95 protein-coding genes and 2 pseudogenes (2 of these 97 running past the window's edge) are annotated in these 115,343 nt (G+C 64.7%); 48 read left to right on the forward strand and 49 right to left on the reverse strand.

Annotated features, from left to right (window positions below):
* The 3 genes from ACXAD2_RS04970 to ACXAD2_RS04980 form a co-directional block, all read left to right on the forward strand.
* Positions 1-526 carry the 3' end of a carboxynorspermidine decarboxylase gene (locus tag ACXAD2_RS04970; RefSeq protein ID WP_475167660.1) on the forward strand. The gene continues 566 nt to the left of window position 1, outside the view, so only the last 526 of its 1,092 coding nucleotides appear in the window; the start codon falls outside the window, past its left edge; it ends in the stop codon at positions 524-526.
* Positions 527-567: 41 nt separating this feature from the next.
* Entirely contained in the window at positions 568-1,803 is a 1,236-nt protein-coding gene (locus ACXAD2_RS04975) for a saccharopine dehydrogenase family protein (RefSeq protein ID WP_475167665.1), read from the forward strand.
* A gap of 251 nt (positions 1,804-2,054) precedes the next feature.
* Entirely contained in the window at positions 2,055-3,296 is a 1,242-nt protein-coding gene (locus ACXAD2_RS04980) for an MFS transporter (RefSeq protein WP_475167668.1), read from the forward strand.
* A gap of 24 nt (positions 3,297-3,320) precedes the next feature.
* Here the strand turns inward: ACXAD2_RS04980 and ACXAD2_RS04985 are convergent, their stop codons facing one another.
* Complete coding sequence (locus ACXAD2_RS04985; RefSeq protein ID WP_066111302.1) at positions 3,321-4,520, reverse strand: replication initiation protein; 1,200 nt, start codon at positions 4,518-4,520, stop codon at positions 3,321-3,323.
* A gap of 589 nt (positions 4,521-5,109) precedes the next feature.
* Between ACXAD2_RS04985 and ACXAD2_RS04990 the strand changes: the two genes are divergently transcribed.
* Positions 5,110-6,513 carry an AAA family ATPase gene (locus tag ACXAD2_RS04990; protein ID WP_475167671.1) on the forward strand — a complete coding sequence of 468 codons (1,404 nt, stop codon included), beginning with the start codon at positions 5,110-5,112 and terminating at the stop codon, positions 6,511-6,513.
* Positions 6,513-7,601: a ParB/RepB/Spo0J family partition protein gene (locus ACXAD2_RS04995; protein ID WP_475167674.1), complete on the forward strand. Its 1,089-nt coding sequence runs from the start codon at positions 6,513-6,515 to the stop codon at positions 7,599-7,601. Before ACXAD2_RS04990 ends, ACXAD2_RS04995 begins: the two co-directional genes overlap by 1 nt.
* 86 nt (positions 7,602-7,687) lie before the next feature.
* Here the strand turns inward: ACXAD2_RS04995 and ACXAD2_RS05000 are convergent, their stop codons facing one another.
* Positions 7,688-10,309: a cation:proton antiporter gene (locus tag ACXAD2_RS05000; protein ID WP_475167676.1), complete on the reverse strand. Its 2,622-nt coding sequence runs from the start codon at positions 10,307-10,309 to the stop codon at positions 7,688-7,690.
* A gap of 250 nt (positions 10,310-10,559) precedes the next feature.
* Between ACXAD2_RS05000 and ACXAD2_RS05005 the strand changes: the two genes are divergently transcribed.
* The 4 genes from ACXAD2_RS05005 to ACXAD2_RS05020 all read left to right on the forward strand — a co-directional run bounded on the left by ACXAD2_RS05005 (position 10,560) and on the right by ACXAD2_RS05020 (position 18,059).
* Positions 10,560-11,657, forward strand: a complete 1,098-nt coding sequence (locus ACXAD2_RS05005; RefSeq protein WP_475167681.1) for a transglutaminase-like domain-containing protein — start codon at positions 10,560-10,562, stop codon at positions 11,655-11,657.
* Positions 11,658-12,112: 455 nt separating this feature from the next.
* On the forward strand, positions 12,113-13,243 hold the full coding sequence (locus tag ACXAD2_RS05010; RefSeq protein ID WP_475167683.1) for a glycosyltransferase: 1,131 nt from the start codon (positions 12,113-12,115) through the stop codon (positions 13,241-13,243).
* Positions 13,244-13,494: 251 nt separating this feature from the next.
* On the forward strand, positions 13,495-14,928 hold the full coding sequence (locus tag ACXAD2_RS05015) for a mannose-1-phosphate guanylyltransferase/mannose-6-phosphate isomerase (protein ID WP_224901524.1): 1,434 nt from the start codon (positions 13,495-13,497) through the stop codon (positions 14,926-14,928).
* A gap of 449 nt (positions 14,929-15,377) precedes the next feature.
* Positions 15,378-18,059, forward strand: a complete 2,682-nt coding sequence (locus tag ACXAD2_RS05020; protein ID WP_475167692.1) for a S8 family serine peptidase — start codon at positions 15,378-15,380, stop codon at positions 18,057-18,059.
* 75 nt (positions 18,060-18,134) lie between these two features.
* On the opposite strand, the gene ACXAD2_RS05025 is transcribed toward ACXAD2_RS05020, so the two are convergent.
* From ACXAD2_RS05025 to ACXAD2_RS05045, 5 genes are all read right to left on the reverse strand, one after another.
* Positions 18,135-19,064 carry a sulfotransferase family protein gene (locus ACXAD2_RS05025; RefSeq protein WP_475167696.1) on the reverse strand — a complete coding sequence of 310 codons (930 nt, stop codon included), beginning with the start codon at positions 19,062-19,064 and terminating at the stop codon, positions 18,135-18,137.
* A 31-nt stretch (positions 19,065-19,095) separates the two neighbouring features.
* Positions 19,096-20,601, reverse strand: coding sequence for an oligosaccharide flippase family protein (locus tag ACXAD2_RS05030; RefSeq protein WP_475167701.1), 1,506 nt, complete (start codon positions 20,599-20,601; stop codon positions 19,096-19,098).
* A complete protein-coding gene (locus tag ACXAD2_RS05035; protein ID WP_475167706.1) occupies positions 20,598-21,485 on the reverse strand; it encodes a hypothetical protein in 888 nt (295 codons plus the stop codon). The genes ACXAD2_RS05030 and ACXAD2_RS05035 overlap by 4 nt, the downstream gene beginning before the upstream one ends.
* Entirely contained in the window at positions 21,482-22,981 is a 1,500-nt protein-coding gene (locus ACXAD2_RS05040) for a hypothetical protein (RefSeq protein ID WP_475167709.1), read from the reverse strand. The genes ACXAD2_RS05035 and ACXAD2_RS05040 overlap by 4 nt, the downstream gene beginning before the upstream one ends.
* 176 nt (positions 22,982-23,157) lie before the next feature.
* Entirely contained in the window at positions 23,158-23,847 is a 690-nt protein-coding gene (locus ACXAD2_RS05045) for a calcium-binding protein (RefSeq protein ID WP_475167711.1), read from the reverse strand.
* A 1,058-nt stretch (positions 23,848-24,905) separates the two neighbouring features.
* Between ACXAD2_RS05045 and ACXAD2_RS05050 the strand changes: the two genes are divergently transcribed.
* Complete coding sequence (locus tag ACXAD2_RS05050) at positions 24,906-26,276, forward strand: FAD-dependent oxidoreductase (RefSeq protein WP_475167713.1); 1,371 nt, start codon at positions 24,906-24,908, stop codon at positions 26,274-26,276.
* A gap of 83 nt (positions 26,277-26,359) precedes the next feature.
* On the opposite strand, the gene ACXAD2_RS05055 is transcribed toward ACXAD2_RS05050, so the two are convergent.
* Entirely contained in the window at positions 26,360-27,334 is a 975-nt protein-coding gene (locus ACXAD2_RS05055; RefSeq protein ID WP_475167716.1) for a calcium-binding protein, read from the reverse strand.
* A gap of 213 nt (positions 27,335-27,547) precedes the next feature.
* The gene (locus tag ACXAD2_RS05060; protein ID WP_475167717.1) at positions 27,548-28,378 is read right to left on the reverse strand and encodes a hypothetical protein; all 831 of its coding nucleotides are present in this window, start codon (positions 28,376-28,378) and stop codon (positions 27,548-27,550) included.
* A 341-nt stretch (positions 28,379-28,719) separates the two neighbouring features.
* Here ACXAD2_RS05060 and ACXAD2_RS05065 point away from each other — a divergent pair, with 341 nt between their 5' ends.
* Positions 28,720-29,619, forward strand: a complete 900-nt coding sequence (locus tag ACXAD2_RS05065; protein WP_475167722.1) for a hypothetical protein — start codon at positions 28,720-28,722, stop codon at positions 29,617-29,619.
* 54 nt (positions 29,620-29,673) lie between these two features.
* The gene (locus ACXAD2_RS05070; protein WP_475167726.1) at positions 29,674-30,696 is read left to right on the forward strand and encodes a glycosyltransferase family 4 protein; all 1,023 of its coding nucleotides are present in this window, start codon (positions 29,674-29,676) and stop codon (positions 30,694-30,696) included.
* Between the two features lie 3 nt (positions 30,697-30,699).
* On the opposite strand, the gene ACXAD2_RS05075 is transcribed toward ACXAD2_RS05070, so the two are convergent.
* Positions 30,700-31,611: a glycosyltransferase family 2 protein gene (locus ACXAD2_RS05075; RefSeq protein ID WP_475167729.1), complete on the reverse strand. Its 912-nt coding sequence runs from the start codon at positions 31,609-31,611 to the stop codon at positions 30,700-30,702.
* 128 nt (positions 31,612-31,739) lie between these two features.
* Here ACXAD2_RS05075 and ACXAD2_RS05080 point away from each other — a divergent pair, with 128 nt between their 5' ends.
* A complete protein-coding gene (locus tag ACXAD2_RS05080) occupies positions 31,740-33,434 on the forward strand; it encodes a glycoside hydrolase family protein (RefSeq protein ID WP_475167730.1) in 1,695 nt (564 codons plus the stop codon).
* Between the two features lie 80 nt (positions 33,435-33,514).
* On the forward strand, positions 33,515-34,747 hold the full coding sequence (locus tag ACXAD2_RS05085) for a glycosyltransferase (RefSeq protein ID WP_475167734.1): 1,233 nt from the start codon (positions 33,515-33,517) through the stop codon (positions 34,745-34,747).
* Here ACXAD2_RS05085 and ACXAD2_RS05090 read toward each other — a convergent pair.
* The 7 genes from ACXAD2_RS05090 to fliI all read right to left on the reverse strand — a co-directional run bounded on the left by ACXAD2_RS05090 (position 34,726) and on the right by fliI (position 46,395).
* Positions 34,726-35,949 (reverse strand): polysaccharide pyruvyl transferase family protein, encoded by a 1,224-nt coding sequence (locus ACXAD2_RS05090; RefSeq protein ID WP_475167736.1) that lies wholly within the window; start codon positions 35,947-35,949, stop codon positions 34,726-34,728. The two genes, ACXAD2_RS05085 and ACXAD2_RS05090, sit on opposite strands and share 22 nt — an antisense overlap.
* Positions 35,950-36,342: 393 nt before the next feature.
* Complete coding sequence (locus ACXAD2_RS05095) at positions 36,343-37,530, reverse strand: polysaccharide biosynthesis/export family protein (protein WP_475167738.1); 1,188 nt, start codon at positions 37,528-37,530, stop codon at positions 36,343-36,345.
* Between the two features lie 177 nt (positions 37,531-37,707).
* On the reverse strand, positions 37,708-38,382 hold the full coding sequence (locus ACXAD2_RS05100) for a sugar transferase (protein WP_475167740.1): 675 nt from the start codon (positions 38,380-38,382) through the stop codon (positions 37,708-37,710).
* Positions 38,383-38,916: 534 nt separating this feature from the next.
* Complete coding sequence (locus tag ACXAD2_RS05105) at positions 38,917-41,127, reverse strand: calcium-binding protein (protein ID WP_475167742.1); 2,211 nt, start codon at positions 41,125-41,127, stop codon at positions 38,917-38,919.
* 262 nt (positions 41,128-41,389) lie between these two features.
* Entirely contained in the window at positions 41,390-42,469 is a 1,080-nt protein-coding gene (locus ACXAD2_RS05110) for an acyltransferase family protein (RefSeq protein WP_475167745.1), read from the reverse strand.
* A 121-nt stretch (positions 42,470-42,590) separates the two neighbouring features.
* Positions 42,591-44,816, reverse strand: a complete 2,226-nt coding sequence (locus ACXAD2_RS05115) for a GumC family protein (protein WP_475167751.1) — start codon at positions 44,814-44,816, stop codon at positions 42,591-42,593.
* Between the two features lie 238 nt (positions 44,817-45,054).
* Positions 45,055-46,395: a flagellar protein export ATPase FliI gene (fliI, locus tag ACXAD2_RS05120; protein ID WP_066111335.1), complete on the reverse strand. Its 1,341-nt coding sequence runs from the start codon at positions 46,393-46,395 to the stop codon at positions 45,055-45,057.
* 67 nt (positions 46,396-46,462) lie between these two features.
* On the opposite strand from fliI, the gene flgB reads away from it, so the two are divergent.
* From flgB to ACXAD2_RS05200, 16 genes are all read left to right on the forward strand, one after another.
* On the forward strand, positions 46,463-46,864 hold the full coding sequence (gene flgB, locus ACXAD2_RS05125; RefSeq protein WP_475167756.1) for a flagellar basal body rod protein FlgB: 402 nt from the start codon (positions 46,463-46,465) through the stop codon (positions 46,862-46,864).
* Positions 46,865-46,875: 11 nt separating this feature from the next.
* Positions 46,876-47,286 carry a flagellar basal body rod protein FlgC gene (gene flgC / locus ACXAD2_RS05130; protein ID WP_066111339.1) on the forward strand — a complete coding sequence of 137 codons (411 nt, stop codon included), beginning with the start codon at positions 46,876-46,878 and terminating at the stop codon, positions 47,284-47,286.
* An 11-nt stretch (positions 47,287-47,297) separates the two neighbouring features.
* Positions 47,298-47,627, forward strand: coding sequence for a flagellar hook-basal body complex protein FliE (gene fliE / locus ACXAD2_RS05135; protein ID WP_475167757.1), 330 nt, complete (start codon positions 47,298-47,300; stop codon positions 47,625-47,627).
* Between the two features lie 18 nt (positions 47,628-47,645).
* The gene (locus ACXAD2_RS05140; protein WP_066111343.1) at positions 47,646-47,915 is read left to right on the forward strand and encodes a flagellar biosynthetic protein FliQ; all 270 of its coding nucleotides are present in this window, start codon (positions 47,646-47,648) and stop codon (positions 47,913-47,915) included.
* Positions 47,915-48,727, forward strand: coding sequence for a lytic transglycosylase domain-containing protein (locus ACXAD2_RS05145; RefSeq protein WP_475167761.1), 813 nt, complete (start codon positions 47,915-47,917; stop codon positions 48,725-48,727). Before ACXAD2_RS05140 ends, ACXAD2_RS05145 begins: the two co-directional genes overlap by 1 nt.
* Entirely contained in the window at positions 48,727-50,829 is a 2,103-nt protein-coding gene (gene flhA / locus ACXAD2_RS05150; RefSeq protein ID WP_475167763.1) for a flagellar biosynthesis protein FlhA, read from the forward strand. Before ACXAD2_RS05145 ends, flhA begins: the two co-directional genes overlap by 1 nt.
* The gene (locus ACXAD2_RS05155; RefSeq protein WP_475167764.1) at positions 50,830-51,585 is read left to right on the forward strand and encodes a flagellar biosynthetic protein FliR; all 756 of its coding nucleotides are present in this window, start codon (positions 50,830-50,832) and stop codon (positions 51,583-51,585) included.
* A 13-nt stretch (positions 51,586-51,598) separates the two neighbouring features.
* The gene (flhB, locus tag ACXAD2_RS05160; RefSeq protein ID WP_475167767.1) at positions 51,599-52,723 is read left to right on the forward strand and encodes a flagellar biosynthesis protein FlhB; all 1,125 of its coding nucleotides are present in this window, start codon (positions 51,599-51,601) and stop codon (positions 52,721-52,723) included.
* Between the two features lie 403 nt (positions 52,724-53,126).
* Entirely contained in the window at positions 53,127-55,331 is a 2,205-nt protein-coding gene (locus tag ACXAD2_RS05165) for an NADP-dependent isocitrate dehydrogenase (RefSeq protein ID WP_475167769.1), read from the forward strand.
* Between the two features lie 738 nt (positions 55,332-56,069).
* Positions 56,070-56,297, forward strand: a complete 228-nt coding sequence (locus ACXAD2_RS05170) for an AbrB/MazE/SpoVT family DNA-binding domain-containing protein (protein ID WP_164180662.1) — start codon at positions 56,070-56,072, stop codon at positions 56,295-56,297.
* A gap of 10 nt (positions 56,298-56,307) precedes the next feature.
* Positions 56,308-56,709, forward strand: coding sequence for a PIN domain-containing protein (locus ACXAD2_RS05175; protein ID WP_475167775.1), 402 nt, complete (start codon positions 56,308-56,310; stop codon positions 56,707-56,709).
* Positions 56,710-56,816: 107 nt separating this feature from the next.
* A complete protein-coding gene (coxB, locus tag ACXAD2_RS05180) occupies positions 56,817-57,776 on the forward strand; it encodes a cytochrome c oxidase subunit II (RefSeq protein WP_475167779.1) in 960 nt (319 codons plus the stop codon).
* A 7-nt stretch (positions 57,777-57,783) separates the two neighbouring features.
* On the forward strand, positions 57,784-60,339 hold the full coding sequence (gene ctaD, locus ACXAD2_RS05185; RefSeq protein ID WP_475167784.1) for a cytochrome c oxidase subunit I: 2,556 nt from the start codon (positions 57,784-57,786) through the stop codon (positions 60,337-60,339).
* Positions 60,339-60,788 (forward strand): hypothetical protein, encoded by a 450-nt coding sequence (locus tag ACXAD2_RS05190; protein ID WP_475167787.1) that lies wholly within the window; start codon positions 60,339-60,341, stop codon positions 60,786-60,788. The genes ctaD and ACXAD2_RS05190 overlap by 1 nt, the downstream gene beginning before the upstream one ends.
* Positions 60,782-61,360, forward strand: a complete 579-nt coding sequence (locus ACXAD2_RS05195) for a cytochrome c oxidase assembly protein (protein WP_475167791.1) — start codon at positions 60,782-60,784, stop codon at positions 61,358-61,360. The genes ACXAD2_RS05190 and ACXAD2_RS05195 overlap by 7 nt, the downstream gene beginning before the upstream one ends.
* Complete coding sequence (locus tag ACXAD2_RS05200; protein ID WP_475167792.1) at positions 61,357-62,463, forward strand: c-type cytochrome; 1,107 nt, start codon at positions 61,357-61,359, stop codon at positions 62,461-62,463. The genes ACXAD2_RS05195 and ACXAD2_RS05200 overlap by 4 nt, the downstream gene beginning before the upstream one ends.
* On the opposite strand, the gene ACXAD2_RS05205 is transcribed toward ACXAD2_RS05200, so the two are convergent.
* From ACXAD2_RS05205 to ACXAD2_RS05245, 9 genes are all read right to left on the reverse strand, one after another.
* Positions 62,430-63,497 carry a LacI family DNA-binding transcriptional regulator gene (locus ACXAD2_RS05205; RefSeq protein ID WP_475167794.1) on the reverse strand — a complete coding sequence of 356 codons (1,068 nt, stop codon included), beginning with the start codon at positions 63,495-63,497 and terminating at the stop codon, positions 62,430-62,432. The two genes, ACXAD2_RS05200 and ACXAD2_RS05205, sit on opposite strands and share 34 nt — an antisense overlap.
* Positions 63,494-64,075: a protein-tyrosine phosphatase family protein gene (locus ACXAD2_RS05210; protein WP_475167797.1), complete on the reverse strand. Its 582-nt coding sequence runs from the start codon at positions 64,073-64,075 to the stop codon at positions 63,494-63,496. Before ACXAD2_RS05210 ends, ACXAD2_RS05205 begins: the two co-directional genes overlap by 4 nt.
* Before the next feature lie 3 nt (positions 64,076-64,078).
* Positions 64,079-65,104: an MBL fold metallo-hydrolase gene (locus ACXAD2_RS05215; protein ID WP_475167799.1), complete on the reverse strand. Its 1,026-nt coding sequence runs from the start codon at positions 65,102-65,104 to the stop codon at positions 64,079-64,081.
* Positions 65,092-66,768 carry an ABC transporter permease gene (locus tag ACXAD2_RS05220; RefSeq protein ID WP_475167804.1) on the reverse strand — a complete coding sequence of 559 codons (1,677 nt, stop codon included), beginning with the start codon at positions 66,766-66,768 and terminating at the stop codon, positions 65,092-65,094. Before ACXAD2_RS05220 ends, ACXAD2_RS05215 begins: the two co-directional genes overlap by 13 nt.
* Positions 66,769-66,832: 64 nt before the next feature.
* Positions 66,833-67,801 carry an ABC transporter substrate-binding protein gene (locus ACXAD2_RS05225; protein WP_475167806.1) on the reverse strand — a complete coding sequence of 323 codons (969 nt, stop codon included), beginning with the start codon at positions 67,799-67,801 and terminating at the stop codon, positions 66,833-66,835.
* A gap of 25 nt (positions 67,802-67,826) precedes the next feature.
* The gene (locus tag ACXAD2_RS05230; protein WP_475167807.1) at positions 67,827-68,915 is read right to left on the reverse strand and encodes an ABC transporter ATP-binding protein; all 1,089 of its coding nucleotides are present in this window, start codon (positions 68,913-68,915) and stop codon (positions 67,827-67,829) included.
* A 168-nt stretch (positions 68,916-69,083) separates the two neighbouring features.
* Entirely contained in the window at positions 69,084-69,437 is a 354-nt protein-coding gene (gene uraH / locus ACXAD2_RS05235; protein WP_475167810.1) for a hydroxyisourate hydrolase, read from the reverse strand.
* 97 nt (positions 69,438-69,534) lie between these two features.
* Positions 69,535-70,521, reverse strand: coding sequence for a type I glyceraldehyde-3-phosphate dehydrogenase (locus tag ACXAD2_RS05240; RefSeq protein WP_475167812.1), 987 nt, complete (start codon positions 70,519-70,521; stop codon positions 69,535-69,537).
* 292 nt (positions 70,522-70,813) lie between these two features.
* Entirely contained in the window at positions 70,814-71,659 is an 846-nt protein-coding gene (locus tag ACXAD2_RS05245) for a helix-turn-helix domain-containing protein (RefSeq protein ID WP_475167814.1), read from the reverse strand.
* 90 nt (positions 71,660-71,749) lie between these two features.
* Between ACXAD2_RS05245 and pobA the strand changes: the two genes are divergently transcribed.
* The 5 genes from pobA (at position 71,750) to ACXAD2_RS05270 (ending at position 76,375) form a co-directional block, all read left to right on the forward strand.
* A complete protein-coding gene (gene pobA / locus ACXAD2_RS05250; protein WP_475167816.1) occupies positions 71,750-72,919 on the forward strand; it encodes a 4-hydroxybenzoate 3-monooxygenase in 1,170 nt (389 codons plus the stop codon).
* 161 nt (positions 72,920-73,080) lie between these two features.
* On the forward strand, positions 73,081-73,788 hold the full coding sequence (locus tag ACXAD2_RS05255) for an ABC transporter permease (RefSeq protein WP_475167820.1): 708 nt from the start codon (positions 73,081-73,083) through the stop codon (positions 73,786-73,788).
* An 8-nt stretch (positions 73,789-73,796) separates the two neighbouring features.
* Entirely contained in the window at positions 73,797-74,564 is a 768-nt protein-coding gene (locus ACXAD2_RS05260) for an ATP-binding cassette domain-containing protein (protein ID WP_475167822.1), read from the forward strand.
* 54 nt (positions 74,565-74,618) lie between these two features.
* On the forward strand, positions 74,619-75,440 hold the full coding sequence (locus tag ACXAD2_RS05265; RefSeq protein ID WP_475167825.1) for an ABC transporter substrate-binding protein: 822 nt from the start codon (positions 74,619-74,621) through the stop codon (positions 75,438-75,440).
* A 47-nt stretch (positions 75,441-75,487) separates the two neighbouring features.
* The gene (locus ACXAD2_RS05270; RefSeq protein WP_475167827.1) at positions 75,488-76,375 is read left to right on the forward strand and encodes a substrate-binding domain-containing protein; all 888 of its coding nucleotides are present in this window, start codon (positions 75,488-75,490) and stop codon (positions 76,373-76,375) included.
* Here the strand turns inward: ACXAD2_RS05270 and ACXAD2_RS05275 are convergent.
* The 11 genes and pseudogenes from ACXAD2_RS05275 to ACXAD2_RS05325 all read right to left on the reverse strand — a co-directional run bounded on the left by ACXAD2_RS05275 (position 76,372) and on the right by ACXAD2_RS05325 (position 87,605).
* On the reverse strand, positions 76,372-77,637 hold the full coding sequence (locus ACXAD2_RS05275; RefSeq protein WP_475167828.1) for a lytic murein transglycosylase: 1,266 nt from the start codon (positions 77,635-77,637) through the stop codon (positions 76,372-76,374). The two genes, ACXAD2_RS05270 and ACXAD2_RS05275, sit on opposite strands and share 4 nt — an antisense overlap.
* Before the next feature lie 29 nt (positions 77,638-77,666).
* Positions 77,667-79,043, reverse strand: coding sequence for a sigma-54-dependent transcriptional regulator (locus tag ACXAD2_RS05280; RefSeq protein ID WP_066111388.1), 1,377 nt, complete (start codon positions 79,041-79,043; stop codon positions 77,667-77,669).
* A gap of 7 nt (positions 79,044-79,050) precedes the next feature.
* On the reverse strand, positions 79,051-79,182 hold the full coding sequence (locus tag ACXAD2_RS05285; RefSeq protein WP_257784706.1) for a hypothetical protein: 132 nt from the start codon (positions 79,180-79,182) through the stop codon (positions 79,051-79,053).
* A 6-nt stretch (positions 79,183-79,188) separates the two neighbouring features.
* Positions 79,189-80,490, reverse strand: a complete 1,302-nt coding sequence (locus ACXAD2_RS05290; protein WP_475167831.1) for a c-type cytochrome — start codon at positions 80,488-80,490, stop codon at positions 79,189-79,191.
* 4 nt (positions 80,491-80,494) lie between these two features.
* A pseudogene (locus tag ACXAD2_RS05295) lies at positions 80,495-81,717 on the reverse strand (formate dehydrogenase subunit gamma).
* A gap of 108 nt (positions 81,718-81,825) precedes the next feature.
* The gene (fdh3B, locus tag ACXAD2_RS05300) at positions 81,826-82,419 is read right to left on the reverse strand and encodes a formate dehydrogenase FDH3 subunit beta (RefSeq protein WP_066111394.1); all 594 of its coding nucleotides are present in this window, start codon (positions 82,417-82,419) and stop codon (positions 81,826-81,828) included.
* Positions 82,420-82,443: 24 nt separating this feature from the next.
* Entirely contained in the window at positions 82,444-85,422 is a 2,979-nt protein-coding gene (locus tag ACXAD2_RS05305; protein ID WP_475167834.1) for a formate dehydrogenase subunit alpha, read from the reverse strand.
* Positions 85,423-85,544: 122 nt separating this feature from the next.
* A complete protein-coding gene (locus tag ACXAD2_RS05310) occupies positions 85,545-85,739 on the reverse strand; it encodes a twin-arginine translocation signal domain-containing protein (RefSeq protein WP_066111398.1) in 195 nt (64 codons plus the stop codon).
* A 50-nt stretch (positions 85,740-85,789) separates the two neighbouring features.
* Positions 85,790-86,395 carry a TorD/DmsD family molecular chaperone gene (locus tag ACXAD2_RS05315; RefSeq protein ID WP_475168198.1) on the reverse strand — a complete coding sequence of 202 codons (606 nt, stop codon included), beginning with the start codon at positions 86,393-86,395 and terminating at the stop codon, positions 85,790-85,792.
* 20 nt (positions 86,396-86,415) lie between these two features.
* A complete protein-coding gene (locus ACXAD2_RS05320; RefSeq protein ID WP_475167837.1) occupies positions 86,416-87,075 on the reverse strand; it encodes a DUF3306 domain-containing protein in 660 nt (219 codons plus the stop codon).
* Positions 87,072-87,605 carry a DUF3305 domain-containing protein gene (locus tag ACXAD2_RS05325; RefSeq protein WP_475168200.1) on the reverse strand — a complete coding sequence of 178 codons (534 nt, stop codon included), beginning with the start codon at positions 87,603-87,605 and terminating at the stop codon, positions 87,072-87,074. Before ACXAD2_RS05325 ends, ACXAD2_RS05320 begins: the two co-directional genes overlap by 4 nt.
* Before the next feature lie 372 nt (positions 87,606-87,977).
* On the opposite strand from ACXAD2_RS05325, the gene ACXAD2_RS05330 reads away from it, so the two are divergent.
* From ACXAD2_RS05330 to ACXAD2_RS05355, 6 genes are read left to right on the forward strand one after another with little or no spacing between them, the layout of a single operon-like run.
* Complete coding sequence (locus ACXAD2_RS05330) at positions 87,978-89,921, forward strand: 4Fe-4S binding protein (protein WP_475167839.1); 1,944 nt, start codon at positions 87,978-87,980, stop codon at positions 89,919-89,921.
* Positions 89,922-89,944: 23 nt separating this feature from the next.
* On the forward strand, positions 89,945-90,136 hold the full coding sequence (locus ACXAD2_RS05335; RefSeq protein WP_475167840.1) for a DUF6494 family protein: 192 nt from the start codon (positions 89,945-89,947) through the stop codon (positions 90,134-90,136).
* Positions 90,137-90,139: 3 nt separating this feature from the next.
* Complete coding sequence (gene apbC / locus ACXAD2_RS05340) at positions 90,140-91,204, forward strand: iron-sulfur cluster carrier protein ApbC (RefSeq protein ID WP_475167842.1); 1,065 nt, start codon at positions 90,140-90,142, stop codon at positions 91,202-91,204.
* Complete coding sequence (locus ACXAD2_RS05345) at positions 91,201-91,911, forward strand: biotin/lipoate--protein ligase family protein (protein ID WP_475167844.1); 711 nt, start codon at positions 91,201-91,203, stop codon at positions 91,909-91,911. Before apbC ends, ACXAD2_RS05345 begins: the two co-directional genes overlap by 4 nt.
* A gap of 10 nt (positions 91,912-91,921) precedes the next feature.
* Positions 91,922-92,422 (forward strand): DUF6505 family protein, encoded by a 501-nt coding sequence (locus ACXAD2_RS05350; RefSeq protein ID WP_164180714.1) that lies wholly within the window; start codon positions 91,922-91,924, stop codon positions 92,420-92,422.
* Positions 92,423-92,479: 57 nt separating this feature from the next.
* A complete protein-coding gene (locus tag ACXAD2_RS05355) occupies positions 92,480-94,423 on the forward strand; it encodes a sensor histidine kinase (protein WP_475168203.1) in 1,944 nt (647 codons plus the stop codon).
* 236 nt (positions 94,424-94,659) lie between these two features.
* Here ACXAD2_RS05355 and fdhF read toward each other — a convergent pair whose 3' ends face one another.
* Both fdhF and ACXAD2_RS05365 read right to left on the reverse strand, forming a co-directional pair.
* A complete protein-coding gene (fdhF, locus tag ACXAD2_RS05360) occupies positions 94,660-97,428 on the reverse strand; it encodes a formate dehydrogenase subunit alpha (protein ID WP_475167847.1) in 2,769 nt (922 codons plus the stop codon).
* A 110-nt stretch (positions 97,429-97,538) separates the two neighbouring features.
* Entirely contained in the window at positions 97,539-99,233 is a 1,695-nt protein-coding gene (locus tag ACXAD2_RS05365) for an NAD(P)H-dependent oxidoreductase subunit E (protein WP_475167849.1), read from the reverse strand.
* Between the two features lie 154 nt (positions 99,234-99,387).
* On the opposite strand from ACXAD2_RS05365, the gene ACXAD2_RS05370 reads away from it, so the two are divergent.
* Entirely contained in the window at positions 99,388-99,627 is a 240-nt protein-coding gene (locus tag ACXAD2_RS05370; RefSeq protein WP_224900849.1) for a sulfurtransferase TusA family protein, read from the forward strand.
* A gap of 2 nt (positions 99,628-99,629) precedes the next feature.
* Here the strand turns inward: ACXAD2_RS05370 and ACXAD2_RS05375 are convergent.
* The 4 genes and pseudogenes from ACXAD2_RS05375 to ACXAD2_RS05390 all read right to left on the reverse strand — a co-directional run bounded on the left by ACXAD2_RS05375 (position 99,630) and on the right by ACXAD2_RS05390 (position 103,806).
* Positions 99,630-101,799: pseudogene (locus tag ACXAD2_RS05375) on the reverse strand (molybdopterin-binding protein).
* Positions 101,796-102,287 carry a molybdopterin-guanine dinucleotide biosynthesis protein B gene (mobB, locus tag ACXAD2_RS05380; RefSeq protein ID WP_475167852.1) on the reverse strand — a complete coding sequence of 164 codons (492 nt, stop codon included), beginning with the start codon at positions 102,285-102,287 and terminating at the stop codon, positions 101,796-101,798. The pseudogene ACXAD2_RS05375 and the gene mobB overlap by 4 nt, the downstream one beginning before the upstream one ends.
* Positions 102,284-102,934, reverse strand: a complete 651-nt coding sequence (mobA, locus tag ACXAD2_RS05385) for a molybdenum cofactor guanylyltransferase MobA (protein WP_475167853.1) — start codon at positions 102,932-102,934, stop codon at positions 102,284-102,286. Before mobA ends, mobB begins: the two co-directional genes overlap by 4 nt.
* Positions 102,931-103,806: a formate dehydrogenase accessory sulfurtransferase FdhD gene (locus tag ACXAD2_RS05390; protein WP_475167855.1), complete on the reverse strand. Its 876-nt coding sequence runs from the start codon at positions 103,804-103,806 to the stop codon at positions 102,931-102,933. The genes mobA and ACXAD2_RS05390 overlap by 4 nt, the downstream gene beginning before the upstream one ends.
* A gap of 78 nt (positions 103,807-103,884) precedes the next feature.
* Here ACXAD2_RS05390 and ACXAD2_RS05395 point away from each other — a divergent pair, with 78 nt between their 5' ends.
* Positions 103,885-104,400 (forward strand): DUF2478 domain-containing protein, encoded by a 516-nt coding sequence (locus tag ACXAD2_RS05395; RefSeq protein ID WP_475167858.1) that lies wholly within the window; start codon positions 103,885-103,887, stop codon positions 104,398-104,400.
* 11 nt (positions 104,401-104,411) lie between these two features.
* Here the strand turns inward: ACXAD2_RS05395 and ACXAD2_RS05400 are convergent, their stop codons facing one another.
* Entirely contained in the window at positions 104,412-104,876 is a 465-nt protein-coding gene (locus ACXAD2_RS05400; protein WP_164180729.1) for a GNAT family N-acetyltransferase, read from the reverse strand.
* Between the two features lie 222 nt (positions 104,877-105,098).
* Here ACXAD2_RS05400 and ACXAD2_RS05405 point away from each other — a divergent pair, with 222 nt between their 5' ends.
* A complete protein-coding gene (locus ACXAD2_RS05405) occupies positions 105,099-105,611 on the forward strand; it encodes a hypothetical protein (protein ID WP_475167859.1) in 513 nt (170 codons plus the stop codon).
* Between the two features lie 95 nt (positions 105,612-105,706).
* Here the strand turns inward: ACXAD2_RS05405 and ACXAD2_RS05410 are convergent, their stop codons facing one another.
* The 5 genes from ACXAD2_RS05410 to ACXAD2_RS05430 form a co-directional block, all read right to left on the reverse strand.
* Positions 105,707-106,759: an L-idonate 5-dehydrogenase gene (locus tag ACXAD2_RS05410; RefSeq protein WP_475167862.1), complete on the reverse strand. Its 1,053-nt coding sequence runs from the start codon at positions 106,757-106,759 to the stop codon at positions 105,707-105,709.
* Positions 106,760-106,768: 9 nt separating this feature from the next.
* Positions 106,769-108,046 carry a TRAP transporter large permease gene (locus ACXAD2_RS05415; protein WP_066111441.1) on the reverse strand — a complete coding sequence of 426 codons (1,278 nt, stop codon included), beginning with the start codon at positions 108,044-108,046 and terminating at the stop codon, positions 106,769-106,771.
* Position 108,047: 1 nt separating this feature from the next.
* Positions 108,048-108,548 (reverse strand): TRAP transporter small permease, encoded by a 501-nt coding sequence (locus ACXAD2_RS05420; RefSeq protein ID WP_475167864.1) that lies wholly within the window; start codon positions 108,546-108,548, stop codon positions 108,048-108,050.
* A 114-nt stretch (positions 108,549-108,662) separates the two neighbouring features.
* Positions 108,663-109,640, reverse strand: a complete 978-nt coding sequence (locus ACXAD2_RS05425) for a TRAP transporter substrate-binding protein (RefSeq protein ID WP_475167868.1) — start codon at positions 109,638-109,640, stop codon at positions 108,663-108,665.
* A 47-nt stretch (positions 109,641-109,687) separates the two neighbouring features.
* On the reverse strand, positions 109,688-110,386 hold the full coding sequence (locus tag ACXAD2_RS05430; protein ID WP_475167871.1) for a GntR family transcriptional regulator: 699 nt from the start codon (positions 110,384-110,386) through the stop codon (positions 109,688-109,690).
* A gap of 134 nt (positions 110,387-110,520) precedes the next feature.
* On the opposite strand from ACXAD2_RS05430, the gene uxuA reads away from it, so the two are divergent.
* From uxuA to ACXAD2_RS05450, 4 genes are all read left to right on the forward strand, one after another.
* A complete protein-coding gene (gene uxuA, locus ACXAD2_RS05435) occupies positions 110,521-111,738 on the forward strand; it encodes a mannonate dehydratase (RefSeq protein ID WP_475167874.1) in 1,218 nt (405 codons plus the stop codon).
* Positions 111,735-113,189 (forward strand): mannitol dehydrogenase family protein, encoded by a 1,455-nt coding sequence (locus ACXAD2_RS05440; protein WP_475167876.1) that lies wholly within the window; start codon positions 111,735-111,737, stop codon positions 113,187-113,189. The genes uxuA and ACXAD2_RS05440 overlap by 4 nt, the downstream gene beginning before the upstream one ends.
* Positions 113,190-113,352: 163 nt before the next feature.
* A complete protein-coding gene (locus ACXAD2_RS05445) occupies positions 113,353-113,970 on the forward strand; it encodes a GNAT family N-acetyltransferase (RefSeq protein WP_066111452.1) in 618 nt (205 codons plus the stop codon).
* Between the two features lie 60 nt (positions 113,971-114,030).
* On the forward strand, positions 114,031-115,343 hold the 5' portion of the coding sequence (locus tag ACXAD2_RS05450) for an SLC13 family permease (RefSeq protein ID WP_475167877.1). The gene runs 511 nt beyond the window's last position; only the first 1,313 of its 1,824 coding nucleotides appear in the window; its start codon is at positions 114,031-114,033; its stop codon lies off the right edge, out of view.

Below are 115,343 nucleotides of genomic sequence, written 5' to 3' on the forward strand. Positions count from 1 at the left end.
GATGCAATGGATCAGCCTCGGCGGCGGCATCCATTTCACCGGCGAGGGCTACCCGCTCGACCGTCTCGCCGAGCGTCTCAAGCGTTTCGCTGGCGAAAACGAGGTGCAGGTATATCTTGAACCCGGAGAAGCCTCGATCACCAATTCGACCACGCTGGAGGTCACCGTGCTCGACACGCTCTTCAACGGCAAGAACCTCGCGATCGTCGACAGCTCGATCGAGGCGCATATGCTCGACCTGCTGATCTACCGCGAAAGCGCCAAGATGGACGAAAGCGGCGATCAGCCTTGGATGGTCTGCGGCAAATCCTGCCTCGCGGGCGATATCTTTGGCGAGTTCAACTTCCCCGCCCCGCTCAAACCCGGTGACCGGCTCTCGATCCAGGATGCCGCCGGTTACACGATGGTCAAGAAGAACTGGTTCAACGGGGTGCAGATGCCCGCCATCGCCATCCGCGAGCTCGACGGCAGCGAGCGGCTGGTGCTCGGCTTCACCTATGAAGACTTCCGCGACGCGCTCTCCTGAGCGCCGCGCGGATCAAACGGACAAAATGGAGGTCCTTTGAGTTGAAAAAAGACGTTCTCATCATCGGCGCAGGCGGCGTCGCTCAGGTCGTGGCGCATAAATGCGCTCAGAACAACGATGTGCTTGGCGCGATCCATATCGCCAGCCGGACGCTTTCGAAGTGCGAGGCGATCCTTGAGTCGGTGCGCGAAAAGGGCGCCATGAAATCCGAGGGCGTTCTTGAGGCTCATCAGGTCGATGCGATGGACAGCGCCGCCGTGGCCGATCTCATCCGCAAGACCGGCGCGCAGATCGTGATCAATGTGGGCAGCGCCTTCGTCAACATGTATGTGCTCGACGCCTGCATCGAGACCGGCGCCGCCTATATCGACACCGCCATCCACGAAGACCCGGCGAAGATCTGCGAGACCCCGCCGTGGTACGCCAACTACGAATGGAAAAAGCGCGACCTCTGCGCAGAAAAGGGCGTCACCGCGATCCTTGGTGCCGGTTTCGATCCGGGCGTGGTCAACGCCTTCGCCCGTTTCGCCATCGACCAGATGGACGAGGTCAAAAGCATCGACATCGTCGACATCAACGCCGGCAGCCACGGCAAGTATTTCGCCACGAACTTCGACCCGGAGATCAACTTCCGCGAGTTCACCGGCACCGTCTACTACTGGGAAGACCAGCAGTGGAAGGAAACCTCGATGTTCGCTTCGGGCCGCGACTGGGATCTGCCCGTCGTCGGCACCCAGCGCGCCTATCAGTCGGGCCACGACGAGGTGCATTCGCTCTCGGCCAACTACCCGCAGGCCGACGTGCGCTTCTGGATGGGCTTTGGCGAGCACTACATCAACGTCTTCACCGTGCTGCAATCGCTCGGCCTTCTGTCCGAGCAACCGGTGAAAACCGCCGAGGGGCTCGAAGTGGTGCCGCTCAAAGTGGTCAAGGCCGTGCTGCCCGATCCGTCGTCGCTGGCGCCCGACTACACCGGCAAGACCTGCATCGGCGATCTGGTGAAAGGCGTGAAGGACGGCGAAGAGGTCGAGATGTTCGTCTACAACGTCGCCGACCACAAGGACGCCTATAATGAGGTCGGCAGCCAGGGCATCTCCTACACCGCCGGCGTGCCGCCGGTCGCCGCCGCGATGCTGGTCGCCACCGGTGAGTGGGACGCCAAGACGATGAAGAACGTCGAAGAGCTCGACCCCAAGCCCTTCTTCACCATCCTCGACGACATCGGCCTGCCGACCCGCGTCAAGGATGCCAAGGGCGACCGCGCCTGGAACGCATAAGCGTCTGACCAAAAAGTAAAATCCAAAAATTCGCGCCCCGGAAGCCAAGCTTTCGGGGCGTTTTCGGTCCAGCCCCCCTAGCCAGCACAACCGCGCCGCCCTCCCCGCTTCTTCTCTTTAAAAATACGCCGGGGGTGAATTGGCCTCCGGCCAAGAGGGGGCAGCGCCCCCTTTCCGCCGCCGCCAATTGCGCCGCAAGGCCCGCTCCGGCACAGTGCGCCTTCCAAGACCATAGAATAAAGGCCCGCCGCATGAGCCCCGCCTCCCCCTCCCCTGCCCCGCCCGCCGCCGCCGGTCGCTGGCCGATGCTCGCGGTGATCTGCCTCGGCGTCGTCGGCGTGCTGACCACATGGTTCTCGGCCACCGCCATCGTGCCCGAGCTGATCACCGAATGGCGCCTCAGCCCGGCGCAGGCGGCATGGCTCACCAATGCGGTGCATCTGGGGTTCGTGGTTGGGGCGGTGGGGTCCTCGCTCGTCAACCTGCCGGACATCCTGCCGATGAAGCGCCTCATGACCGCCGCCGCGCTGCTTGCCGCGCTGGCCAATCTGGCGCTGCTGTTCACCGGCCCCAGCGGCGCCATCGCCGCGCGCTTTGTCACCGGCGTCGCGCTGGCCGGGGTCTACCCCCCTGCCCTCAAGCTCATGGCCACATGGTTCGTGCGGGGGCGCGGTCTCGCGCTCGGCTTTCTGATCGGTGCGCTGACCCTCGGCTCGTCGATGCCGCATCTCATCCGCGCCCTGACCGAGGGCATCGACTGGCACAGCGTGGTCTGGGGCACCTCCGGCGCGGCGCTGGTCTCCGCCATCCTGTTCGCGGGTACCTTACGCGAAGGGCCGCATGGCTTTGGTCGCGCCACCTTCGACCCAAGACAGTCGCTCGCCGTGTTTACCAACCGTCCACTTCTGCTCGCCAACCTAGGCTACTTCGGTCACATGTGGGAGCTTTACGCAATGTGGGCATGGTTCCTTGCCTTCGCCGCCGCCGCGCAATCCGGCGGCCTCGCGCCCTTCCCCTTCGGCACGGCCTCGATGCTCAGCTTCGTGGTGGTGGCCAGCGGCGCGCTCGGCTGCCTGCTCGGCGGCTGGCTGTCCGACCGGATCGGACGCTGCTTCACCTGCGCCGGGATGATGCTGGTCTCGGGCGGCTGCGCGGCGCTGATCGGCTTTGCCTTTGATGGACCGCCGCTGCTCTTGGCGCTGCTGGCGCTGGTCTGGGGCATCAGCGTCATCGGCGACAGCGCGCAATTCTCTGCCGCGGTCACCGAACTGGCCGAGCCGCATTTTGTCGGCACCGCGCTGGCGCTGCAGATGGGCCTCGGCTTTGCGCTCACCGTTGTGGCGATCTGGCTGCTGCCGCTTTTCGCCGCCGCCATCGGCGGCTGGCAATGGGCCTTCCTCTTCTTGCTGCCCGGCCCGGTGATCGGCACCGCCGCCATGCTGATCCTGCGCCGCCGTCCCGAGGCGGCAAAGCTGGCCCATGGCGCGCGCTGAGGCCTCTCGGGCTGACCGCCGCGGTCAGCCCTTTTCGCTCTCAGCCTCGATATCCTCGAAGGCACCGGGCGACAGCTCTTCCCAGAACGCCACGATCGCCTCGGCATTCAGCGCCGACATCCAACCATGGCGCTCGAAATCGTCGCGCGCCGCGCCCGACAGCCGCCCCATGAACAAAAGCTTGTCCGCATCCCGCTGCGTCGGTTTGCGGCTCGCCGCCAGATCGCGGATGCGCTCCAGCCGCCGCGCGCGCAGCGTTGACGGTTTCGGAGGGTTTCGCCGCGAAACCTCCGCCGCGCCGTAATCCTCGCGCAGCGCCTTGGTGAGATAACCCACCGCGTTCTTCACGCCTTCGCGGCCGGTCACGAAATCCAGCTTCTCGGCCACATATTTCTCGCCATGCTCGCCCAGCCATTGCCGCGCCAGACGGTCCGAAACGCCAAGCTCGCGCAGCTGCGCGTAGAGGTCCGAGTTGCGCAGCCCCTCGCCATCGTCGAGATCGAGGATCGCCAGCTGCGGGTTCTCGGAGATCAGAAAGCGGATATCGGTCACGGTCCGGCCCATCTTGCGGGTCTCGGGCGTGAGCATGATGTTCGAGGTCTTGTTCACCTCGGCCACCGCGGGTTTGATGATCTTGGCGTTGAGCTGCTTGTAGACCTCGTAATAGGGACTGTCCGAGACGCCCATGAGCCGCCGGAATAGATCAAGCGACCACCAGCCGGTGGAGCCGGTGCGCACGAAACGGTAGCAGTTCTCGTAAAGCGCCAGCGCGTGGCCGGAGGTGAAGCGGCGCTGGATGTTGAGGTTGATCAGCGCAAAGACCTTCGGATCGTGCAGCTTCTCGGCCAGCGCCGGGGAATAGGCATACTCGCAGATGCCGCCCTTGAGCTTGGCGTAGCTGAGGAGCGAGCTGACACCCCATTCCTGCTGACCCTTCTCGTCGAGCATATCCCATTCCGCCACCGTCTCGGCGAGGCCGCGCAGAGACTGTTTCAGCGTCTCCATGTCGTTCGAATTATAGCCGATCATCAGGCACAGGGTGCGCGCGTCGATCTGGTGACGACTCTGCGAGGTCAGCGTGTCGTAAGCGTTAAGCAGCAGCACGTTCGACAGCTTGCGCTGCAACAGCGTCAACTTGCCCGAGACGTGAATCGCCGCCACATGTTTCTTGACCGCGCCGCGGCGCAGGGGGCCGCTCAGCCGCTCGCGGGGAATGTCGTCCATTCTGCTCTCGCTTTCCGGGCCGTCGGGCCCCAGTGTCGATCCTCAAGGCTCCGGGCGCGTGGAGGCAAGTCGCCATGGTCCGGTTGCGGCTATGATCGGCCAAAAGGTATCCACGGGCAAGTGGCTCTCTGGCACCTCAGGGCAATCCCGGAAACGGGTACCCATGGTTTTGACGGGGTGAGGAAAGGTATCCATTTGCGGGATCCCTCGGATCCGTGGCCGGGCAGGGCGAGTCCGATTCGTGGCGAAAAGACCCTAAGACGGGGAAAATCGACACTGATTAAGGCTCTGGGACTCGGGAACCCGAGAATCGGGGCCCTTGATCCCGGAAATGGGTGCCTTTGGTCCCGGAATCGGATGCCCTTTAACCCGGACGCAGGCACCCTAAGACACGTAAGTTACTGTAACTATGTGTTTTCTGCAGCCTAAAGATTCAAAAGAAGATCCAAATACTCTCAAACATCTGGTGCCGATGTGCCAGAATGATCCATATTTAGAGGACTTAGGGTCTCAAGCTGGTTAACTTCGCCCAACCCATGTGCCATAGTTTCGTGGATATCGCGGCAAACAGCGAACGTGGTGAGGCGACATGGCACATAAACCGGGCAGTTCCCCGAAGGCTGATCTTCCCCCTTATTTCAATATCGACCCGGCGGAGGCGGCTGCCAAGCTCTCTGATCCGATCGACACCGCGCGCTTTGCGAAGGCCGCCGCCTTTGCCATGCGCGGGCGCGACGATCTGGCCCGGCGCGGCTATGCCCCCGATGGCGCCAAGCGTCTGCGGCGGTTCTCCACATGGGAAGTTTGCCGCTACCTGATCCCGGTGAACGCCGCGCATCTGCGCCGCGTGCTGCGCCAGAACCCGGACCTGCCGCAGGGCGAAGGCGAGGGCGGCTCGAAGTGGTTCACCCTCGAAGAGGTGCTGCGGCTGCGCGACCATTTCGCCGAGGAAGGCGCCAAGGACCGCGAGTATCGCGCGTGGCGTCCCGAGGGGCAGCCCGCCAAGGTGGTCTCGGTCGCCAACTTCAAAGGCGGTGTCGGCAAGACCTCGACCTGCGCGCATCTGGCGATGTCCGCCGCGCTTGATGGCTATAAGGTGCTGGTGATCGATCTCGACAGCCAAGGCTCGATGACCTCGATCATGGGCGGCAAGGTAGAGGACGAATGGCAGACCGTGTTCCCCATGCTGGCGCGCGATTACGCGCAGCATCTGCAGCAGGAGAACAAGGTGCGCGAGGCCTCGGGACAGAAACCTTTCCCCTTTGATGAGACACTGACCGCAGCGTTAGAGGTTTCGCCGCGAAACCTCGTGCAGAAAACCCACTGGCCGAACATCGACCTGATCGGCGCGCAGCTGAACCTTTACTGGGCGGAGTTTCAGGTGCCGGTGTGGCGGATGCAAATGCTGAGCTGGCCGCTGTGGGATGCGCTGACCAATGCGCTGCAAGACGGGGGGATGCTGGATGAGTATGACATCATCCTGCTCGATACGCCGCCGGCGCTTGGCTATCTGACGATCAATGCGCTGTCGGCCGCCGACATCCTGCTGGTGCCGCTGGGGGCGAGCTTTCTGGAGTTCAACTCCACCGGGCGCTTCTTTGACATGATCTATTCCACCTTCGCCTCGATCGAAGAGGGGGAGAACCGGGTGCGGCGGCAGGGCGGCCTGCCGGAGATGCGCTTTGAATGGGACGCGGTGCGGGCGCTGGTCACGCGGTTCGACGCGGCGCAGCAGACCGATCTGGCCAATGTCATTCAAGCCTATTTCGGGGATTTCATGACCACCTACCGCCAAGAGCTGACGGCGATGGTGGGGCAGGCGGGCGAGCAGGTCTCGGGCATCTACGAGACCGATTACCGCGACTTCAACCGCGACACCTATGTGCGCGGGCGTGAGACCTTCGACCGGACCTGGGCCGAGGTGAAAGAAGTGATCCTCGGCACCTGGTGGCGGGACGTGCAGATGGAAAATGCTGAACGGGAGGCAATCTGATGGCCAAGAGACGCAAGCTCGAAGCGCCTTCGGCAGAGGACCTGAGCCGCTACGAAGAGGAGTTTCGCCGCGAGACCGCCGGGCGCGGGCCGCTCTCGGCACCGATCGCGCAGGTGGCCGCCGAGGCCGCGACGCTGCATGATCCGCGCCCGCCCGAGCGCCGCGCCGAGGATGCCAAGGACCGGGTGGATGCCGAACGGATGCGCGACGCCGAGGGACGCGGGTTGCTCATGCTGGAGCTGGCGGTGGAGGACATCAACGCCGACGCGCTGGTGCGCGACCGGGTGGTGCTGGACGTCGAGGAGATGGAGGAGCTCAAGGCCTCGATCGCCAAGGGCGGGCTGCGGCTGCCGGTGGAGGTCTTCGCCACGCCCGATGATGCGCAGGGCTTCGGCTATGGGCTGCTGTCGGGCTATCGCCGGCTGAAGGCGGTGCGCGATCTTTACGCGCTCACCAAGGATGCGCGCTACGCCAAGATCAAGGCGGTGATCCGCGACCCCGAAGCGATGGGCGGCACCTTTGCGGCGATGATCGAAGAGAACGAGATCCGCGCCAACCTGAGCCATTACGAGCGCGGGCGCATCGCGGTCATTGCCGCGCAGCAGGGGGCTTTCGTCAATGCCGAGGAGGCGGTGAACGCGCTCTTTCCCATGGCGTCGAAGGCGAAGCGCTCGAAGATCCGCTCGTTCGCGCTGATCTTCGAAGAGCTGGGCGACATGCTGACCTTCCCCGATCTGCTCAAGGAGAAGGACGGGCTGCGCATTGCCGCGGCGCTGCGCGACGGCGCCGAGGTGCGGCTGCGCGAGGCGCTGGCCGAGAAGGTGCCCGAGACGCCCGCCGAGGAGGCCGAGCAGATCGCCGCGGCGCTCGATGGGGTAGAGCGGAAACTGGACCCGGCCCGGGGCGGACGGCCCAAGAAGGCGGCCAAACCGGCGCCCGCCAAGGCGCTGTCGTCGGGGCTGACGCTGCAATTGGGCGAGGACACGCAGGGCTGGTACATCCGCGTCGGCGGCAAGCGCGTCGGGCGCGAGCTGATGGAGGCGGCGATGTTCGAACTGGAGCGGCTGCTGGAAGCGCCGCGGAAGTAGTGGGAGTGGAGCGTGAGAGATACGCTCTAAGATTATGATTTAATTATTTATTCCCCGGTCGAGGGCTTCTCGGCCGGGGAAATCGATCATCCTTTGGTTGCCTCGTCTGCCTTGACGGCCTCGGACTCTGCCTCGGCGTCCTGCGCGTTGGACTCAGGCTCGGGAGCGGGCTTGGGATCGGGTTTGGCGAGCGCCTTGGCGACCTCGGGGGCTTCGCCGAGGATGTCATTGAGATCGAGCCCGCGGCGGGTGGCGCTGTCGCGCACCGCTTCGCGCAGCCGGGCGCTGCGTTTGAGCAGGCGCTTGAAGCGGGTCTCATCCAGTTCGAGCAGGGTCGAGGGGGTGATCGCCACCAGCTCCGAGCGGCGGCGGCGCGGCATCAGCAGCGCCAGCTGGCCGCACATGTCGCCGCGGCCCAAGCGGTAGGTGTGCCCGGCAACGCGCTGTTCGACCGCGCCCGAGGCGATGAAATAGACGCTGCGCGCGGTGCTGTCGCGGCGGCTGATCACATCGCCGGGGGCGACGTAGCGGGTGCGCAGGCCGCGGGCGAGGGGGCGGATTTCCTTTTCCTCGAGATCGGCGAAGAGCGGGAAGCGACGGACAAGTTCGGCGCGCTGCACCGACAGATCGAGCGGCGGGCGCTCGTCGGCCTGCGCGCGGCGGCGGGCGAGGTCTTGGCTGAGCGCGGTGTAAAGCTCGTCTCCGATCAGCCCGTCTTCATGCATCGTGTCGTATTCGCCTTCTTCAAGGCGCAGCGCGGTGCGGCGGATGAAGCGGCGTTCCAGTTCCTCGGCATAGCCCGGATATTGCAGGCGCAGACCCTCGAGCGCGCGTTCGGTGGCCTCGCGGCGGCGGGTCAGCAGATCGCGCAGCAACTCGGCGACGCGGCGGCCATGGATGCGGCGGATGCGCCCGTCGATGAAGCCTTCGAGATCGCGCAGGATCTGCCGTTTCGACAGCAAGAGGTCGAAACGGTCGGCGGTGAGCCGGGCGAGGGGGCCGGAGATGTGCAGGCGGTTGTGGGCAAAGAGCGCCGCGCGGAAGACGTTGCCGTAGCGCACATTGGCCTTGGCCGCGCGCTGGTAGCCGACGCGGCCATCGCTGCGCGCGCCTTCGATCAGCCGGTCGCAATCGGACAGCGCCTTTTGCGCGAGCCGCAGCGAGATGGTGCGCTCGCGGATGCCAACGGTGGTGGCGTCGCGCTCGGCGCCGCCAAGCGCAATGAGGCCCAGCGTGACGCGGTCGCGGTCTTGGATCTCGTCGCCTTCCTCGGCGGTCTTCACCGCGGCGTCGAGGCGCTTGCCGAAACGTTTCGCCTCGGAGCGGACGATCTCGCGGTCGAGCCCATAGGTGTCGGTGGTGGTGGACACCTGCTCGCGCACGGTCTGCAGGGCGACGGCGACCACCTGATTGCTGAGCGCCTGATCAAGCGGGCCGAGGCGGTCGAGGCCGAGCTTTTTGATCACCCATGTGAGCGTGGTGCCCTGCACCAGCAGCGTCCAGAGGGTGAAGCCGGTGGCGAGGATGCCGACGACGCGTTTCACCTCGATCGGCACGCGGAAGCTTTCGGTCACCGCGAGCGCCAGCGCGAGGGTCAGCGCGCCGCGCAGCCCGCCCCAGAGGATCGCGACGCGATAGGGCCGTTCGATCCGTGGCGAGAGGCGCAGCATGCGCAGGATCGGCAGCAGCCCCGAGAGGATCGCGCCCCGCGCGGCGATGGCGGCGGCGGTGACCACGAGGATCAGGAGGAAATCGCCAAAGTGCACGTCCTCGAGCAGCCGCGGGATCAGCAGCGCGGCGAGGATAAAGATCAGCGCCCCGGCCCAATGCGCGAGGATGTCCCAGACGTCGTTGAGATTGGCCCATGCGGTGGGAGGGATCTTGCCGGGGCCGACGAGGTTGAGCGTGAGCCCGGCGGTGACGACGGCGATGACGCCGGAGGCGCCAAAGAGTTGCTCGGCGCCGATATAGGCCAGATAGGGCAGGGCGATAGAGACCGAAAGCTGCGCCTTTTCATAGCGCGCCAGCAGCGCCATGGCCCCGATCGCGCCCTGCGCCACCAGCCAGCCCGCCAGTGCGCCGCCGCCCAGAAGCATGGGGAACTGCGCCAGCGCGCCGCCGAGCGTCGGGTCGGGCACCCCCTCCATCACGAAGCCCATGAAGAGGCTGAAGAGCGCGATGGCGGCGGCGTCGTTGAGCAGGCTTTCGCCCTCGATGATCCGCACCAGCCGGCGCGGCGCAGCGATCGAGCGGAAGATGCTGACCACCGCCGAAGGGTCGGTGGTCGAGACGATGGCGCCCACGAGGAAACAGGCGGCCAGCGGCAGCGAGCTTGTCCACGACAGCGCAAAGCCGACAAACACTGTGGCGGCGACCACCGCGACGATGGCCAGCACAAGGATCGGCACCCAATCGTCGAGCATCCGCCTGAGGTTCATGCCCAGCGTTGCCTGAAACAGCAGCGTGGGCAGGAACACATAGAGGAAGACGTTGGATCTTATGGGGAAATTTATGATCGCCGCGGCCACGGGATTGAGCGCATCGGTGAAATCGGTGCGTAAGAAGAAGATCGCCGCCGCGCCGATAAGCGTGCCCAAAAGCGCGAGGATCGCGCTGTAGGGCAGACGGAGACGGGCCGCCAGCGGCTCGGCCGCGGCGATGACGAGAAAGAGCGACGCGATGACCGCGGTGACAAGAACGACATCCATGCGCCTCAGATAGACCGAGTTTGACGCTGGGAGAACTGGCGATTGGCAAAAATCTTCGTGGGGTGGCGCGCGCGGGCCGGACACGGGGTGGTCAGGGGGCTGGGCAGGGGGCTGGATTTCAGCCTCGATATCGGGCGGATGGGGTGCGCTTTGCACCCTGGCGCGCCCTTGGTTCTTGAGAACTGAGGGCTGCGGCTGTATCTGCGGGGCCAAATGGGGGGCGGACGCGGATTCTACAATGAGGCATGACATGCAATTGGATCGCAGACATTTCATCGGCGCGGGTGCCGCGCTGACCCTGACGGCGCTGCTGCCGCGCGGCGCCTTTGCCGCCTTCTCGCCGAAGCCCGCCGATTGGCGCCGCTTTGCGCTGACCACCAAAGTCGACATCCCTGCGGACGGCAAGCCGGTGCAGGCGTGGATCCCCGTGCCCTCGGTCAACGAAGAGGCATGGATGCGGGCCGAGGCTCCGGCGTTCAGTGGCAATGCCGACAGCGCCGAGTTGAAGACCGACGCCGAGAGCGGTGCGAAATACGTCCACGCGGTGTGGTCCTCGGGTCAGGCGCAGGCCGAGCTGGAGATCACCGCCGAGGTGGAGACCCGCGACCGGTTTGTCGATCTGGGCGCACCGGGGCTGGGGGCGCGCCTTTCGGACGAAGAGCGCGCGCTTTATACCGCGCCGACGCGGCTTATCCCCACCGATGGCATCGTCAAGGCGACCTCGGACATGATCACCGAGAACATGAGCGGTGATCTGCAGAAGGCGCGGGCGATCTACGAATGGGTGGTCGAGAGCACCGAGCGCAACCCCGAGACCCGCGGCTGCGGCATCGGCGATGTGGCTTCGATGCTGGAGATGGGCGATCTGACCGGCAAATGCGCCGACCTCAATGCGCTTTACGTCGGGCTGGCGCGCGCCGCGGGCCTGCCTGCGCGCGATGTTTACGGTCTGCGGGTTGCGCCGTCGAAGTTCGGCTACAAGAGCCTCGGCGCCAGTTCCGAGAACGTCAGCAAGGCGCAGCACTGCCGCGCCGAAGTGTTCCTTGAGGACTACGGCTGGGTCGCGGTCGATCCGGCGGACGTGCGCAAGGTGATGCTGGAAGAGCCGCCGAAGAACCTCGGCCTCGACGATCCCAAGGTGCGCGCAGTGCGTGCGGGGCTGTTCGGGTCGTGGGAAGGCAATTGGGTTGGTTACAACTTCGCCCATGACGTGGCGCTGCCCGGCTCGGAGCGCGACAGCGTTGGCTTCCTGATGTACCCGCAGGCCGAGATCGACGGCGTGGAGCAGGACGAGCTGGACCCGTCGAGCTTTGCCTATGAGATCACCGTGCGCGAGGTGGGTGCCTGACGCCAGCGCAGTGTAGGGCGGACTGCGCCGCAGATCGTGAACCGACAGAGGCCACCGTGCAGACGCGCGGTGGCCTTTGACTTTTGCCGACGGGCAGATGTGTTGGTCGCACAACCCAGGCGAGAGTTTTTACCCGGGGCGAATCGAATGTGGCGAGTGGCGGCGTGGCACAGTTATTCCGCTGCGCGGTGGCGGTTTGGCGGCATTCTCCGGTGTCGGAGCCTGCCGCTTGGGTCGAACCTAGCAAGTCTTTGAAATTCTGGGAGAACATCGCCTCTCGCGCAGTCAAATTGGGGATGAACCGCAGATAAGGCGATATTGCGAAGCTGCGGAAACCAGCAAAGATCGAGAATGCGCGCGGTCATGCGGCACCGCAGAAACTTTCCTGTTGCGTGACGTAAGCTGGCTCTACATCGTACCCGCACAAGGTGTTTTACGCGCGGTTGGAGCGCAACATGAGAGATTTTGAGATCGACGTTCAGGATGGCCGCCGCGTTGCGATCATCCACTACTGGCTGGTTGGAATGCGCGGTGGCGAGAAGGTCATCGAGGCCCTCTGCCGGATGTTTCCCGACGCGGATATCTACACCCATGTGGCCGATCCGGCGAAACTCTCGGCGGTGCTGACGAAGCACCGTATCGTGGAGACACGGATCGGACGTCTGCCGCTCGCCAAGAAGCTCTACCAAAAGTATCTGCCGTTGATGCCGCGCGCGCTTGAGGAGATTGATCTGTCGGGCTATGACCTGGTGATCTCGTCGGAGTCGGGCCCGGCCAAGGGGGTGATCGCGCCGCCGGATGCGCCGCATCTGTGCTATTGCCACTCGCCCATGCGCTACCTGTGGGACCAATATCACGTGTATCGCGGCGGTGCGGGGCTGATGACGCGGCTGATGATGCCGCAGCTGGCCCACGGGTTGCGGCATTGGGATGTGAGCAGCGCCGCGCGGGTCGATGGCTTTGCTGCGAACTCGAATTTTGTCGCCAGCCGGATCCGCAAGTATTGGCGCCGCGATTCAGATGTTGTCGCGCCGCCCGTCGCGGTCGAGGATTTTGCGCCAGTGGGTGAGGACGAGCTGGGCGATTTCTACCTTTGGTGCGGTGAGCTTGCGCCCTACAAGCGGCCCGACCTCGCGATCGAGGCGTTTCGGCGGCTCGATCTTCCGCTGGTGGTCATCGGTGGGCCGGATGACACGGTGAACAAGCTCAAGGCAAAGGCGGGGCCCAAGACCACCTTCCTTGGAAAAGCGCCGTTCAGCGTGCTCAAGGACCACATGGCACGCTGCAAGGCGCTGGTGTTCCCCGGCGAGGAAGACTTCGGCATCGTGCCGGTGGAAGTGATGGCCTCGGGCCGCCCGGTCATCGCGTACGGGCGGGGCGGGGCGCTCGACTCGGTTGTCGACGGGCTCACCGGGCTGTTCTTCGAGGAGCAGAGCGTCGATGCGCTGGTCGATGCGGTAGAGCGCTTCGAGCGGTCCGGGCTGGCCGACGCTGGGCCGCATGCCTGTGTCACGCGCGCGCAGGATTTTTCAGAGGTGAAGTTCCGCGCTGGTATCTCCGCAAGCCTTGCGCGGATCGGGGCCTGACCTCGGCAAAACCGGAGCTTCGCGTGACGCCGCCTCCGGACTTTCAGGCGCGATTGTGGCGCATGGAGTCATGACCAATCTCACTAAAAAGAAACAGATTTTTGAAGATTGACGCGTTCTGCCTGAAACTCTTGCGGTGGCGCGGCTCATGAGCATCTTTCTCTTAGGTTCGGCCGACTGAGAATTGGCGCGCTGCGCGGGGCGTGCGATATCAGTTAGAGTTCATTTAGGGTGTCAGAAGGGATCATTTAATGCAGACGATTACTCCTGTTATTCTGTGCGGTGGATCGGGAACGCGGCTCTGGCCGGTGTCCCGCAAGAGTTTTCCGAAGCAGTTCGCGCGTCTGATCGATGATGAAAGCCTGTTCCAAGCGACCGCGGCACGGTTCGCGGGATCCGGGCGCTTCGAGAAGCCGGTGATCGTGACGAACTCGGACTTCCGCTTTGTGGTGACGGAGCAGCTTTCGGCTGTTGGAATCGATCCCGGTGCCGTGCTGATCGAACCCGAAGGGCGCAACACGGCGCCAGCGGTTCTGGCGGCGGCCTTGCATCTGCATGCCAAGGATCCGGATGCGGCCATGCTGGTGGCGCCCTCGGATCACCGCATGCCCGACGGGGCGGCCTTTCGGGCGGCGCTGGAAAAGGGCATCCCGGCGATCGAGAAGGGGAAATTCGTTCTCTTCGGGATTTCGCCGGACCGGCCCGAGACGGGGTACGGATATCTTGAGCTCGACTCCAATGGCGGCGACTGCGTGCCGCTCAAGCGCTTTGTCGAAAAGCCCGACGCCGAAACCGCGGCGAAAATGCTGGCACAGGGCAACTTCCTGTGGAACGCGGGCATTTTCCTGTTCCGCGTGAAAGACATTCTGGCGGCCTTCGACAAATTCGCCAGCCAGTTGGTGCCGCCGGTGAGCGCGGCGGTGCGCGATGCGGAGGTCGATCTTGGCTTCCTTCGGCTGGCGCCGGGCCCGTGGAGCGAGGCCGAGGACATCTCGATCGACTACGCGGTGATGGAGAAATCCGACGCGCTGGAGGTGGTGCCCTTCGACGGCGGCTGGTCCGATCTTGGCGGTTGGGACGCGATCTGGCGCGAGATGGAGCAGGACGAGACGGGCGTTGTGGTCAACAAGGGCGCGACGGCGATCGACTGCGAGAACTCGATCCTGCGCTCGGATTCCGACGCGGTGGAACTTGTGGGCATCGGGCTCAAGGATGTGGTCGCCGTGGCGATGAACGACGCGGTGCTGGTGGCGTCCAAGGATCGCGCGCAGGACGTGAAGCTGGCGGTCAGCGCGCTGAAGGAAAAGGGATCCAAACAGGCTGTCGAGTTTCCGATGGACCACCGGCCTTGGGGCTGGTTCGAAAGCCTCGTGGTCGGCAGCCGCTTTCAGGTGAAACGCATCCATGTGCATCCGGGGGCGGCGCTGTCGCTGCAAAGCCACTTCCATCGCTCCGAACATTGGATCGTCGTGGAAGGGACCGCGCGCGTCACCGTGGACGACGAGGTGAAGCTGGTGACCGAGAACGAGAGCGTCTACATCCCGCTTGGCGCGGTGCACCGGATGGAGAACCCCGGCAAGATGCCGATGGTGCTAATTGAAGTGCAGACCGGCTCGTATGTCGGCGAGGACGACATCGTGCGCTACGAGGACGTCTACGCGCGTGGTCAGGGCGCCAAAGGGTGATCTGATCACCCCTGAGCCTTTGCGCAGCATGATCACGGTCGCCGATTTGCCTGCAAGATGGGCGACCGCGTGCCGTGGACCTTTAGGCAGCCACGCTGATCGAGCGTAAGGCTGCGATAGCGCTCGCAAATATATCCCCGCTTTTCCGTAAAAGATTTGCGCAACGGAGCGGCGGATATTCATCCGGTTTCGAATTGTACCAAAACCCGGCGCCACGTCATGCGGAGCATTCCTTGACGTAAACCGGGCTGACGGCTTTTGCCCAATTCCTGCCCGTGTCTTAACTCGGCGTGACCATACACTGGCCATGGTCAGGTGTTTTTTGTCGGTAGAATTTTTCGAATACATCCGGGGCGCCGAGCGAGTGTCTTTGGTGCCGCCACGGGCGAAACCCTTACCAATTGCTGGTTGCGACGAAATCTGACGAACCAGCAGCCGGAGAAATTTGCGTGACAAATGTAATCGCTTCGAATTCCGTAAATGACCCTAAGGCGCGGTATATATGGTACCTTGATCAGTCCAACCGGTCCCACCTGTCGATCGACGTTGAATCCGTGTGGGAAGATTACGACGGTGCGGGCGTCAAACTTGGTGTGATCGACACACAAATCGACTTCTCGCACAGCGAACTCTCGGGGGCCTATGACACCTCGCTGGACTACAATTTCGCACTTGGCACGGCAGACATAACGCCCGACTCTGGAGCTCTGACGACCTCACACGGAACCCAGGTCGCGGGCATCATCGCCGCAGAGACGGACAATGGTGTGGGGACTGCGGGGATCGCAGACGGTGTCTCACTCGTTGGCCTCGGCATCGACTACTCGGCGTCGAACATCGTAGAGCAAGTTCTGAATGCCATAAACGCAGCCGTTGATCTGGACGTGGTCAACAACAGTTGGAGCTTCACCAGCAATTTCGCGGACAACTTCAACGAGCGTCCCGAGCTTGAAGCGGCGCTACAGAACACCGCCGAGAACGGCCGCGACGGCCTTGGCACCACGATGGTTTTCTCGGCCGGCAACATGGGGACCCTGAGCTCGTCGAACTACCACAACTTTCAGAACTCGGCCTACACCATCGCGGTCGGCTCCGTGGATGCGAGCGGCGAGATCTCGAGGTTCTCGAGCATGGGCTCGAACGTGCTGATTTCGGCGGGTGGGCGCGACATCGAAACCACCACGTTCGAAGATGGCTACACGAGTTCGAGCGGCACGTCCTTCTCTGCCCCAGCCGTGACCGCGGTGGTTGCGCTGATGCTCGAGGCGAACCCTAACCTCGGGTACCGGGATATCCAGCAAATCCTTGCCCTTTCGGCCCGCAAGGAGGGCCTGTCGGACGACGCGCTGCGCGGCGACGGTTGGCAGTACAACGCCGCCAGCAACCAAAATGGCGGCGGGATGCATTACAGCGACTCCTTTGGCTATGGGTTTCTGAACGCGCATGACGCCGTACGCCTCGCCGAAAGTTGGACGACGCAGCAGACTTATGCCAACCGGACCTCGGTGTCGGTCTCGGACACGCTGAATGAAAGCCTCGTTGCGGGGTCCAAGGACACGATCAAGTTTTCCTTCGACATCGACAAGGACGTCACGGTCGAGCACGTCGAGCTTACGCTTGATCTTCGCTGGTATTACGCTGGCGACATGGACCTCTATCTTACGTCCCCAGAGGGAACGACGGTTCGGCTGACATACGACTATGAATCGCAAAGCCGCCTGTCGATCCGTGACTTCACGCTCAGCTCGGTCGCAACGATGGGTGAAAGCGCCAAGGGCACCTGGACGGTCGAACTGATCAACCGAAGCGACGAGCTTGACGGAAAGTCTGGGCGTCTGGTTGATTTCAACTTCACGGTTCATGGCGATGCCGAGGACATGGAAGACGATATCTACGTCTATACCGACGAGTTTTCGGATATCCTCGACGAGACCGGCGACGCCAGCCGCAAGGTGCTTGTGGACACGGACGGCGGGGTCGACACGATCAACGCCGCTGCGATCACCTCGGCCACATGGGCCGATCTGGGCAAGGGACACGCAACTCTCGACGGCGTGGAGATAAGTTTCGACGCAGGCGAGATCGAGAACCTCTTTGCCGGGGACGGGGACGATACGCTCACGGGCTCGGCCGGTGACAATCTGATCGACGGTGGACGTGGCGATGACACTCTCTTCTTTACCGAAGGGAACGACACGATCATCGGCGGTGCAGGCAGCGACAAGCTGATCTTTGACACAGTGGTTGATACCGTCTCGGGCTTCTTGACCGATGCCGGAGAGCTCATGCTCAGCTTTATCGACGCCGGATACAGCCTGCTCAGCGGAATTGAGGCCTATATCTTCAGTGACGTGAGCATGAGCTATGACGACATTATTGGCTGGCTCAGCGATGAGGAGCCAGTGATCACCGAACCCGAACCCGAACCCGAGACCGACCCGTCTACCGAAACCGACAGCGGCGATGGCAGCGACGCAGAAACCGGCGACGCAGGTGACGGCGGTGAGACTTCGATCGTCCCCGAACCGGAGCCCGAGCTAGAAGCGGGTGAGCACGGGACCGAGGGCGATGACCGCATGCGCGGCAGTGCCGAGGACGATATTCTCCACGGCCATGGCGGCGATGATTACCTCGTTGGTGGTGCGGGCACAGATGAGCTTTACGGCGGAAGCGGCAATGACGACCTGCGCGGCGGTGATGGCGACGACATCATGTATGGCGACGCGGGCGACGACAGCTTTGCCGGTGGGAAAGGCAACGACCTGCTGATTGGGGGTAGCGGCGACGATGTGCTGCGCGGCCGTGAGGGCAATGATACCATCTACAGCGACGCCGGGGCGGACATTCTGGCCGGTGACGATGGTGCCGACATGTTTGTTTTTGATCTCGGGACGATTGATGCGATCGATTTGATCGCCGACTTCAGTGCCGCGGAGGGTGACCAGATCGTCATCAGCAACCTGGCGGGAGCGGCCGGGTCGACGGTCGTCTCTTTCGCCCATGAAGACCAGAGCGTCTATCTGGAGGTCCTGCACGGCGATGCGCTGACACGGATCGCCGAGATCCGAGGGCTCGACACCGACACCGTCAGCATCTCGCAACTTGGCAGCGACGAATTGCTGGTCGCCTGACCAAAGTCGACCCGATTTGCGAACGCGCGGGCCCACAGCCCGCGCGTTTTCGGATGCGGAGATTTGAAGGTGGGATCAGCGTCCCGCGAACCACCGCTGGTGCAGGTCGGTGCCATGCTCGGCATCGAAGGCCGCCATCATCGGCGCAAATCGTGCCGCGAGAAGCTCGCGCAGTTCGGCCTCATTCTCGATCTCCCGCGGCACGTCTTTCACCGCAACGCGCCGCACCGCGGAGACCGCTGATTTTGGCATCCGGCTGCGCAGGTGGTTCCACATTTTCGTATCCCGGATTTGGGTCAATAGCGGGTGCCGCGCCTGACGTGTGGTTGGCGGCGTTGTGTTCCGCTCCCGCAGTTCGAACTCGTCGATCTCAAAGGTCTTAAGGTCGAGGCGCGCATAAATTCCGCTCAGAACCTCCTGCGGCCTGTTCCGCAGGTCTTCCGAGGTAATGATCTGTATCTTGTCGAAGTAGGGACGGAACCGGTCAAGCTGTCGCTTGTAGTCGCTCGTGTAGGTGTAGATGTTCTCTGGGTCCGACAGGGCTTCGAGGGCTGTCCGGTTTTCCTTTAGAATCTTGCGATCCTGCCAGTAGTGACTGATCGCACGATCGACCGGGTTCCGGACCATATAGATGATATGTGCGTCCGGGGAGGCTGCGGCGATGCGCTCTGGGATGCCGGAAAAGACCGGATAGCTCGAATAACTCGGGCTCGCCTCCATCCGGTATTTCGCGTGCGGGCCATGCGCGAACAGGCCCAAATAGGCCTCCAGATCCGTTGCTTCGGGGCGCATGCTCTCCATCAGCTGCCGCTCCCGAAGCTCCTCGTTCTCGACGAAGAAGGATGGCTCTTTTTCGGTCGAGCCGGTGATGTCCGGATGCTGGCTGAGATAAGCGTGTAGCGAGGTGGTCCCGCATTTGCCCGCGCCGATCAGGAACAGGTTTGGCATGACCGACTTCTGCTCTTCAGTCAGTGTCTCGTGACGTAAAATTTCGATATCTTTCATGTCAGCGCCTGATCTGATGTTGCGGGAGGATCTATGAGCCGAAGCGGCTGCGGATTTTTCTTGCGATGCGTGCCTCGATCCCATCGGGCCGGCCGATCACGAGCCACAGGATGAAAATGGCTCCGAAATAAACGGCTACGGCGAGAGCTGAGGACAAAACGAAAGCCAGGCCAAGCTCTAGGCCGATGGGCATCTGCGCCATCATCGTACCCGCTGGCCAAGCCAGAGCGGCGAGCGGCAGCGCGGCCAAAACGGGACGCCAGTTCGAGAGCATCTGCTCGCGGATCGAGACCGAAATGAGCTTGCGGATAAAGATCATCGACACGACCGCATTGCCGATGTTCGCAAGTCCAATCCCGAAGGCAACGCCCTGCATGCCGCCAAGCACGAAGCCGCCCCAGACCGCGGGCACGCGGAACGCAAGCGACAGGAGCGCCACGTTGAAGACGTAGTCGGTGCGCCCAAGCGCCATCGCCAGAGGGCGAAAGGGGATCCTGACCAGCGCCGGGAGCATCGCAAGAGACAGTCCGGCGAGCAGCGGAACCGCTGCGATCCATTTCTCGCCAAAGGCCAGCCGAAGCAGCGGATCGGCGAGGAAGAAGGTCAGAAGATATACCGGAATGCCGAAGGTGAAAATCGCCGTATCGGCCATCGTGTACCCACGGCGTACACGCTCGAGTTCCTTTGACGCGAGAACGAAACCCGAGATCAACGGCGCGGTCACCGCACGGCGCACCGTTTGTTCCAGAATGCTGGTAACATTGCTCGCGAGCCCATAATAGCCGAGCGCGGCGGTCGGAACGACCCGCCCGAGGAACAGCCTGTCGAACTGCCAGGCCACGGCGACGATCAGCTGCGAGGGCATCATCCAGCCCAGAAACTCCCAGAAGTAGCGCCACTCTTTCATCGAGAGTCCGGGGCGATAGGGCGCGTAGAGATAAGACAGCACGACGCTGGCGATCCGCGACACCACCGGTGAAATGGCCAAAACCCAGTAGTTGCCCAGCAGGATCGCCCCAAGGAGCGCGGCAAAGATGCCCAGAAGCTTCCCGCCGACCTCGACAAGAAAGGATTGGCGGAATTCCAGCTGTTTGAAGAGCAGCGCCATCTTTGGACTGCGCAGGTTATAGAGCGCCGAGGCCGCAGCCAAAACAAGGAGCAACGGCAGCAGCCGCGGGTCTCCGTAGAAGGCCGCGGCGGGCGCGGCGGCCGCGAGCATCACGCCAAAGATCACCAGTCCGCGCAATGAGCCCAGCGTGAACGCGGTGTGTAGATGCAGCTCTGTCGGGGCGTCGAGACGGACGAGAGGCGTGGCAAGCGGCAGGTCCGTCACCACATCCAAGATCGCGACCACGGAAGTGGCGATGGCGACCAGACCGAAATCCTCGGGCAGGAGAATTCTGGTCAGCACCATCAGCAGCAGCAGGTCCGAAACGCGTACCAAAAGGCGGGCGCCGACCACCCAGATCGAGCTGCGTGTGGCGCGCCCGACGAGGTTCTTGTCGTTCATGTCGTGGCCTCTGCTGGCATCGGTCATGCGGGTGTTTCCCCTGCGGCTGCGTCCCGCACCGGCAGGTTAAGGGGTTTGCGCATCAGGATATGCCTCAGATGTGTCATGACGAACCGAAGGCGTCGGCCCCAGCCCGCGCGGCGTGGCACGGCGGTCAGCAAGCTCAGCGCCGCAAGAAACAAAAGCGCTCTGCTCTCCACGCGCGTGCCCGCAGCGGTCAATCCCGCGTAAGGGACTGCGCTCAGCCAGGGGAGGCTGTAGCGATCGAGAACCTTTGAAATGTCGTCCTCGTAGCCGCGCGCCTCGTTGAAGCCGTTCGCCTCCTTGTTGCCGCCGACCGGTTCGGTGTGGCAAATCGCGGCGGTATCGAGGATCGCAAAGCTGTTCGGCCCTTCGGACAGAAGGTTGCACCACACCAGGTCGATACCGCTCTCAAGGCCCTGTTCGAACAGGGGGAGAACCTTATCGATCGCATCACGACGGAAAATCGGGCACATCATCTCGACAAAATTCACGTAGCGCAGTTGCCAGGCCGGTTGCCGCAGGCAGGCCGCGTAGGTGAAGTAGCTGTCGGCGGTGAGTGCCGGTTGCGACAGGACCAACCCGTGCTGTTGCGCCAGGCCAAACGCGCGCGCCAGCGTTGCGCTGTCGGTGGCCAGATCCTCATCCATCAAGCAGATATAGTCATATTGGGTCCAAAGCTCTCGCCGATCCCGCAGGAAAGCGGCGTAGCCCTCGACCTTGCGACCGGGGCGCTGCTCGACGATGACCGCTTTCGCCTGCGGCTCCTCGATCGGGTTGTAGGCACTGAGGACGACGTCAAACCCCGCCTTGTGGGCGCCGGAAACCCAGGCGCCATGAAGGCTCTTCGCCCCCACCCGCGAGACGACAAGAAACCGGGGGCGGGTCATGTCACACTCCTTGTCATCAGCCTTGTCGGCCGGCCGGAGCGGGCCGTGGCGGATGCGGCGAGCGCTGCGAAACCCGCGACGCTGCCTGCCATGAAGAAAAACATGATACCCATGTTCGGCGTCCCGTGCACGACGAGCGAGCGCATGATGAATGCCAGACATCCCATCTTCATGGCGCTGACAATCCGGCGGGTCTCGGGGTCGCCCGAGAGGTTTGGCGCCATGAACAGACGTTTGTAGAACACAAGCAACATGAAGAACCCCGGCAAACCCACCGAGGCGAGCGCAGCTGTGATCCAGTTGGAGGCGCGCACCGACCCCAGACCGGCACCAAGCATGTCGGTGTCGAAGAAGTTCTTGATGGCCTGGGCGTTCCAACTCATCCGTTCGATGCCGGAGTCGCTCGACAGCTTGTCGAAGAGCGAGCGATCGACAAACTGGCTGACGGCGGGGATCAATTCATAGGCGACATAGCTGGCGGCGGCCAGGACCGGGATCAGCGCGGCGACGCCGAGAACGATGCCCGCCGCTGCGCGGCTCATGCCTACTGTCGCGTTTCGGCTCTGAACGATGGCAAAGACGGCCAAGAAGCCTGCGGCGCCGACATAGGCGGAGGAGGACGTACAGCGAAGCAGTGCAAACGTGGCGAGAGCGAGCCAGAGTCCTGCGCCGCTCTGCCCTGCGCTTCGCGACGACAGGTAATAACTCATCCAGAAGCCGAAGAGGCCAAGGGAGAAATAGCCGAAAGTCGACGCTTCGGGGAATCCGCCGATCATCCGCCGGACACCGGCCATCTCTTGTCCGAGAGTCAGCGCATAGTTGGCGGTGCGGATTGGCTCCATGATCGAGGCCATTCCCGCATTTGCACTTGTCACGTCGATCAGTCCCAACGCCACGTTGATGCCGGTCGCAAGCTTCATCGACCGCAGCAAGAGCGCGGGATTGGGCCTGCGATAGATCAGGATCGCGACAACCAGAAAAGATGTCAGGCTGAAGCAGAGCCGGATCAGCTGCGAAAGGTTCGCGCCGCTGGCCTGCAGCGGTATCGAGATGATACCCTCTTCGTTGACGAGGCGACTGAGGCTGAAGACCTCGGTCATGCCGGCATAGACCCGCGGCAGGAACACACTCGCCAGCGTCGTATATCCAAGAAACAGAAGCAGTGTCAGTGCCATACTGCCGGGCGCGAAAATCGCCGTGATGTCACGGTCTACGCCCTTGCGGAGCAGCACCAGAACGAACAGCGTGAGCAGGAGCAGATCACTCATCAAGATCGACGTGCCGCCCACCGCTGGCAGGTTGAAGGCGGCGGTCATTCCGAAGGGCATAAGCGCCGCGAGCAGGGCGATCCCCACGTAGGGGCCCCGAAGGATCAACAGTGCCATCATCAGAAAGACGAAGGGGGTGCTCGAGACAATCTGCACGAAGCCCGGTCTCCAGAAAGGGATCTGCGGCGCGAGACCGCCAGTAAAATACTTTTGTCCGACGAGTAACATGCTGCGGTTGCATCTGTCTCCGGAGGAGCTCGCAACCGGCGCGGGGCTCCGCAAGAAAGCCGGGTTGCGACGCCATCTTGCCCAAAGAATCGCCATCTCGCATGGTCATGCTGCGGAGCGCGCATAGAAAGGCCACCCCGAAGGGTGGCCCGGAAGACATTTGGTCGGTGCTGGCGTCAGCCGATGAAGAGGTCGCCGTCGACGGTAAGACCGGTATGATCCGTCAGGTCCTCGACATTGGCAACATTGCGGACCAAGACGCTTGTGGAACCGTACTCAACCAGCACGTGCTTGCCCATGTCTGTGAAAGTAAGGTCGCCGAGTGATGTCGCATCTTCGAACACCAGCACATCCTGCACACCGCCAGTGAGCGTGGGATCGTAATCGAAGCCGTTGATTGTGTCATTGCCATCGTCAGTGTCAAAGATGAAGACGTCGTTGTATTTGACCAACTCAGCGTTGGTGCCGTCACCCGACATCAGGTCGTTGCCGTCGCCGCCGATGAGCGTGTCCGCGCCGTCGCCGCCCAGCAGCTTGTCATTGCCATTGCCGCCGAGCAGGGAGTTGTCGCCTTCACCGCCGACAAGACGGTCGTCGCCGGTGGCGCCGGCAAGCGTGTCATTCCCTTCGTTGCCGAGCAGGGTGTCGTCCCCCGCATCGCCGTCCAAGATATCATTGCCTGAGCCACCACCCAGGTAGTCGGCATTCTGACCGCCGGATAGGGAGTTGTCGCCGGCCTGACCCGAGACAGTGTCACTTCCGCTGTCGCCTGTCAGCGTGTCGTCGCCCGCGTTGCCCTTGATCAGATCGGCGCCGATTTCGCCGCCAAACACGTCGTCGCCCGTGCCGAGAACTGTTTCCGTCATCTTTATCACTCCAATAATAAATTTTGTTTGTGAAACCCCGAGGCTGGGCGCGTGTCAGCGCCCAGTATCTGCCTCTGGCTGATTTAATGCTGCCCCCAAGATCACAATAAGATTCGGGCCCGTCGAAATTCTCAGACCGCACTCGCGCCGAGATGTGGCGGCAGAAAACCGCAAAATCTTCTTCCGCTGCTTATTTCGGTTTCCGAAGTATTGGGTGCGAGGCTTCTAAAGAAAAACACACCTCATGAACGAAAAGGCCTATTGCAAGGTCCGAATCTCAAAGCGATGAATGTTAGTTCCATATATACGTTTCGACAACAAATTCGCGGAAATACAGCGCAAAAGATTCCGTCCCGCGAATAATCATGAATGTCAAAAGTAATGGCACAACAGATAACACGGGACAAGCCTGAGTTGGCGTTTTTCCGCGCACAAAAAATTCGCTTTCTGCACAAAAGCGAGCAGTCTCATCCGCTACCTGCAGAGAGCACGAGTGGTGACCCATGACGAAAGCGCTCTAAGTTGCAGTATTTAAACCATAAATTCAGAATGAGCTCCGGCTTGCTTAGACATGCGTCGTGGGGCCGGAAGGTCATTTTTCGCGCTGTGCTTTTGGCAGCTTCAGCGCTGCTACCACGGGTGAAAGGTTCTAAAAATCAGGCAACAAAAAGGCAATTCGGTGCATGCATATTTAATCACCAAATCTTAGGTCTCGCACTAAAATTTGGGCGGCGCTACGATTGCTTGATTCTTAATCGATTGCTTCTCAATTGACTGTTTTGCATGGGGGCGCGTTGAGCGAGTCATGTCCTGAATTGAGCGCTACGGTTTGGGGGGCAGCGCAGGCACCAAGGCAGTCGGGAAAGGCGGGCCGCCGCTTCAACGCCGCCGTCCGCTCGATACCTCGGGTTTGCTGAGTAAAAGCGCGACAACGGCTGCCCGACACATTTTTCGATAGCGAAAGCGCAATTGGCACATCAATTTTCTTGTCGCGGCGCCTAAGTACATGCTTCCGTTGCTTACTCTTTTATTTGAAATTGATAGGACTAGTTACGAGCATGTCACTCCAGCACTGTCCGCCTTCCACCGCCAAGCACGTTAACAACACGCCAGACCCTTTCAGTGTTATTCTTTTAGGCACAGGAGTTGCCGGTCTTTCCGCCGCGCAACGGCTCCTGAGTGCGGGTCATCGCGTAGCCCTGATCTCACCCGACTCACAATGTGGCGGCTTTCACCAAAACGATCAGATTGGCCCCTACAGTTTCGACCGCGGGAGCATTTTCTACGAAGAAACCTCGAGGCTGTTCGACCTTGCTCCGGGGCTTCGCGAGATGTGCCCCACTGTGCGGCGCGAACAGCGAAGGGTGACGCCCAACAATGCGATCCTGCGATACCCGTTCGAGGCGAGCGAATTGGCGGCTTGGAAGAAGTCGCAGATGGCCTCCGCAGTTTTGGACTTGGCCACGGCGCGCCTTCGATACCAGCTCGACGGGTCGCTTGACCGCATCTGTCATCGGCGTCTTGGCAAGACGATCTACTGCAAGACCGGATTGCGCGACTACATCGAGCGCTTCAATCACATCGACCCGGCGCAGATCGATGAATCTTTCTTCTTTCATCGCATGGGGCCGATAGATCGGGAAACCCAACTGAAGACCATGATGACGAAAGCCAAGCGCGCCGTTGGAATTGGCCGGGTGCCAAAGAAGGTCTGGCCGGCGCTGTACGTTCGGCCCGCCGAGGGATACGGGCCCATCTTCGAACGTATACAGCGGACGCTCGAAGCCGATGGCGCGCAGTTTTACATGGGTGAGCGCCCGATCAAGATCATGCGCGATGCGGCGGGTTTCCACGTGGTCAGCGAAAAAGGCACTTACACCGCCGATGCGCTGGTCAGCTCTGCACCGATTGGAACGATATACAAAATGCTGACTGGGGAGGACGCGGGTCTGCAGTCGCTCGACCTGCTCACACTCTATGTCTCTGCCGACACGCTGGACGACAGGACTGGGAACGTCCTTTACAACTTCAGCCGCGAAGGCGCCTGGAAGCGGGCAACCATCTATTCTCGAATCTACCCCGAACTCGGCTCTGGCCGAGCGTTCTTCTCCGTCGAAATCACCGTTCCCCTCAACGGAACATCAGACGCCGAAGTGGAATTTGACGCCGTGAAGAAGCACTTCGAGGCGGTTGGTCTGGGTCGGGGCCTGCGCCTCGAAGGCTCCGCCTACACGCCCCACTGTTACCCGCTTTACCGCGTCGGCGAGGGCGAGAGAATTAAACGGGTGATTGACCGGGTGACGGAAGCTGGCGTGGTGACGATCGGACGGCAAGGACGGTTTGAGTATCTTCCCACCGCCTCGGGTGTCATCCGCAGAGTTGGTCAGGAACTCGAGCAGCAAAGCCTCTTGCGACCTGCGTTGATCTAAGAAACGGCCCAGGTCAAAACGCTGGTAAATTTTTGTACCGTGGCGCCACCAGAGCCACGGTACCTCCTGATATGTCGATGCCGTCAGGCGACGTTGAAGACAAATGCGTCGGTGACCTCCGCCATGGAGCTCTGTAGAACCACGATCTCAAGCGTGCCGTCGATGTAGATCTCGGTGTCTGCACCGGCTTGGACAGTGGTGAAGTCGCTGTCGGACGCGAAGCTCTGGAATTCGATCGCATCGCTTCCCGCCTCGAAATCCAGGATGGTGTCCACCGCATCGTCGTCTTGGGTGTTCACGGTGAAAACGAATGTGTCATCGCCTTCGCCACCGCTCAACTGGTCTGTGCCTCGGCCACCGTTGACCCGGTCGTTGCCGGCGCCGCCGTCGAGGAAATCATCCTCGCTGTCACCGTAAAGCATGTCGTCGCCGGCGTCGCCGTAGAGCTCATCATCCTCGGATCCGCCATAGAGCGTGTCATTCCCACAGCCACCGTTGAGGACGTCATCGTCTCTGTTCCCGAGCAGAAAGTCGTTGTAGCCACTGCCGTTGATCGTGTCATCGCCATCGTTGCCCGCGATGGTGCTGGCGATATCGAAATCGGCGCTGATCACCTCGGAGTCCGCGGTTCCGCTGATCTGAGTGGTTCCCGCAGGGTCGCCCGTCGGGCAGGGGGAGTCGTCGTCCCCTGGGCCATCCAGGTCATCGGTCAGGTCGCAGATCAGGTCGATGATATCTGCCTCGACCGAGCCGCCGTTGCAAAGCACCTCGAATTTTGAGCAGAGTTCCGTATCAACCGCATCGAGGAAATCCTGCTTCCCTTCAGCAAGCTCGGGGACACCGTCCAGAATTTCCTCGAGTTCGGACAAGAGTTCGGACTTTGCTCTATAGAAATTCCAAAAATTGACCGTATCGAAAAACTCTTCAACTTTGGCCGTCAGCTGAAGCTCAATGTCTCCATCCACGCCGCAGCCGCAATCATCACCGGAGCTTCCACCGTCGTGGGAATTTTTATTTCCGGAGAAAATATATGAGAGAATTTTGAAAAATCCCGTCATTCCATGTCCAATCTATGAATAAAATCCGACGGCAGCGCGATCGACTGAAATACGGCGTCGACACCTGCCACATCGCAGACATCTTTCAAAAATCCGGAGCAGGGAAAGTTAAACCTGTAGCTCAGGTCTGATTATTTCAAAAATCTGGCGGTCAAAGAGGAAAAAGAAGTCAGGGCTCTGCCCTTGTGAGAAATGGGTGGTGGCAATTCAATTTTAGGGTGTGTCGCCGCGGTAGTCGAACCCTGCCATTCGCTCAAGGTTCGAATCAACTTTGGATAGAATGTAGTCTCGCTCCAATTCCACGCCCGCCCGAGCCTCGGCGTAGCGGCTCTTCCCATCATATTTCCATTCCGAGCCCATTCGCTTCTCTGTCGAGCCAGAGCCGGGCGTCGCGGTGAAACCGTAGCGGCGGGACATCTCCTCGAGGCATAGGCCGACGTTCTGGGTGAAGGCATCGTGCCGAACCAGCGCCAGATTGCCCCCCAGTTCCGCGAGGCCCAGATAGGCTTCGGTCTTCACGTTTCGCATCTCGAGAATGCTCGAATAACGGCGTCCAGTGAGCGGGTGTCGATCGAGCCGCAGCGGCAGGCCGTCGAAGTCGTCGTGATTGGGCAAGTCGAAGTATCGCTTCGGCCGATCGACGCGGGCATCCCATTCGGCACGAATGAAGTCGCTGAAGCTCAGCGACAACATGTCATCGCAGATGTGCCACGGCTTGGCGTACATGCTCACAAGCCAGTCGAACAGATTTCGGAAGGATACGATGACCAGATCCCGGCGACCAATGGCTGGAAAGGTCGGGATGCCGTGCTTCCAGCCATAGGGGCCAATGCTGGCTTCCTTGATCGTCGCGCCAAGAAGTTTCGAAAGGCGCATCGACACCGGATTTCCGCGCAACACGTCACGGTTGACGTCATGCAGGTCTGTCGCCGTCTCCATGGCCCATTGGATGTAATTGGTCCCAGAGCTTCGCTCGCCCAGAACATGGAATTTCTTCACGCCCGAACCGTCTCCGCCGACAAGATGCCAGCCCTTCTCGGTCATGTCTTTGGCGAGGGAATCTCGAAGAGTCATACGTATAAAATCCATATGAAAACACTGAGGTTAGGAGCGCACAGGAACCGCAGCAGATCAACCTATGAGCACAGATCCGTTCGGATTTTGGCGGGCTTGCTCGACTGACCTGCAATCTAGCCCGGGCCGGGTGCTGGAGCGTTCAAATTTTTGGCGCTCGCAACTTCGTTGGAGGAACAGGACCGGGATTTCCGGGGCTGACCCGTGGCTCTTGGGCCTATGCCGTGCATAGTGCAGAGATTACCAGAGACGGTCTGGGCGCGCAGGCGCCGAGCGTTTCGGCCAGAATTGATCTTGATCGGACGACCGACATGAAATTCATCCCAGACCGCGGCATTTTCTTTATCCACATCCCCAAAAATGCTGGCAAGAGCATTCACCGCGCACTTGAAGGGCAGGGCGTCAGCTTTGCCCCCTTCGCCGCAGACCTCGGCGTCGAGGAGGCTGAAGCACGCCGACTTGCGCTCTCGGAACGCCACCCCGACGACACCAGCGATCGCCATGATGCCAGCTTCGATTTGCCTCCCTTTGGTGCCGTTCATCCCGCGCACCTGCCGCTTTTCGTGCTCGCGGAAAAATGCCCCGCAACCTTCAAAGCCCTCGCGGAGGCGAGCCACTCTTTCGCGATGACACGGGATCCGCGCGGGCGCTTTTTCTCGGCGCTGATGCAACGCATGAAGGAGTTCGGCGACGCAGGCGCGATCCGCGCCGACGACAAGCCTGTGCGGGACGAGGCGGCCCGGGTCTGCGACTGGCTGGCGTCCCGCGATCGTTTTGCCGATCTCGAGTACGTCCACTTCATCCGGCAAAGCGACTTTGTCAGTCTGCACGGAAAACGTGTGCTCAAGCGCGTCTTCCCGGTCAATAGATCGGACCTTTTGTCAGAATGGCTCTTGGCCGAAACCGGGCTCACCGCTGAGGTGCCGATGAGTCACGCCCGGCGCCAACCCAAACGCTGGGCGCGTGCCGTTCAGCCAGCAGCCCGCTTCGCTGCGCGCCGGCTGATGCCTCATGCGGTGAAAAAAGCCATCTATCCCTATTGGACCGGCAGCGCCCTGTTCGACAATGCGGCGGGCTCTTACGACAAGGTTAGCCTTGGCGATGACGTCGAAGGGTTCATCAAGGACTTCTATGCGGTGGACGCCGCGCTACACCAAGAGGCGCAGCTTCAGGCCGCGCAGGCCGACGCAAAATGTCAAAAGGCAGGCTGAGCTGTGACGAAAATCTATGTGAATGGTAAGTTTCTTGGCGCAGGCCTCAACGGAGTGCACCGAACGGCCGCACATTATTCCAGCCTATTGATCGAAAAGGGCAGGGCGGCCGGGCACGAGGTCGTGCTGCTCTCGCCATTGGCCTTTGCCGGGGACCCGGCGTTTCCGCTCCTCGTGCCGGAGGTCCGGCCCGGACGCTTTGGGAGCAGTCAGGGATGGGAAATGCTGAGCCTGCCAGCCCTCGCGCGGGGTGGGCTCTTGGTGAACTTCTGTAACCTCGGGCCGATCCTGCACCGCAACTCCGTGGTGATGATCCATGACGCCCAGACCTTTCTTTATCCTGAGGACTACACCGGCCGGCAAGCGGCGGCCTATCGCGGCCTGCTGCCTGTCATCGCCCGGTCGGCACGCCGAGTGCTGACTGTTTCGGGGTTTTCGCGCGAGTCGCTGGCAGAACACCGGATTTGCCGCGCCGAAAAGATCGGAGTGATCCACAACGGGACGGACCATATTCTCGACACCGCACCCGATCCGGCGATCCTTGAGAAGCATGGCCTTTCGGGTAAGCCCTTCGTGCTCGTGCTCGGATCCGCCAAGGGGTACAAGAACATCCGCCGCGTCTTCGACGCGATGCGCAACGCGGGCCTCGGCCTGCCACTTGTCGTCGCCGGAGGCGCTGGCGAGGAGGCCTATCGCTCCAAGGGCTGGGAGCCGCCCGAGGGCACGATCTTTACCGGCTTTGTTTCAGACGGCGAATTGCGTGCGCTCTACGAGGCCGCCACCGTCTTTGGCTTTCCCTCCCAGACCGAAGGTTTCGGCCTTCCCCCGGTTGAGGCCATGCAATGCGGCACGCCGGTGATTGCCGCACGTGCCGGGGCCATGCCAGAGGTCTGCGCCGATGGCGCGATCCTCGTCGATCCGGAGGATACCGATGCTTGGCGCGCGGCGCTGCAGCAGTTGACCACGGACCCGGAGCAGAACGCGCAGTGGAGCGCGCGCGCGCGCGAACGCGCTGCAAAACTCAGCTGGGCCGCCGCAGGCGATCAGCTTTGGAAGCAGATTTCTGCGCTGCTCTGAGTGTCAGAGGTCCAGGATCCGGCCCGGGTGGGCCCGTCCGGTCAGGATATCCCCGAGCGCCAGCCAATTCCCCGCCGCCCGGCCACGCCGGTCAATCCAAGGCTCGGGGCTTAGGATCTTCGCGTGGTTTGCCGCGAAATTGCGCATCGCCAGACGTGCCGCGAATTTCGGCGTCATCGTTCCCTTGCGGACCAAGTACCACGTGTTCGCCAACTGGCTGTATCCGAGGCGTCGGCCAGAGGTTTCGCGCCCCGACTTCGCGCCTCGGTGCACCCCGGCAAACGCATCTGTCTTGACCCGCCCGCCGGAGATGCGCGCTGCGAAATCGATATCTTCCTGCCAACCGTAGAGGGGAAGTTCCGTGTCGAAACGCGCATCGCCTATCGCGGCCATCCGGTAAGCCATGTTGCAGCCATAGAGCCCTTCCAGCCCGGCGCGGATCACAAGGGGGGCCCGATCTTGGCCCGCTGCCGGCGTCTTGGCATCATGTTCGGCGACGAGCCTTTGCGCCTCGGCGTCCGTCAGGCCCGGTGCATTGATCCCGTCGGCGATGAGGTATCCAGTCATGCCGTTGACCTCCGGCCAGAGGCCGAAAGCATGCTCGATCCCGGCGAGTGCGAACCGCGAGGGGACGAAATCATCGTCGAAAAAAACCACGATATCGCAGTCGTTCTGGACAGCATCCAGCCCGGCGTTGCGTTGGCGTGGCAGGCCCTTCTCAGCATAGATCACCTCGGTGCCCGCAACCGGCGATGTCGCAGGGTCGAAGCCAACATCCTCGGGCTTGGTAACCGACAGGATCAGGCGATCCGGTTGGCGGGTCTGGGCGCTTAGCGCGGGCATCAACTCCGCGACGCATTCGGGTCTGCCGACAGAACAGATCACAACGGCAAGTTTGATGGCAGTTTCCGCCAAAACGCCAATCTCCTGTTCTAAATACGGGCATAACCTCTGCCCTTTCGCGACAAGTCTTGTCGCGCACAAGACGCTACGTCAATCTTCATGAAGAGCCGATCCGCACGAACTATGCAGGGACCGAGCATATGCGCTTCCGAGAGTTGGTTCTGCGCCTGCAGACTCACCATTTTTGCCAAGCCCTGCTGATCGCAATGCTTGCCGCTGCGCCTGTTCAGGGAGCAGACCTGCGCGGACCGGTGCTTGGAGCGGCATCAAATTTTGGCCAGGGCAAGAAGCCCAAGGTCATGTTCCTCGGCGAGAGCTTTGGGGTGAAGTATTACCGCGACGGCATGGCTTGGGCGCGTGCCGAAAAGACGCCCGGCACCACGCGTTTCCAATCACCGCGCACGGCCTATCCAGATAAGCTCGGACCGGAAGGTGCGAATTTGTCCATGGTCCTCAACTGGGGCAACCCGCTCTACGACGACGGCGACACGCCGCATAGTCCCGAGGCCATCGCTGCTTTCGGCAGTTTCGCGGGCGCAATGGTGTCGCGGTTCCCGATGATCGAAAGTCTCGAGGTCGGCAATGAATTCAACGGCGTGAACTTTGTCCGCGGGCCTCTTCGAGACATGCACCCGCTAGAGCGTGCCCGCGCCTATGTCCCGTTGCTCAAGGCGGCCTCGACCGAAGCGCGCAAGGTGCGGCCCGGTTTGCGAGTTCTCGGCGGCGCGACGCATTCGATTGCAGCGGGCTTTCTCTGGGAAGTGCTCGATGCTGGCGGCGCGGACTATATGGATGCGCTTGCGCTGCATCCCTACACCACGCCAGCCGAACAGTTTGTCCGCCAGGTCGGTGTCCTGCGGCGTCACCCAGCCGCCGCCAATATGCCGATCGAGGTCACCGAGTTCGGCACAGTCGCGCCCGAGCGCGCCGCTGCTCATTTTTTGCGCAACTACTGCCAGTTCGCCCTTGGCGGCGTGACGTATGCCGTCTGGTACCCGCTGAATGCCCGCGGCGACGGATTGGTGCCCCTCATCTCCGACCGGGGTCGCGTGACGCCCGCAGGCGAGACCTGGGAGCTGATTTCCGCGTCGATGGAGGGGCGGCCTGTGCAAGCTCTCGCCGCGGACCCTTTCACCTACGGCTGTCGCTTCGACCAGAACGTTCTCGTCATCTGGGGCGCCCCGCGCGAGCTGACGGCTCCGGACAACGCCGAGGTGCTGGATGCCACCGGAAAACCGGTGCTGAAACCATACTTGCTTGACCGGGAAAAGCCGCTGGTGCTGCGTAGCAAGGATGGTGCGCCGCTCGGCGAAGTGGAATTGTCGGATCAGAAGGTCGTGGCAGACAGCTTTGACCAATTCGCCTATCCCGAAGAGGTGGGCGAGCAGCCCGCGGCCGATCCTTTCGAACGGTTCGCGCGGCGCGGCTCGCAGATTATTCCGCTGGAAACATTGCCGGGTCAGCAAGGTCCGGGCGTACCTTGGACGCCGTATCTTGGCGCTGGGATGGGGGTGCGGGTGGCCGCCGACAGCCTGTTGCCCGGGGGGCCGCCCTCGAATCCCGTCGAGATTGTGCATCGCTACATGGCGCCCGAAAGTGGAACCTATTCCCTCACGGCCCGCTTTGATGTCGCCGAACGCAGCAAAGATGGCATATCCGTGCGCGCCAGCCTGGCCGGGCGAACCGTCTACGAGAAGGCGGGCCACGGCCCCTTTGCGATCGAGCTCCCCAACCTTGAGATGAACGAGAAAGACGCCCTCGAGATCGTGGTCGGCCCCAATGGCACGGCCCAGGGTGACGGCACGAAATACCGCATAACGCTGTCCCGGCCCTGAGCGCCATCGATGGGTCAAGCGCGGCACGAGGCTGCATTCAGACTCCCCCTAAACAATTGGCGGAAGGGCCTTCCCAGACCATGAAGAAAGTCGTGATCATCAATGATGCGAGTTTTGCCAGAGGCGGCGCCACCGGGCTGTCGTTGGTCCAGGCGCGCAGCCTCGCAGCCCGCGGGATCGAGACCGTTTTCGTCGCCGCGGACGGCGAGCCCAACGAAGACCTCGCGGCGCTCGGCGTGCGGCTCTATAATGCGGGCAGCGATCCGTTGATGAAAGCGCCGCCCCATGTGGCTGCGACGCGCGGACTATTCAATTCTGACGTGCGCGATCTCTTGGCAAAGGTGATCGAGGCAGAGGATGGTCCCGAGACCGTCTACCATACCCATTCTTGGTCGAAGACGCTCACGCCCGCCGCCTTTGCGCCGCTGCAGAGGGTCGCGCCGCGGGTCTTCATCCACGCCCACGACTTCTTTTTGGCCTGCCCCAATGGCGGGTTTATGGACTATCAGGTCATGCGGCCCTGTACCCGCCAGCCCCTGTCGGTGGAGTGCTTGCGCACCCATTGCGACAAGCGCAGCTATGCGCAGAAACTCTGGCGCGTGAGCCGCCAGATGGTGCTGAAGAAAACCCTGCCGCGCCGCGCCCCCTGGGGCGGGATCCTTCTGATCCACCCCGGCATGGCCGACCCTCTGGCCGCGGCTGGCTATCCGCGCAAGCAACTCATCACGCTGCGCAATCCTGCGACCGCGCTGTCGCCGGACAGGATCCCCGCGGAGCGCAACGGTCGTCTGCTTTTTCTTGGCCGCGTCGAGGCCGAGAAAGGGGTCGAAGAGCTCATCGCTGCCGCCGCCAAGGCTGGCGTTCCGCTCACCATCGCGGGGGAAGGGCCGCTGCGCGAACCGCTTGCCGCGCGCCATCCGGAGGTCCGCTTTACCGGCTGGCTCGACCGCGACGGCATGCTTGATGAGGCGCGGCAGGCGCGGGCGCTGGTCATGCCCTCGCGCTATCCAGAGCCCTTCGGGCTGGTGGCGGCCGAAGCGTCTCTTTCGGGTCTCCCGGTGATCGTCTCGGACAGCGCATTGCTCGGCCCCGAGATCGCGGGCGGCGGACTTGGCTGGCAGTGCAATACTTTCGACCCAGATGCCTTTGCGGCGCTGTTGGCGGAGGTGGCCGCCATGCCCGATGCGCAGATCGCCGACATCAGCCGACGCGGCGCCTCCGGCGCGGCCCGGCTGTGCTCCAGCCCGGACGAATGGATCGATATGATGCTCGATCTCTACGCGCGCGCCACTCAGGCGGCCAACGCCGCGTAGAGTTTCGCGACGTCGGCGCGCGCCTCTGCGATTGCCGCTGCGTGCACGGCGGCGTCCACACCCTGTTCCGCAGCCTTAAGCGCCTCCCAGGCGGCGGCCTCGGCACGAATCTCCGCCGGGTCCAGCAGCCATTTGCTGCGGTCGATCGAGGCGAGAAACGCGTCGACCTTGTCATCCCACTTGAGCGCAATAGACGGCACCGCGTAGGAGTAGCCCGCGATCAGGGCGTGCATACGGAATGCCACCAGCGCGTGGCAGCTCCCCACCACATGAGCGAGTTCCCTGGGGGTCTGGGGTCGGGCCTGCGTGACCGCCGGTCCGAGCCGGGCAAACTCCGGCATCAAAGCCTCCTGCACGACCTGATCTTCTCCGGCGCCATTGGTGAAGACGATCACCCGTGCCCCCGCCCTGACCAGAGTCCGCGCGATATCGACGTACCAGCGCATCAGCCCGGTTTCCGAGATGCGTGCCTCGGCATGGTAGCGAACCGCGACATGGCTCATTACACCAAGACCAATGACGGGACCGTCCCCTGTCGAACGTTCCACGGGCCCGTAGGTGTCCTGCGCGAGTAGGCCGGGATCGCGAACCACCACCGCTTTCTGCCCGGCGGTGTCGGCAAAGCGAGCGTCCCAGCGCCCCTTCGATATCTCGTCGCGCAGAAAGACCGCACGCGGCGAATTGAGCGCAAGCGCCTTGCGCATTCGGCGCTCACCCTCCTTGGTCCAATGCCCGCCCATACCGCAGGCATAGATGGCCAGCGGCAGATTGCTTGCGCCCGCACTGCGCAGTGCCAGCGCAAGCTTGGTCGGAAAATTAAGGTCGTGGTCGGACAGGAGATTGCCGCCACCGATCGCCACCGCGTCGGCTTTGCACAGGCCTTGCAGATAATGCGGACCCCACTTGCGGCGGCTCTGCAGGGCCAGCGGCGCGCGGACCACAAGGTTGCGCGCGCCGTCTGGCAATGCTTCGAGAGCGGACATGACCAACCCACGCCCGGTCATCTGCTGGCCATAAGAGTTGCGTCCAGCCAAGTCGATCGAAGCGGTGTCTGACGCCGCGCCCTGGGCAATCAGCGCATGCTCGAGACACTCGGACAAGAGCCCGTCGCCCAGGTTCGGGCTGTACTTCACGTTCATGCAAGCCACGCGCAATGCGCGCCGGTCCGCGCACTGGCCCACAGGTTCCAATCTCTTGTCCATTGCCACTCCCGGGTCCAAAGCGCTCCTTTGCAGAGGATTGCGTCTAGGCAGAGCGGTCAACCCCGAGGGCCAAAATGCAGGACACTATCGCCGCAACATCCGACGTGCCGCCCGCAGGTCAGGCGACGCAATAGTTCAGCCCTTACGTCGACCCTTCGGGCGCTGAATTCTTCAGGCTTTGTCGCGATGACGCGCCGGTGGTCCCGGCGGGCGCTCTGCAGTCCTTGCCGAGGGTGTAGAGCGTGCCATCGCAAGGGTGTTACTGAGCGTCTGCACGTGGCGTGCGCGGGCCGAAGCTGTTGCTCACAAGATGGATATTCGCCTGCCGCGCGCTCATGACGCGCCTTATCACGCACACCAGAAGACCCGGTCGCGACCTGGGTCGGTTGCGCGTCAGTTGCGCATGGGAATGTCCGTCGACGTCTCGACCGATACATAAAGCGTATCGCCGGGAAGGATTCTTGTCAGGGGGTCAATCTCTTGCGGCAAGCCCCGGTCTTCGCGTGTGCTATGGACCTCGACCTTCACGGTGAACGGGTCTTCCATCAAGAGTGCGGCGACCTGACCCTCGCTGAGAAGCGAAAGCTGCTCCAGCGCGCGCGCATAGCGCAGGGTCTGCGTGTCGATGTCGATACGGGCCTGCTGTAGCGCTGCCAAGTCCTCTTCGCGGCGGGCTGCGAGAAACTGGGCCTGTGCCCGGCGCGCATCGGCTAAGGCCTGTGTTGCGGCAATTCGCGCCAACTCCAGCTCAAGCGCCCCGGCTTGCGCGGTCGACAAGCGCTGCTCCACCGCCGTCATGCGCGATGCGGTCTGAAGACCGCGTTCCTGCAGCTGCTCGGCCGTATCCATTTCCGTCTGCGCACTGTCGACAATGCTCTCCTGCAGCGCGATGCGCTCGCCGAAGAGGCGCCGTTTCTCTTCAATCGTGGCGATCTCATCGGCCCAGAACCCAAGGAGGTCGCTGGCCCGCTGTGCATCTGTTTTGAGGATTTCGCGTTCCGCCTCCATCAGCTTGTCCAGCGGGACGGCACGCGGGTTCGGGATCAATGTGGTCAGCCGGTCTGGCAGATCGAACGCGGACTCGCCGGCGAGAGAGGCCTCGAGCCTGGCGATGCGGATTGCCGTTGTGGCAATCTCGAAATTCACGACCTTGGCTTGGCTTTCGATGTCGGTGCGGGCTCTTTCGACCTCAAGCCGGCTGATGCCCTCGGCCTGGCTGCCCCCGGACATCGCCAGCGCCGAGGCGACGGTCATGCCAGGCAGATAGGCAAGCGCGCCTGGGTTCGCCACGTCTCCGACAACAATGATCGGCGCATAATCAATGATCTTGAGAGACACTTTTGGATCGACATAGAGGGCCGCGAACCTGGTTTCATCCTCGACCCGTTCCTCAGCTTCATCGAGCGTGAGATTGCCCACGGAGATGCCTCCGACGCCAGAGACCCTGACCTGCCCGTCAATGTCGACGCGCAGGTCCTCATACTCTCCTGCTGCAGAACTCCACAGCCGCAGACTGTCACCCGGAACAAGCCGATACGGGTCAGAATAGGCGGTGTTTGCAGTGACCAGCAGGGCGATCATCGCCGCCCCGGGCAGGCGTCTCGCGCAGCGCGACAGAAGACCCATAGAACTCATCGAAGACGTCCCCAATACAAGCATATCGCCCTCAAGCCTCCGGACTCGCGAAGCCGGCCCGCATCCTGCGGACCGGCTTCGATTGCTATTCGTCCATCTGAACGGCATGAGGGTACAGGTCTTTCAATATCCGCTACGCGCGAGAACCACGCTCGCGGTGCGCCATAGGATGCGCATATCCGAGCGCAGCGTCATGGCTTCGTAATAATCCGCGTCCAGCTGCACTCTTTCATCGTAGGACACATCATTGCGGCCAGAAACCTGCCACAGCCCGGTCACGCCGGGGCGCATCGACAGGTAGACCCATTGATGACCACCGTAGTAGTGCAACTCCGAACTCGTGATCGGACGCGGCCCGATCAAGCTCATCTCGCCTTTCAAGACGTTCCAGATCTGCGGCAATTCATCGAGCGAGGAGCTCCGCATGAAGGCACCGAACCGGGTGACACGCGGATCGTTGCGCAGCTTTCGGTCCTTTTCCCACTCCTCACGGGCTTGCGGGTCCGTGGCTAGAAGGTGCTCAAGCCGTTCCTGGGAATCCTGCACCATGGTCCGGACCTTCCAGCATTGGAACGTTCGACCATTTCTTCCGACACGGCTGTGGCCGTAGAAGCCGGGACCACCATCCAGTCGAACCATGACGTAGAGCACAGCAATCACGGGAATGATGATCGGGAGCATCAAAAGCGACAGCACGACATCCAAAATGCGCTTCGTGATGTCCTGGTACGGGCCTGCATGGCGCAGCGCCGCAGAGTCAATCTTTAGAGAATTGTTGTGGCTCGTTGCGTTCGACATGATGGCATCCAAAATCACAGTTGTGGGTCAAATTCGCGTTGCTCAGAGTCCGGCAGGGTGTACCCGCGCTAAATATTCTGACATTTGAAACGCCGCGGAAGTTCCAACGTCGCCCCAGGTCTTTCGGTAAAAATACAAATAGTAGTGGTTACCATCATGACGCGCGGACCAGATTTTCACAGCCCCTAGCGCTGCGATTCTGCGTGCGCACAGATCATCGAAATTGGCCATTAACTAATTGTTAAAGGGTAAAAATATCTCGTTACCCGTCTGATTTTTGGCTCGTCGCCAAGTCAAATTTTTCTGCAGTGCAACATAATCCTAGGCGAAGTTTCGGACAGCTGTGCAATTAATAGTCGAAATCGCAAAAGCGCCGAGTGTACGGTTTCGCACAAATCCCCTCCACGGTCGCCACTGTGAGGCGCCCCGAGAATCACTTTGGACGAACTCTCCCCTGAGGTGATCTCGAGGGTCTGTTGCACAAAGCCAAAGACGCCCGGAGCTGCCCTTTTGGCGAACAATTGCCTCCTGCGCTCAGAAGATCAGGCTGCCGTCGTCGAGGTCGGCAATCATGGTCCGCTTCACCAGAGCAATCTCGCTTGCGCTGTCGTCGGTCAATATTTCGATGTGCAGCCCCCAGTCACTTTCGGTGAGCCGGAACTCACTGGCCTCGAGATCGAGCGCGGTGAGATCGAGCACGTCCCCTTCGTCCGCGTTGAAGTCCCGCACTGTGTCCCGACCGCCGTCCTTGGTGAAGACAAAGACATCTGCTCCTGCCCCTCCCTTAAGAATGTCATCGCCGTCGAGCCCGAAGAGGGTGTCATCCCCTGCAAGGCCGGTGAGCCGCGCATCTGAGCCGTCGAAATCGACCAGAAGGTCGTCGCCATCGGTGCCCTCCCGCTGGCGTGGCACGTCGGAGAAGTCGGCGTCGTCGATATCGGAAGACTCCGTGATGTCGCCTTCCGAGCCGCCGGCGTCGGGAGCCTCGGGCCTGAGGTCGATCACCTGTGTGGAGCCCGCATCGACATCGCTCTCGATCTGGTCGTTTGCAATGTGCTCCTGCAGAAGCGCCTCGGTGGTTTTGGAACTGTCAGCTGTCAGTATCCTGATGTGCCGGGTCGTGGCGTCGCCAGAGGATGTCGCGCCGTCATGTACGGTGAAGTCGAGTTGGTCGCCGCTTTGGACATCCAAGGCGCGAAGGACCAAGGCAGAGGTTTCGGTGACGGTCAGCGTGGTCAATGTCTCGCCGTTCAGGCGCAACTCGACGATCACGCCGTCTTCCGAGGCCGAAGAGACGCTCCAACTGGCGACGATGTCGACAGGGCCATCGGCCTCGGAGGTATAGCGCTCCAGCGCGGCGCGGTCGTTGCTGCCGTCGGTGGCAAAGGCGACCGGTAACAGAGTGTCCGCGGTCATGAAGAAGGGGCGGGCCCAACTGTCGCCGAGATAGGGGTTCCATTGCTCACCCATCCGGCTCTGGCCTTCCATCACGTTCAGAATGCTCTCGCGTTCGACGCCGTTCTGAATTTTGAGCATGTGATAGCTCCACGGTCCCTCGGGATCGCCGGACAAATCCCAGTCATAGAAACTGTCCGCGAGAAGCACGCCCTCGGCCTGTGGGGTGGAGACCTCGATATCGGTGCCTTGGATGTAGATTGGATCATCGTCGAGGGTCGTTGGTGCGTCGATGACCGAGCCGCCGGCGTCGCGGAACATCAAGCCAGTGCCCGAGATACTGACGTCTTGAAACGAGCCCCACGCAATAATCGTGCCGTCGCTGAAACTGTAGGCTTCTATGCCCGCGCCGATCTCGAGTTTCTGGACCGCATCGCCCCCTTCGAGGAGCGCAGCCACGAACCGAAAGCCGGAGAGCATAGCATTGGCCTCGGCGATGCTGTCATAGAGCCCCATATCCGGCGTGTTCGACAAGTCTTCGTCGAGGAGCGCGTACCAAGCCGCTTCCGACACGCCGTTTGCCGCCATTACGGCGACCATTTTTGCAAGGTAGGCCGCGTTCGACAAAGGGTCGTCGCTGTCGGCGGAGGCGCCGAACTCCGTGACCACGATGTCAGGGCGCTGATCATCGGGAAGGGCGTCGAGCAGCGTATTTAGATGTGCCAGTGACGTGCCGACCTCGACCGGGTCTTGCCCGTAGGGATGCAGGTCGAGCGTGTCCATATAGGCAAACGCGCCGGCGTCGATCAGCGCCTCGACATAGCCGGTGGCAACCGAATGGAGCGCGCCACCGCCGATCTGCACGTCGGCATGGCTGTCCGAGACCGCCTCATACACGCCTTCGAGAATGTCGGTGTAATATTCCGCCCGCTTTGGCACCGACATGCTGGCAGCGGTGCCGCTTACGAAACTGTCGTTGAGACCGTTGAATTCGTTGCCGATCACCACCCGCTCGACACTGGGAAACTCATCTAGAAGCGCACTGACGAAATTGGCAAATGCGGCAATTCCCTCCGCCGAGGTCACTGTCTCCCCATCGTCGTAGAGCGGATTGCCATGAGGGGACAAAGTGAGGGTGACCCCAAGCCCGTTGTCCTCCAGCAGGTTAGGAAAGCTCTCTCTGAAGCTCGAGAAGTCATAGACCCCCGGGCTACTTTCGACCCGCGCCCAGGAAATGCTGTCGCGAATGCCTGTCGCGCCGCTGTCTTTGATCATCGCGAGCAGCGCATCTGCTTTGCGCGCGCCATAAGTTCCGCCGTGCCCAAAATGGGTTGCGACACTCAAGTCCATGTTCCGTTGCCCTTATCCTGCGGAACGCGGTGCCGGTGTCACATTGGGTGACGGGTCTGGTCCGCGCCTCGTTTTTCAGGGCAGTTTTTTCACAGCTTTTGGGAGTGGAATATGGCGCGCCTGGGTCCCGTTATGGGTTTTTCCACTTAACTGCGCGTAAACATGGGGGTGTGTCAGAGGGTATTTTGGCGCAAATGGGCCCCGCGCCAAAATTCCGCCTGATAATCCGCGCCGTGGCGCGCGGGTCGCGTGGTTCAGGGCCTCACGCGGGAGTGGCTGCGGTCTGATGATTTCTGAACATCTGTATGAGCGGCATCTCAATGTGTCGCCATACGAGGATACCCACCCATATGCAGATGACGGTCGCACCGATGGTGATGGTCAGGAATTGCGGCCATCCGGTGAGCGGCAGTTGCCGAAACAGCGCCATCAGCGGAATGAGGATGATCGTGTGGGATAGGTAAATAGAATAGCTCGCGTCACCTATACGCAGAAGCAGCGCGTGCGGGGCGCGAAAGCGGCTGACCTCGAGCCCTAGAACCCCTGCGACGATCAGCACTGCCGCCGCAAAGAAGGCGGGCGCTTGCCAGATCGGCTCGCCCGGCGCGACCGCGCCAGCCAGCATGAGGAACGTCCCGGGCAAGAGCAGCCAGACGCATGTGGACGGAAGTCTTCCTTCCTGAAACAGACGCGCAAGAGTGAGGCCCGCCGCGAACAACAGCAAAAATGGATTTGTCCAAGTCAGGAAGATCGCGTTGTCGCTGGGGGAGATTGCCCCGAGGACCACCAGAGACAGCAAGAGCACGACCGGAAGCACATAGGTGCTGCGAGCGACTATGCCGACCGCGAAGATCACAAAGAAGAACGCCTCGTAGTTGAGTGTCCAACCGGGCACGAGGATCGGCCAGATTTCATCGGGCACGCCCCGGTGGAAGTGGGGTATGAAGAACAGGGACTGCAGGAGTTCGGGAACCCTGTCGAAGGGTGTGCCTGACATAAGATCGTTGCGGGCAATGAACGCGAAAAACACGACGGTCATCAGCCAATAGAGCGGAACGATGCGGATGACTCTGCGTCGCGCGAAGGTCCGGATCGGCTCGCTGCCGCAGGCAAACGCCATTATGAACCCGCTAATCACGAAAAAGATCAGAACACCGGGGCGTCCGAGGTTGATCTCGCCGAGCGGGGAAAAGCTCCAGGGGCGGGGGTGCAAAACGTGGTGGAGCACAACCAGTGTAGCCGCAATGCCGCGAAGATTCTGGATATGGAAAAGCTTGCGCGGAGCGTTGGAGTGGCTTGTCGAGACGTCTGGCCGTGTGTCGTGAGTCACTGAGGTCGCCATCGAAATCTCCGCGTTTGAACTTAAAGTTAAGTCACCTGAGAGCCTTCTGCCGTCGTGCCTGCTTGGAATGCCGCACAGTTACTTGTCCTCATCCAAGTGACTGTGCCGGTGTCATCGCGAATCATTGCCGTCCGCGAATGAGGTACTTGCTGTTGTAGGTTTTAGCGGCGCCATAGGTATCGCTTTCAGTCCTGTGATCGGTGAAGGTCATCGCCGCCACCATGGTCGCATCCGAGAACTCTTCGAGCTTGCGCACTGCTTCAGTGACTGCGCGGCGGCGTGTTCTGGTCTGTTTGACGAGCAGCAGAACCGCGTCCGCGAACCTCGAGATGCGCAGCGTGTCCGACACGAACATCACGGGCGCCGCGTCTACGAGGACAAGATCGTAGCGCGACTTCAGGTCGTCGATGAGCTTGCGCAGTGCGTCGTCAGTGATCGAGTCCATGAGTTCCGGCATCGGGCTGTGGTTCGTCAACAGATCGAACCCATAGTCCTGAACCCTGTGGATCGCGTCGCCGACGTCGCATCGTCCTGTTAACGCGTCCGCAAGGCTGCCGGGTGCCGCATATCCGAAGTCCTGTGCCAGATGCGAGCGGCGAAGGTCGAGGTCGAGCACAATGCAGGAGCGCTTTGCAAGGCTTTCGAGATGCGCCAGCCCCAGGATCGTCGAGGTTTTGCTTTCACCCGCAACCGCGGAGGTCACGAGCACGCAGTGTCCGCCCTTGGCCGCGGGCAGACGCATCTGCACGGATGTCCGCAACTGGCGAAACCGCTCTGAAATCGCGTCGTAAGGCGAATTCTTGAGGTGGCGCAGCATTCCGCGCGACGTGTTCCAGGGCCCCTTGAGGAGCGAGGTCAACACCGGCAGGTTGATGGTTTTCTCAATCTGCTCGGCTCGTTTAAAGCCTGCGCCGGAGAGGTTCAGGATTGCGGCCATCAGCAGGCCCAGCGAAAAGCCGACCGCGCCGCCGAAGACCGTCATCAATGTGACTCTCGGGGCCGACGGGGCACCGGGAACCTTCGCGGTTTCCACCAGCCGCGCGTCGGGACGTTGCAGTTCCTCCGTCGAGCGCGTTTCGTTCAGCCGGTTCAGCAAGGATTTGTAGTTGGCGCGCACAGACTCTGCCTGTCGCTCAAGCTGGCGGAGAATGATCCCTGCGCGGGACAGTTCCGCGGAGCGGGTTTCGATTTCGGAGAGACTTGATTGCACCGACGCCGTGCGGCTCCGGGCGACTTCGACGTCGTTCCTCATCGTGGCGACGATCTTGTTGACCTCCTGGCGAAGTTCGTCGGAGAGCAGGTCGATTTGAACCTCGACGCGCTGGCGTTCCGGGTGGTCGAGATTGTAACGGGTCGCAAGCTCCGCCCGCTCACGGCTCAACTCCGAGAGTTGCTGGCGAAGCGTGACGACGAACGGCGACGTAAGAAGATCGGCGGCGGCGGTGATGCCTTCTTGGTCGATCACCGACTGGATTTGCATGTAGCGTGCCTGAGATTGCGCCAGATCAGCGCGGGCCACGGACAGCTGTGTGCTCAGTTCCAGCAGCTGCTGGTCAAGTGTCGCTTGCGACTGACCGGATTCCGCCAACTGCGTGTTCCGAAAATCGACGACGTCATTTTCGGCCTGTTCCACGTTCGAACGCAACTCATCGGCGCGGGCCTGTAGAAATTCGGTGGCGCCCCGAACTGCGCTCTTCCGGTCCTCGAGCTGACGGTTGATGTAGGTCTCAACGACCTTATTCGCGAGTGTCGCGGAAAGACGCGGGTTCTGGGTTTCGACGGAAACGTAGATCAGGTATGAGTTGCCTTCGCGCCAGACGGTTATGCTGCGGCGCAGAGCCATGCTCAGGCGGCGCACAAACTGCTCTTCGGCGTCGACTTCGCTTTCGGCGGGCGGCTCCATGGCACTGCTGCCGAAAATGGCGGTGCGCAGCGCAGTGAGTTGCCGGCGCACAAAGGCCGTCACCGACTCCAAGGTAGAGGTTTTGGTGTTTCGCGGATCGAGCAGCTCACGTACATCCGGATCCAAGTCCCGAACCACCGCTTCGAGAAGCAGGTTCGAGCGCAAAACGGCTGCTTCCGTTTCGAGCACGGCCTTGTTGAGCGTCAGGTCGGAGACGACCGCTTCGGACGACAGCACCTGCACGGATCTGGGATCTAGCATGACGGTGGCACGCGCCGTGTACCGAGACGTCACCTGAGACACCAGCAGGAAGAACAGAATGGCAAAGCCGAAGGTCGAGGCCAGGATCAGCCCCTTGCGGGACCAAATATCAGCAAGGACGCGGCGCAGTTCGACGCGGTCATCGTCCGAGGTGGAAACAGGCGTGTCGGTTCGTACCAGCACAGGTGTTCCTCAAATCTAGAAACGTTCTTTAAATGCACAATGCTTTTAAAATCCGTACTCGCGGCATGCCGGTATGACAAAGGTTTTCGCCTTCTAGATGAATTCGACCGGTCGAGTATTCTTATACGCCTAATCCGTAGTCGGTTTTGCGCGTCTTCCAAGGGTGGTCAGGCGTGGAGGGCTGACATGAGCCTGCCTTGCAATTCGGGCCGCCATTGCAGGCCCTCCAGCCTCTGCTCTATCCCACCACGATTCCCGCGTCGCTCAATGCGCCGTGCAGGCGGGCGAAGGTTTCGGAGCTTTCCATCGCCTCGTGTTTGCGCTGGCTGAGCAGCGCGTCCAGCGGCTCGGCGAGGGCGATCGCGGTGTCGACCTCTTCATCGCTGCCGTGCCGATAGGCGCCGATGCGGATCAGTTCTTCCATGTCGGCATAGCGCGCGGCGGCGCGGCGGGCGGTGCGGTAGATCGCGTATTCGTCCTCGTTGTGGCAGTCCGGCAGCATCCGCGAGATCGAGCGCAGCAAGTTCACCGCCGGGAAGCGGCCCTGTTCGGCGATCTTGCGGTCGAGCACGATATGTCCGTCCATGATGCCGCGCACCGCGTCGGCGATCGGGTCTTCCATGTCGCCGCCATCGACCAGCACCGTGTAAAGCGCAGTGATATCTCCGGCGCTGCCCGAGCCCGGGCCCGCGCGCTCCATCATCCGCGGCAGTTCCGCGAAAGTGGTCGGCGGGTAGCCCTTGGAGGTCGGCGGCTCGCCCCCGGCAAGGCCGATCTCGCGCTGCGCCATGGCGAAACGGGTCACGCTGTCGAGCAGCAGCAGCACCTGCTTGCCCTGATCGCGGAAATGCTCGGCCACGGCGGTGGCGGTCCAGGCGGCCTGTCGGCGCATCAGCGGCGGCTCGTCACCGGTAGAGACCACGACCACCGAACGCGCCATGCCTTCCTCGCCAAGATCCTCCTGCAAGAAGTCCTGCACCTCGCGGCCGCGCTCGCCGACGAGGCCGACAACGATCACATCCGCCTGCGCGCCGCGCGCCAGCATCGCCATCATCGTCGATTTGCCGACGCCGGATCCGGCAAAGACCCCCATGCGCTGGCCACGGCACAGCGGGGTGAAGACGTCCATCACCTTGACCTTGGTGTTGAGCCGCTCGCCAACGCGGCGGCGTTCGAAAGCGGGGGGAGGGGCGGCACGGATCTTGCGCGGGGCGTCACCCTCGGGCAGGCGGCCCTTGCCGTCAAGCGGCTGTCCGAGCGCGTTCACCACCCGGCCGATCCATGCGTCATCGGGGCGAATCTCGGCGGCGCTGTGCGAGACCTGCACCGGATCGCCGGTGCGCACCCCGTCCCAGCTGCCGAAGGGCAAAAGCCGCGTGCCCTGCGAGTCAATGCCCACGACCTCGGCCAGAACCGGCCCTTCGCGGCCCTGCACGAGGCAATGCGCGCCGATGCCGACGGCGCGTTCGAGCCCCGACACGGTAAGGACAAGCCCCAGCGCAGAGGTCACCTGCCCGGAAATGCTTGACCTTTCAATGGTCCGTGTAAGACTTGATAGCTCCGAAAACGCCGTGTGCATGGCTACTATCCATTGATCAGTTCGTTTTATTCATGCTATCCTTGTTTCAACCAAAAGGGAACTCTTCATGAAACTTGGTGGAATGTCCTTTTTCCAGCTCGCTTCGGACCGCATGACGTGGCTTGGGGCGCGGCAGACTGTGATTTCTGAAAACATCGCCAACGCCGACACGCCGAATTACAAAGCGCGTGAGGTCAATGACTTCGCCGAGGCCTTGGAAGGGCAGCGCAGCTTCAACGGGCTCGCCGCCACCGATTCCCAGCACATCCGCAACACCACCACCGCGCCTGATGGCGTGCGGATCGAGCGCGACGAGACCGCGTGGGAAGGCAGTCTCGACGGCAACACCGTGTCGGTCGAGCAGCAGACCATCAAAGCCGCCGAAGTGGCGGGCAACTACCGGCTTGCGGCCGAGCTTTACCGCAAGGGCAACAGCCTGCTGACCATCGCGGTCACGGGCATTCGCTGAGAGGGGCCGTCATGGATCCGCTGAAATCCATTCTCAACGTCGCGGCCAGCGGCATGCGTGCACAGGGCGAGCGGCTGAAGGTCGTGTCGGAAAACGTGGCCAACGCCAGTTCCACCGCCAATGAGCCGGGCGGCGATCCCTACCGCCGCAAAGTCATCTCCTTCGAAGAGATGGTCGACCGCGAAAGTGGCGCGTCGATGGTGAACGTCTCAGACGTCACCCGCGACGATGCCGATTTCGAACTGCGCTACGACCCCGCGCACCCCTCGGCCAATGAGGATGGCTTTGTGAAGGTGTCGAACGTGAAGACCATCCTCGAACTGGCCAACATGCGCGAAGCCTCGCGCAGCTATCAGGCCAACCTCAACATGTTTGAAACCGGGCGCACCATGCGGACCCAGCTTCTCGATCTGCTGAAATAGGACTCCCAAGAATGGCGGAACCCTCGTCGCTCCTTTCGCTGAACTCTGCCAGCGGGGCCTACCGGGCCTCGCGCGACATGGTTGCCGAAAAGACGCCCCCGATCGTCCCCGAGCAGAACGAGGGGCCAAGCTTTTCCGAGATGGTCGCAAAGGCCGGCGCCGAGACCGTGCAGACCATGCGCGAGGCCGAGGCCACGGCGCAGACCGGGCTTCGCGGCGGGGCCGACACGCAACAGGTGGTGCTGGCGACGCTGGAGCTTAAATCGACGGTGAAGGTCGCCGTCTCGGTGCGCGACAAGCTGGTCGAGGCCTATCAGGAAATCATGCGGATGCCGGTCTGATCCGGCAGTGGGGGCGCGGTGACAGAAAGCGATACGCACACGATCCTGTCGGAGGCGTTCCTGACCGTGCTCTACGCGTCCGGCCCGATCATGGCGATCGCGCTGGTCATCGGCCTCGTGGTCGCCTTCTTTCAGGCGCTGACGCAAGTGCAGGAAATGACGCTGACCTTCGTGCCGAAGATCGTGTCGATCTTTCTTGGCCTGCTGGTGCTGATCCCCTTCATGTACGCCATGGTCAAACAGTTCTCGGACACGGTGTTCGACCTCATCGTCAGCGGGGGGCTGTGATGCGCCGTCTGGTGGATGTGCTTTTGGGGGCCGGGCTGGTGCTGCTGCTTGTGGCGCCGGGGGCCCGCGCCGACTGGAGCGATTTCTACCGCCCGACAGAGCGCGCCGCCGCGCCCGCGCCGGTTTTGCGCGGCGCCGCCGATCCGGGCGGTGTCTGCATCCGCGAGATCCTGCGCGCGCAGCTGCGCCACCAGATTCCCGGTAACCTGCTTTTGGGCATCGGCCTGCAAGAGGCGGGGATGATGCATGAGGGCGAGCTGACGATCTGGCCGTGGACCGCCAATGCCGATGGCGACGGGCGCTATTTCGACAGCCCCGAGACGGCGGCCAGCTGGGTCCGTGCGCGCCGTGGCGCGGGCGTCACCTCGATCGACCTTGGCTGCATGCAGGTGAACCTGCGCTGGCACCCCGACGCCTTTGCCTCCTACGAGCAGGGCTTCGATCCGGCGCAGAATGTCGACTATGCGGCGCGGCTGCTGGTTTCGCTCTACGAGCAGACCGGCGACTGGATCGAGGCGGCGGGCCGCTATCATTCCGCCACCCCCGAGTACAAAGACGTCTACCTCTCGCGGTTGCGCCAGAACGTCGAGATCGCCAATGAGCGGCTCGATATCTTCCGCGCGCTCGCCTCGGCAGAGGGCGGCACCCTCGCCGCGCCGGTGGCCGTCGCGACCACGCAGCCGCTGCCCGAGGGGCATTTCTGGACGTCTTCGATCACCACCCGCTCGGGCGCCGCCGCCGAGGGCGCGCGCTCGCTCTTCGGGCGCGAGGTGATGCAGCCCGTGCTTCCCGCCTTCCGAAAGATGTTCTGATGGCCCTGACCGATCCCTTCACCGCCACGCAGAAGAAGAGCAGCAACCTGCTGGGCAAGGGCATGGCCAACCGCGACGTGGGCTTCGCCATCGGCGTGACGCTGATGCTGGCGGTGCTCTTCGTGCCGCTGCCGCCGGTGATCCTCGATTTCGGCCTCGCGGTGTCACTGTCGGTCTCGGTGCTGATCCTGATGGTTGCGCTGTGGATTCCCAAGCCTTTGGAATTCAACTCTTTTCCGACGCTTCTTCTGGTCGTCACCATGCTGCGGCTGTCGCTCAACGTCGCCTCGACCCGGCTGATCCTCTCTGAAGGTCACACCGGCCCCAGCGCTGCGGGCGGGGTGATCGAGGGCTTTTCGCGCTTCATCGTCGGCGGCAACTTCATCATCGGCATCGTGGTCTTTGCCATCCTCGTGGTGATCAACTTCGTGGTGATCACCAAGGGCTCGACCCGGATCGCCGAAGTCTCCGCCCGCTTCTCGCTGGACTCGATGCCGGGCAAGCAGATGGCCATCGACGCCGACCTCGGTGCCGGGCTGATCGACGAAGAGCAGGCGCGCAGCCGCCGCAAGGAGCTGGAGGACGAGAGCGGGTTCTTCGGGGCGATGGACGGTGCTTCCAAATTTGTGCGCGGCGATGCGGTGGCGGGGATCATCATCACCATCATCAACGTCATCGGCGGCATTCTGATCGGCGTCGCGCAGCACGGGCTGTCGCTCTCGGAGGCGGCGAATTTCTACACGGTGCTGACCATCGGTGACGGGCTGGTGACGCAGGTTCCGGCGCTGGTGGTGTCGCTGGCGGCGGGTCTGATTGTCACCAAGGGCGGCACCGAAGGCGCGGCGAACGAAGCTGTTCTGGGCCAGCTCTCGAAGTTCCCGAAGGCGCTCTTCATGGCCTCGGCGCTGCTCTTTGGCATTGGGCTGCTGCCCGGCTTTCCGGCGCTGGTCTTCACCGCGCTGGCGGGGCTGATGATCGGTCTTGGCATTCTGGTGCAGCGTGGCGCGGAAGAGGCCGCAAGGACCGCCGCCCGCGAAGAGGTGGCGCGGCAAAAGGCCGAAGCCGCACCCGCCGAAGACAACATCAAAGAGACCCTGAAGCTCGACAGTCTGCGGCTCGATCTGGGGCAGGCGCTGGTGCCGCTGATCTCCAGCCCCGATGCGGCGCTGGCGGGCAAGATCAAGAGCCTACGCGGCCTCTTCGCGCGCGAGTTCGGCTTTGTGCTGCCAACCGTGCGCATCAAGGACGAGCCGATGCTGCCCTCGCAGAGCTATGGCATCATGGTGCAGGGCGTCGAAGTGGCCCGCGGCGAGGTGCGTCCGGCGGGCATGATGGTGGTCAATCCCGGCAACTGCGGCCTGAAGGGCGAGAAGGGCAAAGACCCGACCTTTGGCCTCGAGGCGCTGTGGGTCGATCCGCAGACCGCCAAGACCGCCGAGGGCATGGGGCTGACGGTGGTCGATCCGGAAAGCGTGATCATCACCCATCTGACCGAGGTGGTGAAAGAGCATCTTCCCGAACTGATGACCTATGGTGCCACACAGGAACTGATCGAAGGGCTCGACCGCGAGTATCAGAAGCTGGCCAAGGACATCCCCGGCAACGCGCCGATGGTGCTGATCCAGCAGGTGCTGCAGGGTCTGCTCGCCGAGAGGGTTTCGGCGCGAAACCTCCCGCTGATCATCGAAGCCATCGCCGACGCCAAGCGCAGCACCAACAGCGTCACGCAGATCATCGAGCAGGTGCGTCGCCGCCTCGCCAACCAGATCTGCAAGTCGATGATGGATGGCTCGGGCTTTATCTCGGTGATCACCATGGGTCCGGCATGGGAGAAGGAATTCCTCGAGGCGCTGCGGGTCAGCGGCGATGAGCGCAACTTCGTCATGTCGCCGCAGCGGGTGCAGGATTTCGTGCTGCAGGCCCGCCGCGAGATCCAGCAGTTCGCCGAGCGCGACGAATGGCCCGCGCTGCTGGTCAGCCCCGAGGTGCGCAGCTTCGTGCGTTCGATGCTGGAGCGGGTCAGCCCGATGACCACGGTGCTGTCGCACAATGAGATTCACCGCAAGGCGGCGCTGCGCACCGTCGCCACCATCGGCAAATAGATGAACCTCTCGGCGTTCCTCACCGCCGAGTTTCTCGGTGTGGCGCTGGTCTTTGCACGGATCGGCGGCATCGTCATGTTCGTGCCCGGCTTCGGCGAGGCGCTGTTTCCGGCCCGCCACCGGCTGGCCATGGCGCTGGTTCTGTCGCTGGCGCTTTATCCTCTGACGCCGCTTGGCCCGGTGGATTTCGAGAACCCCGCCGCCTTCCTTGCGACCATGGCGATCGAGTTGACGCTGGGCGTCTGGATCGGGGTCACGGCGCGCATCCTGCTGACCGGGCTGCAGTTCGCGGGTTATCAGATCGGCATGATCTCGGGGCTCGCCAACGCATTCTCGCCCAGCCTTGGCTCGTTCGAGGGCGCGAACCTCGTCTCCTCGGCGCTGATGATGGCGGCTGTCGCGGTGATCTTCGCCACCGATATGCACCATATGATCATCGGCGCCATGGTGATGAGCTATGAGGTGTTCCCGCCGGGGCAGATCCTGACCGGCGATCTGGCGCAGCAGATGGTCAAGGCGGTGAGCCAGAGCTTTTACATGGGGCTGTCGATCGCCGCGCCGTTCTTTGTCATGGGGCTGCTGCTCAACCTCGCCATGGGCCTGACCGCGCGGATGATGCCGACGCTGCCGGTGTTCTTCGTGGCGGGCTCGGTGCTGATCATGTCGGGGCTCTTGGTGCTGGTCATGGCAACGCCGATGATGCTGCGCGAGTTCGCCGACGAGTTTGCCGCTTGGCTCGGCCTGCTGGTGTTCTGAGGGGGCGCTGGAGATGGCCGAAGACGAGGATAAGGACAGCAAGACCGAAGAGCCGACAGAGCGAAAGCTTCGACAGGCGCGCGAAAAAGGCGACGTCCCAAGCTCCAAGGAGGTGGGCAATGTCACCACGGTGCTGTCGCTCTTTGCGGTGACGGCCTTTGTTCTGCCAAGTGTCTCGGCGCCGCTCTCGGGCATTTTGCGCGGGGTGTTCGAGACCGCCGGTCAGGTGCATGTGGGCGAGGGGGTGGCTGGCATCCGCGATCTCGGCGGCGTCACGTGGGGCGTGCTGCGCGGCGTCGGGGTGCTGCTTGCGCCGCTGATGGCGCTGATGGTTCTGGGGGCGCTGGCCGGGGCGGTGCTGCAGGGCGACGTGGTTGTGGCCGCCGAACGCATCAAGCCGAAACTGTCGAAAATCTCGCCCATCAGCGGATTTAAGAAAATCTTTTCGACCAGCGCGATGGTGGAGTTCCTCAAGAGCATCGTGAAGGTGCTGGTGGTCGCGGCGATCGGGCTTTGGATCACCTATAAGATGGTGCGCGAGATTTGGCAGGCGCAGGGCATTCTGCCCGGCGTGGTGACCGAACTGGCGCGGCAGGCTGCCTCGCAGATGCTGCTTGTGGTGCTGGCGCTGCTGGTGGTGATCGCGGTGGCGGATGTGTTCTGGAAGCGGTTCGATCACCGGCGCAAGCAGCGCATGTCGCTGCAGGAGATCAAGGACGAGACCAAGGACACCGAGGGCGATCCGCAGATCCGTGGCAAACGCGCGCAATTGCGCCGCGAGCGTGCCAAGCAGCGCATCGCGCAGTCGGTGCCGCGCGCCACGGTGGTGCTGACCAACCCGACCCATTACGCGGTGGCGCTGAAATACGAGAGCGGCGTCGACATGGCTCCGGTCTGCGTGGCCAAAGGGGCCGATCTCATGGCGGCGCGGATCCGTCAGTTGGCGCGCGAGTCCGAGGTGCCGATCATCGAGAACAAACCGCTGGCGCGGGCGCTGCACGATGTGGCCGAACTCGACAAGCAAATCCCCGTGCAGCACTGGGAAGCGGTGGCCGCAATCATCGGCTACGTCATGGACATGCAGCGCAACATCAAGCGCCCGCTGCCCGAAGGATCGAGTCTTCGGGAAGAAGACTAACGGCCGCGAGCTAATCCGCCCGGAATCAAGGCGAAGCCGCCGGGCGAGCGGTCGTTCGTCGTGGCGCCATCGGTTCGAGCCCGATGGACGACCCCGTCCCGGCGGGCTGGCGCTTTGGGCATAGTCTTAGGCGCTCTTAGGTCGTCCGAACTTGGCCGGGATAAAACTCCTACCACGCCTGTCGCAGCGCCATCCCACGGGCCAGCGCGCGCCCGGCTTTCGCTAGGTCAAAATCTCCACCGGCAGATGGTCGCGCAAACATCCTGCGCAGCGTGGAAATCCTGCAAGAACCGGGGTAGGGCAAAGGCGTCTGCCGCTTGCCCCATGCTGCGGCACCGCGACTGTAGACCTTTGTATGCAGAACGGCTAAACGGAGCCAGACCTCCAGGAAAGGCATTGCATTATGGCTGAGAACAACACGCCTGACATCGTTTACACCAAGGTCGATGAAGCGCCCGAGCTTGCCTCGGCCTCGCTGCTTCCGATCATCCGCAGCTTTGCCGCCGCCGCTGGCGTCTCGATCGGCACCAAGGACATCTCGCTGGCGGGCCGCATCCTTGCGACCTTCCCCGAAGCGCTGACCGACGCGCAGCGTCAGTCGGACGATCTGGCGTGGCTCGGCGACTGGGTGAAGACCCCCGAAGCGAACGTCATCAAGCTGCCGAACATCTCGGCTTCGGTGCCGCAGCTGGTGGCCGCGGTCAAGGAACTGCAGGCGCAGGGCTACGCGCTGCCCGACTACCCCTATGAGGCGACCACCGACGAAGAGAAGGCGGTTCAGGCCAAATACGACGGCATCAAGGGCTCGGCCGTGAACCCGGTGCTGCGCGAGGGCAACTCGGACCGCCGCGCCGCCGCTGCCGTGAAGAAATTCGCGCAGAACAACCCGCACCGCATGGGCGAGTGGACCTCTTCCAGCAAGACCCGCGTCGCTTCGATGTCGGGCGGCGACTTCTTCTCGAACGAAGTCTCGGCGACGCTCGACAAAGCCGCGACCGCGAAGATCGTGCTGGAAACCGCTGCGGGCGAGAAAGTCCTGAAAGAGGGCGTCTCTTACCCGGCGGGCACCGTGGTCGACGCCACCTACATGAGCGCCGCCAAGCTTGATGCCTTCCTCGAGGACGAGATCAAGAAGACCAAGGACGAGGGCACGCTCTTCTCGCTGCACATGAAGGCGACGATGATGAAGGTCTCGGACCCGATCATCTTTGGCCACGCGGTGAAGGCATGGCTCAAGCCGGTGTTCGAGAAATACGGCGACGAGATGAAGGCGCTTGGCGTCAACCCGAACTCGGGTCTTGGCGATCTGCTGGAGCGCGTGAAGGACAACGCCGAGATCGTGGCGGCCATCGACGAAGTACGCGCCGCGCGTCCGCCGATGTATATGGTGAACTCCGACAAGGGCATCACCAACCTGCACGTGCCTTCCGACGTGATCATCGACGCCTCGATGCCCGCGCTGATCCGCGCCGGCGGCAAGGGCTGGGGTCCGGACGGCAATGAGGGTGACACCAACTGCGTGATCCCCGACAACTCCTACGCGCCGGTCTATGACGCGGCGATCGAGTTTTTCAAAGCCAACGGCAAGCTGAATCCGGCCACCGCAGGCACCGTGCAGAACCTCGGCCTGATGGCGCAGAAGGCGGAAGAATACGGCTCGCACCCGACCACCTTCGAGATCCCCGAGGCGGGCACCGTCAAGATGATCCTCGACGATGGCACCGTGCTGCATTCGCATGAGGTGGCCGCTGGTGACATCTGGCGTTCGGCTTCGGCCCGCAAGGCGCCGATCGAAGACTGGGTGAACCTTGCCATCGAACGTCAGAAGGCGACCGGCTACCGCTCGATCTTCTGGCTCGATGCGAGCCGCGCCCACGATGCGCAGCTGATCGAGTATGTGAAGCCGATCCTCGAAGCCAAGGGCGTGTCGGACAAATTCGAGATCATGGCCCCGCGCGAAGCCACCATCGCCTCGCTCGAGACCATCACCAAGGGCGAGAACACCATCGCGATCACCGGCAACGTGCTGCGCGACTACCTGACCGACCTCTTCCCGATCCTCGAGCTGGCCACCTCGGCCAAGATGCTGTCGATCGTGAAGCTGATGAACGGCGGCGGCCTCTTCGAGACCGGTGCTGGCGGTTCGGCTCCGAAGCACGTGCAGCAGCTGATGGAAGAAAACCACCTGCGCTGGGACTCGCTGGGTGAATTCTGTGCCCTTGGCGAGAGCTTCAAGTTCCTTGCCGATCAAAAGGACAACGCCAAGGCGCGTGTTCTTGGGGATGCGGTCGAGGCCGCGACGCAGGGCATTCTCGACAATGACCGCAGCCCGTCGCGCAAAGTGGGTGAGCCGGACAACCGCGACAGCCATTATTGGTTCGCGCGCTACTGGGCCGAAGCTCTGGCCGCGCAGTCGGACGATGCCGAGCTGGCGGCGCATTTCGCACCCATCGCCAAGGCGCTGGCCGAAGGCGAAGCGGCGATCACCGGCGAACTGGCCGCAGTGCAGGGCAAGCCCGCCGATCTGGGTGGCTACTACCACGGGGACGCCGAGAAGACCGCTGCCGTGATGCGCCCCTCGGCGACGCTGAACGGCATCCTCGGCTGACAGCGATGCTGACGAAATGAAGGCGCCCCCGGTCCGATGGGCCGGGGGCGTTTCCATGTCCGGACATCGTCTGGGCATCGCGGGGTGCAGGGGCGCATCAGGGCCGATGGCCCGGCTTTCGGGATTTGAGGGCGAAAACGCGGCCCGCTCATCAAAGTATCCTACTGCCAAATGTGGCGCCTAGAACTGCCGCCACATCATATGGTGTGTTTTCCACCATCGGCAGATTAATATCTGTCTTTACAACATATTAACCCAAGCCCTTTATCGAGTCGGCGCGGAAAAACAGGCGATTCTCGCTTGCTTTCGCGGGGGCGTATTGTCGCAGCTTAAGTCGTTCTCTCACTGGTTGCAATGCCGATGTCCACAGACTGTGGAAAAGATGTGGCGTCACAGCGGCTTGTGTGAAATTCGCCACCTGGGGCAAAATTTTGCTCACGAAATGGCGATTTTTGGCTAGGCTGAGGGTGCCTGGGGTCGCTGCCACGACCAAATCCAAATCGAAGATTTTCTGCTTCTGGTGGTAGCGCCACGCCCATATTTTAAGGGCGGCGTCTGACGTTCGGGTCTAGGAAAGGCGATTTTAGCCAAACGTTCCATTTGGTCTTTAAGTAAGAGTGGCGCCCGGGGTTTTCCCCGGGTGTCTATTTTTTGTGGCCCGCGCCTCCTGCGGAAGCTTGAACCGATGCCTCGCCGGATATACATTTAAGGATGTAGATCATCCGCGTGGAGGCGATCATGCAAGTTTCGAAATGGGGCAATTCCCTCGCCGTGCGCCTGCCTGCCGATCTCGTGCGCGAGCTTGGCCTGAAAGAGGGTGACCGGATCGACCTGCACCCCGATGCGCGCGGCCTTGCGGTGAGCCGGGCGGAACGGCCTGAGGAGATCCTCGAAGGCCTGCGCCGGTTCCGCGGGCGCCTGCCCGATGCCGCTCGGCTGAGCCGCGACGAGGCCAACGCGCGCTGACAGCTTCGACATGGCGCAGAGCTTTTTCGACACCAATGTGATCCTCTACCTGCTGGGCGAGGGGCCGAAGGCGGATCGCGCCGAGGCGCTGCTGGCGCAGGGCGGGGTGATCAGCGTGCAGGTGCTGAACGAGGCGCTGGTGAATTGCCGCCGGAAGGCGAAGATGAGCCATGAGGAGGCCGGGGCGTTCCTCGGCGCGATCCGAGCGCTCTGCGAGACCCGTCCGCTGACCGAAGGCACCCATGACATCGGCCGCGCGCTTGGCGCACGCTACGGGTTCTCGGTCTATGATTCCATGATCGTGGCGGCGGCGCTCGAGGCGGGCTGCGAGACGCTGTGGTCAGAGGACATGCACGATGGGCTGCTGGTCGAAGGGCGCCTGCGCATCGTCAATCCCTTTCGTCCCGGCTAAAGCCGCGCTCACGGCGTTTTCACCCAAGCCTCACAAATTTGGGAACTTTTCGCGACCCCGTACCGTTGCCGTCTTGATAAGCGGTCGGTGCAAGGGACAGGTACGGATTGAAACGCGGGATCTTCCTGAGCATTCCTCTGCTGCTTGCCGGATGCGGCGGGCGTCACAACTGGCTCGCTTCGGCGGGAGAAGAAGCGCAATCCGTCGAAACCCTGTTCTGGGTCGTGCTGGCCGGTGCGGCGGTGATCTGGACGCTGGTGATCGGCGCGGCCACCTACGCCCACCGCGCCGAGGCCAAGCCCGAACGTGAGCAACAGGCCCGTAGGTTCATCATCTGGGGCGGCGTGGCGCTGCCGGTGGTGGTCGTTGGCGGGCTGCTGATCTGGGGCCTGCTGATCCTCAAGGACATCACCGCCGATGACGGCGCGCTGACCGTGCGCGTGGATGGCGAGCGCTGGTGGTGGCGGGTGATCTATGACACCTCCGAAGGCCCGGTGACCACCGCCAATGAGATCCGCCTGCCGCTTGGCGAACGGGCTCTGTTCCGCCTCACCGCCGATGATGTGATCCATTCGTTCTGGGTGCCCGCGCTGGGGGGCAAGATGGACATGATCCCCGGGCGCGAAACGACGCTGGCGCTGACCCCGCAAAAGCTGGGCAACTGGGGCGGGCTCTGCGCCGAGTTCTGCGGCGGTGCCCATGCGCTGATGCGCTTCGATGCCATCGTCATGGAGCCCGAGGCATTTGACGCATGGCTCGCGCATGAGGCGCAGCCCGCGCAGGTGGCCGAGGGCGATCCGGGTTTTGCCGTTTTCGACGAAGAGGGCTGCGGCGCCTGCCATGCCATTCGCGGCACCGAGGCGCAGGGGCCGGTGGGGCCGGATCTCACCCATCTGGCCTCGCGCGACAAACTGGGTGCGGGCATCTACGCGATGACCCCGGACAACATGGCGCGCTGGATCACCGACACCCACGAGATGAAGCCCGATATCGACATGCCCGCCTATCCGGGCCTGCAAGGCGAGCGGCTCGACGCGCTCGTGACCTTCCTGATGAGTTTGGAATGAGCCGCGCATGACCGAAGAGATCGACCTCTCCAAGCTGCCCCCCGCCGAGCCCTACGACAAGGCGCGCGACGAGGCGCAGCGCGCGCGGCTGATGAAGGTCTGGGAGACGCCCACCGGCTGGCGGCGCGTGTCGGCGGTGAACAACTCGTCGGTGGGCAAATGGTACCTGCTGACGTCCTTCGCCTTTTTCACCTTCGCCGGGTTTCTGGCGCTGCTGATCCGCGCGCAGCTGGCGGTGCCGAACAACGATCTGCTGTCGCAGAGCCTCTATAACCAGCTGTTCACCCTGCACGGCACGGCGATGATGTTCCTCTTCGCGGTGCCGATCTTCGAGGCGGTGGCGATCCTGATCCTGCCCGAGATCCTTGGCGCGCGCGACCTGCCGTTCCCACGTCTGTCGGCCTTTGGATACTGGTGCTTCCTGATCGGCGGGGTCTTCGTCTGCGGCTCAGTGTTCTTTGGCGTCGCGCCGGATGGCGGATGGTTCATGTATGCGCCGCTGTCGTCCAACCCCGATTACAGCGGCCTTGGGGCGGACATCTGGCTGCTGGGGCTGTCGTTCATCGAAGTGTCGTCCATCGCCGCCGCGGTCGAGTTGATCGTCGGCGTGCTGAAGTCGCGCCCACCGGGGATGCGGCTGAACCTCATTCCGCTCTACTGCTGGTACGTGCTGGTGGTGGCGGGGATGATCCTTTTCGCCTTCCCGCCACTGATCGCCGGAGACCTGCTGCTGGAGATGGAGCGGGCGTTCAACTGGGCCTTCTTCGATCCCGACCGGGGCGGCGATCCGCTGCTGTGGCAGCACCTCTTTTGGATCTTCGGCCACCCCGAGGTCTATATCATCTTCCTGCCCTCCATCGCGCTCATTGCGACCATCCTGCCGACCTTCGCCGGGCGGCCCATGGTCGGCCATTCGTGGATCGTGCTGTCGGCGGTGGGCGTGGCCTTCCTGTCGTTTGGCCTGTGGGTGCACCACATGTTCACCACCGGCCTGCCAGAGATCTCGCTGAGCTTCTTCTCGGCGGCCTCCGAGGCGGTGGCGGTGCCGACGGGCATCCAGATCTTCTGCTTTATCGCCACCATGCTGGTCAGCAAGGTGCGCCGCTCGGTGCCGATGCTGTTTGCCGGGGGGGCGATGGCGATCTTCGTCTTCGGCGGGCTGACCGGTGTGATGGTGGCGCTGGTGCCTTTCGACTGGCAGGCGCATGACAGCTACTTCGTCGTGGCGCACCTGCACTACACGCTGATCGGCGGCATGCTCTTCCCGCTCTTTGCCGGGGTGCACTACTGGTACCCGTTCGTCACGCAAAAGAAGATGTCCGACCGGCTGGGGCGCTGGAGCTTCTGGCTGATGTTCGGCGGCTTCAACCTTGCCTTCCTGCCGATGCATTGGACCGGGGTGATGGGCATGCCGCGCCGGGTCTGGACCTATGATGTGACCGACGGTTGGGCGGTGCTGAACATGGTCTCGACGCTGGGTGCCTTCATCTTTGCGGCGGGCTTCGTGGTGCTGGCGGTGAACGTGCTCTGGCCGCGCGGCAAGGCGACGCTGGTCGAGCGCAACCTGTGGAATGCCGGCACGATGGAGTGGGGCGCCGAAGTGCCCGACAAGCCGTGGGGCGTGCGCTCGATCCCCTATATCCACACCCGCTATCCGCTCTGGGAGCAAAAGGACCTGCTGGGCGAGATGGACCGGGGCGAATGGTTCCTGCCCGACGCCGAAGAGGGCAAACGCGAGCTGATCATCACCGACATCCTCGACGCGCGCCCGCTCTATGTGCAGCGGGTCGGCGGGCCGAGCTATCTGACCATCGGGGCCGCCGTCTGCCTTGGTGCGGTGTTCATCCTCGCCACGTTCCACCTCTGGGCGCTGACGCTGATCTTTGGGGCGGGCTTTGTCGGCTTCACGCTCTGGTGGCTGTGGACCGGCACGTCGGAAATCCCTGAAAAGCCCGAAAAAGCGGCGGGAAGGGGCCTTGTGCTGCCGACCTATGCGCAGGGCAACAGCTCGCCCGGCTGGTGGGCGGTGTTCATCACAATGACCGGCGACATGACCGCCTTCATGGGGCTGGTGTTCAGCTACTTCTTCTATTGGACGGCGCTGCCCGACTTCCTGCCCGAGGCTGCGAAACTGCCGGGGTTCGGCTGGCTCATCATCGGCCTTGCGCTGTTGCTGGCGGGCTGGGTGACGGCGCTTTTTGCGCGCGAGCGTCTGTCGGCTGGCGGGCAGGGGCAGGCGATGGCGCTTCTGGTCGCCGGTGTGCCGCTTGGCGCGCTGGGGATCGGCGCATGGTGCTGGGCGGCGTGGAGCGCCGGGCTGGACCCTACCGAGGCATCCTTTGACGCAACCGTCTGGGTGCTGATCCTGTGGATGGGGCTGCACCTGCTGCTCGATGCGGTGATGCGGCTCTACGTGGCGGCGCGCATTTGGCGCGGGCGCTGCACGCCGCGCTATCGCGCCGACAGCGTGAACCTGACGCTCTTCACCCATTTCCTCGCGCTGACGGCAGTGGTGATCTTTGCGCTGCTGGCGCTCTTTCCGATGCTGATGGGGGTCACGTGATGGCCCAGATGCCAGAGAAAGCGCCACAAAAAGCGCCAGAGAAAACATCAGAGAAAAAGACCGTCCCACCCGGTGACGCCCCGCGCGTCATCGATCAAGGCTCGGTATGGATCCTCGTCGCCGCGCCCTCGATCTGGGCAGCGCATTTCCTGCTGAGCTATTGGGTCGCGGCGATCTGGTGCGCCAAACTGGGGCGCGGCACCCCGCTGGCCGAGCCGCGCTGGATCATCGCCGGGCTGGGGGCGCTCTGCATTGCGGCGATCATCGGATTGGCGGTGTTGGCGATCCGCCGCTACGGCGGGGTCTTCGTGATCTTCGAAGAGATCACCCAAAGCTCGGAGCGCGCGCGCGACCGGTTCGTCGGCCATGTGGCGCTGCTGCTCTGCGTGCTGTCGGCGGTGGCGATCCTTTTCACCGTGATCCCCGGCATGGTGCTGGGCCAATGCTGAGCCCGCGCCGGATAGTGGCGCTGGCGCTTCTCGCGGCGCTCTGGCTGGGGCCGCTGCCGGGGTTGGCGGCGGGCTCGATGGTGCTGCACATGGTGCTGCACCTCGGCGTGACGGCTGTGGTGCCCGCGCTCTGGGCCCCGACCCTGCGGCTGCCCTCGGGAGCGATGGCGCTGGTGCTGGGTGCGGTGGCCGAGATGCTGGTGGTCTGGCTCTGGCACCTGCCCGCGATGCACCTCTGGGCGCGGCTGAGCCTGACGGGCTTTGTCCTCGAGCAGGGAAGTTTTCTGGTCGCCGGGATGATGCTCTGGGCCACGGTGCGCGCCGCCGGAGGCTTTGGCGGCGCGGTGGTGCTGCTGGCGACGACCATGCATATGACCTTGCTGGGCGCGCTGATCGGCCTCGCGCCGCGCACGCTCTACGGGGATATCTGCGCCGGGCACCTTGGTCTTTCGGCGCTGCAAGAGCAGCAGGTGGCGGGCGCGCTGATGGCCGGGGCCGGGGGCGCGATCTACCTTGTCGCGGCGCTGCGCAGGCTGGGGCAGGCACTCGAACTGAAGGAGGCGCAGGCATGAGGCTGAAGCGCTGGATTATCGGCGGTGTCGCGGCACTGGCCGTGGGCGGGGCCGGGTTCTTCTGGTTCGCGCCCTATAATATCGCGGCCTCGGTGCCGCATCTGCCGGGGGTTGGCGAGACCCTGCACCAGTATCTGCGCAATGCGGTGCGGGTGCGGGCGAACCGGGTGGAGATGCCTCAGCACGTCGATCTCGATGATCCGGCGCTGGTCCGCCTCGGCGCAGGTCATTTCGCCACCGGCTGCCAGACCTGCCACGGCGCGCCGGGCATTGCGCGCAACCCGGTGGTGCAGGGCATGCGCCCCGAGCCGCCGATGCTGACCTCCGAAGATTTCGAGCCAAAGGAATTCTGGTGGATCGCCCGTCACGGGTTCAAATACACCGGCATGCCAAGCTGGCCGGGCGAGGGGCGCGACGATGAGCCTTGGGCGTTGGCGGCCTTCTTGTCGCAGTATGATGGGTTCGACCGTCCGGCCTATGAAGAGGCCGCCTTTGGCCGCGCTGGTGGCTATGAGAGCGAGGGCGTGCGCTTCGGCGGGCTGCCCGGTGCGATCCCGCAGGATCTGGCCTGCGCGCGCTGCCACGGCGAGGACGGGCTGGGCCGCAACGGCACCGCGCCGAAGCTGGCCGGACAATCGCAGGACTGGCTGACGCTGGTGCTGGCGGCCTATGCCGAGGGTCACCGGCAGAGCGGTTTCATGGCGCCCTTGGCCGCACCGCTAGGCGCCGAGACCCGCGCGGGCATCGCCGAGCGCTACGCCGGTATGAGCGGCGCGTGGCAAGGGACCGCGCTGCCCTTTGGGGATGCGGCGCGCGGGCAGGACCTGGCGCAGAGCGGCGACGAGCATGAGGACATCGCCAGCTGCGCGTCATGTCACGAGGGCGGCGACGACGGGCTCACGCCGAAACATGCCGAGACCCCGCGCATTGCCGGGCAAGACGGCTATTGGCTGGTGAACTGGCTGCATCTCTACCGCGACGGGCCGGTGCCAGAGACGCCGCGCGCGCATCTGATGCAGGCCGCGGCGAAGAACCTGTCGGATGAGGATATCGCCGATCTCGCCGCCTATTACGCGACGCTTGGCGCCGATCCGGCAAACTGATCCCCGGCGGGCCGCACCGAGGCGCGTTCGACCAGCCGCACCGGAACCTCATAGAGCATAGGCTCGGCCTCTGCGGGCAAGGCGATGGCCTCCATCGTGGCGCGGGTCAAATCCTCCAACGACTGGCTGACCGTGGTCAGCCCATGCGAGGACCATGCCGAGATCGGCGCGTCGTCGAAGCCGATCACCGAAAGGTCCTTAGGCACCCGCAGCCCCAGCTCAAACCGTGCCGTGTTGAGCACCCCCAGCGCGATCTCATCGGTCACGCCGAAGATGCCGTCGATGCCGTTGATACTGGGCCGTCGCAGCAGCACGCGCGCCGCCTCGACGCCGGTGTCGTAGCTGTTGGGTCCATCGGCCCAGCGGCTCACCGGGATGCCGCGCAGCGCCATCTCCGAGCAGAAGGCCTCGGCCCGTTCCAGCTTGGCCGAGGTGCGCGAGCCTGAGATGACCACGGCCACCTTGCGGCAGCCCGCCTGCGCCAGCCGCTGTGCCGCGAGCCGCCCGCCGCGCGCACTGTCGGCGAGAATGAGGTCGGCCCGCGCCCCCACGGGCGGACGCGGGCGGTTGATCAGCACCATGCGCGCGCCGTTCTGCGCGCAGAGCCGGATCAGCGCATCGGGGGCCGCGCCCGAGAGCAGCACCACCGTCCGCACCCGGTAGTCGAGCAGCCGCTTGAGATCGTCGGCGATCCCGCCGGCGCTGTTCATCAGCAGGCATTGCAGCCGCCTTGCGTGCAGCGCCTTGGACAGCGCGTCGAGCTGGGCCGAGATATAGGGGTTCGAGAAATTGCCGCCGACCACCCCGACGAGATCGGACCGCTCTTGATGCAGGGTCCGGGCAAGGCGGTTGACCCGATAGCCGAGTTCCTCTGCCGCCTCGGTGATGCGGGCGCGGGCCTGTTCCGAGACCTGCGCGCCCGGGGTGAAGGCGCGCGACACCGCCGAGCGCGAGACCCCGGCGAGCCGTGCCACATCGGCGGCGGAGACAAAGCGGCCCTTCGGCGGGCCGAGCGGCGGGCGCGGCGGTTTCATCGCGCGCAGAGGCCCCGGTTCAGCACCTCCTGCGCCAACGCAAGCATCGGCGGCAAAGGGTATGTGGCATTGAGGCCGCGCAGCTTGCGCAGGCGGCAAAGCGCATCGTCAAAGGTCGGATAGGCGCCGGGCCGCCGCAGGTGCAGCCAGAGCGCCAGAACGGTGACCGAGCGCGAGCGCCCGCCACGGCAATGGACCAAGAGACCGCCTTTGGCGTGGGCGGGGTAATGCGGCTTGCCTTGGGTGTAGACCGCCGCAAGCCCGTCGATCAGCGACACCGCTGCCGCAAGCGTTTCGGGCGCATTCCCCGGCCCGTCGAGCAGCCCGATCTGGTAGCGGCGCAGGTGAAGCCCGTCGAGACGCTGCAGCGGGCCGGGAAAGATGTTCATCGCGAGGTTGAGGCTGGCGCTGATCCGAGCAGACTGCAGCGCGGCACCATCCTCGGCGGCGGACAGATTGCCCAGCCAGAGCGCGTCGAGGCCGGGGCCGATGTCGTCCTCGACGCGCCAGAGCAGCGGGCGGTTGTCCTCGGCGGCTTCGGCTTCGGGCACGGCGGTGGGCAGATGGTGGCGGATCATGGCTCAGACCTCGAGACTGGTGCAATGCCGCAGGCGCGGGCCAAGCGCGGCGGTCAGGCGGGGGGCGGTGGCAAGATCGACGAAGGCTGGCAGCACACGCTCGGCGCGGGTCTTGGCGGCAAGCTCGATCAGGTCGCACAGGCGCGGATGCACGTTCCAGCCCATCCAGCGGGCCCGCCCCTCGGCGATCATTGCGTGGGCCGGGCTGCTGCGCGGGACGTGGCCGGAAAAGACGAAGCGAAAACCCGGGCGCATGCGCAAGTCGCCGGGAAGCCCATGCTCGGCATTGGGTCCGTCGGCTACGATGATGTGCCCTTCTCGCGCGGTTTCCGCAGTGGCCACGGGCGGGCGGCTGCCGGTGAGGCGTTTGGTCTCTGCAGCGATCTGCGCGCAGGCCCGAACCTCCAGCCCTGTGGCGGTCAGCGCCGCCACCATGTCGGGGCCCCGCCCATCTGCAGGGCAGGGCAGCACCGCGCCGCCGCGCGCCGCGTCGGCAAGCGTTTCGATCTGCGCGGCAAGGCTCTCTTCGCGGTCACCATAAGAGGCGTCGGCCAGCACGGTCGCGCTGCGCGGGAAGGGATCGCAGCGCAGCAGCGCCGCCTCGGTGCTGAAATCGCCGGTGTAGAGAAAGCCGCCGCGCAGCGTCGGCACGCGCATCCAGATACCGCCGGGCGCATGCCCCGAGCGCCCGGTGTCAAGCCGCAGACCCAGCACATCCGCCGTGCCGCGCTCGGGCAGAGGCTCCACCCGCGCGGGCCGCAGGCCGGCGGGCAACTGGCGCAGCGTCTCGGCGGTGGCAAAGACCGGCGGGCTGCCGATCTCGGCCAGCCGATCCAGCGCGCCCACATGATCCACATGCGCATGGCTCAGCAGCACCGCATCCACACGCCCGGCGCGCGAGAGGTCCAGATGCTCCCCCACCTCGAGGCCGCCGCCCATGTCGAGCAGCAGGCGCCGCCCCTCGGTCTGCAGCAGGAAGGCGGCGGCGCTTTTGCGGCCCATGCCGCTCAGCACGGTCAGTCGCGCCATGGCAGCACCCCGTCCGGCAGGCGGCGACCAAAGAGCAGCGACAGCCCCATCAGGGCCAGCACCATGAGCACCATCAGGCAGCCGACGGCGGCGGCGAGGGTCGAGGATCCGGCCTCTTCCAGAAAGATGATCATCGGGCCGATGGTGGTGGCGCGCGAACTGACCAGCAGCACAGAGACCTGAATCTCGTTGACCGCAGTCATGAAGACGAGGATCGCGGCGGCCATGGCCGAGGGGGCAAGCGAGGGCAGCACGATGTCGCGCAGCCGGGCAAAGACCCCGGCGCCTGCCAGCTGCGCCGCCTCGTCAAGGCCGCGGTCGATCTGCGCGTAGCCGCCGAGGATGGGCCGCAGTGCGAGCGCGAGGAAGTTGGACAGATAGGCGGCAAGGATGACCCAGACCGTGCCGTAGAGCCCGGTGCCGATGAAGGGCAGGGGGCGCAGGAAGAACAGGATCATCGCCACGCCGATGATGATGCCGGGCAGCGCGTAGGCAAGCTCGGAGGTGAGCCGCAACAGCTTTGCCAGCCAGCCGCGGCGCCAGCTCAGCACGTAGCCGAGGGCGACCGCAGCAGGGATAAGGATCGCCACCGTCAGAAGCGTCAGCCACAGCGAGGTGAGGAAGGCACCCCGAATGCCCTCGTGATGGAAAAGCGCGTTGGCGAAATTCTCGAAGGTGATGGTCTCGGGCGTCAGCGGCTGGCCGTAGCCGCGCACCAGCGCGGTGCCGAAAAGCGCCGAGAGCGGCAGCAGCAGGCAGACCACAAGATAGAGCCACGCCAGCCCGGTCACTGGCAGGCGCCAGCGTCCAAGGCTCATGCGGGGTGGGCGCTGCGCGCTGTCGACGCGCTGATCGCCCCGCCGTCCAAGCCATGCGGTGAGCAGCATCCCAAGCACCGTCAGACCCGCCAGCAACAGCGCCAGAAGCGCCATGTCGTTGAGCGCCGAAGGGCCGTAGGAGTTCAGCCGCCGGTAGATGAGGGTGATCAGCGTGGAAACGCGCGCGGGGATGCCAAGCATCGCCTGAATGCCGAAATTACCGATCGACGAGACGAAGGCCAGCGCGGCCCCGGCGAAGATGCCGCCACGGGCCAGCGGCAGGATGATGTCGCGGGTGACCTGCCCGGCGCCTGCGCCATTGGCGTGAGCGGCCTCGACCAGCGCGGCGGGCAGGCGTTGCAGCGAGGCGCGGACCGAGAGGAAAACCAGCGGCGCGTTATAAAGCCCGAGCAGGAAGATGATCCCGCCCATGGAATAAAGCGGATGGCGCGTGCCGGGCGGCAGCGCAAGGCCGAGCGGGCCGAGGATCGGGCTGGCGGGCGAGAAGGCCTGCACCCAAGCCAGCGCGGTGACCTGCGGCGGGATCATCAGCGGCAGCACGAAGCCAAAGACCCAGAGCGTGCGGCGGCGCATGTCGGTCAGCGAGGTGAGCAGCGCCGCCAGCGTGCCCACCACCGTCGCCAGCAGGGTTGCGGCGGCGGCGATCCAAAGGGTGTTGAGCGTCGCCTCCAGCACCCTGCGTCCGCCAAGAACGTCGGCGATGCGAGCGGTGTCGAAACTGCCCTGCGGAAACAGCGCGGCGTGGATCAGGCGGGCCAGAGGCGCGATGGACAGCAGGCCGACAAAGAGCACCAGCGCCAGCATCAGCGCGCGCTCGCTGCCCATCGCCCCGAGCAGTCGGCGCGCCCGAGGGGGGCGCGCCGGTTGGTCTTGGAGGAGCGTCACGCGATCAGAGCCCGAAGATCTCGGCAAAGCGCGCGCGCACGGCCTCGTTGGTCTCGAGCGCGGCGTCGACGTTGTAGCCCAGAAGCGTCATGTCCTCGAGCTTGGGGAAGCCCTCGGGGCCTTCGACGCCCGGCAGGATCGGCAGCGAGCCCTGCTCGGCCACCAGCTTCTGGCCCTCTTCGCTGAGCAGGAAGTCGATGAATAGCTTTGCTTCTTCCGGGTGCTCGGTGCCTGCCATGATGGCGGCGGGCTCGGTGATGAAGCTCACGCCGTCTTCGGGGACGATGTAATCCACCGGCGAGCCGCTCGCCTTGGCGCGCAGCGCGTTGGCATCGACGATGATCGCGTATTTGGCCATGCCCGAGGCGACGGCCTTGGTGGCCGGGCCATTGCCGCCCTCGGGGACGATATCCAGCTCGTTGAGGCCCTCGTAGAACTCCCAGCCGACGCCTTCGACGTTCAGCAGCGCGTGCAGGTGGTTCAGCGCAGCGCCGGAATAGAGCGGCGAGGGCACGCCGATCATGCCGCGGTTTTCCTCGGTGATCAGGTCCATCCAGTGGCTGACCGGCTCGGCGATCTCGGTGTTGTAGGCGATGCCGGTGGTCATCGCCTTGGTGCCGAAATAGGTCATGTCGGCGTCATAGGTGGCGGGATCGTATTCGGCCACGGGGGCGTCCTCATAGGCCAGGAGGTGACCACCGGCCTTCAGCTCGCCAAGGTTGATCACATCGGCCACAAGCAGAATGTCGGGCTGCACATTGTCCGCCTCGATCTCGGCGCGGACGACGTTCATCAGCGCCGAGGTGCCGTTGCGGGTCCATTCGATCTTGATGTCGGGGTGGGCGGCCTCGAAGGCGTCCACGGTCTGCTGCGCCTGTTCCGGCGGCTGGCTGGTGTAGAGCGTCAGCGTGGTTTCTGCATAGGCGGCGCTGGTGAGCAGCGATGCGGCGAGGGAGAGGCTGAGAAGACGCATGTTCGGTGTCCCTGTGGTTGCGTGTTCAGACGTGGTGAGAAGAGGCGGCGGGATCGGGAATGACCCAGCCGTCGCGAAGGGCGAGAGAGATCCGCTGGCCGCGGGTCAGCGCGGCAGGAGCGGCGATGTTCACGGAAAGCGGAATGTCCCCGGCGGGACCCGCCATGACCTCGGCGCGCAGATAGGCACCGCGGTAGGTGGCGCGGGTGACATTGCCGGCGATCGCGTCGCGGCTGTCGCTCAGCTGCAGATCGCCGGGGTGGAACGAGATCTTGGCCCGGCGGCGGGCGGTCTCGCCGGGGGCGCAGCGCAGCGTGACCGGCAGCCCAAGCAGCGAGGCGGCGGCGCGGCCCGCCCCGAGCGGGCGGATGTCTTCGGCTTCGAGCACGCGGCCCTCTCCGATGAACCCCGCCACGGTTTCCGAGACCGGTTGGCTGAACAGCGCCTGTGGCCGGTCGAACTGCAGGATCCGGCCCTTGTCCATCACCGCCACGCGGTCGGCGAGGGCCAGAGCCTCGGCCTGATCGTGGGTGATGTAGAACATCGTAGCCCCGGAACGGGCATGGAAGGCGGCGAATTCCTCTTCCAGCGCGCCGCGCAGGTGCACGTCGAGGTTGGCCAGCGGCTCGTCGAGCAGCACCACCCGGCTCTCCATGGCGAGGCAGCGGGCAAGGGCGACGCGCTGGCGCTGGCCGCCGGAGAGGTCGGCGGGGCGGCGGTGCGCGAGCGGCCCCAATTCGACCAGATCGAGCACTTTGGCGACGCGGGAATTCCTCTCGGGTTTGGGAATGCCCGCGATCTTCAGCCCGTAGGCGACGTTCTGCGCCACGCTCATATGCGGCCAGAGCGCGTAGTTCTGGAACACCACGCCGATGCCGCGATGCTCTGGCGCGAGGTGATGGCCGGGAGCAGAGACGGTCTCGCCTCCGACCGCGATGCGGCCACCATTCAGCCGCTCGAACCCCGCAAGGCAGCGCAGCAGCGTGGTCTTGCCGCAGCCAGAGGGGCCAAGGACGGCCACGAACTCCCCGGCGTCGATGCTCAGCGAGACCTGCCGCAGCACCTGTGTCGCGCCGTAGCTTTTGTCTATCCCTGAGATCTGGATGTCGCTCATGGTCTGCCCCGTGGTGCCGGGCTGCACAGCTGTGCAGCGTCGGGGCGATCTCTGGCGTCGGGCTGCGACAGCGGGGCGACAGGTACATGACAGAACGGTGAAATCTGTCGCGCAAACAAAAACGGCGCCCGCGAGGGGCGCCGTTCGGGTCAGATCAAATGTAGGTGCTCAGCTGCCGCGGTAGGTGGAATAGCCGAAGGGTGAGAGCAGCAGCGGTACATGGTAATGCGCTGCCTCGGACATGCCAAAGCGCAGCGGCACCACATCCAGAAACCGCGGCTCTTCGGGCGGCGTGCCGCAGGCGTCGAGATAGGCGCCCGCGTGGAACACCAGCTCATAGGTGCCGGTGGCAAACTCGGCGGCGGGCAGGATCTGCTCGTCGGTGCGCCCGTCGTCATTGGTGACCAGCGTCTTGAGATGGCTGCGGGTCTCGCCCTCGATCCGGTAAAGCTCGATCTTCAGCCCCTGCGCGGGGCAACCGCGCGCGGTGTCGAGGACATGGGTGGTCAGGTATCCGGTCATCAGGGCTCTCCGTCAGGTGATCGCGGGCCATAGTGGCACAAGCGGGCGGGGGGTAAAGTCCCGCGCCGCCAAGAGTGTTTCAAACCGGATTTGAAGATCAGGCACGCGGCGCAAGGCGACGGGTCATGTCGAGCATCCGCGCCGAGAAGCCCCATTCGTTGTCGTACCAGCCGAAGAGCCGCAGCTGGCCGCCGTCGACCACACGGGTCTCGCGCGTCGACAGCACAAGCAATTCCGGGCGCGCCCGCAGGTCGGTCGACACGCAGGGATCGGCGGTCAGCCCGACGAGGGGCGAGCCGGTGAAAAGCTGCGACAGCGCGGCATTGGCGTCTGCGGGCATCTCGCGCAATTGCAGCACCGCGTCCACCGCCGAGACCGAGATGCAGGGCACCCGCACCGCCGTCACGCTCAGCCGCCCGTCGAGGCCGGGCAGCACTTTGATCACCTGTTTTGCGGCGCTCGTGCTGGTGGGCACCATGGACACGGCGGCGGCGCGGCTACGCTCAAAGCTGGCGCCGGGCGCGTCCACCGTCGGCTGGCTGCCGGTGTAGCAATGGATAGTGGTGACATGCGCGCGGGCGATGCCGAAGCTCGCGTCGAGCGCCTTCAGCATCGGCGCGATGGCATTGGTGGTGCACGACGCGTTGGAGACGATCCTCGCGTCGCCGATCTCATCCTCGTTCGCCCCGAGCACACAGGTGACATCCGCGGCCTCCGAAGGGCCCGACAGCAGCACCTTGCGCGCGCCCGCCATCAGCCCGGCCTCGGCATGGGGGCGGTTCGAGGCGGCGCCGGTGCATTCCAGCACCACATCCACATGGCTCAGGTCGAGCTCGCGCAGATCGCGGGTGGTGTGAAAGGGGATGCGCCTGCCGTCGATGACCAGCGCGCCGGGCTCTTCGGTGACGGTGCCGGGGTAGGGGCCGAAGACGCTGTCGTAGCGGAAGAGATAGGCGCACATCTCGGGGGCGGCGATGTCGTTGATCGCCACGAGGTCGAGGTCGGCATGAGCCGGATCGGTGAGCAACTGGCGCAGCAGGGTGCGGCCAATGCGGCCAAAGCCGTTGATCATGATGCGGGTCATCGGGTGCCTCCAGGGAACTTGAACGGCGCAAGCGATACGCCTTTGCGCCCCGGGGTCAAGCGGGGGAGGTATGGCGGGAGCCGGGCGAGCGCCTGCCCGTGGGATGGCGCCGCAAGGTTGGAGGTGGGCGCTTTATGCCCGCCGCGTCCGAATGAGTTACGAGCGCCGTACTGCGATGAAAAGCGCCAGCCCGCCGGGACGGCGTCGCCCATCGGGCTCGAACCGATGGCGCCACAATGGACGACCGCTGGCCCGGCGGCTTCGCCTTGATTCCGGGCGGGCAGGGTCCACGCTACCCCACAAAGCGCGCGCGGTAGTCGCTGGGGCTTTGGCCGCGCAGTGCGCGGAAGCGGCGCGAGAAATAGGCCGGATCGGAAAATCCCAGACGGTAACCGATCTCGGCCACGGGAATCTGGGTGAAGGCGAGCATCCGGCTCGCTTCGGTCATCACCTTACCCTCGATGTAGCGCGAAGCGCTGAGGCCGGTGGCGGCGTGGCACAGGCGGGTCAGGTGGCCGGGCGTGATCGACAGCGCAGAGGCATAGTCGCCGGCGCGCCAGCCCGTCGCCATGTGCTGCGCGATCAACCGGTCGAGCGCCTGTATTCTTGCGCTGCCGGTCGCGCTTTCCTCCTCAGGCGGGGCGAGCGTGCTGATCTCGGCAAGGATCGCATGGGCCAGCGCCACCAAAAGGTTGGCGCGGAACGGGCCGGGCTCGGAGAAGGCTGCGAGCAGGTCGCCCGCCAGACGTTCGAACCGCGCCGAGGCATCGCCGATCACCGGCCGCGACAGCTGTGCTGAAAGCGCGGGCGAGGTCGGGCGCATCGCCGCCAGCACCGGCGCCGGGAAGGACAAAACCAGCCCTTCGCTCAGGCGGGTAAACTCGAAACCATGCACGATCCGTACCGGGATAAGCAGAAACTGCCCGTCATCGAGACGCCGCCTCTGCCCGTCGATCTGCACCTCGGCGTGGCCCTTGCGCATAAAGAAAACCTGCGTGATCTCCGCATGCCTATGCGGTGAAATCACCCAGTCGTGCAGCCGCGCCCGGTCCCATATCCGCTCGCAATGCACGGTGTCGGGGAAACTGCCGGTCTCTCCGAAAAGGTCGAACTGAGGGATTTGCGCACGCAGGGTCATGCACGAATAGTACCAGCCTTTGCGCGGCCCGTCTATTCGCGCGAGCCGCCTCCGGGCCTAGGGTGGCGGCGAAAGATGGGAGGAATATGCATGAAAACCGACGTCGTGATCATCGGCGGCGGGCCGTCGGGCCTGCTGCTGTCGCAGCTTCTGAACCGCGCCGGAGTCGCGACCGTGGTGCTGGAACGTTCGAGCCGCGAGCATGTGCTGTCGCGCATCCGGGCGGGCATTCTTGAATGGGGCACGGTGGAACTGCTGCGCGAGGCGGGCGTGGGCGCGCGCATGGATGCCGAGGGTATCCCGCACGACGGCACCTATCTCACCGACGCCGAGCTGATGGTGCACATCGACTTCAAGGCGCTCACCGGCAAGCAGGTCATGGTCTACGGCCAGACCGAAGTGACCCATGATCTTTACGATGCGCAGGATGCTATGGGCACGCAGGTGATCCATGGGGTCGAGGATGTCACGATCCACGACCTCGAGGCCTCCGAAGCGGCGGTCGAATACACGCTGGACGGTCAGCGCCACCGTGTCGCCTGCGCCTATGTGGCGGGCTGCGACGGATTCCACGGCGTCAGCCGCAAGACCATCCCCGAGGAAAAGCGCCGCGAGTTCGAGCGGGTCTATCCCTTTGGCTGGCTGGGGATCCTCTCACGCACGCCGCCGGTGCATGACGAGCTGATCTACGCCAACTCGCCGCATGGCTTTGCGCTGGCCTCGATGCGCAACGAGAACCTTGTGCGCTACTACGTGCAGGTGCCGCTGTCGGACAAGGTCGAGGACTGGTCGGACGAGCGTTTCTGGACCGAGTTCAAGCGCCGCATCCCGTCCGAGGCGGCGGCCAAGCTGATTACCGGCCCGTCGATCGAGAAATCCATCGCACCGCTGCGCAGCTTTGTCTCGGAGCCGCTGCGCTGGGGCCGGCTGTTCCTTGTCGGCGATGCCGCCCATATCGTGCCGCCGACCGGGGCGAAGGGGCTGAACCTTGCGGTGTCCGACGTCTATTACCTGCACGAAGCGCTGATCGAGGCGGTGAAGCACGGCAAGGAGAGCGGCATCGACGGCTATTCGGAGCGCGCGCTGACACGTATCTGGAAGGCGATGCGCTTCAGCTGGCAGATGACCACCATGCTGCACCGCTTCGAGGGCGAGGACAGCTTTGCCGAAGAGATGCGCCGGGCCACACTGCTGCACCTGTCGGACTCGGAGACCGCCCGCAAGGACCTTGCGGAGAACTACGTGGGGCTGCCGTTCTAGGGCAGCGTTTCGGGCTTTCGGGAAATTTTGCAGTCGCTCCGCGATCAAGGCCCGCTCTTCGGAGCGGGCCTTATTTCGTTCAAACTATTGACTGAGCTTGCGTCCTGCGCGAGAGGGTGCATAGTCACTATGACGCAAAATTTCCGCAGGGAGGGTAAATTTTGCAAGATATCGGGGAGGCCTTCCGTCTGGCGCTCTCGCTGGTGCTGTCCGGCGAGGCCGATCTCTATGAGATCGTCGGTCTGTCGCTGCAGGTCAGTCTCAGCGCGACGCTGCTGGCCTGCGCCATCGGGCTGCCCATCGGGGCGCTGGTGGCGGTGAGCCGGTTCCGTGGGCGCGGCGCCGTGCTGGTGGTGATGAATGCGCTGATGGGGCTGCCGCCGGTGGTCGTTGGCCTGCTGGTGTATCTCTACCTCTCCCGCTCCGGCCCGCTGGGGTTTCTGGGGCTGCTCTACACTCCCGGCGCGATGATCGCGGCGCAGACCATTCTCATCGTGCCCATCGTCGCCGCCCTCTCGCGGCAGCAACTGGAGGATCTGCACAGCGAATACGCCGAGCAGTTCCGCTCGCTCTGCCTCAGCCGCTGGCAGAGCATCATTACGCTGCTCTGGGATGGGCGCTACGCATTGCTGACCGTTGGGCTCGCGGGCTTTGGTCGCGCCGTCGCCGAGGTGGGGGCGGTGATCATCGTCGGCGGCAATATCGACCATCTGACCCGGGTGATGACCACTGCCATCGCGCTGGAGACCTCGAAGGGCGACCTGCCGCTCGCGCTGGCGCTGGGGATCATCCTGCTGGTGCTGGCGCTGGGGGTGAACGCCGGGGTGCAGACGCTGCGGATGACCGCCGCGCGGCAGGCCTATGCGTGAGGGGATCCATGTCTGACCTGCAGATCACCGCCGTGCCACCCTTGTCCCGCGCCAGAGGCAGCGTTGGCCATCCCGCGCCGCTTTTGCCGCTGCAGGTGCACGGGCTGCGGCTTGAGGTGGACGGGGCGCCGCTTCTGGACGGCGTCGAGCTGTCGCTCGCGCCGGGGGGCTGCACGGTGATCATGGGGCCGAATGGGGCGGGCAAAAGCCTGATGCTCAAGGCGCTGCATGGTCTTCTGGCCCCCAGCACCGGCGAGATCAGCTGGAACGGAACGCCCGCGGCCGAGGCCACGGGGCGGCAGGCGCTGGTGTTCCAAAAGCCGGTTCTGCTGCGCCGCTCGGTTGCCGCCAATATGGATTTCGTCCTCAAGGCGCGGGGCGGCGACCGCCGCCGCCGGGACCGGCTGCTTGAGGGCGTGGGGCTGCTGCACAAGGCGCGGCAGCCCGCACGGCTGCTCTCGGGCGGCGAGGCGCAGCGGCTGGCTCTGGCGCGCGCGCTGGCCACCGATCCCGAGGTGCTGTTCCTCGATGAGCCCACCGCCAGCCTCGATCCCGCCTCGGTGCTGGTGATCGAGCGCATCGTGTCCGAGGCGCGTGCCCGCGGCACCCGCGTCATCTTTGTCACCCATGACATCGGGCAGGCGCGGCGCATGGCCGACGAGGTTGTTTTCCTGCACCGCGGGCGCGTTGCCGAGCACAGCCGCGCCGCCGAGTTCTTTCCCGAGCCGCAAAGCCAAGTGGCGCGGGATTATCTGGCCGGGCGGATCGTTCTCTGACCGCCGCCGGACCTTCACCAGTTTTTTGATGACCAAGGCAAAAGGAAGCCACAGATGAAATTTGCCAAACTGATCGCCTCCACTGCGCTCACCCTCGGCCTTGCTGGCGGCGCGCTTGCGCAGGAGCAGTCGATCATCGTGCAGTCCACCACCTCGACCGCCAACTCGGGGCTCTATGACTACCTGCTGCCGATCTACACCGGCGAGAGTGGCATCACCGTCAATGTCGTGGCCGTGGGCACCGGGCAGGCGATCAAGAACGCCGAGAATTGCGATGGCGACCTGCTGCTGGTGCACGCCAAACCGTCGGAAGAGAAATTCGTCGCGGCAGGCTTTGGCACCGAGCGCACGGATCTCATGTACAACGACTTTGTCATCGTCGGCCCCGAGAGCGACCCGGCAGGCGTGAACGGCATGGACGATGTCGAGGCGGCGCTGACCAAGATCTCCGAGGCGGGCGCGCTATTTGCCTCGCGCGGCGATGACAGCGGCACCCATAAGAAAGAGGTCGCGCTGTGGAAGGCCGCGGGCATCGACCCCACCGCAGCCTCGGGCGAGTGGTATCGCGAGACCGGCTCCGGCATGGGCGCGACGCTCAACGCGGGCATCGGCATGGGCGCCTATGTGATGACCGACCGCGCCACTTGGATCAGCTTCAAGAACAAGCAGGATTACGCGGTTGAGGTCGAAGGCGACGAAGATCTCTTCAACCAGTACGGCGTGATCCCGGTGAACCCCGAAAAATGCCCCTCGGTGAAAATCGACGCGGCGCAGGACTTCGCCGACTGGCTGCTCTCGGACGAAGGTCAGAAGGTGATCGCCGACTATAAGGTCGACGGTCAGCAGCTGTTCTTCCCCAACGCGCCGAAGAACTGATAGGGTCCGGGGGCGGCACGTTGCCGCCCCCACCAAGACAGACCCAGATGACCGACCTGCAGATCCCGCCTCACGAATATCTCACCGTCCGCGAACTGGCCGATCTGCTGCGCCTGAAAGAGCGCAAGGTCTACGATCTTGCCGCCTCGGGCGAGGTGCCCTGTTCGCGCGCCACCGGAAAGTTGCTGTTCCCGGCCGCCGAGATCCGTGCCTGGATCGAAGGTGCGCAGAGCGGCGGGTTCATGACGCCGCAGGCGGCGCGGCCCGGGGTCTTTCTGGGCAGCCACGATCCCTTGCTTGATTGGGCGATCCGCCAGTCCCGCTGCGGGCTTGCGACGTTTTTTGACGGCTCGCAGGACGGGCTGACCCGCTTTGCCGCGCGCGAGGGTGTGGCCAGCGGGCTGCATGTGCGTGCACCCGACGGCAGTTGGAACCTCGCCGTCGCGCGCGCCGCCGCAGAGGGGCAAGACGTGGTGCTGATCGGTTTTGCCGCGCGCCGCCGCGGGCTGGTGCTGCGCGAGGACGGCCCGGCACCGCAAGGGCTGCCTGATCTGCCCGGCCTGCGCGTCGCGCCCCGGCAGGAGGGCTCGGGCACCGCGGTGCTGCTGCGCGAACTGGCGCAGGAAGCGGGGATCGATCTGGGCAGCCTCACCTTCACCCCGACCGAGCGCACCGAGGATGAGGCGGTGCAGAGCGTGCGGCGCGGCGAGGCGGATGTGACCTTCGGTCTCGAGTCGGTGGCGCGCAGCTACGGGCTGCGCTTCGTGCCGCTCATCGAAGAGCGGTTCGATCTGCTGATCGACCGCCGCGCCTATTTCGAGCCGGCGCTGCAGAGCCTGCTGGATTTCTGCCGCTCGGGGCCCTTCCGCAGCCGGGCCGAAAGCCTTGGCGGCTACGATCTGTCGCGCTTCGGCGAGGTGGTCTGGAACGGCTAGCGCAGCGCCGATTTCATCGCGGCCTCGGGGAAGCAGGTGGCGGGGCGGCCCTGCGCCTCTTGCCAGCGCCCGATCGAGCGCCGCGTCTTGAACCCCGGAAGCCCGTCGGCGCCGCCCACGTCATGGCCCATCCGCTCCAGCGCGCGCTGCATGGTCGCCACGTCCGAGCGGTAGAGCCCGCCGACCGAGCCCCATGGCGCGCTGAAATCGCCGACGCCGTATTGAATGCGGTCCCCCACATGGCCGACGAAGAGCGCGTAAAGATCGCTCATATTGTAGTCCTTCAGCACGTAGAAATTGGGCGTGACGATGAAGGCGGGGCCATGCCGTCCGGCGGGCATCAGCAAAAATCCCTCGCCGCGCCGTTCATGCTCGGGGAAGGGGCGGCCCGAGACGCGGGCGATGCCCAGCTTTTCCCAGTCCGAGATGCGCTTGCCCTGATCCGGGCCTTCGAGCGCGCAGGACACCGAGGCAGGCACACGCACCTCAAACCCCCAATCCCGCCCGCTCTGCCAGCCGTGTTTGGCAAGATAGGTGCCGATCGAGGCGATGGTGTCCGCCTCCGAACGCCAGATGTCGGCGTGGCCGTCGCCATTGCCGTCGGCGGCATATTTCAGGAAATTCGACGGCATGAACTGCGGCTGCCCCAGAGCGCCGGCCCAAGAGCTTTTCATCACCCCGGCAGGCGCGTGCCCGGCCTCGGCGATCTGCAGCGCGGCGATCAGCTCATCGGTGAAATAGGCGGCGCGGGTCGACATGAAGCCCTTGGTGCCCAGCACTTCAAAGGCGCTGTGCGGGATCGACACGCGGCCATAGCCGCTTTCGCGCCCCCAGATGCCGAGGATGATGCGCCCGGGCACGCCGGTCGCCCTCTCGGTCGCGGCAAGGGCCGAAGAGTGGCGCTTTGCCATCTGCCGCCCGACGCTAGTGGCACCGTCGATAGAGCCACGGCTGAAGTATTTCGCAGGCTGGCCGAACTCGGCCTGCCGCTGCTGTTTGGGGGTCTGCGGCTGGGTTCCGGGGGGCACCAGATCGGGCAGATCCCAGTTGAGCGCAACCCCCGCAAAGGCCGCCTCGAAGGTGCCGCGCGACACGCCATTGCGCGACGCCTGCGGCCAGACCGTCTGTTCCAGCCAGCCGCGGAACTGCCGTTCCACCGCCGCCCGGTCGAGCGCTGCGGCGGGGGAGGTCGCCAGCAAAAGACAGCACAGGGCGCCCGCCCAGAGGGGCCCGAAGCTTCGGGATTTGACTGTTCTGCGCATGGGTCTGCTCCGCCGGGTTTTGCCCGAGCCTAGCGCAGGGGCGGCGGCGGTGAAACGCTCTCTTCGCCCCATTGCGCCATCTTGCGGTCGATGGTCTTGCGCGACACGCCCAAGCGGCGCGCCGCCTCGGCCCGGTTGCCGTCGCAGAGGTCGAGCATATGCAGGATGTGGCGCTGCACCACGAGGTCGAGGTCCTCGATCGCCTGCGCGCCGGTTACGCTGCCCGCGCCCGCGAATTCCTCGGGAAAGCCGCCGAGGATCACCGAGCGTTCCACGAGGTTGCGCAGTTCGCGCACGTTGCCCGGCCAGTCGTAGCGCCGCAGCTTGAGCAGCGTCTGCTCGTCGAGGGTGAGGCCGGGCATCCCCAGCGCCTGACTGAACTGCTTGGTGAAGAGCGCCGCCAGTTCGAGGATGTCATCCGACCGATCAGACAGCGGCGGCATCTCCACCGTCAGCACGTTGATCCGGTGATAGAGGTCGGCGCGGAATTTGCCCTGCGCCACCATCTGCGGCAGATCGGCATTGGTGGCGAAGAGAAAGCGCAGGTTCAGCGGCAGTTCCCGCTCGGCTCCGGCGGGGCGGATGCGCTGATCCTCGAGCACCCGCAAAAGCGCCGCCTGCAGCGGCTCGGGCATCTGCGCCACCTCATCAAGGAAGAGCGTGCCGCCATCCGCCAGCAGCAGTAGCCCCGGCTTCAGCCGCTCGCCGCCTTCGAGGCTGCCAAAGAGCTCTTGCACCATGCGGTCGGGCGCGATGGCGGCGCAGTTGACCGGCACAAAGGGTTTCTCGGCACGGTCTGAAAGCTGGTGCAAATGCCGCGCGGCCAGTTCCTTGCCGGTGCCACTTGCGCCGGTGAAGAGCACCGGGGTGGGCAGCGGTGCCAGCTTGGCGAGCAGCGCCCGCACCGCGACCATCACCTCGGATTTGCCGATCAGCTTGCCTTGGAAATGGCCGGTGCGCAGTTCTCGCCGCAGCAGCGTGTTGTCGCGGCGCAGGTACTTGCGGTCGAGCGTGCGCGCCACGGCGCCAAGGATCTGATTGGCGCGAAAGGGTTTCAGGACAAAATCGCTGACCCCGGCGCGCAGCGCGGTGATCGCCGTATCAAGGTCGGCATAGGCGGTGATCAGGATGGTGTCGCCGAAAAAGCCCTTGCGCTGTTGCTCGGCCAGCCAGTCGAGCCCGGTCGTCTTGGGCATGACGTTGTCGAGGATCACCAGATCGAAATGCGCCGCGTCGAGCTTTTGCGTCGCCTCCTGCGCCGAGGCCGCCTCTTCCACCCGCTGCACGCGCGGCCCCAGCATCTTGACCAGAAAATTGCGCATGCCCGGCTCGTCATCGACCACGAGGATCGAAGCACCGGCCAGCGTCGGGCCGTAGTCGTCGGCGGAGGCGTCCTTCGGCGTCATGCGCGGCTCAGTGGTCGTCGAGCCGGGCGTTGGAGGTGGAATAGACCTCAGCCGAAGAGAAGCCGATCTCGTGCAGGCCGAAATAGGCCACGATGCCGATAACAATGATGGCGGCAAAGCCGGTGAACATGGCTTTCATAAGTGGTCACTTTCCTTTGGTGGGCTGCTCTGTGGTGGCCCGTTTGAGATAGTCTATCAGGTCGGCGCGGTCATCGCTGCCCGCGATCACCTGCATGGGCATTTTGGAGCCGGGAATGTAGTGATCCGGCCCCTCATCGAACAGCGCGTCGATCGTGGTCTCGTCCCAGATGATGCCCGCGCCGTTCAGCGTATCGGAGTAGATGTAGCCCGGCACCGTGCCCGCGGGTCGGCCAAAGACGCCGTGCAGCGTCGGCCCGGCCTTGCGCGAGGGGCCGGGGGTCGTGGCGTGGCAGATCGAACATTTGCGCATGAACTGCCGCTCGCCATTGGGCATGGTCTCGGCATCGCGCAGGAAGCTGCGCGCGCCGGAGATGCCGGGCTCGAACGCGTCGAGCATCTCGACCGGCCACGCATAGGCGACATCGTCGAGCCCTCCGGCGTGGATCACCGTGCCATCGGTCGAGAAGGCCAGCGCCCAGACCGGCCCCTGACGGGTGGCGCGGAAGTCGCGGGTGATCTGCCATGTCTGCGTGTCGACGATCATGATGAAACCTTCGCCGTCGCCCACTGCCAACTGATGGCTGGCGGGGTGGTGGGCCATCGACAAGATGGGCCGCCGCTCGAGCGTGAGATCGGCGATCTGCGCGCCGGTCTCGAGGTCCAGCACACGCGTGCCGCCATCCACCGCGCCATAGGCGATCCAGTCGGGGCCGAGGGTGATGCGGTTGATGCCAAAGCCGTGCTGCACCATCGGCACAGGGGTGCTGCCCTCCGGGGCGTAGCGCAGCAGCGCGCCGCTCATGGTTCCGGCGTAAAGCGCTCCGTCCGGGCCAAAGGCAAGCGCGTTGACCCCGGCGCCGGGCGCGGGCAGGGCGGTGCCCTCGCCGCCGGTCAGGGGCCAGAGACGGATTGTGCCGTCCCAACTGCCGCTGGCGAGCGTTTGCCCATCGGGCGAGACCGCAAGCGCCGCGACCTTGCCCTGATGGTGGCCCAGAACGCGCGGCGTCTCGCCCCAGACCCGCACGGCGAAATCATCGCCGCCCGAGACCAGCGTGCCATCCGGGCCATAGATCAGCGCTGTCACCGCCGCCTCATGGCCTTCGAGCCAGCGCGGCGTGCCCGTCTCCCAGAGCCCGACGGAATTGTCGAAACTGCCGGTCGCCAATTGCCCCTCGGGCGAGACGGCAATCGCCATGATCGGCCCGCCGTGACCCTTCAAAGTGCTGAACTCGGGCACGCTTTCGCCCTGCGCCGCCAGCGGGGCGGCACAGAGCGTCAGCACAAAGGCGAAGGCCAGCCGGCCCATGGGCTCACTCCGCCGGAGTGGCCGAATTGCCGGCGGCTTTGCGGGCCTCGGCGGCTTCGCGTTCCTTCACCTTGTCGTACCAGATCGAGTGGTGCTGATGCGCCCAGTTCTCATCGACCTGACCGGAGCCCATGGCGTCATAAGCGCCTTCCATGCCGATCGTGCCGATATAGATGTGGCCAATGATGACCGCCATCAGCAGGAAGGCGACGATGGCGTGCCAAAGCTGCGCGAACTGCATCTCTTCCTGCGGGGCGAGGGCCACCGGGAAGCTTTCCATGCCGACCCATCCCGGCACGCCCCAATCGTTGAGGATCGCAAAGGTCTTGGCAAAGAGCGGCAGATCGAAGGGGAAGAGCAGCGACAGGCCCGAGACCGACACCGAGGCACCCAGCAGGATGACGCTCCAGAAGATGATCTTCTGACCGGCGTTGAACTTCTTGGCGGGCGGGTGCTTGTTGCCGATGATACCACCGGCCTGCGCGAACCAGGTGATGTCGGTGCGGTCGGGCAGGTTGTGCCAAATCCACATGACGAAAACCATGATCAGCGCCAGCATGAAGGCCCAGCTGACGTTGTTGTGGATCAGCTTGGAGTAATGCAGCAGCACCGAGTTGAAGTCATGCCCCATGAGCGGGATCAGATACTTGCGCCCGAAAAGCGTGAACAGCCCGGTGAACCCCAGCAGCAGGAACGAGCCCGCCAGCGTCCAATGCGCAAAGCGTTCGATCCACTTGAAGCGCTGCACGGTTGCGCCGGTCTTGCCGCCGTCGATCTTCACCCGGCCACGCAGCAGGAAGAACACGGCGAGAATGGCGATGGTGCCAAGCAGCAGCCAGCCGCCGTACGTGGCCAGCGGACCTTCGCGGAACTCCAGCCACCACATGCCGCCGTCTTGGATCAGCACCTTGCCGTTGGGGTTGAGGGTCGAGGCGCGCACGTCGGCCTCGTTGTAGCGCAGGGCGCGCCACAGGTCGGGGTCCGAGGCACCGCCGAGCGTGCCCAGTTCGGGCGCCGGGGGGACTCGCCACCGATGTTGTCGCGGCGGAAGCTGTCATCGATCTCGATGCCCGCTTGCCGGCGCATGATGTCCTCGAGCGTCTGCGCCCCGCCTGTGGCGGAGCGGTCAGGCTCGGGTGGCAGCAAAACAGCGTCCTGAGCCGCGGCGCCCAACGGGGCGGCGACCATCAGGACCAGTGCGAAAAGGGCCAGCAATTGGCGCAGCATGGTCATCTCCCGGATGTAGGTTCACGCCAGAACCGCGCGGAACGGCGGCCATCGCCGCCCCGCGCGGGACTTGAAGTGGCGGCAGGCCCGCAGGCCTGCCGGGATGGCTCAGTTGGCCTTTTCGTCGTAGGCGGTGCCCCAGCCCCAGGCGCCCGAGCCGAAGCCACGGGCCACCACGCGCTCGCGGTAGATCGACGACACTTCGTCGCCGTCACCGGCCAGCAGGGCCTTGGTCGAGCACATCTCGGCGCAGATCGGCAGTTTGCCCTCGGCGATCCGGTTGCGCCCGTACTTCTGGAACTCGGCTGCGGAATTGTTCTCTTCCGGGCCACCGTTGCAGAAGGTGCACTTGTCCATCTTGCCGCGCGACCCGAAGTTGCCGGCCTGCGGGTACTGCGGCGCGCCGAAGGGGCACGCGTAGAAGCAGTAGCCGCAGCCGATGCACAGGTCCTTGGAGTGCAGCACCACACCTTCTTCGGTCTGGTAGAAGCAATCCACCGGGCAGACGGCCATACAGGGCGCGTCCGAGCAGTGCATACAGGCGACCGAGATCGAGCGTTCGCCCGGCTGGCCGTCCTGAATGGTCACCACCCGTCGGCGGTTGATGCCCCACGGCACCTCGTGCTCGTTCTTGCAGGCAGTCACGCAGGCGTTGCACTCGATGCAGCGTTCGGCGTCACAGAGAAATTTTGCTCTTGCCATTTTCCTTGTGTCCTTTCGCTGGCGTTACGCTGGCATGATCTTGCAGAGAGTGGCTTTGGTCTCCTGCATCTGCGTGACGGAGTCATAGCCATAGGTCTGCGCGGTGTTGGTCGACTCGCCCAGCACGATCGGGTCCGCTCCGTCGGGATATTTCGAGCGCAGGTCTTCACCCTCGAAATAGCCGCCGAAGTGGAAGGGCATGAAGGCAACACCTTCGCCCACCCGCGGGGTGACCATGGCCATCACTTTGACCTTGCCGCCCTCCGGGCCTTCGACCCAGACGTCCGCCCCGTCACGCACACCAAGGTTGTTGGCGTCGCGCGGGTTGATCTCGACGAACATGTTCTGCTGAAGCTCGGCGAGCCACGGGTTGGACCGGGTCTCGTCGCCGCCACCCTCGTATTCGACCAGACGGCCGGAGGTGAGGATGATCGGATAGTCCTTCGAGAAGTCGTTCTTCTGGATCGAAGCGTACATGGTCGGTACGCGCCAGAAGGTTTTGTCGTCGTAGGTCGGGTAGTCTTCCACCAGATCGCGCCGGTTGGTGTAGAGCGGCTCGCGGTGCACCGGGACCGGATCCGGGAAGGTCCAGACCACGCAGCGTGCCTTGGCGTTGCCGTAGGGGGCGCAGCCATGTTTGATCGCCACGCGCTGGATGCCGCCCGAAAGGTCGGTTTTCCAGTTCACGCCGCCGATCTTCTCGGCTGCGTCCGACGGGTAGGGCCCGGTCTGCGATTGCTCGCCAAGGTCCGTGTCCGTCTCGGGGCGCTCGTCGATGTAGCCTGCGACGAATTCGATCATCTTCCGCTCGTAGGGCGTCAGATCGCTGTCCCAGCCGAGATCGATCAGCATCTGCATGGTGAACTCTGGATAGCCATCCTCGATCTCGGAACCGACGGTGTAAGAGCCCTCGGCAAGAAGGTTCTCGCCGTTACGCTCCACGCCGTAGCGGGCCCGGAAGGGCAGACCGCCCTCGGCCACCGGCATCGAGATGTCGTAGAGGTTGGCAGAGCCCGGGTGGTTCATCTCGGGCGTGCCCCAGCACGGCCACGGCATGCCGTAATAGTCGCCGTCAGCCGGACCACCCAGCGCCCGCAGCGTGGTGCGGTCGAAGGTGTGCTGGTTGGCCATGTGCATCTTGAGACGTTCCGGCGACTGGCCGGTATAGCCCACGGTCCACATACCCTTGTTGAACTCGCGCGTCAGATCCTCGATCAGCGGCTCTTCACCGTTCACCTGGATGTTGCGGAACATGCGATCCGCAAAGCCGAACTTGCTGGCGAATTTGTGCAGGATGATGTGATCCGGAAGGCTCTCGAAGAGCGGATCCACAACCTTGTCACGCCACTGGATCGAGCGGTTCGACGCGGTGACCGAGCCATAGGTCTCGAACTGCGTCGCGGCCGGCAGCAGATAGGTGTTGTCGGTCCGGTCGTGCAGGATCGCCGAGACGGTGGGATAGGGGTCCACCACGACCAGCAGGTCGAGCTTCTCCATCGCCGTCTTCATTTCCTTGAGGCGGGTCTGCGAGTTCGGAGCGTGGCCCCAGAACACCATGGCGCGGGTGTTGTCGGGCTGTTCGAGGTTGTCCTTCGCCTCGAGCACACCGTCGATCCAGCGCGAGACCGGGATCCCGGTCAGACCCATCATCTCTTTGTCCTTGCCATCCTTGCCTTTCAGCATGGCAAAGCGGCCCTTGAGCCAGTCCAGATCCTCTTCCCAGACGCGCGCCCAGTGGGCCCAAGCGCCCGCGGTCAGGCCATAGTAGCCCGGCAGCGTGTCGGCCAGAACGCCAAGGTCGGTTGCCCCCTGCACGTTGTCGTGGCCGCGGAAGATGTTGGTGCCGCCGCCGGCGGTGCCCATGTTCCCGAGCGCCAGCTGCAGGATGCAGTAGGCACGGGTGTTGTTGTTGCCGTTGGTGTGCTGCGTGCCGCCCATGCACCAGATCACGGTGCCCGGACGGTTGTTGGCCAGCGTCCGCGCCACGCGCTCGAGCTGGCTGCCCGGCACGCCGGTCACACGCTCGACCTCGTCGGGCGTCCAGTTGGCGACCTCGGTGCGGATCTCATCCATGCCCCAGACGCGGCTGCGGATGAAGTCGCGGTCTTCCCAGCCGTTCTCGAAGATGTGCCACAGCAGACCCCAGACCAGCGCCACGTCCGACCCCGGACGGAAGCGGACGTATTCGTCCGCATGGGCGGCGGTGCGGGTGAAGCGCGGGTCGCAGACGATCAGCGGCGCGTTGTTCTGCTCTTTCGCCTTCAGCACGTGCTGCAGCGAAACCGGGTGCGCCTCGGCGGGGTTGCCGCCGATGATGAAGATCGCACGCGACTTGTGGATGTCGTTGTACGAGTTGGTCATGGCGCCGTAGCCCCATGTGTTCGCAACGCCGGCAACCGTCGTCGAGTGGCAGATACGTGCTTGGTGATCGACGTTGTTGGTGCCCCAATAGGCGGCGAACTTGCGGAACAGATAGGCCTGTTCGTTGCTGTGCTTGGCCGAGCCGAGCCAGTAGACCGAGTCAGGACCCGAGCTGTCGCGGATGTCCATCATCTGGTCGCCGATCTCGTTGATCGCCTGCTCCCACGAGATGCGCTGCCATTCGCCGCCCACCTTCTTCATCGGGTACTTCAGGCGCCGCTCGCCGTGCGCGTGCTCGCGCACCGAGGCGCCCTTGGCGCAATGCGAGCCGAGGTTGAAGGGGCTGTCCCAGCCGGGCTCTTGCCCGATCCAGACGCCGCCCTGCACCTCTGCCATCACCGTACAGCCGACCGAGCAGTGGGTGCAGACCGATTTGACGGTCTTCACGTCGCCCGCGGCCGCGGTGGCGGCGGTGGCTTGGGTCACGGTGCCGCCGGTCGCGGCAACCGCCGCCAGACCGCCGATGGCCAGACCCGAGCCGCGCAGGAAGGCGCGGCGATCAACCGAGGCATTGGCCGCCTCGGAAAGGATACTTGTCCGCTGGGGGCGTCGCGCAACCCCGTTGGTCTTTTTCCTCAACATGTTTCTCTCTCCCCTTGCGTGCTCGGCCCCCCATGGTGCCTCGCTTGCTTGGTTATGCTCAGAGCCTTGGACAGTCGGGCGTCACGCAACCAGTCGTCCTTGGCGGGGAAAGCCTCGTCCGGTCAGAACCGGGCGGCGGCGTAATAGGCGCGGGTGTGCGCGGTATCCTGCAGCTTGTTCGACTGCAGATCGGGCTCGGCGGCCTCGGCCTCGGTCCCGTTGGTGGTGGCCACGGCGACGGCCGCAAGCGGCGCGGCGGTCGAAGCCAGCTTCAGGAAATCGCGGCGGCTGCTCGCCTGCTCGTCTTTCCTCTTCATTGAGAGACCTCCTCTCTCTGGGTTGCGGCGGTTGCCCGCCCCTATGCGGATCACTCCGCGCTCATCCGGAAGGCTTCTGCCTCAAGCTCCATGAACGCCCGGCCAAGACGGCCAACAGGGGCGTAGAAAACGGAGTTCTTGGCACCTTCGAGATCCGAAAAGAAATGCCCGGCCCAAGGGCCGATGTGCTTGTTGAAAAAGCTCTTCTGCTGGCCCAGCGTCGCCGGCGTGCCGAAGCGACCGACGATCATCGCGCCCATCATTTCCATGAGGCTGGCGATATTGTCCTCAGGCTCAAAGACATTCTCGGCGCGGGCGAGGCCGCGCGCGGTCATGTCCTGCCGCAGCAGTGCCAGCGGCTTCTCGTTCAGAAAGCCCGTCAGGTAGTAGGACGCATAGGGCAGCAACTCGCCGCGCCCGAGCCCGATGAAGAGGCGGTTGTACTCGCTCTCCACCGCTTTCGGTTTCGACAGGCGCGCGACCTTGGCCAGCGTGGTCACCGCCTCGCCGATCGGGCTTTCGTCTCCGGACAGCCCGGCGGTCTGGTCGATCAGCCCCTGATCGGCTGGCCGCGCAAGGATCAGGCCAAGGAAGTTATAAAGATCGGCACGAAGACGGTCTTCTTCGGCGATGCGGGTATCGGGGGCAGCGGTCATATTGGGCGTGTCCGTCATCATCAGGCCTCGAAGGAAAAGCGCATGCGCCGCGCGCTGGCGGGCAGGGGGCTTTCCTCGGGCTCGGGGTCAATCTGGGCGGTCTGCACCGCCTGCGGCTCGGCGGGCTGCAGCGGCGGGATCACCGGCTGCGCCTCTACCGTCGGTCCGAGCGTTTCGGGCGCGCGGATCGAGGCGGTTCCGGCATCGGTGGGGACCTCATCAGGCAAACCTGTGTCGGCAAGAGCCTGCGGGTCTTCCGCAGCCTCGGCAGGCGCGGCCTCTTCGTCGTCCTTCTGGCCAACGTATTCGAGATGCGCCAGCAGCCCCTTGCCCACCTGATAGGTGGTCTTGAAGTCGGCGGCGGGCGTCACGGCGGTGAAGTCGCCATCGTAGTCGTTCAACCCGTCGAGGCAGGCCAGCACCGGGTTCGAGCGCCACAGCGTGCGCAGCGCGCGGTTCTTCAGGCGCTTGGGCAGCTGCGATTGCAGGAACTTGCGCACCATCTCGCCATCGGTGATCTCTTCGGGCAGCGGCAGACCGGCCTCGGCCAAAAGCTCCTCGTCGCTGCGCTCGGCAAGCTGCGCCTCGGTTTCCGCGCGGCGGGCATCATCCTGCGCCTTCTCCTCGGCGCGGGTCTCGGCCTCGACGGCGGCCTTGCGGCGGGACCAGAAATCTCTCACTGCAGCCTCCCTCGCTTCAGGGCGGGCGAGGCGTAGACATCCGCGCTGGTCGAGATGCGCGGATCGCCGATGCCGTCCTGTTTGCCGTCCACCTTTGCACGATCCCTGCGACGTTTCACGAACTCTTCTTCTTCATGATAACGCTCGACGAAATCGCCGACCCAAGCGAGCAGCCCGGCGGGCATGGGCACCTTTTCAACGATGTCCTCGCCGCTGTCGGAATAGTCCTGCGCCTCGTAGGGCGAGGCGGTGACCAGCACGATTTCGAACGGGTGCTCGCCCAGCGTGGGGCGCATGATCACATAGACGCTCGGCTCGCGGGCGGTGATGCCGTGCAGATAGGCTTCGGTCTCGGCGCGGTAGAGTTCCAGCGTCAGAGTTCCGGCGTGATATTCGACCACATCCCCCTCACGGCGCAGCTCTCGCCAGTCCGCCGGGCCCGCGCCCGGCAGCACCGCGACGGCGCGCCACGCCCATTTCGCCCAGCGGGTGACGCCGGGGGTGCGGCGCAGAACCACGCCAATGGACATGAATTGATCGTTGCTCGGATGACCGGTCACAGTGATATCCTTCCTCCCGCGCTCATTGAAACATGTAGACCTCATGGTGAAAGAGCCAATCGGTGCACCGCGGTATTCTGCGGCCTCGACTGGACATTTTGGGTAGTCGGGGAATGGGCAAAAATGAGGCAGGGACGAAATGTCCATCCCGAGTTTTTTGCTCTGGAAAAGTGCCGCGGCGCAGCATGCGAATCACCCTGCGCTGACACGCGGCTTACGCCGCCCGATCGGCGGCATTCCGCCCGAGGAATTGAGTTGTGGGGACAGGCGAATCGGGTCTAGCTAACGGTCTCACCGAGCGACGAAAGCCCTCGAGATGCGCCGTCTGCCAGGAAGGAAGTCATGACCAAGACCTTGATAACATGTGATTGTATGGGCAGTCAGCCCATCGATGCCGAGGCCATCTCCAAGGCGACGGGATTCGAGGTCACCGCGCCCTGCAAAGCGCTCTGCACCACCCAGGCGGACCGCGCCGCAAAGGGATTGACGCAGGGGAATGTTGTCCTGTGTTGCACGCAGGAGAGCCGCACCTTCGAGGCACTGGCCGAGGAACTGGGGGTCGAGCCTGCGCCGCTTCTGGACCTGCGCGACCGCGCCGGGTGGAGCGCAGACCAAGGCTCCAAAGTGGCCAAAATGTCCGCCCTCTCCGCCGAGGCCATGCTGCCCGCCGCCCCCGAGAAGACCCTTGATGTGATCTCTGAGGGATTGTGCCTCATCTTGGGGTCTTTTGACGTGGCGATTGAGGCCGCCGAACAACTGGCACCGCACCTTGGGGTGACCGTGCTGCTGGACGAGGCCGACGAGCTTCCCGACACCCGCGCCTACGATGTGGTCACCGGCAAGCTGCGCAAGGCGCAGGGCGCGCTGGGGCAGTTCCGCGTGACCATCGACGCGCTGCGCCAGATCGAGCCCGAGGGCCGGGCCTTCACGCTGACCGAGCCGCGCGACGGTGGCATCTCGGAATGCGACGTGATCCTCGACCTGCGCCGCGAGCCGCCGCTGTTCCCGGCGCATGAAAAGCGCGAGGGCTACCTGCGCGCCGATCCGGGCCGCCCGCAGGCGGTGGCGGCGGCGGTCATGGCCGCCTCGCATCTGGTCGGCACCTTCGAAAAGCCGCTCTACGTGCGCACCGAGCCGCTGCTCTGCGCCCATTCGCGCGCGGGTCAGACCGGCTGCACCAACTGCCTCGACCTCTGCCCCACCGGCGCGATCTCGCCCGATGGCGAGCATGTGACGATCGACCCGATGATCTGCGCCGGCTGCGGTGCCTGTTCCTCGGCCTGTCCGTCGGGTGCGATCAGCTACGACGCACCGCCAGTGGACCTCACGTTCCGCAGGGTGCAGACGCTGGCGAAGACCTATCTCGAGGCGGGCGGCCAGGCGCCGCGCCTGCTGGTGCATGATGCGCATGGCGCCGAGATGATCCGCCTGTCGGCGCGCCACGGCGATGGGCTCCCCGCCGACGTGATCCCGATGGAAATTCGCGCCATCGGCGCCTTCGGCCATGCCGAGACGGTGGCTGCGTTGGCCGCCGGTTTCGCCTCGGTGACCGTGCTGCCGGGGCCGGGCGCCGATATTCCCGCGCTGTCGGCGCAGGTGGCGCTTTCCGATGCGATCAGCGGTGGCGGCAAGGTCACGCTGCTGCAAACGCCCGACCCCGACGCCATGTCCGAAGCGCTCTATGCCGAGCAGGCGCCCGCGCCCGTCGCCACGCCGGTGCGCCCCATGGGCACCCGCCGCCAGATCACCCGGCAGGCCGCTCGCGCCCTGCATCCCGGTGCCGAGACCCTGCCGCTGCCCGAAGGCGCGCCCTATGGCGCGGTGCTGGTCGATCAGGACGCCTGCACGCTGTGCCTGTCCTGCGTCTCGCTCTGCCCCTCGGGTGCGCTTGGCGACAATCCCGACCTGCCGCAGCTGCGCTTTCAGGAAGACGCCTGTCTGCAGTGCGGCCTCTGCGCCAACATCTGCCCCGAGGATGCGATCACCCTCGAGCCGCGCCTGCAATTGGGCGACGAGGCGCTGGAGCAGCGGGTGATCAACGAGGAAGAGCCTTTTGCCTGCATCGAGTGCGGTTCGCTCTTCGGCGTGAAGTCGACCATTGACCGGATCACCGAAAAGCTTCAGTCCCATGCCATGTTCAGCGGGGACAAGCTGCGGATGATCCAGATGTGTGACGACTGCCGGGTGAATGCGCAGTATCATGCGCAGGACAACCCTTTCGCCGCCGGGGAACGCCCGCGGCCCCGGACGACCGACGATTATCTCAGCAAGCGGCGCGACCACTGAGCCGCGACCCAAGGGAGACCCCGATGAGCGACGATTTCAACATGTCCATGCGCAAGTTCCTCAAGCAGGTGGGTGTCACCTCGCAGCGGGCCATCGAAGAGGCCATGCGCGAGAATGCGACCACCGGCAAAAGCTACGCGGTGAAGGCCGTGGTGACGATCGAGGAGCTTGGCCTGACCCATGAGGTCACGGGCGAGATCAAGGGACAGGAGTAAGACTTGCCAGCCAGCAGAGAGACGGTTCAATCCGTCCTGAAGAGCATCGCCGATCCGGTTGCGGGCGGTGACATCATGTCGAGCGGCGTCGTGCGCGCGCTGAACGTGGACGAGGCGGGCGCGGTGCGTTTCGTCATGGAAATCCCGCCCAGCCAGAGCACCGCCTACACCAAGATCAAGGAGCAGGCGGAAAGCGCGCTGCGCGCCACCGAGGGTGTCTCGGCGGTGGCCATCGTGATGACCGGCCATACCGAGAAGGCGCCGCCGGATCTGAAAGTGCGCAAGGCCGAGCCGCAGGGTCCGCAGCCGGTGCCGGGCATCAACCACATCATCGCCATCGCTTCGGGCAAGGGCGGCGTGGGCAAATCCACCGTCTCGTCGAACCTCGCCTGCGCGCTGGCGCAGCAGGGCCGCCGCGTCGGCCTGCTGGATGCGGATGTCTACGGGCCGAGCCAGCCGCGGATGCTGGGTGTGTCGGGCCGTCCCGCTTCGCCCGACGGCAAGACCATCCTGCCGCTGCGCAATCACGGCGTGACGATGATGTCGATTGGCCTGATGACCAACGAGGATCAGGCGGTGGTCTGGCGCGGGCCGATGCTCATGGGCGCGCTGCAGCAGATGCTGATGCAGGTGCAATGGGGCGCGCTCGACGTGCTGCTCGTGGACCTGCCGCCGGGCACCGGCGACGTGCAGATGACCCTCAGCCAGAAGGCCAAGGTCGACGGCGCCATCGTGGTTAGCACGCCGCAGGACGTGGCGCTGCTCGATGCGCGCAAGGGCATCGACATGTTCAAGCAGCTCAACGTCCCGATCCTCGGCATGGTCGAGAACATGAGCACGCACATCTGCTCGAACTGCGGCCACGAAGAGCATGTCTTCGGCCATGGCGGTGTCGCGGCAGAGGCGGCGAAACTGGGTGTGCCGCTGCTTGCCGAGGTGCCGCTCGATCTGCAGATCCGCCTTGCCTCGGATGGCGGCGCGCCGGTGGTGGTCAGCCAGCCCGACAGCGCGCAGGCCAAGTCGTTCCACGACATCGCCGCGGCGCTGGTGGCGCAGGGGGTGGCATGAGCACCGCCGAGGATCTGGCCTTCCCGCCCCTGCTGTGGGGTGAGGAGGTCACCACCGATGCCTTCGACCATGCCTGCCAACGCGCCCTTCTGGGCTGCGATGCCGGGCTGGTCGCCTATCGGCTCGGGGCGGACGCGCTGCAGGGGGCGCTGGTCTTCGCCCCCGAAGTGCCGCTGGCGCAGGCCATGGCGATGCTGCCGCTCTGCGGTGTCGGGTTCCAGAACGCGCTTGGCGTGATGGCCCCGCCCGAGGTTGCGGTGCATCTGGATTGGCACGGCGGCATCCGCGTGAATGGCGCCTCCTGCGGGCGCTTCCGCTGCATGGCCGCCACGCAGGACCCGGCGCAGGTGCCCGACTGGCTGGTCATCGGCTTCACCCTGCCGCTGATCCCCGCCAGCGACCGCCCCGGCGACACGCCCGACCAGACCTCGCTTTACGCCGAGGGCTGCGCCGAGGTGCAGCCGCCCGCGCTGCTAGAGGCGTGGGCACGGCACACGCTCAATTGGGTCAACCGCTGGGAAGACGAAGGCAACCGCGCGCTGCATTCCGAATGGCGCGCACTGGCGCAGGACATGGGCGAGGAGGTCACGCAAAGCGGGCTTTCCGGCACCTTCCTTGGCGTCGACGAGGATTTCGGCATGCTGCTGCGCGACGCCGAGACGACCCATGTGATCCCGCTCACCACGCTTCTCGAACCCGCACCATGAAGGTTTTCGCATGAAACTCGCCCGCGCCATCCATTTCGACGAGAGCGACAGCCGTGTCTTCTCCAGCCCTGCGCGCACCGGCGAATGGTGCCTGTCGGGCGGGTTCGAGTTCTCCAACTGGACCGAGGGCGACCTCACCGGCAAGGCCCGGCAGGCCTTCTCCAACGGCTGGCTCGGGCTCGAGACCTTTGGCCGCGTGACCTTCGTGGCAGTCACCGCGCTGGAGCCGGGCGAGCTTGAGGCGCTGACCGACCGTCTGGCCGAGCATTTCGTCACCTACTACGGCGCCCCTTCGGCCGAGGCCGCGCGCCCCGTGGCCGCCGAGGAACTGGCGCAGATGATCGAGCTCTGCGACGACCATGCGCCCAACACGCTGCTCACGGTGGCGCGCGAGTTGACCGACTCCGGGGTGCGCGAGAGCTACCGGGTGATCGAGGCCAGCGATGCGGGACTGGAGCAATTCGCCATCCACGGATCGCTCGACGATCCGCATGAGCCGCATCAGCACTGACCGCGCCCGCGCGCCCGTGCTAGGCTCGGCGCCAGCATGAGACCTCTGACCCGCCCGATGATTTCCGTCCGTCTGCGCCTGCTGATCCTAGCGCTTGCGCCGCTGGTGGTTCTCATGCCGCTGCTCTTGCTGCTCGGCATGACCCGCTGGACGGGCGATTACGACGATCTGCTGGCCGCCAACGTGCAGAGCGACCTGCGCATCGCCGAACAGTATCTGTCGCAGTTGATGACCCGCACCGGCGAGGAGCTTGGCGGCGTGGCGGGGTCCGTCGCCTTCGCCGAGGCATTTGACAATGGCGGCCCGAACCGCGAGTTCCTGCTGGCAAAACGCGCGGAACTGCGGCTCGATTTCCTCTACTATTTGCCAATGGGCGCGGTGGCGCCGGCCTCCGCGCGCTGGCCGGTGATCGCCGAGGCGCAGCGGGGCCGCAGCCGCACCGCCATCGACATCTTCCCGCCCGAAGAGCTGGCCGCGCTGCCGCGCAACCTCGACGCACGCGCCCGCATCGACCTGATCGAGACCGAGGCCGCCGTGCCCACCGACCGGCTGGTCGAGGATCGCGGCATGGTGGTGCATTCGGCAAGCCCGGTGCGTCTGCCGGGGCACGAGGGGGTGCTGGTGGCGGGCATTTTGCTCAACAGCAACCTTGGCTTCATCGACGCGATCAACGCGCTGGTCTACCGCAACCCGCTGACCGGCGGCACCCGGCAGGGCACCGCGACGCTGTTCCTCGACGATGTGCGCATCTCGACCAACGTGCGTCTCTTTGAGGACGTGCGCGCGCTTGGCACGCGGGTCTCGGGGGTGGTGCGCAACGCGGTGCTGGACGAGGGGCAGACATGGCTGGCGCGCGCCTTCGTGGTCAACGATTGGTACATCTCGGGCTATCTGCCGCTCAGCGACAGCTTCGGGAACCGCGTGGGCATGCTCTATGTCGGCTTCCTCGAGGCGCCCTTCGCCGAGGCGAAGCGCAAGGCTTATCTGTGGATGATGGCCGCCTTCGCCGGGGTGCTGCTGCTCTCGGCGCCGGTGTTTCTATGGATGGCCAAGGGCATTTTCGCCCCGCTTGAAAAGATGACCGCCACCATGCGCCGGGTGGCACGCGGCAACCTCGCGGCGCGCATCGGGCCAGTGGGCCGCGACGAGATCGGGCAGGTGGCGGCGCATCTCGACGGGCTTCTGGATCAGGTGCAGGACCGCGACCTCAAGCTGCGGGCATGGGCCGAGGAACTGGAAGACCGGGTCGACCGCCGCACCGCCGAATTGCGCGATGCCAATGCCAAGCTCGAAGACACCTATCGCCAACTGGTGATGAGCGAGAAACTGGCCTCCATCGGCGAGATCACCGCCGGCGTCGCCCATGAGATCAACAACCCGATGGCGGTGATCCAAGGCAACGTCGAGGTGATCCGCATGGAGCTTGCCGAGGCCGCCGCCCCGGTCGAGACCGAGCTGACGCTGATCGAGCGGCAAGTGATGCGCATGCAGGCCATCGTCGGCAAGCTGTTGAAGTTCGCCCGGCCCAGTGAATTCTCGGCCTGCGGCGAGGGCGTGGATCTGCGCCCGGTGGTCGAGGACTCGCTGCTGCTGGCGGATCACGCGCTTGGCAAGGGCGCGATCGAGGTGCAGAGCGATCTGCCATCGTTGCCGCAGGTGGCCATCGACGCGGGCGAGATGCAGCAGGTGGTGATCAACCTCATCCTCAACGCCGCACAGGCCATGGGCAGCGAGGGGCAGCTCTTTCTGGCGCTGCGCGAAGAGATGCGCGATGGCGTGGCGGGCGTGGCCCTGGAGGTACGCGACAGCGGGCCGGGGATCGCCGAGGAGAACCTTGGCGCGCTCTTCGACCCGTTCTTCACCACGCGCCGCGGCGAGGGCACCGGTCTGGGCCTGTCGATCTCGCAGAGCATCGTGCAGCGCGCGGGCGGGCTGATCACCGCCGCCAATGCCGAGGGCGGCGGGGCCGTGTTCACCGTGTGGTTGCCGCAGGTGGGGTGAAGGCTAAGGCGTTGCGCAACGGGAGCCGGGTGAGCGCCTGCCCGTGGGATGGCGCCGCGAGGCTGGAGGTCTGCACTTTATCCCTGCCAAGTCCGGACGACTTTCGAACGCAGTGCGTTGCTGTCAAAGCGCCAGCCCGCCGTGACGGCGTCGTCCATCGGGCTTGAACCGATGGCGCCCCATGAACGACCGCTCGCCCGGCGGCTTCGCCTTGTTCCGGGCGCTCTCCCGCCCCGCTATGCCGCCGTCACCCGCACCGCCGAGAACTTGAACTCGGGGATTTTGCCGTAGGGGTCGATCGCCGGGTTGGTGAGGATGTTGGCCGCCGCCTCCACATAGGCGAAGGGCAGGAACACCATGTCCGGCGCCACCGCACGGTCGGCGCGGGCCATGACCTCGATCTCGCCGCGCCTTGTCTGCAGCTTGACCATGCCGCCGGGCTCCACGCCCAGCTTGCGCAGGGTCGAAGGGTGCAGCGAGCAGTTCGCCCCCGGCTCCACCGCATCCAGCACCTTCGAGCGCCGGGTCATCGAGCCGGTGTGCCAATGCTCCAACTGCCGCCCGGTGGTCAGGATCATCGGGTAGTCGGCATCGGGCGTTTCGTCCGGCGGGATCACCGAGGCGGGGGTGAACCGCGCCCGGCCCCCCTCGCGGGGGAAGCCATCGGCAAACACGATGGGCTGGCCGGGATCCTCGGGCGAGAGCGAGGGGTAGGTGACGGCGTTCTCACGCTCCAACCGGTCCCAATTGATGTTGTCGAGCGAGGGCATGCCCAGCGTCATCTCGGCAAAGACCTCGCGCGGATGGGCGTAGTTCCAGCCCAGCCCCAGCCGCTGCGCCAGTTCGGTGGTGATCGCCCAATCCTCGCGCGCCGCGCCCGGCGGCGTGGCGGCGGCGCGGCCCATCTGCACCTGCCGGTTTGTGTTGGTCACCGTGCCGGTCTTTTCGTAGAAGGCGGCGGCGGGCAGGATCACATCGGCATAATTCGCGGTCTCGGTGAGGAAAATGTCCTGCACCACCAGATGCTCGAGCTTGGCGAGCGCGGCGCGGGCGTGCACCACATCCGGGTCCGACATCGCCGGGTTCTCGCCGAGGATATACATGCCGCGAATGTCGCCCGCATGCACCGCGTCCATGATCTCGGTGACCGTCAGACCCTTCTGGGCGCTGAAATCGTCAGAGCCCCAGATCTCGGTGAAGGCCGAGCGCACGCCGTCGTCGGTCACATCCTGATAATCGGGCAGGAACATCGGGATCAGCCCCGCGTCCGAGGCGCCCTGCACGTTGTTCTGGCCGCGCAGCGGGTGCAGGCCCGCGCCGGGCTTGCCGACGTTGCCGGTCATCAGCGCAAGGCTGATCAGGCAGCGCGAATTGTCGGTGCCATGGATGTGCTGGCTGACCCCCATGCCCCAGAAAATGAGCCCCGCCTTGCCTGTCGCGAAGGTCCGCGCCACGTCACGCACCATGGCGGCGTCGATGCCGGTCAGATCCTCCAGCGTCTCGGGCGCAAAGCCCGCAAGATGCTGCTTCTCGGCCTCCCAGTTCTCGGTGAAACGGTCGATATAGGCCTGATCGTAAAGCCCTTCCTCGACGATCACCGACATGATCGAATTGAGCAGCGGCACATCCGCACCGGGGCGGAACTGCACCATATGGCTGGCAAAACGCTTCAGCGCATGGCCGCGCGGGTCCATGACGATGAGCTTGCCGCCGCGCTGCGCGAACTGCTTGAAGAAGGTCGCGGCGACCGGGTGGTTCTCGATCGGATTGGCGCCGATGACGATGGCGACATCGGCGTTCTCGATCTCGTTGAAGGTGGCCGAGACCGCGCCGGAGCCGACGTTCTCCATCAGCGCCGAGACCGAGGAGGCATGGCAGAGCCGCGTGCAGTGGTCGACGTTGTTGTGGCCGAACCCCTGACGGATCAGCTTTTGAAAGAGGTAGGCCTCTTCGTTGGTGCATTTGGCCGAGCCGAAACCCGCCACCGTCTCGCCGCCCGCATCGCGCAGCTTGGCCAGACCGCTGGCCGCGGCCTCCATCGCCTCATCCCAAGACGCCTCGCGGAAATGGGTGAAGGGGTTGGCGGGATCGACGTTCAGCCCCTTCGGAGCGCCCTCAAGACGGATCAGCGGCTTGGTCAGCCGGTGCGGGTGGTGGATATAGTCGAAGCCAAAGCGCCCCTTGACGCAAAGCCGCCCCTCATTGGCGGGGCCGTTAATGCCCTCGACGTATTTGACCTTGCCGTCTTTCAGCTTCAGCGAGACCTGACAGCCGACGCCGCAGAACGGGCAGACCGATTGCACCGCCTCGTCGAAATCGCGGCTGTCGCCATGCTGCGCCTCATCCACCACCGTGGCGGGCATCAGCGCGCCGGTGGGGCAGGCCTGCACGCATTCGCCGCAGGCCACGCAAGAGCTTTCGCCCATAGGATCGTCCATGTCGAAGACCGGGAAGGCGTCATGTCCGCGATCCGCCATGCCGATCACGTCGTTCACCTGCACCTCGCGGCAGGCCCGCACACACAGGTTGCACTGGATGCAGGCGTCGAGATTGACCTTCATCGCCACATGGCTGTCGTCGAGCAGCGGGATGCGCGCCTCTTCCAGCTTCGGAAAGCGGCTTTCGCTGACGCCGGTCATCTCGGCCATGTCCCACAGATGCGAGCTGCGGTCATGCGCCTCGGTGCGCGCAGGCTGGTCGGCGAGCAGAAGCTCCATCACCATCTCGCGCGATTTCTTGGCGCGGGCGCTGTCGGTGGTGACCTTCATGCCCTCGGCAGGCGCGCGGCAGCAGGAGGCGGCCAGCGTGCGCTCGCCGTCGATCTCGACCATGCAGGCGCGGCAGTTGCCGTCAGGCCGGTAGCCCGGCGCATCCTTGTGACACAGATGCGGGATGGTGGTGCCAAGGCGTTTGGCGACCTGCCAGATGGTCTCACCGGGAAAGGCGCTGACCTCCTGTCCGTCGAGGATGAAAGAGGTCTGAGGAATGTTCGATCCGTCGGCCATGGCTCATGCCTCCCGATGGCTGTGCTGCGGTTCGGACGCGGCCGCGGCGGATTGAGCGCCACGGCCGCGCTGCTGCGCGTCCCGGAGAGGGCGGGGGGAGGGAACGCGCATCATTTCACCTCCTCGGGGAAGTGCTTCATCACCAGCCGGATCGGGTTCGGAGCGGCCTGACCGAGGCCGCAGATCGACGCGTCGGTCATCACTTGGCACAGGTCCTCGAGCAGATCGCCATCCCAAGTCTCCGCCTGCATCAGCTTCACCGCCTTCTCGCAGCCGACGCGGCAGGGGGTGCATTGCCCGCAGCTTTCCTTTTCAAAGAACTTCAGCATGTTGAGCGCCGCGCCGCGGGCGCTGTCCTTGTCCGACAGCACCACCACGGCCGCCGATCCGATGAAGGTGCCATGCGGCTGCAGCGTGTCGAAATCCAGCGCCACATCGCCCAGCGTGGCGGGCAGCAGCCCCGAGGACGGCCCGCCCGGCTGATAGGCTTTGAACACATGGCCCTCGGCCATGCCCCCGGCGGCGCGGATCAGATCGTTGATCGTACTGCCCGCGGGCAGCACATAGACGCCGGGATTGGCCACGCGCCCCGAGAGCGAATAGCTGCGCAGCCCCTTGCGGTCGTTGCGCGCAACCTCGGATTTGATCTCATGGCCTTCGCGGGTGATGCGGGCGATCCAATGCAGCGTCTCGACGTTATGCACCAGCGTCGGACGGTCGAAGATGCCCACCTGCGCCACATAGGGCGGACGCAGCCGCGGCATCCCGCGCTTGCCCTCGATCGACTCGATCATCGCCAACTCTTCGCCGCAGATATAGGCACCCGCGCCGCGGCGCAGGTCGATATAGCCCGGTGCCACCAGCCCCGCCGCCTCGAGCGCGGCGATCTCCTTGTGCAGGATGTGCAGGATCGCCGGGTATTCGTCGCGCATGTAGATAAAGCACTTCTCGGCCTCCACCGCCCATGCGGCGATCAGCATGCCCTCAAGCATCAGATGCGGCTCGCGCTCGAGATAGAAGCGGTCCTTGAAGGTGCCGGGCTCGCCCTCGTCACCGTTCACCGCCAGATAGCGCGGGCCGGGATTGGCGCGCACGAACTCCCACTTCTTGCCCGAGGGAAAGCCCGCGCCGCCCATGCCGCGCAGCCCGGCGGCAAAGATCGCCTCCTGCACCTGCTGCCAGTCGCCGCTGCACCGCAGCGCCAGCAGTTCCGCATAGCCGCCCGCAGCGCGATAGGCGTCAAAGCCCTGATAATTAGGGATCACCGGCTCGAAATCGCCTTTGTCGAGCGCCGCCTGAATTTTCTCGGGGGTGGCGTGATCCACGTGCAGATGGCCGATCTCGACCGTCGGCCCGGTGTCGCAGCGGCCCATGCAGGGCGCGCGCAGCACCCGCACCTTGGCCGGATCATGCCCGGCGGCCAGCGCGTCGAACAGCGCCTCAGAGCCCGCCATCTCGCACGACAGCGAGTTGCAGACGCGGATGGTCAGATCGGGCGGCGGGGTCTCATTTTCTTTCACCGGGTCGAAATGGGCGTAGAAGGTCGCCACTTCCCAGACCTCGGCCATCGACAGGCGCATCTCTTCGGCCAGCGCGCGCAGATGCGCGGCCGAAAGATGGCCGTAGCGGTCCTGAATGAGATGCAGAAACTCGATCAGCAGATCACGCCGCCGCGGCCTTTCGCCGAGCAAGGCGCGGACCTCGTCCCATGCCTGATCCTCCAGCTGCCGCCCCTTGGGCGTGGCGCGGCCCTTGCCGCCCTTGCGTCCGGATTTCCAGATTCCCTGCTGCTCGTCGAGCGCCATCGAGTGCCTCCCTTTCACGTCGGTGGGTTGATCGGTTGTGAGGCATCGGATCATTTCAGGTCAATATCGCTATCCCGTCAGTTGATAGAGAAACCCTATCAATCGAAGAACGCAAAGGATGGACAGCGCCGCAGCTCTTGCCTAAGCAAAGCAGATGACCAGCGATCAGATTTGGACACAGGAACTCGACGCCCGCGGGCTGCTTTGCCCGCTCCCCGTGCTGAAGGCGCGCAAGCGGCTGCAGTCCATGGGCACGGGCGACGTGCTGCGCATCATCGCCACCGACCCCGCCGCCGTGATCGACGTGCCGCATTTCTGCAATGAGGCCGGGCACGAGCTGATCGGAACAGCCGAAGAGGCCGAGGCGCAGGTCTATCTGGTTCGCAAGGGCTGAGTTCAGACCAGCCCGAAAGACGCATAGGGGATGTAGCGCACCGGGGTGCCCGGCTCTACGTCCATTGCCGCATCCGGCAATTCCACCAGCCCATCGGCCCAGGACAGCCCGCTGATCCGGCCCGACCCTTCAGAAGCGAAGACCTCGGCGTGGCCCGCGTCGGTGAGCCGCGCGCGCAGATACTCGCGGCGGCCCTGTTTCTTGCGCTTGGAGAAGGCGGCAGGAACGGTGAAGCCGCGCGGTTCGGTCCAGCCCGCGCCGGACATCAACGACAGCGCGGGACGCGCGAAGACCAGCGCGCAGACCAGCGCCGCGACCGGGTTGCCGGGCAGGCCAAACACTGGAACGCCCTGCCACATGGCCAGCGCCAGCGGACGTCCGGGTTTCAGCGCGATGCGCCACGCCGACAGCGAGCCGCGCGCACGCAGCAGGGCCGAGACGTGATCTTCATCCCCCGCAGAGGCGCCGCCGGAGGTGAGGATCACATCAGCCTCGCGCGCGCCCTCGTTCAGCCGCGCCTCAATGAGGTCCGCGTCATCTTTGACGTGCCCCAGATCCACCGGCTCGAACTGCCAGCCCTGCGCCAGCGACAGCAGCATCGGGCGGTTGGCGTCCCAGAATCTGATGCGGCTCTGCGGGCAGGGACGGCGCGGGGATGATCTCGTCGCCGGTCGACAGCACGCCAACGCGCAGCGGGCGGTGCACCGGCAGCTCGGCGATCCCCAAGGCCGAGGCAAGCGCAAGCTCGGGGGCGCGCAGGCGGCGGCCCTTTTGCAGCGCGGCGGCCCCGGCGGCCACATCCTCGCCCGCCTTGCGGGTGTTGGCGCGGGGTTTGATCGGGCCGTCGAAAACAACCGTGGTGGCGTCGCTGTTGGTGTCCTCTTCCAGCACCACCGTATCCACCCCCTCGGGCAGGATCGCCCCGGTCAGGATGCGCACCGCGTGGCCCGGCGGCACCGCATGGGGGTAGGGCTGCCCGGCGGCGGCACGGCCTGCGACCAGCGGCAGGCGCTGCACGCCGCTGCCGGTGGCGGCATGGGCAAAGCCGTAGCCATCCACCGCCGAGTTCGGCATCGGCGGGTTCGAGCGGATCGCGGCCACATCCGCCGCCAGCACGCGCCCCGCAGCTTCTAAGGTGGGAACAGTCTCGGTCCCGGTGACCGGGCGCAGGGCTTCGCGCAGCTTGCGCAGCGCCTCGTCCACCGGCATCCACGACACGCCCTGCGGCATGGCAAAACAGTCGTTGCGCAGGCGCGGCGGCTGCAGGTCATCTTTGGCGCTAGGGGTCTCAGCAGGCATGGCGGGCTCGGGAAGCTGTGGAAAGGCGGACTGCGCGGCGTCGGAAAGATTGCTCTCATGCCCAAGGCCGAGGATCCAGCCCTCTTCCTTGTCGCCCGCGCGGGTGAGCGTGTCGAGCAGCGCCGGATCGAGCGCGCGCAGCGCCCCGGCCAGCACCCGCACCTGCGCACGGTCCTTGATCTCATTGGGCTCGGCCAGCGCCGCCACCGTGCCTTTGATCAGAGAGGGGAAAAGTTCGACCAGCACGAGGGGCGCGTCCTGCTGCTCGAAGGGGCGCACGGCGATGTCCTTGCCGAACCGCTCGCGCAGTGCCTGCAGCCGCGCGATGCCCAAAAGCCCCTGCGAGCCGACGGATCCGGCCCCGGCGAGCTTCCACACCGGCTGCGCGCCGGGGGTCTCGTCGCAGGTGCGGGTCTCGGCGAAGGGATTGGCATAGCCCTGTTTGGTGCGCGGCAGGTCTTGGATGTCGCGTGCCATGCCATTGCCCCAGAACGGGCCGCTTCCGGGGAACAGACGGTTGATCTCTGCGGCCACCTCGAGGCGGTTGTTGGCATTGTCGGGCGCGTCTTCGATCCGCTGCGCCAGCGCCGCCCAGATCGCGAAAGGGTCCGAGCGCCCGGTTAACGCCTCGGCAAAACCCTTGGGATAGGCGAAAGGGAAATCGAACCCCGCCAGCACCCGCCGCCCGGCGGCGCGCTCCGCCTCGAACAGCTGCGCAAGCGTCTCGGTCGCGGCGGCACGGGTGCGGTGGTAGCTGGCCTCGACACCCTGCTCGCGGGCGACGCCGATCCAGATGGCATCCTTGCTCTCGCCCACGGGCGAGGGTTTCGATGCCCCAGACCAGTCCACGACGACGAAGGTGTCAAATCTCACAGCCCGACCTCGCGCGCGATGAAATCGGCGATGGCGGCGGTGTCGTTGAGATCGAAGCGGGGCAGGGCGGTGTCCACCGCGCTGTCGGCGGCGACGGCGCGGATGCTGGGGTTCGCGGGCGACAGCAGCGCTTTGCCGGTCTCGGCGCGATGCGCCTCGATCTTCGGGTGCGGCGCGGATTTGTAGCCCTCGATCAGCACCAGATCGACAGGGGAGAGCTTGGTCAGCAGCTCAGACAGCGGCGGCTCAGGGGCATCGCGCAGCTCATGCATCAGCGCCCAGCGGTGCGGCGAGGCAAGCAGCACCTCATGCGCCCCGGCCTGCCGGTGGCGATAGCTGTCGCGGCCGGGCTGGTCGACATCGGTGCTGTGATGCGCGTGCTTGAGCGTCGAGACCGAGAGGCCGCGGGCGCAGAACTCGGCGACCAGACGCTCCATCAGCCCGGTCTTGCCGCAGTTCTTGCTGCCGGTGACGCCGTAGATCCTCATGAGGCGAGCGCCTCGGCCCGCGCCAGATCCTCGGGCGTGTTGACGTTGAAGAAGGGATCGAAAGGCTCGGCGGGGAACAGCGCCTCGCCGGCGCCATGCTGGTCGGTCCAGAGCACCACCTTGCGCAAGCCCTCCTCCAGGGCCCTACGCAGGTGGTTTCGCAACGAAACCGGCCAGAGGCCGAAGGTCGGGTGCCGGTTGATCTTTTTGCCACCGCCGGATTTCAGCGCCTCGTCGCCAGAGCGGGGCGTGCAGGCGAGCGCGAGCAGGTGCGGGCAATCTTCGGCGGCCAGCAGCAGGCGCGGCACCAGATCGCAGGGGAAGAAGGGCGTGTCGGCGGCCACGGTGACGATGCTGTCAGCCCCCTGTTCGGCGGCCCAGTCGAGCCCGGCGAGCACCCCCGCGAGCGGGCCGGGGAAGCCGGGGATCGTGTCGGGCAGCACCGGCAGGCCATAGCGGGCAAAGCGCGCGGCGTCGCCGTTGGCATTGAGCGCCAGCCCCCCAACCTGCGGCTCGATCCGGTCGATCACGCGCTGCAGAAGGGGCGCGCCGCCGATCTCCAGCAGCCCCTTGTCGCCGCCACCCATGCGCGTGGCGAGGCCGCCTGCGAGGATCACCCCCAAGGGCTGTTGCAATGGGCGGCTCATTCGGCGGCCTCATCTGCGGATTTGCGCCGCGACTTGCGGTCTTCCTCGGGCACCGAGGCCGGGTCGACGTCGCGCAGCAGCCGCTCCTCGCCCGAGAGGCAGACGAAGCGCTGCCCGCGCATCCGGCCAATCAGCGTGAGGCCCACCTGCCGGGCGATCTCGACGCCCCATGCGGTGAAGCCCGAGCGCGAGGCCAGCACCGGAATGCCCATCAGCGCGGTCTTTATGACCATTTCGGAAGTGAGCCGCCCGGTGGTGTAGAGGATCTTGTCCTCGGCGCTCAGCCCATGGCGGAACATGAAGCCGGAGATCTTGTCGACGGCATTGTGCCGTCCGACATCCTCCATATAAACCAATGGCTTGTCTTGCTGACACAGCACGGTGCCATGGATCGCGCCCGCCTCGAGATAAAGCGATGGGGTGGTGTTGATCCCTTTCGCCAAAGCATAGAGCCACGAGGTGCGCACCTCGGCCTGCGGTAGAGTGAGGCCCTCGAGCCCCTCCATCATGTCGCCGAAGACCGTGCCGACCGCGCAGCCGGAGGTGCGGGTCTTTTTCTGCACCTTCTCCTCGTAGGAGGTCTCGCGCTCGGTGCGTACGACGACGGTCTCGATCTCGTCGTCATAGTCGACGCCGGTCACCACATCATCGGCGCGCAGCATCCCCTGATTGCGCAGGAATCCCAGCGCAAGATACTCGGGGTAGTCGCCGATGGTCATCGCGGTGACGATTTCCTGACGGTTGAGATAGATGGTGAGCGGGCGCTCCTCGACCACCGAGATCTCTGTCTCGGCACCGGTGTGATCGGTGCCCGAGATGCGCCGCGTAAGGCGCGCGTCTGCGGGGTTCGGGAGCAGGGGAATTTCGGGCATGCGGATGATCTTGCGCCTCCTCTGGCCTGCGCGTTGGGCATCTTGTAACCTGCGCCGGGGAGTTTCAAGGGGACGGACATGCTAGGGTACGTAACGGGTCTGGGTCGCGGTGAGGTGGACCGGCTGATGCGCGAGGTCGCCGACCGGCTGCGTGCCGAGGGCTGGCCTCTGGCTGGCGCGGTGCAGCACAATATCGAGACCGGCCCGACCAGCAAATGCCACATGGATCTGCAGGTGCTGAGCGGCGCGGACGTGGTGCGGATCAGTCAGGATCTGGGCGCGCTGTCGCGCGGGTGCCGTCTTGATCCGCAGGGGCTTGAACGTGTCGTGGGGCTGGTGAGCGCCGGGCTCGCGAAGGGGGCGGCGCTGCTTCTGGTCAATAAGTTTGGCAAGCAGGAGGTCGACGGTCGCGGCTTTCGTCCGGTGATCGGCGAGGCGCTGTCGTCGGGCGTGCCGGTGCTGGTGGCGGTGAACGAGGGCAACCTCGAAGCGTTCCTGACCTTTGCCGAGGATCTTGCCGAGTCTCTGCCCCCCGAGGTGGAGGCGGTCACCGACTGGTGCCGGGCACGGATGCGCGAGGCGGCGGAGGTCTAAAGGCGCAGGGCTTAAAGGCGTACAGTTGCGCAGCGGTTGCCGTGCTCTGAGACGATTTTGGCACCGGCCCCAAGGGCGATCTGCAGCATCGCGCGGTTGTCATGGCTGAAGGTCGCCTCGACGGTCTCGACCCCCATCTCGCGGGCATGATCCAGCGCGGCGGCAAAGAGGCGCCGCCCATAGCCGCGACCCTGATAGGCATCCTCGACCGACAGCGCGATTTCGGCATGCGCGGCCCCGGCGCGGTAAAGCTCCATGACCGCGCGGGTTTCGCCATCCGCCTCCAGCCCGAGCAGCAGATCGGGTCGGCTGGTCTCGGCGCGGCGTTGTAGCCAGTCGGGTCCGGCGGGGCATTGAAAGCGGCTGCGGCGGGCGGCGGCACTGAGCCGCTGCCAATGGCGCATCAAGAGAACCGTCGCGCGCCGCAGCGAGCCTTCGGTGGGGACGGAATGAAGATGTGCTTCGGCCTGTGCCATCAGGGAACTCCGGGCAGGGTCATCGTCGCTTGGGACCGAGATAGGGGCAGGGTGGGGGCGCAACCACCGCCAATTGCGACACTCCGCCATGCGGCCCGGGCATGCCACGCGGCGCTTGATTAATCCGATTAAAACTGTCAGAAAAGAAGGGAGGCCAGCTTCGACGCCAGCTCAGGCACCCTAATGGGTCGCGCGGCGACCCCCCGGACAGTCGGAGGCACTATGGCTGATCATCACGCGACACCCCAAGGACCGGGGCACGCCCGTTGCGGCGGCTCGGCGGGCATTTCGGATCTGACCGGGCTGGGGCGGCACGATCTGACGGTCCTGATGATCGCGCGCTATTTCTTCCAGTCCTTCGCGCATCCGCAATCCGAGGGCTGGCTGCGCGCCATGTCGGGGGCCGAGCAGGTGCTGGGCCCAAAGGAGGCGCCCGAGGTGGTTTTTGCGGTGCTGCGCGCGGTGCAGGAGATGCGTCATGCGCGGCGCAACCCGTTCAACTTCTCCAACCCGGATTGCCCCGGCTGCGCCGCGCGGCTGTGCGGGCATGAGCGGCTGTTTCTCAACATCTTCCGGGCCATGCGGCGCGGGCGGCAGGGCGATGCCGAGGCGCATGCGCTGCTGCTTTGCGAGGGCAATGGCGTCCAGCGGTTGATCGCTGCGATGGGCGTTCTGGCCGCGGCCATGCCGGGGGTGCCGCTGCGCCCGTCGGCCGAGCGTCAGCCGACACATTGAGGGCCGCGTCTGCGGGATGGGGCCTAATAGTAGGGCCTGAATAAAATGAGAGCCGCGCTGGGTGGGCAGCGCGGCTCTCTGCGGAAGACGGGAGATCAGCCGAACGTCAGCTGGACCTTCACCGCCTTGCCTCGGTCCATCGCCAGTTCCACCGCCGCCGGTGCCTCATCAACCGGCAGCGAATGGGTGACGATCGGGGCCAAAGTCATGGAGCGCCCGTTGATCAGCTCGACCGCCTGCCCGAACTCGGCGTCGAAGCGATGCGTGCCGCACAGGTTGATCTCTTTCGAGACCAGCATGTTGAACGGCACCGGCGTGTCGCCCATCACGCCAACCTGCACGATGGTGCCGAGCGGGCGAGTGCAGGCGATGGCGGACCGGATCGCGGGGCCAGCGGCGGAGCATTCGAAGCAGAGGTCGAACTGGCCTTTCTCGGCTTCATACTCGGCAAGCTCGGCGCCATTGGTGGCGACGTTGATCGTGCGGGTTGCGCCGACCTGTTTGGCCACTGCCAGCGTGGCATCCTGAAGGTCGGTGACGACGATTTCGGCGGCACCGTAATGCTTGGCCAGCGCCACGCAGAGCGCGCCGATCGGGCCGGCGCCGGTGACCAGCACGCGCTTGCCTTCGAGCGAGCCGGCGACCTGAACGGCGCGGGTCACGGCGCGGCAGCAGACGGCGAGCGGCTCGGCCAGCGCGGCCTCGGCCATGGGGACGCCCTCGGCGATCTTGTAGCACTGGCCCGCCCCGATCGCCACGCGGTCGCGGAAGAAGCCCTGCTCGTGCGGCAGGAACATCGCCGAGCCCTTGAAGCGCATGTTCATGCAGTGCTGGTGATCGCCCTGCGCGCAGAACTTGCAGGTGCCGCAGGGGTGCGATGGGTTCACCGCCACAACGTCGCCGACCGACACGCCCTCGACCGCCTCGCCAAGCGCGACCACGGTGCCCGCGGCCTCGTGGCCGATGATGATCGGCTCGCGCACCCGGATCGTGCCGATGCCGCCGTCGGCGTAGTAGTGGATGTCGGAGCCGCAGATGCCGCCCGCGCCGATCGCGACCACTACCTCGCCCGCAGCGGGGCTCGGCTCTTGGATGGTCTCGACGCGCAGGTCTTTTTGTCCGTGCAGCCGTGCGATGCGGTTGGTCATGGTGATGTCCTAGTTCGACAGGAAGGAAGGCAGCCAAGTGCTGAAGAACGGCACGTAAGACACGAGCAGCAGCACAAGGATGTTGGTGAGGATGAAGGGCATGATCGCGCGGGTCACTTCCCAGAGCGAGATCCGCCCGATGCCCGCGCAGATGAAGAGGCAGACGCCCACCGGCGGGGTGGTCAGGCCGATCATCAGGTTGAGCACCGCAAAGACCGCGAAGTGCAGCGGATCGACGCCCACGCCGGTGGCCAGCGCCAGCAGCGGCCCGAAGAGGATGATCAGCGCGGCGATGGTCTCCATGAACATGCCGACGAAGAGCAGCACGAGGTTGATCAGCAGGATCACCAGGAACTTGTTGTCGGTGAGCGAGAGCACCGAGTCCGCGATCATCTGCGGGATGCGCTCCGAGACGAGAATCCAGCCGAACACGTTGGCAAGCCCCACCAGCACGAGGATCGCGGCGGCAGAGACGGCACTGTCGATCAGGATCTTCGGCACGTCGCGGACCTTCAGCCCGCGGTAGACGAAGGCACCGACGACGAAGGCATAGATCGAGGCGACGATGGCGGTCTCGGTCGGGGTGGCAAAACCGATGAGCAGGCCGCCGACGATAAAGCCGGTCATCGCCACGGCCCAGAAGGCGCCGAGGAAGGCTTTCCACAGCTCGCCCACGCCCTGCCATTCCTGACGCGGGAAATTGTTGCGCTTGGCGATGATCCACGCGGTGATCATCATTGCGACGCCCATCAGGATGCCCGGCAGGGCGCCCGCGATGAACATTTTGCCGACCGAGATGCCCGACAGCGTGCCGACGATGATCATCGGAACCGAGGGCGGGATGATCGGCCCGACGGTGGACGAGGCGGCGGTGATCGCGGCAGAGAAGTCGGCGGGGTAGCCGGCCTTTTTCATGCCGGGGATCATCATGCCGCCGATCGAGGCAGCGTCAGCCGCGGCGGTGCCCGAGATGCCGCCGAACAGCATAGAGGCGGCGACGTTGGTCAGGCCCAGCCCGCCGCGCATCCAGCCCACCAGCGCCTGTGCCAGCCGCACGATGCGCCCGGTGATGCCACCGGCGTTCATCAGGTTCCCGGCAAGGATGAAGCCCGGGATGCAGAGCAGCACGAAGCTGTCCATGCCCGCGTACATCTTTTGCGGGATCACCACGAGGGGCATGCCCTTGAACAGGATATAGGCCATCGACGAGACGCCGAGGGTGATTGCCACCGGCAAGCCAATGATCAGGCCGCCGAGGAAGCAGCCAAGCAGGATAGTCAGCTCCATTTCAGAGCTCCTCTTCGGATTTTTCGGGGAGCCCCTGCTCTTGGCGGGTCAGCATCCCGATGACGCGCACCAGCGCGAACAGGCTCAGGGAGACCAGCGCAACAAGCACCGAGGCGTGGATGAAGTCCATACGGACGCCGAGCGACGGGGCGGTCTGCCGCACGCCGATCGAGACATAAAGCCATGTGGCCTTGATCAGCAGCACGCCAAAGCCGACGGTGATCAGCGCCGCGATCAGGCGCAGCACCCAAGAGGCACGGTCCGGCAGCGCTTCGCAGACGATGTCGACATTGACCAGATCGCCCGATCTATAGGCCAGTCCGACCCCGAAAGCGGCAAGGTAAAGCAGGGCGAAACGGGTCAGCTCTTCGGTCCAGACGACCGCATCGATCACCCCCGACCGGCCCAGAAGCTGGATCACGACGGCGACGATGATGGCAAGAAAGCTGAGCCCTGTCGCGATGCGGGCGATGGTGGTCAGGATCGAGACGACCTTCTGCATGGGATGGCTCGCTGTGGAATTGAAGAAATGGGGCCGGACCAAGTGAGGAGGAGGGTCCGGCCCCGGGAGCGTGGGCCCCGGAGGAGGGAGGAGGGGCCCACGATGCGTGGTGGATTACTCGGCGAAAAGCTTTTCCACCTCGGGCTTGATCTCGTCGGAGACCGAAGCGAGCACCGCGTCCTTGGCAGCAGCGGCGAAGGCTTCGTTGTCCACTTCGTTGAACTCCATGCCCAGTTCGGTCAACTGATCGACCAGCTGCTCTTCGTCAGCGAGGAAGAGCTCACGCTCGTAGTCCTGCGCGCGCTTGGCGGCTTCCATGACGTTGGCCTGATCCTCTTCGGACATCTGGTTCCACGCCATTTCCGAGATCGTCAGGTAGATCCACGAACGCACGTGCTCGGTCTTGTTGACGTAGCCCTGCACCTCGTTGAAGTTTGCCGATTTGATCAGCGCCAGCGGGTTTTCCTGCGCGTCGATGGTGCCGTTCTGCAGCGAGGTGAACACCTCGGAGAAGGCCATCGGGGTCGGGCTTGCGCCAAGCGCTTTCCAGACGTTCAGGAACAGCGGCACGTTCGGCACGCGCATCTTCAGGCCGTTCAGATCCTCGGGCGAAGAGATCGGACGGTTCGAGGTCAGGTTGCGCGGACCGCGGGCGAAATAGGCGATGGGGCGGATGCCGACCTGCTCGATGATCTGCGCCTCGATGCGGTCACCCAGCTCGCCGCCGGCGGCTGCGTCCATGTCCTCGAGCGAGGTATAGGCGTAGGGCACGGCCAGCAGGGCCGCCATCGGCGCCCAGTTCTGCAGCGACTCGCCGGTGATGGTCATATCGGCGGTGCCAAGCTGCATGCCGTTGATCACGTCCATCTCTTTGCCGAGCGTCTCGTTCGGGTAAACCTCGACCTCGATGCGGCCGTCGGTAAGGCTGGACAGCTCTTCGGCGAACTTCATCGAGGCCTTGTGCCAGATGTTGTCCTCATTGGCCGGGTGGCCGAGCTTCAGCGTCATGTCGGCGGCCATGGCCGAGGCGCTCAGTGCAACGGTGGCAATGCCGGTGAGCATGAGGGTCTTCAGGGTTTTTGCGACGGTCATGGTGTCCTCCCTTTCAAGGTCGCTTGGGGACGATGCCGCATACGCACTCACGCGGCATCGGGGTCGAAATAGTCGGGGAAGGCCTCGCGGATGGCCGGCAGGTCCGAAAGGATCATCTGCAGGTGTCCGCGCATGGCCGTCTCTGCGGCAATCGGGTCGCCCGCGTCGATGGCGTCGACCACCGCGGTGTGCTGGGCGATGAGGTGTTTGAGCGGGAAATGCGCCGAGGTCATCTGGCGCACCCGGTCCATCTGGCTCTTCATGCCGACGATGACCGCCCAAGCGTTGGGACGGCCCGCGCCGCGTGCCAGAGTGTGGTGAAACTCGTCGTCGAGCGGCACGAAGGCGGTGGGATGTTCGTCCACCAGCTCGGCTTGCGCGGCGATCTGTGCGCGCAGTTCCTCGACCAGCCCCTCGGGGCGTTCGGTGGCGCAGAGCTTGACGATATCGGCCTCGACGGCCTCGCGGACGAAGCGCGCGTCCATCACCGCGCCGACGGAAATCTTGCGCACGAAAGAGCCGCGTTGGGGCCGGATCTCAAGCAGGCCCTCTTCGGCCAGCTTGATGAACGCCTCGCGCACGGGCTGGCGGGAGACGCCGAAGCGCGCGCCGATCTCGGCCTCTGACAGACGGGTGCCGGGTTCGAGCTGATTGCGTGTGATGCACTGGCGCAGGGCCCTGATCAGCTGCGGGCCGACAGGGGCCGACAGGTCGACCTGCTCAATCTGAACTGTTCCGATTCCCATGGCACTCCTCCTGGGGCCGGAAACTGCTCCATACTTCCATACTAGTCAACATTAGAATCCGCTGGTATGGATCCGGCCACCACCACCGGCGCCGCGGATCGGGCCGGAACAGTTGACGAAAGGGAGGGAAAGCGATGCGTCAGACCTGGCGTTGGTTCGGTCCGAAAGACCGCGTGAGCATCGACGACATGATGCAGGCAGGCGTTGAAGGCGTTGTTTCGGCGCTGCATCACGTGCCCACCGGCACCGTCTGGTCCCCCGAGGAAATCGCGCAGCGGCAGCAAGAGATTGCCACCCGCAAGGACGGTCGCCCGTCGCCTCTGGTTTGGGATGTGGTCGAATCGCTGCCCGTCTCGGAAGACATCAAAAAGCAGAAGGGCGACTGGAAAACCCACATCGAGAACTGGAAAATCTCGATGCGGCACCTGCGCGACGCGGGTCTCGAGACCATCTGCTACAACTTCATGCCGGTGCTCGACTGGACCCGGACCGATCTGGCGTGGGAGCGTCCCAGCGGTGCGCGCTGCATGCGGTTCGACCTGATCGATTTCGCCGCCTTCGACATCCATATCCTTGAACGTGCCGGCGCCGCCGAGAGCTTCCCCGATGCGGTGGTTGCCGAGGCCGCCGAGCGCTTCGCCAAGATGGATGACGCCTTCAAAGAGAAGCTGGCGGGCAACGTCGTCTTTGGTCTGCCGGGCGCGGCAGAGAAATTCACTCTCGAGGATGTGAAGCTGCACCTCGCGGAATACGACAGCATTTCCGAAGAAAAGCTGCAGCAGCACATGATCGACTTCCTGTCGGAAGTGACGCCGCTGGCCGAGGATCTTGGCATGCGCCTGTGCTGCCATCCCGACGATCCGCCCTTCCCGCTGCTCGGCCTGCCGCGCATCATGTCGACCGAGGCGCATTATCGCAAAATCCTCGACGCGGTGGACCTGCGCGCCAATGGCGTGACGCTCTGCACCGGCTCGCTTGGCGCGCGTCCCGACAACAACCCGGTCGAGATCTTCAAGGCGCTGGCGGATCGCGTGCACTTCCTGCACCTGCGCAACGTCAGCATCGAAGGCACCGAGGTGATGAACTCGCTCTATGAGGACGAGCACCTTTCAGGTCACACCGACATGGTTGCCATGGTCGCCGCCGTCGTCGCCGAAGAGACCCGCCGCAAGGCCGAGGGCCGCGCCGACTGGTCGATCCCCTTCCGCCCCGACCACGGGCAGGACATCCTTGACGACATCGGCCGCGAGGCGCAGCCGGGCTATCCGGCGATCGGTCGTCTCAAGGGGCTGGCGGAACTGCGCGGCATCTACCGCAGCTTCGAGCACAAGCTGGTCACGGGGGCGGCATGAGGCTGACCTCCTTGACCCAAGTGCCCGAGGCGCTGCGTCCGGGCTATGATCCGCAGGCGCATGGGGTGGGCATCGTCCACCTTGGCCTTGGCGCCTTTCACAAGGCGCATCAGGCGGCGCTGACCGATCTGGCGATGACCGCAGAGGGCGGCGACTGGCGCATCCTTGGCGTGTCGCTGCGCTCGCCCAAGGCGTCGGATGAGCTGCACCCCCAAAACGGGCTCTACACGCTGATCGTCAAAGGGGCCGAGGGCACCTCGGCGCAGGTCATCGGCTCTATTGCCGACGCGATCTGCTCTGCGGGCAACCCCGAGCCGGCGCTTGCCGCCATGGCGGATGAAGGCACCAAGATCGTGTCTCTGACGGTGACGGAAAAGGCCTATGGCCTCGACCGCGCCGCGCAGGGCTGTGACGTGGCGCATCCCGCCGTCGCCGCCGATCTGGCGAACCCGCAAGCGCCGCAGGGCGTGCTCGGCTTGCTGACCGAGGCGCTGCGCCGCCGCCGCGATGCGGGCCTCGCGCCCTTCACCGTGCTGTGCTGCGACAACCTGCCCGAGAACGGCGTGCTGCTGCGCGGCGCGGTGGTGGATTTCGCCCGCCGCATCGACCCGGACCTGTCGGAATGGATCGCGCTCAACGTCGCCTTCCCCTCGACCATGGTCGACCGGATCACCCCCGCCGCCACAGCCTCGACGCTGGCCGAGGCGGCCGAGCTCACCGGCTGCGAAGACCTTGCCGCCATCGAGACCGAGAGCTTCTGCCAATGGGTCATCGAGGACAACTTCCCGCAGGGCCGCCCGGCTTGGGAGGCTGCAGGCGCGATCTTTACCGATGATGTCGCCGCTTTCGAGGCGATGAAGCTGCGGATGCTGAACGGCAGCCACTCGATGCTGGCCTACGCCGGGTTCCACGCGGGCTGCACCTATGTGCGCGACGTGATGGCCAATCCGCCGCTCGCCAAGCTGGTGCGCCGCCATCTCGCCACTGCCGCCGCGACCTTGCCGCCGATCCCTGGCATCGACACGGCCGCCTATGCCGACGCGCTGGCGCGCCGCTTCGAGAACCCGGCCATCGCGCATGAGACCTTCCAGATCGCCATGGACGGGTCGGAAAAGATGCCGCAGCGCATCTTCTCGGCGGTGGCCGATGCGCGCGCCAAGGACGTGGATTGCCGCGCCTTCACCTTCGCGACGGCGGCATGGCTGCGCCATGTGAGCGGTGCGACGCATGATTGCGACGCTTTCGAGCTGCGCGATCCGCGGGCCTCGGAGTTGCAGGCCATGGCTGCGGGCAAGGATGCCGAAGAGATCGTCGCGGCCCTGCGCGGCGCGGCTTTCGTGCCGCCCGCGGTCTCGGCGGACGATGCCTATTGGGCCGAGGTCACCGGCTTGCTGGCCGAGATGCTGTTTGAGCCGATGCAGGATGTGATCGCCCGCGAAGCGGCGGTCTGAGCGTTTCTGCCGCGCGGCATCCCGTTGATTGGGGGTCGCGCGGTGGCCATTGGTATACAATCATAGCCCAAACTCCGCTCATTGGCGGTGTTTGCGCAAACGGTATGTCCAGAATTACTGTCCCGTTACGAATGACCCTGTATGATCGGCGTGGGAGGACACCATGCCATATACCGACATTGATCGCGGGTACCGGACCCATTTCACGCCGCGTCGCAAGAGCGCGGAGCAGGCCGAAATTTCCCGCCTTGAGAACGAGTTGCGTGCATTTGTTGCCATCGCTCTGCAGCACGGGCTGCGCGATTATTGCGAGATTCGCCACCCCGAGCTGACCCATGAACTGGACGCGGGCCTGCAGCGCGCGCGTCAACAGGCCGAATCAAAGTATGAGCGGGTGATGGCCCGCCTCGCCAAGGTGCCGGGGCTGATCGCGTGCGTCGGCGATACCGGCGAGCGGACCTATTACCGCAACAGCCACGAAAACGTCGCCTATATCGAGCATTCGCTGTGGAACAAACGGTTCATCCTCAGCGGCATCTGGGTGGCGCCAACCTATCGCGGTCAGGGCATCGCGCATCGCATCCTGCGGCAGCTGGTGGATGCGGCGGATGACGCCGAGCTGGGTATAGAGCTGCACCATGAGCCGTTTGGCGAAGAGGGGCTCGACAAGCCCGCGCTCGAAGCCTTCTACAACCGCCACGGGTTTCAGCATCACGAGCTGACACCGGGCGCGATGTTCCGCATTCCCCGAACTCCGCTTGATCACCACGACAGATCCTAGCTTCACTGAAGGTTGAGCCCGCCGCGTCTGGCGGGCGCAGCCAATGGAGGTGCGGCACGGATGACGCTCGAGCTGGCCATGGTGCTCGGCCTGCTGGTGCTGGCGCTTGTGCTCTTCGCACGGGGCAGGCCACGCATGGACGCGGTGGCGCTTATGGTGATGGTCGCGTTGCCCTTCACCGGCGTGCTCAGCATGTCCGAGGCGCTGTCGGGGTTTTCCGATTCCAGCGTGGTGCTGATCGCCGCGCTTTTCGTCATCGGCGAGGGGTTGGTGCGCACCGGAGTGGCGCAATGGATGGGGGACCAGATCACCACCCGCGCCGGCGGGCGCGAGGGGCTGCTGTTGGTGCTGTTGATGCTCGCCGCGGCGCTGCTGTCGGCCTTCATGAGCTCTACCGGCGTCGTTGCCATTTTCGTGCCCATCGTGCTGGGGATCGCCCGCCGCGCCGGGATCGGACCGGGGCGGCTGATGATGCCGCTGTCGATGGCGGCGCTGATCAGCGGCATGCTGACGCTGGTCGCGACGCCGCCAAATATGGTGATCCATGCCGAATTGGTGCGGCGCGGGCTCGAGGGGTTTTCCTTCTTCGCCTTCCTGCCGTTCGGCCTGCCGGTTCTGGTGCTGGCGATGCTCTATATGCTGGCCACGCGGCGCTTTCTGGCTCCGGACGCCCCGCCGCCGGTATCCGAGCGGCGCCATATGGCCGAGATGATCGACAGCTACGGGCTGCGCGGGCGGGTGTCGCGGCTGCAGATCACGCCCGGCTCCGACCTTATCGGCCATCAGCTTGGCGAGCTTGATCTGCGCGGCCGGGACGGGGTGACCATCCTGACCATCGAGCGCCCGCGCCGCTGGGGCACCGAGATGCTGCGCCCGACCCGCGAGACGGTGCTGCAATCGTCGGACATTCTGCTGCTGGGGGTGATTGGCGAAAGCTTCGATCTCGAAGGCTGGCGGCGGGACCGGAAGCTGCAGATGCGGTCGCTGGGCGCCGAGGACCTCACGCGCCCAGACCGCGAGGTAGGCATCGCCGAGGCCATGGTGCCGCCCGGATCGCAGCTTGCCGGGCGCAGCCCCGCCGAGGCCCGGCTGCGGACGCGCCGCGAGCTTACCGTGATCGGCCTGCGCCGCGGCAGCGGACCGCTGGAGGGGGCGGGCGCCGACACCAAGCTGCGCGCGGGCGATACGCTGCTGCTGCTTGGGCGCTGGCCCGCGCTGCGCCGCATGTCCGAAGACCGCAGCGATCTGCTGCCGCTCGATCTGCCGGAAGAGGCCGACGCGGTGGCGCCCGAGCATCGCCGTGCGCCGCTTGCCGTGGCCGTGCTGCTGGCGGTGGTGCTGGCGATGGCCACCGGCGCGCTTCCCAACGCGCA

The sequence above is a fragment of the Salipiger sp. ABN3_019 genome, from assembly GCF_056158605.1.

What these genes read in the sequence shown, in the direction of transcription:
- ACXAD2_RS05355 (WP_475168203.1), top strand. Translation starts at nt 92,480, where the DNA reads ATGATTTCCGTCCGTCTGCGCCTGCTGATCCTAGCGCTTGCGCCGCTG.
- ACXAD2_RS05110 (WP_475167745.1), bottom strand. Translation starts at nt 42,469, where the DNA reads ATGGCGACCTCAGTGACTCACGACACACGGCCAGACGTCTCGACAAGC.
- ACXAD2_RS05260 (WP_475167822.1), top strand. Translation starts at nt 73,797, where the DNA reads ATGTCTGACCTGCAGATCACCGCCGTGCCACCCTTGTCCCGCGCCAGA.
- ACXAD2_RS05210 (WP_475167797.1), bottom strand. Translation starts at nt 64,075, where the DNA reads ATGATCCGCCACCATCTGCCCACCGCCGTGCCCGAAGCCGAAGCCGCC.
- ACXAD2_RS05095 (WP_475167738.1), bottom strand. Translation starts at nt 37,530, where the DNA reads ATGATCGCCCTGCTGGTCACTGCAAACACCGCCTATTCTGACCCGTAT.
- ACXAD2_RS05005 (WP_475167681.1), top strand. Translation starts at nt 10,560, where the DNA reads ATGCAATTGGATCGCAGACATTTCATCGGCGCGGGTGCCGCGCTGACC.
- ACXAD2_RS05065 (WP_475167722.1), top strand. Translation starts at nt 28,720, where the DNA reads ATGAAATTCATCCCAGACCGCGGCATTTTCTTTATCCACATCCCCAAA.
- fdhF (WP_475167847.1), bottom strand. Translation starts at nt 97,428, where the DNA reads ATGGCCGACGGATCGAACATTCCTCAGACCTCTTTCATCCTCGACGGA.
- ACXAD2_RS04995 (WP_475167674.1), top strand. Translation starts at nt 6,513, where the DNA reads ATGGCCAAGAGACGCAAGCTCGAAGCGCCTTCGGCAGAGGACCTGAGC.
- ACXAD2_RS05230 (WP_475167807.1), bottom strand. Translation starts at nt 68,915, where the DNA reads ATGAGCGACATCCAGATCTCAGGGATAGACAAAAGCTACGGCGCGACA.
- ACXAD2_RS05145 (WP_475167761.1), top strand. Translation starts at nt 47,915, where the DNA reads ATGCGCCGTCTGGTGGATGTGCTTTTGGGGGCCGGGCTGGTGCTGCTG.
- ACXAD2_RS05365 (WP_475167849.1), bottom strand. Translation starts at nt 99,233, where the DNA reads ATGGCGCTCGACGAGCAGCAGGGAATCTGGAAATCCGGACGCAAGGGC.
- ACXAD2_RS05055 (WP_475167716.1), bottom strand. Translation starts at nt 27,334, where the DNA reads ATGACGGGATTTTTCAAAATTCTCTCATATATTTTCTCCGGAAATAAA.
- uraH (WP_475167810.1), bottom strand. Translation starts at nt 69,437, where the DNA reads ATGACCGGATACCTGACCACCCATGTCCTCGACACCGCGCGCGGTTGC.
- ACXAD2_RS05420 (WP_475167864.1), bottom strand. Translation starts at nt 108,548, where the DNA reads ATGCAGAAGGTCGTCTCGATCCTGACCACCATCGCCCGCATCGCGACA.
- ACXAD2_RS05310 (WP_066111398.1), bottom strand. Translation starts at nt 85,739, where the DNA reads ATGAAGAGGAAAGACGAGCAGGCGAGCAGCCGCCGCGATTTCCTGAAG.
- flgB (WP_475167756.1), top strand. Translation starts at nt 46,463, where the DNA reads ATGAAACTTGGTGGAATGTCCTTTTTCCAGCTCGCTTCGGACCGCATG.
- ACXAD2_RS05000 (WP_475167676.1), bottom strand. Translation starts at nt 10,309, where the DNA reads ATGGATGTCGTTCTTGTCACCGCGGTCATCGCGTCGCTCTTTCTCGTC.
- ACXAD2_RS05400 (WP_164180729.1), bottom strand. Translation starts at nt 104,876, where the DNA reads ATGGCACAGGCCGAAGCACATCTTCATTCCGTCCCCACCGAAGGCTCG.
- ACXAD2_RS05240 (WP_475167812.1), bottom strand. Translation starts at nt 70,521, where the DNA reads ATGACCCGCATCATGATCAACGGCTTTGGCCGCATTGGCCGCACCCTG.
- mobA (WP_475167853.1), bottom strand. Translation starts at nt 102,934, where the DNA reads ATGAGCCGCCCATTGCAACAGCCCTTGGGGGTGATCCTCGCAGGCGGC.
- flgC (WP_066111339.1), top strand. Translation starts at nt 46,876, where the DNA reads ATGGATCCGCTGAAATCCATTCTCAACGTCGCGGCCAGCGGCATGCGT.
- ACXAD2_RS05330 (WP_475167839.1), top strand. Translation starts at nt 87,978, where the DNA reads ATGACCAAGACCTTGATAACATGTGATTGTATGGGCAGTCAGCCCATC.
- ACXAD2_RS04980 (WP_475167668.1), top strand. Translation starts at nt 2,055, where the DNA reads ATGAGCCCCGCCTCCCCCTCCCCTGCCCCGCCCGCCGCCGCCGGTCGC.
- ACXAD2_RS04985 (WP_066111302.1), bottom strand. Translation starts at nt 4,520, where the DNA reads ATGGACGACATTCCCCGCGAGCGGCTGAGCGGCCCCCTGCGCCGCGGC.
- ACXAD2_RS05290 (WP_475167831.1), bottom strand. Translation starts at nt 80,490, where the DNA reads ATGGGCCGGCTGGCCTTCGCCTTTGTGCTGACGCTCTGTGCCGCCCCG.
- ACXAD2_RS05370 (WP_224900849.1), top strand. Translation starts at nt 99,388, where the DNA reads ATGACCAGCGATCAGATTTGGACACAGGAACTCGACGCCCGCGGGCTG.
- ACXAD2_RS05440 (WP_475167876.1), top strand. Translation starts at nt 111,735, where the DNA reads ATGAGGCTGACCTCCTTGACCCAAGTGCCCGAGGCGCTGCGTCCGGGC.
- fliE (WP_475167757.1), top strand. Translation starts at nt 47,298, where the DNA reads ATGGCGGAACCCTCGTCGCTCCTTTCGCTGAACTCTGCCAGCGGGGCC.
- ACXAD2_RS05245 (WP_475167814.1), bottom strand. Translation starts at nt 71,659, where the DNA reads ATGACCCTGCGTGCGCAAATCCCTCAGTTCGACCTTTTCGGAGAGACC.
- ACXAD2_RS05275 (WP_475167828.1), bottom strand. Translation starts at nt 77,637, where the DNA reads ATGCGCAGAACAGTCAAATCCCGAAGCTTCGGGCCCCTCTGGGCGGGC.
- ACXAD2_RS05390 (WP_475167855.1), bottom strand. Translation starts at nt 103,806, where the DNA reads ATGCCCGAAATTCCCCTGCTCCCGAACCCCGCAGACGCGCGCCTTACG.
- ACXAD2_RS04990 (WP_475167671.1), top strand. Translation starts at nt 5,110, where the DNA reads ATGGCACATAAACCGGGCAGTTCCCCGAAGGCTGATCTTCCCCCTTAT.
- uxuA (WP_475167874.1), top strand. Translation starts at nt 110,521, where the DNA reads ATGCGTCAGACCTGGCGTTGGTTCGGTCCGAAAGACCGCGTGAGCATC.
- ACXAD2_RS05050 (WP_475167713.1), top strand. Translation starts at nt 24,906, where the DNA reads ATGTCACTCCAGCACTGTCCGCCTTCCACCGCCAAGCACGTTAACAAC.
- ACXAD2_RS05265 (WP_475167825.1), top strand. Translation starts at nt 74,619, where the DNA reads ATGAAATTTGCCAAACTGATCGCCTCCACTGCGCTCACCCTCGGCCTT.
- ACXAD2_RS05395 (WP_475167858.1), top strand. Translation starts at nt 103,885, where the DNA reads ATGCTAGGGTACGTAACGGGTCTGGGTCGCGGTGAGGTGGACCGGCTG.
- fdh3B (WP_066111394.1), bottom strand. Translation starts at nt 82,419, where the DNA reads ATGGCAAGAGCAAAATTTCTCTGTGACGCCGAACGCTGCATCGAGTGC.
- ACXAD2_RS05165 (WP_475167769.1), top strand. Translation starts at nt 53,127, where the DNA reads ATGGCTGAGAACAACACGCCTGACATCGTTTACACCAAGGTCGATGAA.
- ACXAD2_RS05285 (WP_257784706.1), bottom strand. Translation starts at nt 79,182, where the DNA reads ATGAAAGCCATGTTCACCGGCTTTGCCGCCATCATTGTTATCGGCATC.
- ACXAD2_RS05205 (WP_475167794.1), bottom strand. Translation starts at nt 63,497, where the DNA reads ATGAAACCGCCGCGCCCGCCGCTCGGCCCGCCGAAGGGCCGCTTTGTC.
- ACXAD2_RS05220 (WP_475167804.1), bottom strand. Translation starts at nt 66,768, where the DNA reads ATGGGCAGCGAGCGCGCGCTGATGCTGGCGCTGGTGCTCTTTGTCGGC.
- ACXAD2_RS05315 (WP_475168198.1), bottom strand. Translation starts at nt 86,395, where the DNA reads ATGACCGCTGCCCCCGATACCCGCATCGCCGAAGAAGACCGTCTTCGT.
- fliI (WP_066111335.1), bottom strand. Translation starts at nt 46,395, where the DNA reads ATGCACACGGCGTTTTCGGAGCTATCAAGTCTTACACGGACCATTGAA.
- ACXAD2_RS05305 (WP_475167834.1), bottom strand. Translation starts at nt 85,422, where the DNA reads ATGTTGAGGAAAAAGACCAACGGGGTTGCGCGACGCCCCCAGCGGACA.
- ACXAD2_RS05090 (WP_475167736.1), bottom strand. Translation starts at nt 35,949, where the DNA reads ATGGACAAGAGATTGGAACCTGTGGGCCAGTGCGCGGACCGGCGCGCA.
- ACXAD2_RS05100 (WP_475167740.1), bottom strand. Translation starts at nt 38,382, where the DNA reads ATGTCGAACGCAACGAGCCACAACAATTCTCTAAAGATTGACTCTGCG.
- ACXAD2_RS05040 (WP_475167709.1), bottom strand. Translation starts at nt 22,981, where the DNA reads ATGTTACTCGTCGGACAAAAGTATTTTACTGGCGGTCTCGCGCCGCAG.
- ACXAD2_RS05425 (WP_475167868.1), bottom strand. Translation starts at nt 109,640, where the DNA reads ATGACCGTCGCAAAAACCCTGAAGACCCTCATGCTCACCGGCATTGCC.
- ACXAD2_RS05155 (WP_475167764.1), top strand. Translation starts at nt 50,830, where the DNA reads ATGAACCTCTCGGCGTTCCTCACCGCCGAGTTTCTCGGTGTGGCGCTG.
- ACXAD2_RS05270 (WP_475167827.1), top strand. Translation starts at nt 75,488, where the DNA reads ATGACCGACCTGCAGATCCCGCCTCACGAATATCTCACCGTCCGCGAA.
- ACXAD2_RS05225 (WP_475167806.1), bottom strand. Translation starts at nt 67,801, where the DNA reads ATGCGTCTTCTCAGCCTCTCCCTCGCCGCATCGCTGCTCACCAGCGCC.
- ACXAD2_RS05410 (WP_475167862.1), bottom strand. Translation starts at nt 106,759, where the DNA reads ATGACCAACCGCATCGCACGGCTGCACGGACAAAAAGACCTGCGCGTC.
- ACXAD2_RS05035 (WP_475167706.1), bottom strand. Translation starts at nt 21,485, where the DNA reads ATGACCCGCCCCCGGTTTCTTGTCGTCTCGCGGGTGGGGGCGAAGAGC.
- ACXAD2_RS05350 (WP_164180714.1), top strand. Translation starts at nt 91,922, where the DNA reads ATGAAACTCGCCCGCGCCATCCATTTCGACGAGAGCGACAGCCGTGTC.
- ACXAD2_RS05015 (WP_224901524.1), top strand. Translation starts at nt 13,495, where the DNA reads ATGCAGACGATTACTCCTGTTATTCTGTGCGGTGGATCGGGAACGCGG.
- mobB (WP_475167852.1), bottom strand. Translation starts at nt 102,287, where the DNA reads ATGAGGATCTACGGCGTCACCGGCAGCAAGAACTGCGGCAAGACCGGG.
- pobA (WP_475167816.1), top strand. Translation starts at nt 71,750, where the DNA reads ATGAAAACCGACGTCGTGATCATCGGCGGCGGGCCGTCGGGCCTGCTG.
- ACXAD2_RS05430 (WP_475167871.1), bottom strand. Translation starts at nt 110,386, where the DNA reads ATGGGAATCGGAACAGTTCAGATTGAGCAGGTCGACCTGTCGGCCCCT.
- ACXAD2_RS05325 (WP_475168200.1), bottom strand. Translation starts at nt 87,605, where the DNA reads ATGTCCATTGGCGTGGTTCTGCGCCGCACCCCCGGCGTCACCCGCTGG.
- ACXAD2_RS05195 (WP_475167791.1), top strand. Translation starts at nt 60,782, where the DNA reads ATGCTGAGCCCGCGCCGGATAGTGGCGCTGGCGCTTCTCGCGGCGCTC.
- ACXAD2_RS05175 (WP_475167775.1), top strand. Translation starts at nt 56,308, where the DNA reads ATGGCGCAGAGCTTTTTCGACACCAATGTGATCCTCTACCTGCTGGGC.
- ACXAD2_RS05060 (WP_475167717.1), bottom strand. Translation starts at nt 28,378, where the DNA reads ATGACCGAGAAGGGCTGGCATCTTGTCGGCGGAGACGGTTCGGGCGTG.
- ACXAD2_RS05105 (WP_475167742.1), bottom strand. Translation starts at nt 41,127, where the DNA reads ATGGACTTGAGTGTCGCAACCCATTTTGGGCACGGCGGAACTTATGGC.
- ACXAD2_RS05010 (WP_475167683.1), top strand. Translation starts at nt 12,113, where the DNA reads ATGAGAGATTTTGAGATCGACGTTCAGGATGGCCGCCGCGTTGCGATC.
- ACXAD2_RS05200 (WP_475167792.1), top strand. Translation starts at nt 61,357, where the DNA reads ATGAGGCTGAAGCGCTGGATTATCGGCGGTGTCGCGGCACTGGCCGTG.
- ACXAD2_RS05170 (WP_164180662.1), top strand. Translation starts at nt 56,070, where the DNA reads ATGCAAGTTTCGAAATGGGGCAATTCCCTCGCCGTGCGCCTGCCTGCC.
- ACXAD2_RS05025 (WP_475167696.1), bottom strand. Translation starts at nt 19,064, where the DNA reads ATGAAAGATATCGAAATTTTACGTCACGAGACACTGACTGAAGAGCAG.
- ctaD (WP_475167784.1), top strand. Translation starts at nt 57,784, where the DNA reads ATGACCGAAGAGATCGACCTCTCCAAGCTGCCCCCCGCCGAGCCCTAC.
- ACXAD2_RS05080 (WP_475167730.1), top strand. Translation starts at nt 31,740, where the DNA reads ATGCGCTTCCGAGAGTTGGTTCTGCGCCTGCAGACTCACCATTTTTGC.
- ACXAD2_RS05445 (WP_066111452.1), top strand. Translation starts at nt 113,353, where the DNA reads ATGCCATATACCGACATTGATCGCGGGTACCGGACCCATTTCACGCCG.
- ACXAD2_RS05215 (WP_475167799.1), bottom strand. Translation starts at nt 65,104, where the DNA reads ATGGCGCGACTGACCGTGCTGAGCGGCATGGGCCGCAAAAGCGCCGCC.
- ACXAD2_RS05405 (WP_475167859.1), top strand. Translation starts at nt 105,099, where the DNA reads ATGGCTGATCATCACGCGACACCCCAAGGACCGGGGCACGCCCGTTGC.
- ACXAD2_RS05335 (WP_475167840.1), top strand. Translation starts at nt 89,945, where the DNA reads ATGAGCGACGATTTCAACATGTCCATGCGCAAGTTCCTCAAGCAGGTG.
- flhA (WP_475167763.1), top strand. Translation starts at nt 48,727, where the DNA reads ATGGCCCTGACCGATCCCTTCACCGCCACGCAGAAGAAGAGCAGCAAC.
- ACXAD2_RS05415 (WP_066111441.1), bottom strand. Translation starts at nt 108,046, where the DNA reads ATGGAGCTGACTATCCTGCTTGGCTGCTTCCTCGGCGGCCTGATCATT.
- ACXAD2_RS05280 (WP_066111388.1), bottom strand. Translation starts at nt 79,043, where the DNA reads ATGACGCCGAAGGACGCCTCCGCCGACGACTACGGCCCGACGCTGGCC.
- flhB (WP_475167767.1), top strand. Translation starts at nt 51,599, where the DNA reads ATGGCCGAAGACGAGGATAAGGACAGCAAGACCGAAGAGCCGACAGAG.
- ACXAD2_RS05030 (WP_475167701.1), bottom strand. Translation starts at nt 20,601, where the DNA reads ATGACCGATGCCAGCAGAGGCCACGACATGAACGACAAGAACCTCGTC.
- ACXAD2_RS05345 (WP_475167844.1), top strand. Translation starts at nt 91,201, where the DNA reads ATGAGCACCGCCGAGGATCTGGCCTTCCCGCCCCTGCTGTGGGGTGAG.
- ACXAD2_RS05085 (WP_475167734.1), top strand. Translation starts at nt 33,515, where the DNA reads ATGAAGAAAGTCGTGATCATCAATGATGCGAGTTTTGCCAGAGGCGGC.
- ACXAD2_RS05045 (WP_475167711.1), bottom strand. Translation starts at nt 23,847, where the DNA reads ATGACGGAAACAGTTCTCGGCACGGGCGACGACGTGTTTGGCGGCGAA.
- ACXAD2_RS05190 (WP_475167787.1), top strand. Translation starts at nt 60,339, where the DNA reads ATGGCCCAGATGCCAGAGAAAGCGCCACAAAAAGCGCCAGAGAAAACA.